The sequence below is a fragment of the Actinomadura rupiterrae genome (genome assembly GCF_024172125.1).
Lineage (GTDB): Bacteria > Actinomycetota > Actinomycetes > Streptosporangiales > Streptosporangiaceae > Spirillospora > Spirillospora rupiterrae.
Map to the genome: position 1 here is coordinate 173,015 of NZ_JAMZEA010000012.1, position 115,343 is coordinate 288,357.

The window sequence follows — 115,343 nt, forward strand, 5'->3', positions numbered from 1 at the left end:
CCGAGCGTCACGAACGCCACCAGGGTCAGGGCTCCGGTGGAGCCGAAGCCCATCGCGAACGGGGTGGCGAAGAACAGGCCGGTCGCCAGCGAACCGCCGCCCATGACCAGGAGCGGGATCAGGGTCTCCTGGCGGCGGGCCTTGTCGAGGACGTCGAGCGGGGTCCCGGCGAGGCGGAGCATCGCGTAGGTCTGGCGGCGGTCCAGGACGGCGGACGCGCCGGTGATGCCCGCGCTGGTGATCGCGATCAGGAACGAGACCGCGAGCACGGTCAGCGCGCCGGTGCGCAGGTCGGCCAGCAGCCGGGCGGACCCGATGTCGGAGTCGGCCTCGGTGGTGGCGTTGTGGCCGGGGATGAGGCCGGTCAGCGCCGTCCGGGCGCGGTCGACGTTCTCCCGGCCCCCGTCCACGACGGCCCGGATGGTCGCCGTCCCGTCCGGCTCGTCGTTCCCGCCGCCGTCCGGCTCGTCGTTGCCCTCGCCGTCCGTGCCGCGCACGCCGTGGGACGGCTTGGCAGCGCGCTCGACCGTGACCTTCGCCGGCAGCGCGCGCAGCCGGTCGCGGGCCTGGGCCGCGGAGGTCGCCGCGGACGCCTCGGGCACGGTGATCTCCAGCCGGTCGGCGGCGGCACCGTGTCCGAGCATCCCGGACGACGGGTTCAGCAGCGCCAGGAAGCCCGCGACAAAGCCGGTCAGCGCGACGCCCGCGACGGTGCGCCAGGCGGCGCGCGGGTCGTCCATCAGGCGGCGGCCGGCGAGGAGGCGGGCGGGGCCGCGCGCGGTCCCGGCGGCGATCCGTCCGATGATCGCGACGATCCAGGGGCCGACGAGGTTGATGCCGAGGAACGCCAGGGCGAGGAAGACCAGCAGCAGGATCAGGCCCGTCCTGCCCATGGACGTCAGGCCCCCGGCCAGGAAGCCGAACGCGATCACGATGGCCAGGAAGGCCAGCGGCCGGACGGCCCGCAGCCCGGGCGGCGTCTCGCGGCGCGCGACGCCGAGCGGGCCGACCACGACGCGGCGGAGCCCGGCGACGGCGCTGATGCCGACCAGGACCGGCACGGCGAGCACCACGGGCAGCACCCAGAGACCGGGCCACACGTCGGACGCGTACCAGGTGCCGCCCGCGATCGGGATCTGCGTGAGGGCGGGCATGGCGACCGCGAACAGGACCGTCCCGAGGACGGCACCGGCGGCGGCGGTCAGCACGGCCTCGGCGACCGTGACCGCGACGACCTGCCCGGGCGTCGCGCCGACCAGCCGGAGCGCGGCGAGCCGCTGGTCGCGGCGGGCGACGGTGAGCCGGGCCGCGGCCCCGCCGAACACCAGCAGCGGGACGACCATCAGCACCGAGGCGATCGCCGCGAGCACCTGGTAGACGAACGCGGTGGCCGACTGCGAGCCGGTCGCGTACCGGTCGATCCGGGTGGGCGAAGCGACGCCGTCCGCGATCATCGTGTCGGACCGTCCGGCCGACAGGGCCGGGTCGGACGCGGCGCGCCCGACGACGGCGACCAGCTCGTCCGGGTGGACGACGGCGGATCGGCCGAGCGTCCCGGTGGGTGTCCGGGACGGGAAGCGCTGGGAGAGCTGGTCGGCGGGCATCGTCCGCATGAGCGAGGCGAGCGCCGGGGACGTCCAGACCTCGCCCGGCTTCGGGAAGCGCTTCATGCCGGGCGGGACGGGCGCGTCGCCGGACAGCGCGGCCAGCTCGACCACGGTGATCTGGCGTCCGCGCGCGTAGTCGGTATTGAGCGCCTCGATCGCGGTCGCGGTGCCGTGCGTCTTGGCAGGATGCCGCCAGGCGTCGGCCGCCGACCGCGCGGCGAACGCGTGGTTGGCGCCGACCGCGAACAGCAGCAGGCCGGTCGAGACGGCGACGGCGGCGAGGGTGAGCAGGGAGCCGAGCATCCCCCGCCGCCCGCCCCCGCGCAGCAGCCGCCAGGACAGCTCGAAGACCGTGCGCATCACGCGGCTCCGGGGAACGGGGTGAGCAGGCGGCCGTCGCGGACCTCCACGGTCCGGTCGCACCAGCCCGCCACGGCCGGGTCGTGCGTGACGACGACCAGGGACGCGCCGTTGTGCTTGGTGGCCTCGACCAGCAGCCGCATCGTGTCGTGCCCGGTGGCCTGGTCGAGCGCGCCGGTCGGCTCGTCCGCGAACACCACGGCCGGACGCGGCGCCAGGGCGCGCGCGATCGCGACGCGCTGCGCCTGCCCGCCGGACAGCTCGCCGGGACGGCGGCCCTCCAGCCCGGCCAGGCCGAGCGGCCCGAACCAGCCGCGGGCCGCCTGCACGGCCTCGCGGCGCGCGGTGCCGCCGAGCATCAGCGGCAGCGCCACGTTCTCGTCCGCGGGCAGCTCGGGAAGCAGCTGCCCGAACTGGAACACGAACCCGAACCGGGACCGGCGCAGCGCGCTGCGGCGGCGCTCGCCGAGGTCGTCGATCCGGTCCCCGAGCAGCCGGACCTCGCCCCGGTCGGGGCGCATGATCCCGGCGAGGCAGTGCAGCAGGGTGGACTTGCCGGACCCGGACGGGCCCATGATCGCGACGGCCTCGGCGCGGCCGACGGCGAGGTCCACCCCGCCGAGCGCGACGGTCGGGCCGAACGCCTTGACCAGGCCCGTCCCGCTCAGGACGGACGGCGGGACGGTGTTCACGCGGCGGCCTTCCGGTCGGAGCGGGCGTGCTGGAGCTCGAAGAACTCAGCGTCCGGGGCGTCCGGGGTGTCCGGGCCGCGCGGGCGGTCGTGCCGGAGCGAGTCGCGCATCTCCTTGGCGGGCATGACCAGCCCGCCGTAGACCACGAACGCGACGAACGCGACGGCGATCGGGACGTAGAGGAGGTAGAAGCCGTTGAAACCCATGCCTCCATGCTTCGCGAACCGCCCGCTCCGGCACATCGGACGCAGGATCGGTAAGGGACACGCGGGGATCGGCCGAATGGTCGATCCCGGCATAGGCCCCAAGCCGTAGCCTCGGTGAGCATGAACGCTTCGGGGGGCGCGACGTCCGCGCCGGGCGGCGGCGCGCCGGACGGCGGCGGGCCGGGCGGCCTCGGGCCGGGCCCGAGGCCGGACGCGCGGCAGGACGCGAAGGACGGGCTGGCGCGCGTCCAGTCCGTCGGCGGCTGCCTGTTCCGGCTGATGGCCTGGGGCTGCGCCGCGCTGTACCTGATGCTCTGCCTGGCCGTCTCGTACTCGAACGGCAGCCCATGGGACCTGGCGACGGTCGTCGTGGCGGCCATCGTCGCCTACGCGTGCCTGGCCCGGCGGCGGCTGGAGCAGTGGGCCGCGGTGAGCGCCGGGTCCTCGCTGCTGCTGACCTGGATGCTGGCGGCGGTCCACACCGGCGTCCGTGACCAGGCGGCGCTGGTCGAGGTGACCGGGCTGCTCGTGCTCGTCGCCCGGATGGTCTGGACGGCCCCGCAGAACCGGCTGGTCGGGATGACGACGCTGGTCGCCGTGCCGGTCGTGGTCGTCCCGCTGCGCGGCTCGGAGATGATGCTGGTCTTCTTCGCCGGGCCGCTGGCGGTGCTGGTCGCGATCGCGATCGGCACCGGCCTGTACCTGCGGGCGCTGGACGAGCGGCGCGTCCGGGCGCTGTCGGACGCGCGCCGGGACGAGCGGCTGGAGCTGGCCCGCGACCTGCACGACTTCGTCGCCCACCACGTGACCGGGATCGTCGTGCAGGCGCAGGCGGCGCGGTTCGCGGCGTCCTCGGGGGCGGCGGCGCAGTCGCCCGAGCAGCTGGACCGGATGTTCGGGCAGATCGAGAAGGCGGGCACCGAGGCGCTGACGTCGATGCGCCGGATGGTCGGCCTGCTCCGGGACGCGCAGGAGCCGGGCCGCGGGCCGGAGCCGGGCGCGACGCGTCCAGTTGGGGACCTGACGCAGATCGCCGACCTGGTGGACGGCTTCGGCGACACCCCGCCCGCCGCGCTCGCGCTCGCCGACGACCTGGGCGAGCTGCCGCCGGAGGTGGTCACCTCGGTGCACCGGGTCGTCCAGGAGGCGCTGACCAACGCGCGCAAGCACGCAGCCGACGCGACAGTGGTGCGGGTGTCGGTGGCGCGGCTCGGGGACGGCTCGGTCGAGGTGGCCGTCCGGGACGACGGGCAGGGCCGCGGGCGGCGGCTGCCGTCCGGGGGGTTCGGGCTCGCCGGGCTGGCCGAGCGGGTGGACGCGATCGGCGGCCGGCTGTACGCGGGTCCGCGTCCGGAGGGCGGCTGGGAGGTCGTGGCGGTGATCCCGGTGGTGGAGAGCTGAGAGAATCGCAGCCGTGACGATCCGCGTACTGATCGCCGACGACCAGGAGATGGTCCGCACCGGCTTCCGGATGATCATCGACTCGCAGCCGGACCTGGAGGTGGTCGGCGAGGCCGCCGACGGCGCGGCGGCGGTCGAGCTGGCCCGGCGGCTGCGCCCGGACGTGTGCCTGTTCGACATCCGGATGCCGCGGATGGACGGCCTGGAGGCGACCCGGCTGCTCGCCGGCCCGGACGTGCCGGACCCGCTCCGCGTCGTGATCGTCACCACCTTCGACATGGACGAGTACGTCTACAAGGCGCTGCGCGGCGGCGCGGCCGGGTTCCTGCTCAAGGACAGCGGCCCGGCGCTGCTGGTCGAGGCCGTCCGGGCGGCGGCGAACGGCGAGGCGCTGGTGTCGCCGTCGGTGACCGTCCGGCTGCTGGCGAACCTGTCCGCGCCCGCGCCGCGGCCGCCGAAGCTGCCCGAGCCGCTCACCGACCGGGAGCTGGACGTGGTCCGGCTGGTCGCGCGCGGCCGCACCAACGAGGAGATCGCCGCCGAGCTGTACGTGTCGCTGTCCACGGTGAAGACGCACCTGGGCAGCGTCCAGCGCAAGCTCGGCACCCGGAACCGCACGGGAATCGCCGCCTGGGCCTGGGAGTCCGGTCTGATGCGCGGCTGATGGCGGCCGGGACGTTCGGCGGCGCCCCCTGGCCGCTGCTCGCGGTGTGGGTCTCCGGCGCCCTCGGCTGGGGGATGGTGCTGGCCCTGCTGCGCCGGGCGGAGGTGGACGGGACGGGCGTGTTCCTGCACGCGATCACGCCGCTGGCGCTGGTGCTCGGCTTCGCCTTCGCCGGGTTCGGCTCGGCGTACGCGACGGTCTTCATGTCCGTCCAGTGGTGGACGCTGATCATCGCGACCGGAGGCCGGGTGGACCGACTTTTTCGCGGTGGTTCGTCCAGTCTGGTCTGCGCCGTACTCTGGATGGCGCTGACCCTGGCGGCGGCCCTCGCCGCCACCCGCGCCGTCCTCTGACGGACCGCTCCGGGCGGTAGATCATCCGCGCCGGGCGGGGCCGTGCCGCGGACCCGCGGGGCGCGACCGGGGTCAAAGGTACGTAGTATCCGAGGCAATGGACTACAAAGTCCTCGGAGGTGTCCCCCATGCCGTGTGCACTGTGCGGCGACATCGTCCCGGCGGACGTCACGCGCTGCCCGGCCTGCGGAGCCTGGGCCAGGCGCAGGGACTTCCGCGCCGTCGGGGTCGCGGTGTTCATGCTGCTGGGCTTCCACGCGTTCCTCGCCCTGGGCGCCGGGATCAGCCTGCTCAGGCTGAACCACCCGCTGCGGAACGCCACCCAGGACGGCTACGACGCGGCCTCCGTCCAGCACTCGCTGCTCCCGTTCTCCGACCTGTTCGTCATCTGCGCGGTGCTCGCCGCCGTCACCGGGGTGATGTTCGTCTCCTGGCTCTGGCGGGCCTACACCCAGTCGCCCGGCCCGCACCGGCACCGCAAGGGCTGGGTGGTGCTCGGCTGGCTCGTCCCCGTCGCGAACCTGTGGGTGCCGCCGCGGCTGCTCTATGACGTCTGGGTGACCACCGGCCGGTACCGGATGTCGCAGCGGCACATCGCCGGGGCGCTGATCGGCGCGTGGTGGCTGTGCGTCCTGCTCGCCCTCCTGCTCTCCCGCTCGTTCGCGCAGAGCGGCGCCGACTCGCTCGCCGACGCCCGCTTCACCGTCCACCTCGGCGTGGCCGCGGCCGCCTTCCAGGCCCTCGCCGCGACCCTCGCCATGACCGTCGTCTACCAGGTCACCCGACTCCAGATCGCCCGCCCCGACTAGGGGTGGTCGGCCCGACTAGGGACTGGTGGGGCCTGAACTGCCTTGGCTGGCGTGCCAGAGGCGGGCGGGCGGCGGGCGCCTGACCGCAGGGCCCGCGTGGCCGACGTCGGCGTACGGGCTGACCGCGAAGCCGGAGCTGTAGGTCATCCGGCGGCCGATCGGGCGTCCCCGGGACGGGCCGGACCCGGCCATCAGCCGCCGAACCGCACTGATGCCGCCCTCGCGCCACGCCTCGTCCAGGACGGCCAGGTCCCAGCACTCGGTGGCGGTCAGCGACGCGGCGCGGAAGCCGGGCTTGTGCACCTTGCCGCGCGCGAGCAGCAGCCACGAGCCGAACACCGTGGCGGCGCAGCGGTCCTGGACGGACTCGAAGAAGGTCAGGTCCACCGGGCCGGTCGCGTCGTCCAGGGTCGCGAAGATCACCCGCTGCCCGGACCGGACGGCCGGCGTCTGCGTCGCCACCTTCACCCCCGCGACCAGAACCTCCTCGCCCTTCTCCCGGTCGGGCAGCTCGCGGGCCGGGACGGCGCCGAGCGCGCGCAGCAGGTCGCCGTAGAAGCTGATCACGTGCCGGCTGACGTCCATGCCGAGGATGTCCAGCTCGGCCTCGACGATCTCCGACGGCGCCATCGGCGGCAGCTCGCCCAGCGGGACGTCCTCCAGCATCCCCGGTTCGGGCGTGGCGAGGTCGTCGCCGAGCGGCAGCTGGCCGGTGACCAGGCCCGCGGACGGCCGGACCGACGAGGCCCGGTCGAGCGCGCCGACGCGGCACAGCAGGTCGCGGCGACCGACCGGGGTGTCCCGGTAGAGCGCGTCGAACCCGCCCGCCAGGACGAGCCGCTCCACGGTCGGCCGGGACGCGTGCGCCCGCCGCCAGAAGTCGCCGAGCGAGGCGTAGGGGCGGCGCTCGACGATCCGCTCGACCTCGACGTCGCTGATCCCGCGGACCTCGGCGAGCGCGACCCGGATGCCGCCGTCCTCGACCTGCCAGAGCGCCGAGGAGCGGTTGACGTCCAGCGGCAGGATCGGGACGCCGAAGTGCCGCGCGTCGTCCAGGATGACCCGCTTGGGGTACATGCCGGGGTCGTGGGTGAGCACCCCGGCGAAGAACGCGGCCGTGTGGTGCCGCTTCAGCCAGGCCGACTGGTAGGTGGGCAGCGCGAACGACGCGGCGTGCGCCTTGCAGAACCCGAACGCGCCGAACGCGGCGAGCGTCCGCCAGACGCGCTCCACGGTCGCGTCGTCGTACCCGCGCGCGGACGCCCGCTCCCGGAACCACGTCCCGACCTTCCGCAGCCCCTCCTCGCTGGACATCCGGCGGCGCATGCCCTCGGCGTCGGAGAGGCCGCACCCGGTCATGACGTCCAGGACGCGCAGCACCTGCTCGTGCCAGACGACGACGCCCTGGCTCTCGCGCAGCACCGGCTCCAGGTCCGGATGCGGGTAGACGGCCCGCCGCCGCTCGTGCCGCGAGTCCAGGTACGGGTTGACCATGTCGGAGCCGACCGGGCCGGGCCGGAACAGCGAGATGTCCACGACCAGGTCGGAGAGGTCGCGCGGCAGCAGCTTGGCGACCAGCTCGCGCTGGCCGGGCGACTCGATCTGGAAGCAGCCGAGCGTCCGCGCGGTGCGGATCATCTCGAACGTCGGCTCGTCGTCGCGCGGCACGGCCTCCAGATCGACCTGCTCGCCGGTCGTCCGCTCGATCTCGGCGACCGCGTGCGCGAGCGTGGACTGCATCCGGACGCCGATGACGTCCAGCTTCAGCAGCCCCATCGCCTCGACGTCCTCCTTGTCGAACTGGCTCATCGGGAACCCGGCCGCGCTCTGCTCCACCGGCGTCCGGTCGCGCAGCGTCGGGTTGGACAGCAGCACCCCGCACGGGTGCATCGCGATGTGCCGGGGCAGCCCGTCCAGCCGCTCGGCGATCTTGAAGATCACGCCGAGCTGGGCGTTGTTCAGGTTCGAGCGGCGCAGCTCCGGCAGGTCGGTCAGCGCCGCGCGGATCTGCCGCGCGCGGATGTGCGGGAACGCCTTCGCGATCGCGTCGATCTCCTGCGGCGGCAGGCCCATCGCGCCCCCGACGTCCCGGATCGCGCTGCGCGCCCGGTAGGTCTCCATCATCGACACGCACGCCGTCGCGTCCGTCCCGAACCGCTGGAACAGCGCCTCGTACGCCTCCAGCCGCCGCGCGGACTCCACGTCCAGGTCGATGTCGGGCAGGCCGGTGCGGCTGTCGGCCAGGAACCGCTCCATCACCAGGTCGTGCCCGAGCGGGTCCAGGTCGCCGATGCCGAGCAGGTAGTTGACCAGGCTGCCCGCGCCCGAGCCGCGGATCGCGCACCGGATGCCGAGGTCGCGGACGAGCGCGGCGGCGTCCGCGACGGTCAGGAAGTACGACGCGAAGCCCTTGCGGCCGATGATGTCCAGCTCGTGGCTGAGCCGGGCCTCGTACTCGGGCCGGTTCTCCACGCCGCGCCTGCGCAGGCCCTGGAGGCAGCGCGCGAGGAGCTGCCCATGCGGCTCGGGGCCGGTGTCGGGCAGGTGCGCCCGGTCCATGCCGAGGTCGCGCGCCGGATCGAGGACGCAGCGGTCGGAGAGGCTCTGGGTGGCCCTGAGCAGGGCCTCCGCCTCGTCCGGGCCGACGGCCAGCTCGGCGGACCGGCGCATCTCGTCCGCCGACTTCAGGTAGGCGTGGCCGGTCTGGTCGTCCAGATGGCGGCGGTGCAGCGGGACGAGCTTGCGCGCCACGTCCAGCACCTGCGCCACCGGGTGGTCGGCGGCCTCCAGGTACCGGACGCCGTTGCCGAGGACGGCCGGGACGCCGACCTCGCGCGCGAGCGCCAGCATCCGCGCGGCACGCGGGCCGTCGCCCTGCCCGTGGTGGTTGACGATCTCGATCACGATCTCGGCGCCGGTGGCGCGCCAGGCTTCGAGCAGCGCGGTCGCGCGGACGCGGTCGCGGGCGGCGACGGCCCGTCCGACGTCCGAGGCCGGACCGAGCAGGACGACCAGCCCGGCGGGCCGCTCGGCGACCATGCCGGGATCGATCCACGGCTTGCCGCGCTCCCCCGCCGCGTGCGCCGCCGTGACCAGCCTGCACAGGGAAGCCCAGCCTGTCTTCCCTTCGGCCAGCACGACCACCCGCCGCCCCGGATCCCGCCGCCCGCTGCCGCCTTGAGCGCCTCCGGGCGGGGCGTGCTCGTGCGGGGCGGGGTCGGCGAGGGCGAGGTCGGCGCCGAGGACGGGGGCGATACCCGCCGCCTGGCATGCCTGGACGTGCCGGACGGCGCCGTACAGGCCGTCCCGGTCGGTGAGGGCGAGGGTGCGCATGCCCAGCTCGGCGGCCCGGGCGGCGAGCGCCCGCGGCGCGGCCGCCCCGTACCGCGCCGAGTAGGCGGACGCGACGTGCAGATGCATGGCGGCCCGTCAGTCCCACAGCCGCGACAGCGTCCAGGCGTCCGCGGCCGTGTCGTAGCGCAGCTCGTACACCCCGGGCTCGCCGGTAGCGGCGGCCTCGACCCGCCAGTACTCCCGCTCGCCCGGGTCGTCGGCGTCCGGCTCCCGCTCGCGCCACCAGTCCCGGGTGGTGACCCAGTGCTCCAGCACCCGCCGCACCGCGTAGCGCCGCCCCCGCCAGGCGAATCCGGCCGGCCGCCCGTCGACCACCTCGACCTCGACCGGATCGCCGAACACGCGTGTCATCCGCCTCCCCCTCACGCTCACCGCACGGGGGAAGGCATGCGGCCACTGTCTCGAACATACGTTCGGACCCGAGTCTAGGGAAGACCCACCGGCCCAGCAAGGCGGGGCCGGTTCAAAAACGCGGAAAGCGGGCGTACGACCAGGTCAGAGGGCGTCCACCAGCGAGGACGCGGCATTCGGGCGGACGCTCGCCGAATGGGCGGGCGGACTGCGCGGGCGAACGCTCGCCGAATGGATGGGCGGACTGCGCGGCCGGTCGGCGCGGGCGGTTCAGGTCAGCAGGCGGGCGAGCTGGTCGGCCACGCCGGAGACGCGGGTGACGTCGGCCATGCCGCCGCCGGACCACAGGTAGGACCAGCCGCTCCCCACCGGCGTCGCGACGACCATGATCTGGCGGCGGGTGGCGGGCCCGACGACGCCGAGGACCGTCTCGTCCGGCCCGGCGAGGCGGCAGCGCAGACCCCGCGCCTCCACCTCGTAGGCCAGGGCGGCCAGGTGGTGCCGGCGCACCTCGGCGATTTCCCGCTCCCCGACTACAGACACCGCGATCAGCCGCCTCACCCTGGAAGGATCTCTGCCGTCCACAGGATGGCCCGCGACAAATGATCACCGCAGCGAAATCCGGCGGACTGGGTCTACCTATTCGTTTCCCTAGGTACGGCGGCGCGCCTCGGAACGGAGGGTAACGCCATGCTTACGTGACCGGATCGCGCGCGGGCGCGTCGCCGCCGAAACGGACGGGACGGCGGCGGCCGTGATAAACCGGCTCATGGAGCATCCGGCCCGTGCTCCCCGACCCGGCCGCCGCGCGGACTCCCGCCGCCCGGCCGCCCCGCCGCCAAGGAGCCTCCGATGCCCTCGTCCGCCCCCGAGTCCCCCGACGCCCCGGCCCGTCCGGGCGAACCGTCCCCGGGCGGCGGGGGGCTGCGGGAGCGCAAGAAGCGGCAGACCCGGATGGCGCTGATCGACGCGGCGCTGGAGCTGTTCGTCGCGCAGGGCTACGACGCGACGACCGTGGACGAGATCGTCGCGGCCGTGCACGTGTCGCAGCGCACGTTCTTCCGGTACTTCGCGACCAAGGAGGACATGCTCACCGGCTTCTTCCAGGACCACGACCGGCGGTTCGCGGCGGCGCTGGCGGCGCGTCCGGCGGACGAGCGGCCGTTCACCGCGCTCCTGGAGACGCTGCGCATGATGCTGCGGGACATCGCCGAGGGCACGCCCGAGGACACCGGGCGGTTCCGGCAGATCCGCAAGGTGCTGGAGGCCGAGCCCGCGCTGAAGGCGGCGCAGATGGCCCGCTACCAGCGCACCGAGGCGGTGCTCGCGCGGATCATCGCCGACCGGCAGGGCGTCGACCCGGACACCGACCCGCGTCCCGAGATCATGGTCGCGTTCTACACCGGCGCGACGCGGGTCGCGTTCGAGCGGTGCGCGCACGCCGACATCTGGGACCCGAAGGAGATCGCGACGCGCGTCGAGGCGGTCGTCGCCCAGGCCGGCGCCACCCTCCGCGACTGGATCTGACCCGCGGCCTTCGCGGGGGCGGTGTCGCTAAGGTGGTGCATCCGGTGCGGATCACACCGGAACGGTCAGGCGCCCCTCGTGCGTCGTACCTTCACGTAGCTCCGCACCTCCACGCAGCTCCGCACCTCCACGACTCTCCGTACGTCCCCGCACCTTCCGCACGGCCACTCCCGACCCCCAGGACCGAGATGACCACCGAAGCGACCGCGAACGTCCCGCCCCTCGGCCCGGAGGACCCCCGCGAACTGGGGTCCTACCGGCTGCTCGGCAGGCTCGGCCGGGGCGGGATGGGCACCGTCCTGCTCGGCGAGGACGCCTCCGGCCGCCGCGTCGCGGTCAAGGTGATCAACCGCGAGCTGGCCGGGGACGAGCCGTTCCGGGAGCGGTTCCGGCGCGAGGTCACCGCGGCCCGGCAGGTCCGCCGGTTCTGCACCGCGCCCGTCCTGGACGCCGAGCTGGAGCGCGACCCGCTGTACGTGGTCACCGAGTACATCGAGGGCCCGAGCCTGGAGCGCGCGGTCGCCGAGCGCGGCCCGCTGCCCGGCTCCGACCTGGAGGGCCTCGCGGTCGGCGTCGCCACCGCGCTCGCCGCCATCCACGGCGCGGGCATCGTGCACCGCGACCTCAAGCCCGCCAACGTGCTGCTGTCCGGAACCGGCCCGCGCGTGATCGACTTCGGCATCGCGCGGGCGCTGGACGCCGCGGACGGCCCGACCCGCACCGGCCAGTTCGTCGGCACCCCCAACTACCTGCCGCCCGAGCTGCTGCGCGGGCAGCCGGTCACGCCCGCGTCCGACGTGTTCTCGTGGGGCTGCGTCGTCGCCTACGCGGGGACGGGCAGCGCGCCGTTCGCGGGCAGCACCGTCCCGGAGATCTTCTACCGCGTCGCGCACGAGCCCCCGGCCCTGGACGGCCTGGACGCCGACCTGCGCGGCATCGTCGCCGCCGCCCTCGACAAGGACCCGCGCAACCGCCCGACCGTCCAGGAGCTGCTGAGCCGCCTGGTCGGGCACGCGCAGGTCGACCCGGCCCGCATCGCCGAGACCGTCCAGGCGTCCTGGACGAGCCCGTCCGGCCCGCTCCCCGGCCCCACCGTCCCGTCCAGCGCGCTTCCGCCCGGCCCAGGATCGGCCGGACCCGGGTCGGCCGGGCCAGGGTCGGCCGGGCCCGGGACGCCTGCGCAGGGGATGCCGCCGGTTTCGGTTCCGCCCGGGCCGCCGCCGACGCTGGCGCAGCCCGCGCCGACCGCGCTGCTCGGGCCGGAGCCGACGCGCCGCGATCCGGTGTCCCCGCCGTCCTCATCCGGCGGCGGGCTGCCGCGCAAGCCGCTGATCATCGGCGCGGCCGCCGTCGCCGTGCTGCTGGCCGCAGGGCTCGGCGCGTGGGCGCTGCTCTCCTCGGACGGCCCGCCGTCCAAGGTCAGCAGCGTCTACAGCGACGACTTCTCCAACGACAAGTCCGGCTGGGAGAGCTTCCCCAGCTGGTACGGCTACGACAAGGGCTTCTACTGGGTCAGCACGGACGGCTCGTCCCTGCGCTGGCGCGCCGCGCCGAAGAACGGCGACATGCCCGAGCGCGCGCTGGTCACCACGATGCTCGGCTTCGACGGCGGCCCGGACGACGGCACCGCGGGCGTCTTCTGCCGCCTGCACAACGACAGCGACGACGCCAAGGACGCCTACTACGCGTTCCTGCTCCGCAAGGACGGCAAGGGCCTGGTCGTCCGGAAGGTCGGCGGGCAGCTCGGTTCCAAGGAGCTCGCCACGGCCGGCTCGGTGCCCGGTTACAAGAAGGGCAAGCGGAACAAGGTCCAGGCCGCGTGCGAGCAGCAGGACAAGGGCAAGAAGGTCCGGCTGCGGATGTGGGTGAACGGGTCCCGGGCCGTGGACGCCACCGACGCCGACCAGCCGCTCGCCAACGGCGCCGCCGGGGTGCTGGTGTCGCCCGGCGGGAACGCGTCGGTGAAGGTCTTCGGCAACTTCGACGACTTCGACATCTCCGAGATCAAGGGCTGACCTCGGCCTGCTGCGGGTCGGCGGCCGGGTCAGCGGACGGCTCGCCGGCGCCCGCCGGGAGGTAGCCGCGGATCCAGCGGTCCAGCTCCTCGAACACCCGGCCGCGGACGGGCTCGGCCGACAGGACCAGGTCGTGCAGCCCGCCCTCGATCCGGACGAGCGTGACGACCGGCCCGAGCCGCGGCGCGTAGCGGGCCATGTGCTCGACGTCCAGCACGGCGTCCGCGCTGGTCAGCTCGGGGACGCCGGGCTTCGGCCGGACGCTGCGCGCCGACGCCATGACCAGCACCGGGACGTCGATCGCCAGGCCGCGGTGCAGCCGCAGCTGCCCGCGCCGGATGGCGTCCAGCCAGGCCGCCCGCACCGGGAAGCCGAGCAGCGGCTTCCAGCCGAGGTCGAAGTCCCACTCGCCCTCGTGGTCGCGGTGCAGGCTGCGCGCGTACAGGTCGGACACCCCGGCGGGCAGCTTCGCGGTCGGGAAGCGCGCGCCGAGCACCCGCGCCAGGCCCGCGCCCGCCTTCCGGACCGGCCACGGCTCGGCGATGTCGAACCACGGGCTGTTCAGGAACAGGCCGTCCACCAGCCCTTGCCCCCGCACCCGGTCGGCCCACAGCGCGGCGATCAGCCCGCCGGTCGAGTGGCCGTTCAGCAGCAGCGTGTCGTGGCCGTCCTCCTCGCGGACGATCCGGACCGCCTCGTCGATCTCCGGGAAGTACTCGCTGAGGCTGCTGACGAAGTTCGGCGTCTGGTGCGGGCGCAGCGACCGTCCGTACTTGCGCAGGTCGAGTGCGTAGAAGTCGAAGCCGCGCGCCACGTAGAAGTCGGCGAGGTGGCGCTGGAAGAAGTAGTCCACGAACCCGTGCACGTAGAGGACGGCCCGCCGGGACGGCCGCTCGCCCCGCCGCCGGACCAAGGTCGCGACGACCTCGCCCTCGGCGTCCTCCCCGAGCGGCAGCTCGATCGCCTCGTAGCCCGGTCCCAGCACGTCTGCGGTCGCGTTCATACGCCCAGCGTAAGGGCAGCGATCAACGCATCCCGGGAGATCCGCTAATGTCCGTGGCCATGCCCTCCCCGCTCCGTCCCGACGATCCCGGGCGCCTCGGCGCGTACCGGCTGACCGCGCGCCTGGGCCAGGGCGGGATGGGCACCGTGCTGCTCGGCGAGGACGCGTCCGGCCGCCGCGTCGCGGTCAAGGTCGTCAACCCCGAGCTCGCCGGGGACGAGGCGTTCCGCGCGCGGTTCCGCCGCGAGGTGACCGCCGCCCGCCGGGTCAGCCGGTTCTGCACCGCGCCCGTCCTGGACGCCGAGCTGGAGCAGGACCCGCTGTACGTGGTCACCGAGTTCGTGGACGGCCCGACGCTGGAGGCGGCCGTCCGGGACGGCGGCCCGCTGCGCGGCGGCGACCTGGAGGGCCTCGCGGTCGGCGTCGCCACCGCGCTCTCGGCCATCCACGCGGCCGGGATCGTGCACCGCGACCTCAAACCGGCCAACGTGCTGCTGTCCCCGACCGGCCCGCGCGTGATCGACTTCGGCATCGCGCGCGCCCTGGAGGCCGCGGACGGCCCGACCGTGACCGGCCAGTTCCTCGGCACGCCCGCCTACATCGCGCCCGAGCTGATGCGCGACGGCCCGCTGACCCCGGCCGCCGACGTCTTCGCCTGGGGCTGCGTCGTCGCGTTCGCCGCCACGGGCCGTCCGCCGTTCGCGGGGCGCAACGTCCACGAGACGCTCTACCGCGTCACCCACGAACCCCCTGTCCTGGACGGCCTGGACGGCCTGGACGACACTGCCCTGCGTCCGCTGGTCGAGGCAGCGCTGGCCAAGAGCCCGGATGACCGTCCGGCCGTCCCCGACCTGCTGACCAGCCTGATCAGCGGACCGCCCGCCGCCGCTTTGGCGGTCGCCGCGGGCGCGCCCGCGCTTCCGCCTCCGGCCCCGTCCCCTGAGCCGTCCGTCCAGCCGAGCAAGACCATCGCCGAACCCGCCCCGCCGTCCGCATCGTCCGATGAGGAAACCGGTGCGTCGGCTGGGGAGGCGGCGGCTTCGGTGGAGAAGCCTGCCGGGGCGCGGTCGCGGGCGCGGCGGTCGGGGATTCGGCGGCGGGTCGTCGTGTCGGCGGTCCTGGCGGTGCTGGTGCTGGGCGGGCTGTCGGCCTGGCGGGTGCTGAGCCAGGCGGGCGATCCCCGGGTTCCGCGGCTCGGCGCGGCGCTCGTCCCGGACGGGACGCTGGCCGACAAGAGCTCCGGCTGGGACGAGGACGAGTGCGGCACCTACGCCGGGCAGCACTTCGAGATCCAGGGCGATCAGGAGGGGCCCGGATACTGCACGGTCCCGAACGAGTCCCCGGTGTCCCACTTCGTCGCGTCGGCGCGGGTGCGGCTGGCGTTCGCGTCCAAGAACGGGCTCTGGCAGGCGGGGCTGATGCTCCTCGGCACCGATGACTGGCAGTACGCCGTCATGCTGCGGTCGGACGGCTCGGCACGGCTGGTCAAGGAGACCAAGGACGGCGCGGTGAAGGTCCTCGACACCGTCCCGGCCAGGAGCTACAACGCGGGCGCCCAGTCCGTCCGCGTCCAGGCCGAGGTGCACGTCACCTCCGCGCGGACGACGATCCGGGCCTGGCTGGACGGCGACTACGCCCTCGAAGCGGACGACGACGACCATCCGCTCACCAAGGGCCAGACCGGCCTGATCGCCGACGCCCTGAAGAACGCCCCGGGCAAGGACGACGTCGTCGAGGCCTGGTTCAGCTCCTTCACCCTGAACCGCGTCCGCTGACGGCTCCGCTCCGGCGAGGGCAGGACGCCCGGGCGGCCCCGGCGGCCCCGGCGGGCCCGGCGGGCCCGGCGGGGGCGGGACGCAGTGCGCCATCTCGTAACCTAGAGTGATCGGCGTCAGTTTTTACCAGGACGACGGGATCATTCGAGCATGTCCGAAAACAGTCCAGACCGTCCGGCCGAGCTGCGCACCGGGCTGCGCCGCCGGCACATGACCATGCTCGCCGTCGGCGGCGCGGTCGGCGCGGGGCTGTTCGTGGGCAGCGGCTCGGTGATCAGGACGGCCGGTCCGGCGGCGATCCTGTCCTACGCGGCGGCCGGGGCGCTGGTGCTGTTCGTCCTGCGCGCGCTCGGCGAGATGGTCGTCGCGCGGCCGGTCGCCGGGTCGCTCGCCGAGTACGCGCGGATGGCGCTCGGGCCGTGGGCGGGCTTCACCATCGGCTGGCTCTACTGGTACCTGTACGTGATCCTGGTCGGCGCGGAGGCGGTCGCGGGCGCGGCGATCCTGGCGACCTGGGTCGACCTGCCGCAATGGCTGCTCGCCGCGGCGCTGCTGGTGCTGATGACCGGCGTGAACCTGGTGTCGGTGCGGTCGTTCGGCGAGTTCGAGTTCTGGTTCGCCTCGATCAAGGTCGCGGCGATCGTGGTGTTCCTGGTGCTCGGCGTCCTGTACGTGCTCGGGCTGTGGCCGGACTCGCCCGGCGGACTGCACAACCTGACCGCGCACGGCGGGCTCATGCCGAACGGCGTGACCTCGGTGTTCTCCGCGATCGTCGCGGTCATGTTCGCGTTCGGCGGCACCGAGATCGTCACCATCGCCGCCGCCGAGTCCGCCGAGCCGGGACGCGCCGTCGCCCGCGCGACGAGCAACGTGCTGTGGCGGGTCGGGCTGTTCTACGTGTTCTCGATCTTCCTGGTCGTCGCGATCCTGCCGTGGAACGACGCGAAGGTGCTGACCAGCCCGTTCGTCAGCGCGCTGGACCGGCTCGACGTGCCCGCCGCCGGGACGCTCATGCAGGCGGTGATCCTCACCGCGGTGCTGTCGGTGCTCAACTCCGCGATCTACGTCTCGTCCCGGATGCTCTACGTCCTCACCCGCGACGGGGACGCCCCGGCCGGCCTGACCAGGCTCAACAGGCGCGGCGTCCCGGTCCGCGCGATCCTGCTCGGCACGGTCGCGGCGTGGGGCGCCGTCGTCGCCTCCTACGTCTCCCCCGACCAGGTCTTCAAGTTCCTGATGAACTCCATCGGGACGGTCCTGGCGTTCGTCTACCTGGCGATCCTGCTCTCCGAGCTGCGCCTGCGCCGCCGCCTCGAACGCGACGACCCGTCCAGCCTCACCTACCGGATGTGGCTGTACCCGTACCTGCCGTGGCTGTGCGTCCTCGCGCTGCTGGCCGTCCTGGTGTCGATGGCGTTCATGCACGAGCAGCGGTCGCAGCTGGTGGCGTCCCTGATCAGCTTCGCGGTCGTCGCCGCCGCCTACCCGCTGCGGCGCCGGTTCGGCGCCCGTCCGCCCGTTACCGCCCCGCCGCTGACCCGCTCCCGCTGACCGTTCGGGGACGGCTCTTCGGAACGCGGCGGGGCCTCCGGTCGCCGTCAGATCCGGTTCTCGGGCTGCCCGTAACCCTGCCCCTGCCCGTACCCCTGAGCCTGCCCGTAACCCGGCTGCTGGCCGTAGCCCTGCGGCTGGCCCTGGGCGTACGGCTGCGCGGCGCCGGGCTGGGGCTGCTGCGGGTACGGCTGCTGCATCCCGGGCTGCGGCTGCGCATACGGCTGGCCCTGCTGGACGGGCTGCCCTTGCTGCATGGGCTGACCCTGCGCGTACGGCTGGCCCTGCTGGATCGGCTGGCCGGGCTGTGCCTGCTGGCCGGGCTGTGCTTGCTGGAAGGACTGGGCCTGGGCGGCGCCCGCCTTCTTGGCCTTGCCCGCCTCGACCCCGGCGACGATCACCCTGATCACGAACGCGATCGGCAGGATGAAGACGTAGATGAAGATGTGGTACGTCCCGCCGGAGAAGATGAAGGCGAGGTAGACGGCGTAGCCGAGGAGCGCGACGGAGCCGATGAGGCCGAAGATCCGGTCGCGCACGCGCGTCCCGTTGCCGAACGCGCTCGCGAGCAGCATGCCGACGCCGCTGACGGCGAGCAGCACCACGTACCACGAGAACATGGGCTCGTTGCTGAAGTCGAGGTTCACAGGGGTCCTTGGGGGGTCGTTCCGAAAAAGTCGGGCAACAGTACCGGGACTTCTGCCCTCTGACCAGGGGGTCAGCGGCGTGTGCCGCCGCGCGGACGCTCCGCAGTGGAGCGCCGAAATCCGGCCGTCCGGCAGCTGAATTCCAGTCAAGGCGTCCACTTCTCCCAACGCCGCGTTTACCTTCGATCAAAGGCCATCCGGCAATGGCCGTTCCTGCACCGAAACGGAAAGGAGCCGCCGCGACCAGGGGGGATCACGCACGCTCTCGATAATGGGAGAGAGGAAAATGCGCAACTTCCGCTTCGGATTCACCGTGGACAGCCCGGGCGACCAGGACGAGCTGTCCCGGCTCTGCGGGACCGCCGACTCCTACGGCTACGACGTCGCGCTCGCCGTCGACCACCTCGGACCCGACCGGTCCTCGCCGTTCTCGGTGCTGATGGCGACCGCGTTCGCCTCGCGCCGCCTGCACGTCGGCACGCACGTGCTCAACATCGGCTACTGGAACCCCTCGATCCTCGCGCGCGAGGTCGCCACGCTCGTCCGGCTGACCGAGGGGCGGTTCGAGCTCGGCATCGGTTTCGGCATCGTCAAAGCGCAGTACGACGCCGCGCGCATTCCGTGGCATCCGTTCGACAAGCGCATGGACCTGGTGGCGGCGTCCATCGAGGAGATGAACGGCCTGCTGTCCGCCGAACACGGATTGGAACCGCCGCCGCTACTGGTCGGAGGCGCCAGTCCGCGCGCACTCGGCATCGCCGCCGAGCTCGCTGACATCGCCAGTTTCGGCGGCCGTTTCCAGGTGCCCGGAGAGGAACCGGGAACGCTCCGCTTCATCACTGCCGAAGAGGCCGACAAAGGCGTGGAATTCCTACGCGAAAAGACCGGTTCGCGCATCGACGAGATGGAGGTGAACAGTTTCATCCTGCACGTCGAGGTGACCGACGACCGCCGCGCGGCCGGCGAGCGCATCGCGGCCGCGCGGGAACCCCACTTCCTCGTCGAGGACGCCGAGCACGCCCTCGACACGCCCTTCATGCTGATCGGCACCGAGGAGCAGATCGCCCGGCAGCTCCTGGAGAACCGCGAGCGGTACGGCTTCTCCTACATCACCGTCCGCCGCCCGCACCTGGAGACCTTCGGCCCGGTCATCAAGCGCGTCCGCGAACTGGAGTAACCGCCCTCCGCAGGGCTATGGAGTAACCACCCTCCGCAGGGCTATGGAGTAACCGCCCTCCGCGGCGCTTTGGAGAAACCGCCCTCGGCGGGACTATTCGATGTCTTCAAGGTCGCCTTCCAGGTCGAGGTAGGTCCGGCGGAGGCGCTCCAGGGTCTCGGGGTCGGGTTCGGCCCAGAGGTTCCGGTCGGCCGCTTCGAGGAGGCGCTCGGTGACCCCGCGCAGCGCCCACGGGTTCGACTTCTCCATGAAGGCGCGGTTCTCGGGGTCGAAGACGTACTCCTTGGCGAGCGTCTCGTACATCCAGTCGTCCACGACACCGGCGGTCGCGTCGTAGCCGAAGAGGTAGTCGACCGTGGCGGCGAGCTCGAACGCCCCCTTGTAGCCGTGGCGGCGCATCGCGGCGATCCAGCGCGGGTTCACGACCCGGGCACGGAACACGCGGTGCGTCTCCTCGGCGAGGGTGCGGGTCTTCACCTGCTCCGGCAGGGCCGAGTCGCCGACGTAGGCCGCCGGGTTCTGCCCGGTCAGCGACCGGACCATCGCGACCATGCCGCCGTGGTACTGGAAGTAGTCGTCGGAGTCGACGATGTCGTGCTCGCGGGTGTCCTGGTTCTTCGCCGCGACCGCGATGCGGCGGAAGGTCGACTCCATGTCGGTCCGGGCCTCGCGTCCGTCCAGGCCGCGGCCGTAGGCATAGCCGCCCCAGACGGCGTAGACCTCGGCGAGGTCGGAGTCGTCCCGCCAGTTGCGGGCGTCGATGAGCGGCAGCAGGCCCGCGCCGTACGCGCCGGGCTTGGAGCCGAAGATGCGGGTCGTCGCGCGGCGCCAGTCGCCGTGCGCCGCATGGTCCTCGACGGCGTGCCGGCGCAGGAAGTTGCGGTCGGACGGCTCGTCCAGCGCGGCGACGGCCGCGATCGCGTCGTCGATCAGCGCGATGACGTGCGGGAACGCGTCCCGGAAGAAGCCGGAGATGCGCAGCGTCACGTCGATCCGCGGGCGCCCCAGGTCGTCCAGCGGGACGATCTCGAAGCCGGTCACGCGCCGGGACGCGTCGTCCCATACCGGACGGCATCCGATCAGCGCGAGGACCTCGGCGATGTCATCGCCCTGGGTGCGCATCGCGGACGTCCCCCACACGGTCAGGCCCACGCTGGACGGATACTCTCCCGTGTCGTCCAGGTGACGCTTCACCAGCGAGTCGGCCAGGGCGACGCCGACGTCCCACGAGTTGCGGGACGGGATGGCCTTCGGGTCGACCGAGTAGAAGTTCCGGCCGGTCGGCAGCACGTTGACCAGCCCGCGCGTCGGCGACCCGGACGGCCCGGCGGGCACGTACCCGCCGTCCAGCGCGTGCAGCACCGCCCCGATCTCGTCGCGCGTCGCGTCCAGCCGCGGGACGACCTCGGAGGCCGCGAACTCCAGCAGCCGGACGACGTCCGGGACGTCCGCGCCTAGCACATCGGCCGCGACGGCCGGGGCGCGTCCCACATCCCAGCCGCCGTCCTCCATCGCCTGGACGAGCCGCCGCGCGGTCTCCTCCAGGATGTCGATCACATCGGATCCGGTCCGTCCGCCGAGCGCGTTGACTTCCGCGCCGGGCTCGGCGAGCAGGGCCTTCTCGTCCAGCCCGTGATGCGCCGCGATCGCCGACCGCAGCCCCGGCATGGCCCCGGCGACGCCGCCCCACACCTGCGACGCGCGCAGCACCGCGAGGACGAGGTTGACGCGCGCCTCGTCCCGCGGCTCCTGGCCGAGGATGTGCAGGCCGTCCCGGATCTGGACGTCCTTGATCTCGCACAGGTAGCCGTCGATGTGCAGGACGAAGTCATCGAAGTCGGCCTCGTCCGGCATGTCCTCCTGGTGCAGGTCGTGGTGCAGCTGCGCGGCCTGGATGAGCGTCCAGATCTGCGCCCGGACGGCCGGGAGCTTGCTCGGGTCGAGGTCGTTGACGGTCGCGTACTCGTCCAGCAGCTGTTCGAGTTTCGCCAGGTCGCCGTAGGTGTCGGCGCGCGCCATCGGCGGCACCAGGTGGTCCACGACGGTGGCGTGCCCGCGCCGCTTGGCCTGCGTGCCCTCGCCCGGGTCGTTCACGATGAACGGGTAGACCAGCGGCAGGTCGCCGAGCACGCCGTCGGGCGCGCACTCCTCCGACAGCCCGAGGCCCTTGCCCGGCAGCCACTCCAGCGTCCCGTGCTTGCCCAGGTGGACGACCGCGTCCGCGCCGAACTCGTTGTCGAGCCAGCGGTAGGCGGCCAGGTAGTGATGCGACGGCGGAAGGTCCGGATCGTGGTAGATCGCCACCGGATTCTCGCCGAACCCGCGCGGCGGCTGGATCATCAGCACGACGTTCCCGAACCGCAGCGACGCGAGCACGATGTCGTCGCCGTCCACGTACAGCTCGCCGGGCGGCTCCCCCCAGTGCTGCCGGACGCCCTCCCGCAGCGACTCGGGAAGCGCCTCGAACCACGTCCGGTAGGACGCCAGCGACGCGCGCGCAGGAGCCTTGGACAGCTGCTCCTCGGTCAGCCACTCGACGTCGTGCCCACCGGCCGCGATCAGCGTGTGAATCAGCTCATCGCCACTATCAGCGTTCTCCCACAGCGACGAATCGTCCCCTAGGAAATACCCGGCATCGGCCATCTGCCGGAGCATCCGAACAGCGGACGTAGGCGTATCGAGCCCCACCGCGTTCCCGACCCTCGAATGCTTGGTCGGGTACGACGACAAAACGATCGCCACCCGCTTCTCGGCATTCGGGACGTGCCTCAGCCGCGCATGCCGAACCGCGATCCCGGCGACCCGCGCAGCCCGCTCCTCGTCCGCCGCATACACCGGAATCCCGTCCGGCCCGAGCTCCTTGAACGAGAACGGAACGGAGATGATGCGCCCATCGAACTCGGGGATGGCGACCTGCATGGCCGCGTCCATGGGCACCAGCGCGGCGTCCGACCCGTCCCACGCCTCCCGCGAGGACGTCAGGCAAAGCCCCTGGATAACGGGCACATCCAAGGTGGCGAGCGCCCCCGCGTCCCACGAATCCTCGTCACCGCCCGCACTCGCATCGGCAGCGACAGCCCCACCCGCGGCCAACACGGTCGCCACAACCGCGTCGCTCTGCCGAAGCAAAGCCATCAGCTCGGCATCGGCCCCCCGCAACGACCCGCAAAACACCGGCAGGGCATTAGCCCCCGCCTTCTCGATCTCCCTGCAAAGCACATCGACAAAGGCCGTGTTCCCGGAAAGCTCATGCGCCCGATAGAAGACGACCCCGACCGTAGGACGCCCCTCAGCCCTCTCGTACTCGCCATGCACTCCAAACGATGGCATGGCGACAGGAGCCTCAAACCCCTCCCCCGTAAGCAGCACGGTGTCCGAAAGGAAAAGCGCCAACTGCCGCAGGTTCTCGACCCCGCCCTCACGCAGATAAGCGAGCGCCTCGGCCGCAACCCCCGGCGGCACCGTCGAAAGCGCCATCAACTCGGCGTCCGGATCGGCCTCTCCCCCGAGAAGCACCACCGGCAGCCCGCTCCCCACCAGCGCGTCCACCCCGTCCGGCCAGGTCTTCCGCCCTCCCAGCAACCGCACGACAACGACGTCGACTCCGTCGACCAACGAAGACAGGTCATCGACCCGCATCGGATTGGCCGTCACCCATGCCCCCGCCGCACGGGCGGCGAGCAGCTCGGTGTCGGCGGTGGACAGCAACAAAGCGCGCATCGGCGATGCCTCCAACGGGGTCCGCGCCCCGGCTAGGGTGTTCTGCCGCGACGGCGCGGAGTCTCCTGGCTCCCGGATCACCGCCCCCGCCCCGGCCTTCCAGCGTCGCCGCCGTGACCAAGCGTGAGGGGGGACTCCCCGGTGACAGTTGCGGGACAGCTCCGGACTCGCACCGGATTCCTCGCCCGCCGTCGCCGCGCCAGTCTACGGAACCGTCACCTTGACCTCACCCCCGCGATTCCGGTGGCCCCCGGCCCGCCGGAGGCGTAACCTTCCCTATGTCGGCGAGTGGGGAAGCTCGACCGGCCGAAACGCCCGACCTCACCTAGCCGAGGCCGGGCGTTTCGCTTGGTCGAGCAGGCTAATGCGGCCATCGCAAATCACCGGCCACTCCGTCCCCCCGGCTTCGCGGCCTCGAACGCCGCACCCTCGAACGGACGGGAAACGCCTCCGCCGATTAGACGGCGGGCAGCGCCTAGAGCAGGGAAAAGCCGATGGCCTTGCCGAGGCCGGGGCGGGAGCAGGTGGTGGTCGGGTAGGCGGCGCAGCGGCCGGCCGTGAGTTCGTGGACCATCGAGAGCCCGCGCCCGTCCTCGCCCAGGCCGTCGATGAGCGCGTCCAGGTCGTCCGCGTCGAGGACCGGCGGCGGACGCAGCAGCTCCGGCACGCGCCCGAGAAACGGATCCGCGTCCGCGATCTCGCACCAGATAGGCCGTCGCGACGACCCCGCGAACAGCACCCGCAGCTCAAGCGGCGGCTCCGCATGCTGAACCCCGTTGGCCGCAAGCTCGGCGGCCACCAACTCCAGGTCGTCAACGGCCCCCGCCGCAGTGCCCGCGCGTTCCAGCAGCTCACGAACTATCTCCCGCGCCCGCCGCTCCGCCCTCGCCGGATGCAGCCGCCAAACCCGAGCCGTCCACGGCCCCGACGGCACGCTCCACGGCTCGGCCGCGAGCCGCGCCGCCACCGGCACCGTTACACCCCTCGTGGTTCTTCGCATCGCGCCACCTCGCTCATCCGAACCCATGCGGCCATCTCGGGGAGCTTCAGTCCGAACCAGCCCAGATGATCACACTGCGTAGTATCTTCGTTGCTTAAAGCTCCCATTCCATGCTGTGCCTCGGCAACAAGTTGCAGCACTGGAAACACCCCCCAGCTGCCGCTCCCCTGCGGCGAGGAGGCCGTGATGCCCCGGAAAGCAGCGACCGCACGCGGCAGGACGCTCGGTGCCGAGCTGCGCCTGCTGCGCAAACACCTCGGTCTCAGCACGCGGGCGGCGGCCGAGCGCATCGGCTGGACGGCGGCGACCCTCAATCGCACGGAGAACGGACTGCGCGTGGCCACCGCCGAGGAGGTCGCCGCGGTACTAGGCGCCTACGGAGTGGTAAGCGGTGAACGCGAGCGCCTGCTCGCACTCGCCCGCGACGCGGAGATGCCGGGCTGGTGGGAGCCCGGCGACAGCATCTACCCGACCCCGCTCAAGGCGCTGATCGGTTTCGAGGCCCAGGCCGTCCGTATCACGAACGTGGAGATATCTCTCGTCCCTGGGTTGTTGCAGATCCCGGAGTACGCACGCGCCATCATGGCGGCATCCGGGATCCCTCCCCTGGAGATCGAGACCCGCGTCGCGACCCGCATGGGACGGCAGGCCATCCTCAGTCGCCCGCAGCCGCCGAAGCTCCTCGCCCTCATCGACGAGGCCGCGCTCCGACGCCCCGTCGGTGGCCGCCACACCGTGATCGAACAGCTCCGTCACCTGCAACGACAGGTCAGAAGGCCAAACATCGAGGTCCGGGTGATTCCACTTGAGGTCGGCGCCCACCCGGCGCTTGCGGGCCCCTTCACCATTCTTGAGTTCGACCGCGCGAACACGCTCGTCTACCAGAGCAGTAAGCGCGCCTCAATCTTCGTGGACGCAGTATCCGAGGTAGCTGAATTCGTTGCATGTGTGGATACGCTGAAGGCTGCGTCGCTTCCCCCCGACCGGTCGAACGCGCTGATCGCGAAGATCATCGCCTTCTACGGGAGTTGATAGGTTGTGCAGCCTTCCCACGATCTCAATTGGCGTAAGTCGTCGCACAGTGACGAGGAGGTCAACTGCGTCGAGGTCGCACGCCTGGTCGGCGCTCACGTAGGCGTCCGCGACTCCAAGGCCCCCGACGAGCCGGCCCTCACACTCGACCGGAGCGCCTGGCTGTCCCTCCGCGCGACCTTGGGCGAGGGCGGCTGACCCCATACGGCGTCCGAGGCCGCTGATCGCGCGGGACGATAGCTCCTCGTCCGGACTGCTGCCGGTATCGGCGTGAGTTCAGTGGACGTGGCGGCGTTGCGCTGACGTGGAGTTGTTGCACTGCGAGCGAGATGTCTCAGGTTCGGTGCGGGGTTGCCGCGCGCGTGAGTCAGTACCAGCGAGTGAACGCAGCCGCGCCTGACCGGGCCTCGGCCGCGTCGCGAAGGACACGCAAGGGAGCCTCAAGGAGCGCGGCAGCGTCGAAGTCCGGCTCGTCCCCCATCGTCGTCATCCAACTGGCGGTGTCGGCGATGATTTCGCTTCGGCGGGCGGCGGAGAGGTCGAGAGCGGCTTCGGCTTTGGGAAGGGCGTCCGCGACTTCGTCGGCGGAGAGCAGGAAGTTGCCCATCGTGCCCGGCAGGGCTGAGGCTGCGGCTGCACCCAGGGCGTTGTAGAGGGCCGCTGCCGGGTCCGCCTTGCGGGCGGCGGCCACGAACGGGGTGCCGTGCTCAGCCATGAGGTAGGTGGCGGCGTCCTCGATGTCCTCGATCGCGTCCGATTCGTTGATTTGGGACGCGAGGTGTCGGGCCGCTTCGTCAGGGATGGTTCCGATGACCCAGATGCCGGTAGAGCCCATCGGGTGAGCCTATTGTCCGTGGGCGTCGGGGAGGGCGTGCGCGGGTGGGGTGGGGGATCAGGGGGGTGGGTTGGGGAGGCGGGTTCGTTCTTTGGTGGGGTCGCGGACGGTTTCTGCGGCTTCGCGGACGTCTGGGTGGGGGTCGTCGGCGAGGGTGTCGAGGAGTGCGGGGACGCCTGGGGTGGTCCAGCGGGAGATCGTCCACACCAGGTCTTCGCGGACGGCGGGGTCGGGGTGGGAGGCGAGGCGCGCCAGTTCGGGGACGGGGCCCTTTCGGCGCATGGCCAGCCAGTGCAGCACCTCGCGCAGCACGGTGGGGTCGCCTGGGTCGCCGGCGGCGGTGAGGCGGGCCAGTAGCTCGCGCGTGGGTGGTGCGGGGCCGTCCAGGGGGTGGGGTAGGCGTTCGCGCAGGCGGCGGGCGCCGTAGCCGCCACGGACTCGGCAGCCGTAGCAGGTGCAGGGGCGCCTGCCGTGCGCGTCCGGCTGGTAGCGCCAGCCCGCGACCTGCGGGACCGTCCGGATGCTGCGCACTTCCTGCGGCAGGACCTTGCGCGGGACGAACACCTCCCAGCCACGCGGGTCGTCCAGTTCCAGGATGCGGCCGACGGCCTCCGCCGCGCGAACCTCGGCGTGCGGGCCTCCGTAATGTCCCGTGAAGACCGGCTCCGAGTCGTCCAGCCGGATGTGGACGGCGACGAGCCTGCCCTGCCCGCCCCAGTGCGCGAGTTCCCGCAGCCATTGGTGCGTCAGGGTGAAGGACGGCAGCACAGGGAAGCAGTAGACGCCACGGGCGGAGTCGTATCCGTGGCTGACCGCGCGGATGCCCGAACGGCGGATGCGCGGGACGTTTCCGGCAGGTGTGAGGTGCACGAAGGTCGCCATGCGCTAGCCCCGGACGCGAGGCTCGACGGAGGCGTCGCCATTGGTTTGGGACACGTCCGCGTCGGGTGGAATGACGTCGCTGGCGGGAAAGCTCATCGGGTGAGCCTATTCGCCGGGTTGCGGATCTGTCGGACGATTTGGACGGTGACGAGCCACGACGCGAAGCGAAGCAGGGGTCGTACTCCTGGCTGCCGAGTCCGGTCTGCCGCTTACGTCCGATCGCGGTGCTCGGATGGACGCCATGGGGTGAGGGCGTCGGGGATGTCGGCCGACCAGGTCCGAAACTCGGGATAGGTCGCTACCCCTGCGTCCAGAACGGCCTGGTAGACGCGGATGCCCTGGAGCGGGACGGCCTCCGCGTAGGCGGCCTCCTTGATCGCGAGGATGCGGTCGCGCGTGGTCGGGGTGAGCGCCTGGAGCATGGGATTCACCAGGTCACAGCCGCGCGGGCCCGGGTGGTCGGTGGGCAGCAGCCACATGTCGATCTTCCAGAGGACGTCCGCGAGCTCGTACTGGAGCTGGAAGTAGAGGCCCTGGTCGGGCTGGTCCAGCGCGTTGGTGAACTTGGCGCGGCGGACGCCCGGCAGGACGGCCAGGGACGACAGGACCGACCAGCCCGCCTCGACCGTCGGCGCGGCCGTGTAGGTCTCCATGTCGATGTCGGGCTCGACGACGAGGTCGAGCGCGACCGACCCGACGAGGCGGTGATCGCCCACGGCGGACCAGCGGCGCGCCAGCTCCAGGTCGCGGACGATCTCCAGCGCGGTGGCCCGGCGCGCGGCGGCCCGGGTCCGGAGGTCGCTCACGCGGCGGCGCGGGGGCGGAGGGCGCTCACGCGGCGGCGAGGTCGGCGGCGACGATGGCTTCGAGGAGGCCCGGGAAGGCTGCCTCGAACTCGTCGCCGCGGAGGGAGTTCAGGCGGGACGTCCCTGCGTAGTACTGCCTGATCAGGCCCGCTTCACGCAGGACGTTGAAGTGGTGCGTCGCCGTCGACTTGCTGACCGGGAGGTCGAAACCGCCGCATTTGACGTCCTCCGTGGCGTCCCAGAGCTGGGTCACGATGCTGCGCCGGACGGGGTCTACCAGCGCCTCCAGGACTTGCTGGAGCGTGACGTCGCGGAGGTCGGGGTGCGGCGGGGTGCGGTCGTCCATGCGGACCATAGTACGACGGCCATCAAAGTTTGACATCCGTCGAACTTAGGCGTTGAGTGATCACCCGCAACGGACGAACGGAGGGTCGCGATGGCCAGGACGGTGTTGTTCGACGAGCTCGGCGGGCCCGAGGTGATGCGGCTGGCGGACGTCCCGGTGGGCGAGCCGGGGCCGGGCGAGGTGCGGATCCGGGTGGGCGCGATCGGGCTGAACCGGGCCGAAGCGCTCTTCCGCAGCGGCGTGTACATCGAGCCGGTGAAGGCGTTCCCGGCGCGGCTCGGATACGAGGCGGCCGGGGTGGTCGAGGCCGTGGGCGAAGGCGTGCAGGGCCTCGACGTCGGCGACGCGATCAGCACCATGCCGGCGTTCTCGCAGAACGACTACGGCGTCTACGCCGAGCGGACGATCGTGCCCGCCCATGCGGTTTTGCACCGTCCTGACCATGTGAGCGCGATCCAGGGCGCGGCGGTCTGGATGCCTTACGTCACCGCGTACGGCGCGCTGGTCGAGGTCGGCGGGATGCGGCCCGGGGATACGGTCGTCCTGAATGCGGCGTCCAGCAGCGTGGCGCTCGCGGCGCTCCAGGTCGCCGAGCGGACGGGCGCCACGGCGATCGCGCTGACGCGAGGCGAGGCCAAGAAGGACGCGCTGCTCAAGCTGGGCGCCGAGCACGTCATCGTGACCGAAACCGAGGATGTGGTCGAGCGCGTCCGCGAGCTGACCGACGGCCGGGGTGCGCAGTTCGTCTTCGACGGCGTGGCAGGCCCAGGCGTCCTGGAATTGGCCAAAGTCATCGCCCCGGACGGAATGCTCCTCGAATACGGAATGCTCAGCGGCGAGCCGACGCCCTATCCGGGATTCACGCTCGGCATGCCGGCATTGAACATGCGGACGTACACGATGCATGAAACGTCCCGCGATCCCGAGCGAATGCGCCGGGCCGTCGCGTACGTGACCTCGGGCCTGCGTTCAGGCGCGTTCCGTCCCGTCGTGGACCGGACGTTCGACTTGGAGGACGTCGTGGAGGCCCACCGCTACATGGCCTCCAACCAGCAGATCGGCAAGATCGTCCTGACCGTCAACACCTAGCCGGTCGGCACATTTCGGGCGCGGGTTCAGTGGAGGACTCGGCCCAGGCGTTTGAGGTTGCGGATGACCGGGGTTGATTCGACGTGGGTGACGCCGGGGAGGGCGGCGACGCGGTCGGTGAGGTAGCGGTAGAGGTCGTGGGCGTCGCGGCAGAGGACGGTGGCGGAGAGGTTGGTGGCGCCGCTGGTCGCGGCGGCGAAGACGACCTCGGGGTGGGCGGCGAGGGCGCGTCCGGCGGCGTCCAGGCCGGACGGGGCGACCGTCATCCACAGGCGGGTGCTGTGGCTCAGGCCGACGAGCCGGAGGTCGAACTCGGCGTAGAAGTGCAGCGCGCCGAGCGAGCGCAGATGTTCGACGCGGCGCCGGACGGTGGACGGGGACCAGCCGGTCGCGGCGGCGAGGTCGGGGAGGGCGGTGCGGCCGTCGCGGGCCAGGACGTCCAGAAGGGGACGGTCGTCCGGACCGCAATGCGGGATGTTCGCGGGGTCGGCGGCGAACTCCCGTTGCGGACGCAGCGCCGCGACCTGCTCGGGTGTCAGGGCGTCCAGCAGGCGGATCGGGCTGGGCGAACCGTAGAAGACGTGCAGGACCGAGTACGCGGCGACGTCGACGATCCGGCTCGTCCGCGGGAGCTTTTCGAGCAGGAGCTGTTCGGCCTCGTCCGGGGTGGCGGCGCGCGTGATGCACTGCACCTCCGTCCCGCCCGAGGCGAGCTGGACCCAGGCCGTGTCGGGGCGGCGCGCGAGGGCCTCCGCCACGGATTCGGACGAACCGGGCGTGCAGCGGAGGCGGAGGATCCAGCGGCCGTGGGCGAGGTAGCCGGCGGGCGGGACGGCGACGACGCGGAGCAGGTCGGCCGAGCGGAGGCGGCGGTAGCGGCGCGCCACGGTCTGGTCGGACACGCCCAGCACCTCGGCGATCAGGTTGAAGGGCGCGCGGCCGTCGAGCTGCAGCGCGTGGATGAGCTGCCGGTCGATGTCGTCGATATCCACCATGACAGCTTAGAGAATGTCGAAATGCGTCCAGGATCGTGCTTCTGAGTCGTCGATCCGCCGTGGCTCGCCCGAGAGTCGTCGGCAGGTCAACGACTCGGAAGGAGCCGGACATGGGCAGGTGGGGACCGCTGGCGGCGGTGTGCCTGGGCGCGTTCATGCTGCTGGTGGACGTGAACATCGTGACGGTGGCGCTGCCGGACATGGCGCGCGGGCTCGGCACGACATTCGGTGCATTGCAGTGGGTGATGGACATCTACGCGCTGACGCTCGCGGCGCTGCTGATGGGCGCGGGGACGCTCGCCGACCGGATCGGACGGCGGCGCCTGTACGTCAGCGGGCTCGTGACGTTCGCGGCGTCCTCGCTGGTGTGCGGGGCGAGCCCGGACGCGGCGACGCTCATCGCGGCGCGGGCGGTCCAGGGCGCGGGCGCGGCGGCGATGTTCGCGACGACGGTGGCGCTGATCGCCTCGTCCTACGAGGGACGCGAGCGGAGCGTGGCGTTCGGGGTGTGGGGCGCGGTGAGCGGCGCGGCGTCCGGGGTCGGGCCGATCCTCGGCGGACTGCTCACCCAGCACCTCGGCTGGCGGTGGATCTTCCTGGTGAACCTCCCGGTGAGCGCTGTCGCCATCGCCGTGACACTGCGCCACGTTCGTGAGACGCGGAGCCCGGCGGCCCACCGGCTGGACGTCCTGGGCCTCGTCCTGTTCGCGGTCGCGGCGGGCGCGCTCACCTTCGGCCTGACGCGGGGCGGGGTCGCGCTCTGGGCGTCGGTCGGGATTGCGGTCGTGTCGGGGGCGGGGTTCGTGGCCGTCCAGAGGCGGGCCGCTTACCCGACGCTCGACCTGGGGCTGTTCCGGCGGCCGGGGTTCGTCGGGGTGATGATCGGATCGCTGGCGATGTCGGGCGCGGCGTTCGCGACCCTGATCAACACGTCGCTGTGGCTGCGGTCGGTGCTCGGCTTGTCGCCGATGGAGGCCGGGCTGGTGATCTTGCCGCTGCCGGCGGTGTCCTTCGTCACCTCCTTGCTGGCCGGACGGTTGCTGCACGGCGTCACCCCGCGCTGGACGGTCGGCGGCGGGCTCGCGCTGATCGGCGCGGGCGGGTTCGCGCAGGCCTTCCTGGACGCGGGATCGGACTGGACGGCGCTCGTCCCGGGCCTGGTCGTGACCGGAATCGGAGCCGGTCTCGCCCTGCCGAACGTGACGGCGGCGGCGGTCGCGGCCGTCCCGCCCGAACGCGGCGGGATGGCATCGGGCGCGGTCGGCGCGTTGCGGCAACTCGGCTACGCCCTCGGCGTCGCGGTGCTCGGCGCGGTCTTCCGCTCGGCCGTGCCCGGCGACCCGGCCGCCTCGCACGACGCGTCCGGGTTCGCGTCCGGCCTGTCCGCCGCCTACGCGACGGCGGGAACACTGGCGCTACTGGCCGCCGCTGCCGTGCTCCTACTCGTCCGCCGCTCCGCCCCGCCCCAGCAGGACGCCCCGTCCGACCAGAAGGCCCCGTCCCGGCAGGACGCCCCGTCCCGGCGAGCCTCCGCGCCCGACCGAGGCCAGCCGTCCCCGGACCCGACCTCGCCCACGGCTTCGACCCGCTCCTCATAAAGGACGCGTCCTCAGCTTCGGCCGCAATCGCGGAACCTGCCGGAGAAGCTTCGGCCCCGGCCACCGAGCCGACCAGAGGACCGGCCACGGGTCCTGCGACGGGACCGGCTCCGTCCATTCCCGCCCGCCCCAGTTCCGGCACCGGCCTTGCGCCGACAGCCAGGTCCCAGGCGGGATCACAGTGGGACGTGGGCCGGGGGCGTCAGCGGACCACCTCGTAGCGGTGCAGGACGACGCCCTCGTCGAAGGTGCGGGTCTCGATCAGACGCAGGTTCAGCCGCTCGTCCAGTCCGGGGAACAGCGAGGTGCCCCCGCCGAGGACGACCGGGTGGACGGCGATCCGCAGCTCGTCGAGCAGGCCGAGGCTGGCCAGCGAGGACGCGGCCCGCGCGCCGCCCATGAGGAGGAGCCCCTTGCCGGGCTCCTCCTTCAGCGCGCGGATCTCCGTGTCCAGGTCGTCCCCGATGACCTTCTCGGCCCATTCGTCCTTCTGCAGGGTCCGGGAGATGACCATCTTGCGGGACCGGCGCCAGATCGGCGCGTACCGGACGACGTGCGGGTGGTCGGTCCTGGACTCGGCGTCCGGCCACCAGGCGGCCATCATCTCCCAGGTCACGCGGCCGTAGAGGGTGATGTCGTTCTCCTCGCCGAGGTCGAACGAGTAGTCCGACAGCTCCGGACCCATGACCGGCCAGTCGAACTCGCCCTGCGGGCCCTTGGTGTAGCCGTCGGCGGTGGTGTGGATGAAGTAGGACAGCTTGCGCATCTCGTGCTCCTCGTCTCGGGTGCTTCCACCCATGAGTCGGAGCGGGCCGGGGCTCCTCTACATCCCGCCGGAAATTTTCCGGATCAATCTTTCCGGCCGGTCGCGGCGATGGTCACGCCGAGTCCGATCATCATCAGGCCGCCGGTGCCGCCGACCATCGCCAGCCGCCGCGGCGACCGCGCGAACCAGCTGCGCGCACCCGCCGCGAGCACGCCCCACATGCTGTCGAACAGCAGCGCGATCAGGCAGAAGACCACGCCGAACAGCGCCATCTGCATCGGGACGTGCCCGGCGCCCCGGTCCACGAACTGCGGGAGGACGGCCGCGAAGAACACGCTTGTCTTGGGGTTGGTCACGCCGACGATCAGCCCCTGCCAGAAGGCGCGCCGCCCGCCGCCGTCCGTCCCGCCGCTCTGACCGAGCGCCTCGGTCAGCTTCCGCCGATGCCGGAGCGCCTGGACGCCCAGGTAGACCAGGTAAACCGCGCCGACCAGCTTGATCGCGGTGAACAGCACCGCGGACTCGGCGACCAGCGAACCGACGCCCAGCGCGACCGCCGCGGCGAGCAGCAACGCGCCCGTCTCATTGCCGAGCACGCTGGTCAGGGCCGTCCGCCGGCCGTGCGCGAGCGCCCGCCCCACAACGAACAGCACCGACGGCCCCGGCACGAGGATGATCACAGTGGCCATCGCACAGAAGGCCAGCAAACGTTCGGGTGACACCATGCCGGGAGATTACGTCCCACCCGAATCCCCAGACCACCAAGTTTCGCCCCCTGAGACACCCCCACCCAGCCCCCGCGACACACCACCGCCACACCGCCTCAAAACGCCCCGTCCCGCCAGCCGCCCCGCCCCGCCCCCACCAGCGCCGCCACCACCCAGGAGCCGCAGCCAGTCACACCGCAGCACTCACGCCGCAAATCTCGCGTCCGGACACATCGCAAGGCCCATGCCGGGACCGCACCGTCCCGGCAAGCCCGTCGCAACGGCCACGTCGATACGGCACCGTTGCGACGGTCACGTATCAACGGTGGCGTGTCAACGCTCACGTCGCTACGACACCGTCACGACGGCCGCGTCACGACAGCCACGTCGCCACGCGCTCGCGCCACGACGGCTGCGCTGCAACGGGCACGTCACCACCGTCCCCCTCCTGCTGCCACGCCGCACCGTCCACGTCGCTACGGTCACGTCGACACGGCAGCGTCGCGACGGACACGTATCAACGCTTACGTCGCGACCGCTACGTCGCCACAGTCGCGTCACGACGGATGCGTCACGACGAGCACCCTCATGCTGTGCGCGTCGCATCGCCCGCGTCGCCCACGGTCAGTCGACACAGCAGCGTTGCGACGGTCACGTCGCGACGGTGGCGTGTCGACGCTTGCGTCGCTACGGCAGCGTTGTGACGGTCGCGTCACGACGGTTATGTCGCAACGTCCGCGACGCGACGTCCGGACGTAACGGTTGCGTCGATACGGGGGCGTTGCGACGGAGCTGTTGGGGCGGGGCGGGTCGGCGGTTAGTGGGCGGGAGCGGCGATGGTGGTGGAGCCGGCGCCGGGCCAGCCGGTAGACGGTTCTTCGCCTACGTCGAGTTTGCGGAGCTGGGCGAGGACGCGCGGGTCCTGGGCGTCCAGCCAGTCGACGAGGGTGCGGAAGGAGACGCATCTGGTCTGCGGGCGTCGGCAGATGCTTCGCATGAAGTCCTCGACGGCGCTCATGTAGACGCCGCCGTTCCAGTCCTCCAGGTGGTTCCCGACGATGAAGGGGGCGCGGTTGCCGTTGTAGGCGCGGTCGAACCCGTGGAGCAGGCCGTCCCGGACCTGCCGTCCCCAGTAGGGGCGCCGCGACGGATCGCCCTGGTAGCCGCGGGACTGGTTGGCGAGGAAGTTGTAGTCCATCGACAGGACTTCGAAGTTGCGCCCCGGGAAGGGGACGGCCTGGAGCGGCAGCTCCCACATGCCGTCCGACTTGTGCGGCCAGACCTGCGTGCCCGTGCCGCTGGAGTCGTAGCGGAACCCCATGGTCCGGGCGGCCTTCCGCATCGCGGAACCGCCTTCCAAGCAGGGCGTCCGGCCGCCGATCAGTTCCTTGTCGTAGTCGAACGGCAGCGGCGGCTCGTTCGTCCAGCCCGTGGTAGTGCGCCAGTTCCGGACGAACCACTTCGCCTGCGTGATCTCCGAGCGCCACTGCGACGGCGACCAGGACCCGACGCCGCCCGGACCGCAGAAGTGCCCGTTGAAGTGCGTGCCGATCTCGTTGCCGTCCTGGTACGCGCCGCGCACCTGCCGCAGCGTCCGCAGCACGCTCTTGTCGCTCAGCCAGGGGATCGCGGACGATCCGCGCGGGTGGCCGGGCGGACGGTACAGGTTCGACTTGGACTTCGGCAGGAGGTAGAGCCCGGTGAGGAAGAAGGTCTGGGTCGCCCCGACTTCCTTGCCGACGGCCCGGAAGTGCGAGAACAGCTGGTTGTCGTCTTCGCCCGCTCCGTCCCAGGAGAACACGACGAACTGCGGCGGCTTCTCTCCCGGACGTAGGCGCTGCGCCTTGACGACCGGGGGCGCGCCCTGCCCGGACGCTCCGTCCCGCGCGTCAGGGCCGGCCGCCGCCATGGGCGCGGACGGACGGTCCGAGGACGACCCGATCCACCACCAGCCGATCCCGCCGACCGTCACGGCCGCAACGGCGGCGGCCAGCCCCTTCTTCGTCACCACACCCCCAAACCTGGGGGACGCGCCCGCGCCTCCCGCGACACCCGGCCGACGCCGACCGCTTCCGTGCCGCGAATTGACCGCCCCTTGCCCGGCTTCGAGCCCCACGGGCAGCGGACGGCCCATCCCGCACTCCAGCGAACCCGCCCTCCGCCCGCCAGCCCGCACCACGCCGCACTGCGTCCCACAAAGGCTGCTGGACTGGGCGGTCCCGCACCGCCGAACGGACCGCTGTGGCGACGATGCCGCAGCCGGCGAACAGCCGCGCGCGGGGCCCGTCCAGCTCCGCGCAGCCCAGCGCAGCACAGCACAGCGCGATGCCAGCAGACGTCGGACGGGCCAGCTCACACACGTCGGACGAGCCGTCCCCCACATCCCGGGACGGGCGTCTCGCATCGCCGGACGGGCCGTCCCGCAAACGTCGAAGGGGCTGGCCCGCACACTTCGGACTGGCCGTCTCACACATCTTGGGAGGCGCCGTCCCGCAAACTGCGGACGGGCCATCCTGCGAACGTCGAACGGGACGTCCCACATACGCCCGACCGCCCGCCCCGCCGAGCAACGGCGCGGACCATATGGGCAGCGCCGGACCGCCCCGCCGACCGCGGTCCCGCTGCGCAGGCAACCCAACGGCAGACGATCCGGGCGAACAGCATCCGGACCGTGCGGCGCGACCAACAATCGCGGTCCGCACCGACCTGTCAGGGCTCGCGGGCCTGCCGGCAACAAGCGCTCCTGCGAAACTTTCCACCAAGCACAGCCCGTCCGTCCGGCTCTGCGGACGGGCCAGCGCCAGCCGGTCCGTGCAGACCGTCCGACAACCTCGCGGGCCGTCCGGTCGGCACCGCGGACGATCCAGCGAGACGGACCGGATGGTCAGCGCTCGGATGGCCGGGCCGCGCGGGCCGGGCCAGCAGCTCACGAGTGGCGGACGGCGCACGACCAGGCGGACCGCGCGCGGTCGGTCTGGTCGGCGCTGCGAACCGTTCAGTGACAGGCGGACCGGGCACGCAGCGCTCGGATTGGACAGGCGGCGCGCGCGAGCCGGGTTGGCAGCACACGATCGGCGGACGGCGCACGGACCGTGCAGGAAGGTAGCGCGGTCCGTGCGGGTAGGGAGCATTCGGTTGGGTGCGGAAGGGCGTCCAGTGGAGGGCAGGTCTCGCCGAAACGGAGACGGGTCGTCGGGTCCTCCGGGGGCGGGCCGGGAGGAGGGCGGGTCGTTCGGGAGGCGGTGGGTTAGGCGGGTTGGGTTTGGGGGTCGGCGGGGGCGGGGTCGGCGGCGATGGGGGTGGAGGTGGTGTTGCGGGAATCGGTGCGGCGTTCCAGGAGGCCGGATGCGACGACGAAGAGGAAGCCGCCGATGCCGAGGAGGCCGCCGACCCAGCTGGACGAGGTGTAGCCGAACCCCGCGTCGATCGTGAGGCCGGCGAGGAACGGGCCGATCGTGTTGCCGAGGTTGAAGGCGGCGATGTTGGCTGCGGACGCGAGCGTCGGCGCGCCCTTCGCGACGTTCAGGACGCGGAGCTGGAGCGGCGCGACGGTGGAGAATCCGGCCGCGCCGAGCACAGTGATCCCGATCACGAGCGTGACCTTGTTGTGCGCCGCGGGGAGGAACAGGAAGGTCATCGCGGCGGTCGCGCCGATCGTCGCGTACAGGGCGGGGACGAGGGCGCGGTCGGCGAACCGTCCGCCCACCAGGTTGCCCGCGAACACGCCGACGCCGAAGAGGATCATGACGATCGGGACCGCGCCCTCGCCGAAACCCGCGACGTCCGTCATCGTGGCCGAGATGTAGGTGTAGACGGTGAACACCGGGGCCCAGCCGAGCACGGCCATGCCGAGCGCGAGCCAGACCTGCGGGTTGCGGAAGGCGCCCAGCTCCTGGCGCAGTCCGCCCTCGGGACGGGCCGTCTTGGGGACGAGCGCGGCGACCCCGGCGAGCGCGATCACGCCGATGAGGGAGATCGCCCAGAACGTGGCGCGCCAGCCGAACTGCTGTCCGAGCCACGCGCCGGCGGGGACGCCGAGGACGTTGGCGATGGTGAGTCCGCTGAACATCAGCGCGATCGCGCCGGCCCGCTTCTCGGGCTTGACCAGGTCGGCGGCGACGACGGCCCCGACGCCGAAGTAGGCGCCGTGCGAGAACGCGGCGAGGATCCGTCCGGCCATGAGGACGCCGTAGGTCGGCGCGAGCGCCGAGAGCAGGTTCCCGGCGATGAACAGGCCCATCAGCGTGAGCAGCATGCCCTTGCGCGGGAGCCGCGCGCCGAGCGCGGTGAGCAGCGGCGCGCCGACGACGACGCCGAACGCGTAACCGGAGACCAGCAGGGCGGCCGTGGGGATCGAGGTGTGGAAGTCGCGGGCGAGGTCCGGCAGCAGCCCGTTGGGGACGAACTCGGTGGTGCCGATGCCGAAGGCGCTGATGGCCAGGGCCAGCAGGGCGAGAGGCATGGGGATCCTTCCGGTTAGGATGGTTGGCGTGCGCGGGTAACAAGCGGAAGCATTAGTTGCACGCGCTGGTTACTTGCATGCGCCGACTATATGCGTATGCAAGTAGCGCGGGTCAACCGTGGAAGGGGTGAGCCATGTCACGCGACGACGAGGCCAGGGCCGGAGGCTGGCGGACGCTGGCCGCGCTGCACGCCCGCATCGAGGACGAGATCGAGCGCGCCCTCCAGCGCGAGCACGGCCTCGCGGTCAACGAGTTCTGCGCCCTGCACCACCTGTCCAAGCCGGACACGCCGAGCGTCCGCATGCAGCAGCTCGCCGACGTCCTCGTCCTCAGCCAGAGCGCCACCACCCGGCTGGTCGCCCGCCTGGAGGAGCGCGGGCTCGTCCAGCGCGTCCTCTCCCCCGAGGACCGCCGCGGCATCTGCGCCCAGGCCACCGACGAGGGCCGCGCCCTCATGCACCGCGCCACCCCGACCCACAACACCGCCCTGGACGCCGCCCTCGCCGGCGCCGCCGACCTCCCCGAACTCAAACCCCTCGTCCAGGCCATCGAACTCATCGGCGCCAAGGCCTGACTTCCAACTCGCGCCCGATTCGTCCCGCCGCCCACCAGGTCACCGGCCGCCGGGCCAGCTCGCCCTTCGTTCCCGCGGCTTTGGTTCGTTCCCACCTGCAGCTGGGCCAGCCGTGCTGCCGCGACGTGCGCACGCCGACCAGCCGGTACGCCAGCGCAATAGCGCGAACGCCTGCTTCGATTTAGACAGGCGGCCCCCGTCCACCTCACCGCCCTGCGATGCCGACAGGAGCGGCCCGGACGTTTCACCGGCCTAGCCCGTCAGCCCCAGCCTCGGCGTTCAACCCGCCTGGGACGTTCGACTGGCACGCCTCTCCCGGCCAACCTCTCCCGGTGGCCCCTGATCGTTTCACCGGCCCGGCCCGTTCACCCCACCCACGGCATTCGACCCACTGGACGTTCGATCGGCGCGCCTGCCCCCGCCGACCCTCGGTCGTTTCGCCGGGCCCGGCCGGCCGGCCCAGCCGCGGCGTCGGCCCACCAGGGACGTTTCGACCAGCGCCTCGCTCGCGCATCTGCCCCCGCCGACCCCGGGCATTCGACCGGCCCGGCCAGTTCGCCCTGGTCGGAGCGTTCGGCCCACCTGGGACCTTCGGCTGGCAACCTCTCCGCCGGCCCGCGGTCGCTCACCCGGCCTAGGCACTCTGCTGTGTCGGGACGCGCGACTGAGCCAGAACGCGCGACTGAGCCAGAACGCGCGACTGAGCCGGGGCGCGCGACTGAGCCGGGGCGCGCGACTGAGCCGGGGCGCGCGACTGAGCCGGGGCGCGCGACTGAGCCGGGGCGCGCGACTGAGCCGGGGCGCGTGGCTGAGCCAGAACGCGCAACGGAGGCAGGACGTGCGGCTTAGCGAGAACGCCCCGCTGGGCTGGGACGTGCGGCAGGGATGGGACGCGCGGCTAGGGCGGGGGACGGTTGGCTGGGCGGGGGGACGGTTCGGTCAGCTCGGGTGGAGGGCGGAGCGGCGGATCTTGCCTGTGGATGTTCGGGGCAGTTCGGCCAGGAAGTTCACCGTGGCGGGGACCTTGTGCTCGGGGAGGCGTGTCCGGGCGAGGTCGAGCAGCTCGGCGAGCAGGACCATCTCGTCCGCGCCGGTGATCGCGACCGCGTACGCGTGCAGGACGCCGGGCTCCGCGGCGTCCGGCACGACCGCGACCTCGACCAGCCCCGGATGCTGGCCGAGGATCCGCTCGACCTCCAGCGGCGACACCCGCCGCCCCGACACCGTGACCTGGTCGAGCACCCGGCCGTGGTGGTGGACGAACCCGTCCTCGTCCACGTGCACCAGGTCGCCGGTGCGCAGCCAGCCGTCCGGCGACAGCACCTCCGAGGTCTGCTCCGGCTTGCCGAGGTACTCCAGCATCACCGACGGCCCGCGCACGTACAGCACGCCGGGTTCGCCGGGACGGGCGGCCCGGCCGTGCCCCGACTCGTTCCGGACGGCGATCTCGTACGGGTCGAGCGGCACGCCGAGCGCACCGCGCCGCCGCCGCGTCACCGTGTTCGACACGAACGTGTGCCCGACCTCGGTGCTGCCCAGGCCGTCCAGCACCGGGCAGCCGAGCACGTGCTCGATCCGGTCGGCGAGGGACGGCAGCAGCGGCTCCCCCGCCGACGCGGCCGCGCGCAGCGAGCCGAACGCGCCGCGCACCCCGGCGTCCCGCTCCGGCGCGGCGACCAGGCGCGCGTACCAGGTCGGAACGGTGAACAGCAGCGTCGGACGGTGCCGCCGCGCCTGCTCGGCCGCGCCCTCGACGCTCGGCTGCGCGGCCCACAGCACCGACGCCGCACCGCTGAACATCGGGAACAGGACGGTCGCGCCAAGCCCGTACGGGTAGCACGCCTTGGCCAGCGAGAACACCACGTCCGCCTGGGTCATCGCGAGCGCGCCGACGCCCATCGCCCTGAAGTACGCCTCGGCGTCGGTGTGCCGGTGCACCGCGCCCTTGGGCTTTCCGGTCGTCCCGGACGTGTACTGGATGTAGGCCGGATCGTCGGCGTCCACGGCCACCGGGCCCGGGACGAACAGGGGCTCGTCGGCCAGATCGTCCCCGGTCAGGACCTGCACGGACGGGAACCGGGGGGACAGTTCGGGCGCGCACACCACGGCCTGCGGCGCCGCGTCGGCCAGCACGTACGCGTGCTCCCGCTCGCCCTGCTCGGGCCCGGTCAGCACCGCCACCGCGCCGAGCCGGAGCGTTCCGAACAGCGCGGCGACCAGCGCGACCGAGTCGGGGAGCGCGAGCAGCACCCGGTCGCCGCGCCGGACCCCGGCCGCGTGCAGCACCCCCGCCGCGCGGGCCGCCGCGTCGTGCACCTCGCCGTGGCTGAAAGTCGAGTCTCCCGCGTAGAACAGCGGCCGGTCGCGCCACCCGTGGGTGTCCGCGCGTCGGGCCAGGATGGACGCGAGATTGCCTTCCATGTCGGGGCTCCTTCCGCCTGGGGGCGACAAGCGGAGGCTACGCCGGGTAGGCATACCGACACGGCGTGTTCACGGTATTTCGGTCTGACTCCGGCGGCAATTAGGTCATACCTACGGACGTCGCGACGTGACCCCCCTTGCCCCAAAAGGCCCATATCTGAACACCCGCCCGCGCGAGCCCCCGCCCCGAATTTCGGCCCCAGCCAATCCAGCCCGGGCCCCCTTTACGGACTACCGCCACCCCCGCCCACCCCCTGTTTTCGGCCACCCCTCACCACCACCGCCCGCGCACCAGCCCAAACACCGAACGCCCCACCCCGAAACCCCCACACCGAACGCCCACCCACCAGGCCCCAAAACACACCCCAGCCACCCCAAATACACCACCCCGTCCACCAAGCCCCCTCGCACATCAACCACGCCGCCTACCCCAATCCCACCCCCACCAACCAGGCGACAGCCGCCCACCACGCACCGCCAAGCCCAACGCCCTGCCAACGGGGACTCCGACTCCTTGGGCCGCGCCCAAAGCCCTGGCCCCGCCAGGCAGCTACTAGGCCGTGTTTCAAGGTCCCGGCCCACCGCGCTCGCCTAGCGGCGTACTTACGCAGTCCCGGCCCACTGCGCTCGCCTAGCGGCTCGCTCCGTGACCGTGCCTGGGCGAACGCGGCATCGCTTCGCGATCAGCGCGATGCCGCTCGCCTCCGGCGTCGCGGCATCGCGCTGGTCACGCGTTCGCGCGCATGGCCGAGGCCACTTCGAAACAGGCCCTAGACGGCCCCTCCCCCAGACATGCCGCGCCGCGGGTGCCGAGGGGCCGCCAGACAAAGGGGCCGCCGAACCGCACGCCACGCCACCCCGCCGCGCACCGCCGGACCGCACGCCGCGGGCCACCGGGCCGCCGGGCCGCCGGGCCGCCGGGCCGCCGGGCCTCGGGGGCCGAGGAGCCGCCAGACCGACGGGCCTCCGGACCGCACGCGCCCCAGGCCGCCAGGCCGCAGGGCTGCCAGGCCGCAGGGCTGCCAGGCCGCAGGGCCGCGGGGCTGCCAGGCCGCAGGGCCGCGGGGGCCGAGGGCCGCCGGACCGCAGGGGCCGCCGAACCGCACGCCCACACCACCCCGCCGCGCACCGCCGGGCCGCACGCCGCAGGCCACCGGGCCGCCGGGCGCCGGGACGCCGGGCCGCGGGCGCCGGGGCAAGCCGCCACCGGCGCCGCGCAACGAAAGTCGGCCACCCGAGGCTCGTCCTTCCAGGCCATGCAGGATGGACGGCCCGGCCCCGCGTCCACTGGGGCCGACGCTGAACATTCGTCGCCTGTCCGACGAGCAATCCGTCCCGGCATGCAAAGGCCGCCGAAAGGCAGCTCCGCATCGGCCCGGCCACACGCTGCAGGAAAGCCCGCGTCGGAGGAACGCAGCGCGCACATCCGTCCCGGACGGAGAGCGTTGCATCCGACCCGAGCGAACGAGCACCACGTCCGCACCAGGCGGACGAGCAACGCGCCCAGGTCGGTCGGAGGGGCCACGACGCTCGGAGCGGACGGGCACACGCCCGGCATGGACGTGCAGCATCGCGTCCGGATCGCGCAGAAGAGCATCGCACCCGGACCGAGGAGCAGCGCCGTGCCAGGGCCGCACGGACGAACATCGCGCCTGGACAGGACGGAGGGGCACGACGACCGAGCAGATAAGCACCACGTCCGGCGCAGAGGGGCAAGGTCGCGCCCGAGCGGCACAGACCAACATCGCGCCCGGAGCGAACGAGCAGCCCGCACCCGGGTCGCGCAGGCGAACACCGTGCTTGGACCGGGCGGTGGGCACAACGTCCGAAGCGAACAACCGGTGCGGACGGGCAGCATCTCGCCTGGGCCGCACGGACGAACGCCGCGTCTGGGCCGGGCGCGCATCATTGGGCGCGGACTGGACGGACGAGCGTTGCGTCCGGAGCGGGCGGGTGGGCGTTGCGTCTGGTGCGGGTGGGCGAAGGCTGCGGGTGGAAGGGCGAGCGAGCCTTGCGGGTCAGGCGGGGAGGGGTTCCCAGCCGGTGGGGCGGCGGACGAGGAGGTCGCGGGTCAGGAGGCAGCCGGCCGGGACGTCCCAGCTCGCCGGGACGTCCGGTTCGGTGGCGCGTTCGGCGGCCCACACCTGCGCGACGGCCCAGCGGAGTTTGGCCAGGCCGTCGGGGTGGCCGGTGCCGGACGCCACGAACACGTCGCGCGCGGGGGCGGCGACGACCAGTTCGCCGTCCACGTCCTGGGCGAGCTTGTCGCAGAAGCCCTCGTCCAGGAGGAGGCTGGCCTCCAGGCCGCCGCGTCCGGACGGATCCTTCGCCTCGGCCGAGCCGAGCGTCACGGTCACCGCGCGGGCGTCCGGATACCAGCTCATGCCCAGCTCGGGACGCAGGTCGCGCAGGTTGATCGACGCCTGCCGGGCCAGGTCGCGCGGGTCGATGCCGAGCTCGGCGCAGTGCCGCCGCGCGACGTGCTCGTACCGGCGGCCCGCCCCGGCGCCGGGGAGCGTCACGGTGCCGGGTTCGGCGGGCAGTTCCAGCGCGTAGGTGACGTACAGGTCCGCGGCGAACGGCTCGCGGACGGGTTCCTCGCCGGGCGGCAGCGGGAACTCCAGCTGCACGTCGCAGGGGACCTTCGCCCTCATGAGCGGCACGACCAGTCTGCTCCGCGGCTCGGTCACCGGCGAACCTCCTTGCAGCGCGGGGTTGGCGGGGTACGCAAGTCGATCACCTTACCCGGACACCCGCCCCGGCGGGCGGTCCGCGCCCGCGTCCGGCGACGTCCGCGCGGACGCCCCGCCCGGCGCTTCCCGAAGCCCAGAAGGCGCCCCCAACGACACGTCCGCCGACACCGCGCTTGGCGTGTCCGCCGAAGCCGTGCCCGGCCCGTCCGCAGAGCCCGTCGATGCCGCACCCGCAGCATCCGACGGTCCCGTGAGCTGCAGTCCGGACGACCCCACGTCCGGCGGCGACGACGAATCCGATAGAACCCCCGGCCGCTGCCCGGCCGGCGAGCCAGACGGCGGGACATCAAGCGGCTCCGAAGATCCCTGCGGCACATCGGACGTCCTCAGCGGCGGGACGGCCGATGCACTCGCCGGCGGGCCTGCCGATGGTGTGCGCGGTGCCTCCGGACGCCCGGTCGAATGCGCATCGGAAGGCGCATCGGAAGGCGCGTCGGAAGGCGCATCGGACGGTGCTTCCGACGGCCCTCGCGGTTCCGGTGGCAGGACCGGCGGAGGGGTGGAGGATGCGGTTTCCGGGGAGTCTGCCGGCGGGACGAGCGGCTGACCCGAAGTGGCGCCGGACGGGACGGGCGAGGTTTCCGGAGGTCCCGCGGGTGGGACGACGCGCAGGCCGGGCGGAGCGCCGTGTTCCAGCAAGGCCAGGATCGCGGCGGTGTCCAGGTGCTCTTCGACCAGGTCGGCGACGGTGTCGAGGGCGGACTCGCGGAGCGCGGCGAACGAGATGTCCGGTGCGGGCGTGAAGTCGCGTCCGGCGCGTTCTGCGACGTCCGCGAGGAAGGCCCGCCGGAACGCGTCGTTCTCCAGCGCCCCGTGCCAGGTCGTGCCATAAGTAGCGCCGACGCGGCACCCGTCAAGGAACGGTGAACCGCCCTCCGGCTGGACGATCCCGTGGTGGATCTCGTACGCCCGAACCGGATGTCCGTAAGCCATACCGGACGGCCGTCCGAGCGTCTTGTCAGGACCGAAACGCACCCTCGTCGGGAGCAGTCCGAGCCCCTCGACCTCACCCGCGCCGGACTCGTACTCGTCCGAGATCGTGCGGGCGAGCATCTGGTGCCCGCCGCAGATGCCCAGAATCGGCCTGCCCTCGGCCGCGCGCGCGGCGATCGCGTCCGCGAGGCCGCGTTCGCGCAGCCATGCCAGGTCCGCGACCGTCGCGCGCGAGCCCGGAAGGATCACCAGGTCGGCGTCCGCCAGCTCCCCCGGCGACGTCACATACCGGACGATCACCCCGGGTTCGCAGGTCAGCGCGTCCACGTCCGTGAAGTTGGAGATGCGCGGCACCCGGACGACCGCCACCCGCAGCGTCTCCCGCCCGACCGGCGGCGCGGACTGCGCGCGCGGACCGTCCAGGGCGAGCGAGTCCTCGGCGTCCAGGTTCAGGCCCAGCTGCCACGGCAGCACGCCGAGCGTCGGACGGCCCGTCAGCGCCGCCAGCTGGACGAGCCCGGGCGCCAGCAGCTCCGCCGCGCCCCGGAACTTGTTGATCACGAAGCCGGCGACCAGCGCCTGGTCGGCGGGGTCCAGCAGCGCCAGCGTGCCGAAAAGGGACGCGAAGACGCCGCCCCGGTCGATGTCCCCGACCACGATCACCGGCAGGTCCGCGGCCCGCGCGAGCCCCATGTTCGCCAGGTCGCCGCGGCGCAGGTTGATCTCCGCCGGGCTGCCCGCGCCCTCGCAGACCACCACGTCGTGCGCGGCGCGCAGCTCGGCCAGGCTGTCGAGGACGACCGCGCGCAGCCGCTCCTTGTGCACGCCGTACTCCATCGCGTCCACCTCGGCGACGGGCCGCCCGAGCAGGACGATCTGGCTGCGCCGGTCGCTGCCCGGCTTCAGCAGCACGGGGTTCATCAGCGCGGACGGCTCGACCCCCGCCGCAACCGCCTGGGTGTACTGCGCCCGCCCGATCTCCGCGCCGTCCGCCGTGACCATCGAGTTCAGCGACATGTTCTGCGCCTTGAACGGCGCGACGCGCACCCCGCGCCGCGCCAGCCACCGGCACAGCCCGGCCGTCAGGACGCTCTTGCCCGCGTCCGACGTCGTCCCGGCGACCAGCAACGCCCCACTCACGACACCCTCACCCCTTACGGACGGACGCGACCAACGCACAGAGCATCGCCGAAACCACGGTCACGCGCCTGGACAACCCCACCGCGCGCCGGATGTCCCCGACCTCCGGCGAGCGCCCGTCACCCAACTCAGGCCGCTTCTCCACCTGCCCGCCATACGCGTTAGCACCGCCCAGGCGCACATCGAGCGCCCCGGCGAAGGCCGCCTCGCAACGTCCGGCATTAGGACTCGGGTGGGACGCGCCGTCCCGACGAAGCACCCGCCACGCCTCGCCCCGCCGTCCACGCGGCGCGCACATCACCGCCACGACCCCGGTCACCCGCGCCGGAACCCAGTTCACAAGATCATCCAGCCGAGCCGAGGCCCACCCGAACCGCTCATACCGCGCATTCCGGTAACCGACCATCGCGTCGAGCGTGTTGGCAGCCCGATAAGCGACCAGCCCCGGCACCCCGGCGACGGCCCCCCACACCAGCGGCGCAATGGACGCATCGGACGTGTTCTCCGCGATCGACTCGACCGTCGCGCGCGCCAGCTCGTCCGCCCCCAGCCCAGCCGGGTCCCTTGCACACAAATGCCCGAGCCGCCCCCGCGCAGCGACTAGATCACCCTCCTCCAGAAACCCTCTCATCACCCGCCCCTCGCGCCCGAGCGACGTCCCCCCAAGCACAGCCCACGTAGCGACCGCCGTAACCCCCGCGCGCACGAGCGGCCGCCCCTTCACAGCCCGCTCCACAAGAAGACCCCCGGCAAACGCCCCGCCCACCAGGCTCCCCGCGTAGACGACCCCGCGCGGACGAGAGTCCCCATACACCTTCTTCTCCAGCGCGGACGCAACCCTCCCGAACGCCGCAACCGGATGCCCACGCCTGGGATCCCCTATAGCCGCATCCAGCGCCACCCCGGCAACCAGCCCCACAGCCCTAGACGAGATGCGCATCGAGCTCATCCCAGTGCATCTCCAGCCAGTCCTGGGCCCGCCGGATGCGCGGCCCGGCGCCGCCGCGCCACAGCCGCGCCCACGCTCCCCCGCCCTCGGCCCGCGACTTCATCGCCGCGTACGACCGCTCGAACCGGACGCGCGCCGCCGGCAGCAGTTCCCTGCGCTCGTCCCGGGAAAGCCCGTACGCATCGGCGAACACCCGCATCCGCCGCCCCGCGTCCACCCCGTAAAGAAGATCATCACGATCGCCAGGATCGGCGAGCGGCGCCCAGTGCCGCAGCGCCGTCACCACGTCGTACATCCGCGTCGTCGGCCGCGCCAGATCGAAGTCGATCAACGCCACCGGCACACCACCCCGGAAAACCACATTTTCCGGCGTCACATCGCAGTGCCCGATCAGCTCGGGCGGACCGTCCAGATTCGATGCGGCCATGTCCCACGGGTCGTCCGGACGCGTCCCATAACCCCGAACCGCCTCGTGGTACCGCCGCAGCAGCCCCGCCACCCCGGCCAGCGCCTCATCCCCCACCGCCCACTCCGGCAGCGGCCGGTGCGGACACTCCCCGTCCACCCAGCTGATGATCTCCCGGCCGCGCTCGTCCACCCCGAGCATCCGCGGCGCCCCGTCGAACCCGACCGCCTCCAGATACCGCAGCAACCCGTGCACCGCCGGACTGTGCGCCCCCATGACCCGCCGCACGGTCTCCCCGACGCGCACCACACCCTCGGTCACGTCCCCGCCCGCGAGCGGCACCTCGATCTCCAGCACCACGCCTGAACGATATGACCTCTCCACCCGTCCCCGGACCGCCCCCGCCCGGAACCCCCCAAGGTGACCACACCCCCTGGCCCGGCAGTGCGAACACACCCCGCCTCGCTCTAGACTCCTCTTTCACAAGCGCCCATAGCTCAGCCGGATAGAGCAGCAGACTTCTAATCTGCCGGTCGGGGGTTCGAATCCCTCTGGGCGCGCCCGGTCTGACCTGCAAAAACACCAATCGGCCGTCCTTGATCACACCCCCGACGGCGCCCGACGGGCCCCACTTTGACCCCGTGGCTGCTCGGTGGCTGCTCGGTGATCGTCCGTGGCGTCGGTTTCGATGTTCCCACTGGCGGGCGTGCCAGCGATCGACAGCCGCGCCCGGCCGTTGATTCGGCCGTGCGGCCCCGATGGGCGGTCGTCCGCTGGCACGGACACCCGGATGGCTAGTGCGGCCGCGTGGACGCGCGTCAGCCCCACCGGGACGCATGACGGCATGGCCCGGCGGGGTCGACATTGGGTATTCGGGCCTGGCGGGCGCGCGTTTTCCGCATAGTTTCAAGCACTGGGCTCACGTTTCAGCCACCTGAGCGCACGCCACTGAAATAGCATTCAGGCGGCCATATTAATTATTTATGGAAGGTCTACAAGAATCGTCTTTGCAATACCTCGAACAGCGGAAGATGGTGCTTCCGCACTTCCGCCCCGCCGCTGATACCAGACCACAGCAACGTATCTGCCCTGGAGAACAACGATACGAGCTCCGGGGTTCACCGCTGAATTACTAGTCGTCTCCGACGACTTGTCACCGATACCAGCGACGTTCCGCCGCGTCTCGGGGTGCCAACTATCCAGGAGGGATTGGTAGCGAGCTTCCGCAGAGGCTTCAACACTGTGGAAGCTTCCAACCTCCGGACGCTGGAGATCGACGGACAGGAAGTTCTGGGCATTCTCCGACGTCGCGCGCCATTCACATCGCCTCGAGCTGGTGGATTGATTCCGCTGCAACACGCCACCGGAACCGACAAGTCGATCTAGATCGGCTGGCTTTATCCTCGCGCAGATGTCTGGAATGTTCGGGAGGTTCCCATGAGACGCATGATCCGAACTGGGCGATGCCATGAAGATCACGATAGCCGCGAGGACAGCACACGAGGCGGCGGTGGCCAGGACGGCCACGAAGACCCTGCCGACCTCGCCGGACTTTGTCGGTCGGCGACGAACGGGCGGGGGCATGGTTTCGGCCGAATTACTTCCTCTACCATTCACGTGCGCACGAACTTCCTGTCACGGTGCATGCATCAATTCCCTGGCTTCGGTACGTCTTGGTTGTCTCCCCATTTCTTGGGATCCGCGATGAACCCGAGTGGAAGGGATGGCGTGACCACCGGTATCTTCATGCCGGGTACCGGGGTCTCCGGGTCATTCAATGTGGAGATACGGACCGTACCGACCGGAGGATCCGAGAATGCGTTCTCAATACTATTGGTGGGTCCTGCAAATTTCGATGAACACTCCTCGAGGAGCTTATAAAGGTCCCACACGAGTTTCCCGAGAAGCGTGAGCAATGCAACTAGTGCGACAGTTCCTTTGGCGCCACGGCTTGCCGCGGCCTCTCCCTCGGCTGCCGGGCTCCCTTTCGCAGCCCCGATTCCAGCGGCCGCACATGCGACGACGAACTCGGAGCACATCCACGTTACCTGGCGCCGAATATCGATGATCGCGTCTGCTATATCGCTCAAGGCGGTGTGCACTTTTCCGAAGCCGCCCGCCAGCGGCGTCAAAGTCTGGTCTTTGACCGCACCGACCCACGTCGTGTACTGGTCTTTGGCATCACCAGACCATGCTCCGCCGGCGAAGCGCTGCGCGATCTCGTTGTCGAGGGGCCGTTGAACCTGGTCCTGGATCGCGCGGTTCAGTCTCTGCCAGTCGTCGGCTACGTTCTGGACCTTTTTCAGATCGCCCCATAGTTGAGTGATCACCCACTCGATATCTGTGAAGCCGTGCCCGACCGACTTGTAGATTTCGATGGTCCGCTGAACTGGCGGCGTGAAGTCATTGGCCATGGTCTAATCATTTCCTGGGGAGCAGGATATCGAGGGGCGACATCGGAGTCTGTGGCCTTTCGGCCATGGTCTTACGAAGGCGCGCGATTTCTTCTCGCACTTCAGCATCGGATTTATCATAGGTTCGCGAGGCGATGCGGATCGCCTCCGCCGCGTTCAACAGCGACTTGTACACCTCTCCGGTGTACTTCTGCGCCATGGTAAGCATATTCTGATAGGCGAAGGAGACTTCATGGCCTCGTGGGCCGAGCTCGGAGTAGCTCAGCTGGACTTCGCCTCCGGTCAGAGGGTTTTCGATGACTTGGGACCATGTCTGCGCCAGCTTTTGAAGATAGTCGGCATGCTCCCTGAGAGCACAACTCTTCTTCTCGTACCCGTTGGTCATCTCTACACACCCCTACCGTTGGCGACTTCGAGGAGCATCCGGACGTTCGATGCAGCATTGACTTCAGCCTGGTGCACTGCCGTGACGAATTGGGCGGCAAGGCGCTCCAAACCGACTTGCTTCGGAACTTCCGGGCGTATGGCGACTCGAATCCAGGATCTGTCCAGACTGATCTCCAACATTCCCACGTTCGAGCCGATTTCTTGACGAACCGTCCTAGAGGCTAGAGAACTAACCACTCCAAGCGTGGCGCGGCGACGTTCTTCGTACTCGGCCACGCTGTCCCGAATCTTCGGCGACCCGTAATCTCCGAGAGACAGGTAATCCCTTCCGCTCCCTTCCCCAGACAGAAGGGAGACGAAACTGCGTGGATTGGGCAGCTCGGAAAGATACCTCTCATGCGCTTTCGCTTGAAGTTTGTCGCTGCGCAGCCACACGCCGGCAACAGCCTCGCTTATCTGTTCACCGAGTCGTTCTGGGTAGGACAGAGCGACGGCTTTGATATCGATCGCGGTCAGATTCCCAGTGCCGTCACACGTCGCCTGCACCACGCCAGATTGATCACTGAAGGTAACCTCTTTACGGGCCAAGCCGTCCTGCACTTGCAGCACCCGCTGCTGCAAGGCCTGCAAACTGGCCATGACTTGCCCGACTCGCTGTTCAGTGGGCTCGGTCACGCGTGCATCTCCATCCGTCCGTTGGCAGCTTTACGCCTCCTGCGATACCACACGGCCGACGACGCGATCGCCACCAGCGCCAGAGCAGACGATCCGAGGAGCAGGTATGTAGGGGTTTTGCTCGACGTTCGTTCTTCTGCTTTGTCATGACCAACACGTTGTACGGAAGGTGGCGGCGTCTGAGTAGGGCGTTTTGCCTTGGCCATGTGCTGGTCCCAGTTACTGAACACCGGGTTGGCCGCGGCAGGGGTAGGCCCATCGGCGAGGGCAAGGTATGGACGGATCAGGCCGAAGCCGGATTGTTCGTCGCGTCCTGGCTTGCCGACGTCTCGTGCCGTACCGATCAGCCTCTGTACGACTTCACGGCCTGTCATCCGTGGGAATTTGGCTCTCACCAGTGCGACGATCCCCGACGTCAAAGCCGCGGCCTGACTGGTTCCGCTGAGACCAGTGTGAAAGCGACCGTCTCTGAGGACGGTGCCAACCTGCTGTCCAGGAGCAGCCAAGGTGACGTAGGAGTGATGGCCAGTCCTATACCAGGGGTTCATGAGGTGGTCGACGGCGCCTACGGCCAGTACCCCAGCACATGCGGCCGGCTCTTCCAGCGGGTTGTCCAGGTGACCGTTGTTTCCGGCCGCAGTCACGATCACAACGTCCCGCTGAAGTGCGTAGTCGATGGCCTCCTGCAACCAGGGCATGCACTGGTATCGCCCGGTGATCGTCGGTGTACCCACGGAAATGCTGATGACCTTCGCTCCGTGATCGGCGGCGTACCTGATCCCGCTCGCCTCTGAACTGGTGAAGCCACCCTCGCCTTGCCCGTGGGTCACCCTGATCGGGAGGATCTTCGCATCGGGAGCCACGCCAGCCATGCGCTCCCCGCTGCCCTGCCCGGCGATCAGGGCAGCCATACCTGTCCCATGGCCGCCGTTGGCGTCGTCGCTGTCGGTCCTACCGTCGGACTTTCCGCCGGTGGCGTCGGTCCCGGGAAGGATGGCTCCACGAAGATCCGGGAGGTCAGCGTTGACTCCCGAATCGAGCAGACCCACGGTGACGCCCTTGCCGGTACTCACCGGCCACAGGCGATCCTCCACGCCCCAGGTGGAGAACCACCACTCATCATCCCTGGACTTCGGAGTCGCATTCGCCGGGACCATCGAGGTCAAGGAGGTCGTCCAGAAGATCATCAAGGTCAGCGTCAGGGTCGCCCACCTCTGCCTCGACGACCTCCGGGGTCGAGGTGACCTCGTCGAGATGATGGTCTGAGGCGAGAAGCTCCTCAACAACGGCGACATCTGGGCCTTCGCTTGGTTTCTGTTCGTCGGGCTGCTCGTTCGTGTGGCCGCCGGCCTCAGCCGCCTCATGTCCAACAGCCCGCTCCAGAAGGGCCTCCAACTCTTCAACGGCAAGCGGCCCTTCTTGCTCATGCGCATCAGGGTAGGCAACACGTCCAGCCCGGGCAGGCATCTCACCGATGATCGGCGGAGCAACATCCTGTGCACCCCGCCAGATGTCGGCGTCCTCTGCCAACCACGATTCGCGCTCGCGCTCCAGCCGCTCCTCTTCTTCCTTCTTGGCATCGGACGGCACGGGCACTCCAGTACCTGAACGCTGCGCGGTTGAGCCGCTGCCAAGGCCGCCGTTTCCCGCCGTTCCACTTCCGGGGGTCCCGAACGGCTGCCCCAAGCCCCCTGGTGAACTGCCGGGGGCGAGGGTCGGAGTGAATCCGAATGGATTGCCGGTCCCACCAAATCCGCCAGGAGGGCCACCGATGAGACCCGAGCCGTCGACTCCTGGACCTCCCCAGCCACCGTTCGGCAGGTTCGGCCCGCCGACTCCAGTGGACGGTGTCATCCCCGAGAGATCCGTGTGACGACGGGGCGACCAATCAGGCGGATTCCATTCAGAACCTGGTGGCGTTCCGGCGCCTGGCGCGGGATGGTGCCCTGAACCAGGCACCTGTGGATGACCGCCGCCGTGCGGCGCTCGCGGAGCATCGCCCGAGGCAGGCGAATAGCCGTGTCCACCGGGCGGGTGGCTTCCTGGCAGGCGGCCCGCCCCGTCCCCCGGGCCACCAAATGGGGATGGAGAGGAGTCGGAGGGAGGAACGAACCGGTCATCATCGACAGTGGGCAGGTCCTTGTTGAGGTGGCCTGGCATCGTCGAATACGCCTGAACGACGTGCGTGTTCACTGTTGACATCACGATCCGCGCAGCAGCGTCGGCCATAGGCTGGTTCTGCGGGGTGATCTGCCCCTCGGGCCACTTCATGTACTTGAATTGCGGGAGCACCGCTCCGTATTGCCGAAGGGCGGTTCCCGCCTGCTGGGTGCAGCTCGTGAGGGCGTTCGCCGTTGTGGACAGGCGTCGCAGGGCGGCCTTCGCTGACTCGGCCGGTTCGCCTCCCCATCCGCCGTCGAGCAGCCTCACGGCGTGATCAGCAGCCGCCAACAGACCTTGGAAGGCAGACGAGGCGCTGACGTAGGCATCACCTGCCGCATTGACCGCGCCGGGGTCTGTCGCCTGGAGGAGGTTCTTGATCGTCGCCGCGTCATAACCGGCGGGGTTGCCGGTGGGATGCCCAGCCTTGAGGGCATACGTCGCCTGCTTCTTACCCATCCCTCTTCCCCTCAGTTCCCGAACGGAGCGTCGGACTTCTGCGGGTCATGTAGCTGCTCGCGGACACGACCGACCTTCCGCTGAGTGTCATCCTCGGCGACCCCGTAGTTGGAGGCGGATCGACGAAGCGCCTCGATCACGGCGCGATAGCCCGAGAGCAGTTCAACCGAGACGGAGCTGATGTGCTGGTGGGAAAGACCCACCGTTTGAGCCAGTGCCTGGCCCGCGTCCCAGTTGCCCACCTGCTGAGCTGTGACCTTGCCCCGGGCCTGGAGCCCTTCGAGCGCCCCCGTGTCACCGAAGGCATCAAGGGCGCGTTCTAGCGCCGCCGCAGCACCGAGGATCTTGGACCGATCCCATTCCGCGGTCACCGCAGCACCCAGTCCCTGAGGGGCTCCGCCCTGTCGGGACCAGGCCGCTCGCGCGGCGGAACGATCGGTCCTTCATGCGACACAACTACCTCCGGGGGACGGAGCGGATGATGACGCGGGGACTCGACGCGTGATCATGCCGTAACTCCCCAAAGTCAGTCAAGCTCCGTCATCAAACCTGCAAGGCCGCAAGAAAGCTGGTTGCGCCAGCCGGAAAGCCGCTGTGCCGGCCGGGATCGCTCCTCCGGATGGCGGGCTCACGAGGGTCGAGAGGTTCACCCAGCGTTGATTTGATCGTACGGCCCGCCCCGGCGGGCGGCCGTCCGCGCTGTTGGACCCCAACCGACGCCTGGTGGGCCGTGCGGGCGCGCGTCGGCCCCGCCGGGGCATGTTTGCCCGGCGGGGCCGATGGGGGGGCGGTAGGCCCCACACGGTTAAGCGTTGAGGATGATGGCGGCGGCGTCTTCGGCGGACTGGTGCGCCAGCTGCGGGAGCAGGCTGGTGTAGATGTCGGCCGCAATCGAGAGTGACGAGAGCCGCAAGGTCGCCTGGACGGTCTTCATGTCGTGTCCGGCGGCGAGCAAGAACGAGGCCGCGCCGTGCCGCAGGTCGTGCAGTCGGACGGGCGGCAACCCGGCCTCCATCGACAACAACTCGAACTGGTCGGTGACCTTGTTGGGGACCAGCGAGCGACCGGTCTCATCGGTGAACACCAGGCCGGTGTCGTCCCATACGTCCCCCGCGGCCAGACGGTCGGTGTTCTGGCGGGCCTTGTGCGCGCGGAGAACCTTGACGGTGGAGGTGTCCAGGCTGATGGTCGCCTCACCCGCTGCCGATTTGGGCTCCCCCTGGATGGTTTCGCCACCGTGCTGCAGGATCTGGGCTCGGATCGTCGCGGTGCCCTGGACCAGGTCCACATCGTTCCACCGCAGTCCGCACGCCTCCCCGCGCCGCAGTCCTCGGAAGGCGATCAGGTAGTACAGCGCGTACCAGGGATGGGGTTCGGCACGGGCCAAGAACGCCTTGGTCAGTGCCGGGGTCCACACCATCACCGGGGAGGGGCGAGGCGCGCCGATGTAGGCATCGATGCGGTTGAGCTGCAGGTCGTGTCGGGTGGGGTTGCGCTCACGCAGGCGCTTGCGCCGCGCGTTGACCTGCGCGGTGTGGACGGGCAGGTCTTTGCGCCACTGCGCGATCCGCGCCTCAGTCCACACCAGGGCCTTGGGTGACTTGGCGGACGGCAGTTCGACAAGGGCGGCGACGTTGACCTCGATCCGCCGCTCCTTGATGGCTTTGTTCAACGCGCTGCGCAGCGTGGCGCGGATGCGCTGTTTGGTCGCCGCCCCGGCCACGCGGCGACCCTTGACCTGGGCGAGCAGTTCCGGGTCGCCGGACTCGCGGGCGCGGGTGATCAGTTCGTTGTGGTCGTCGATGGCCTCGAACATGTGGTCCACGTGCGTTACCCGCAGCTTGTCCAACTCCAGGTGACCGAGGTGGGGTTTGAGGTACAGCCGCACGTGCCCGGAGTAGTTGCGGACGGTCCCAGGCCGCAAGGCCTTGCGTCCGGCGATCCACTGGTCAAGGTATTCGCCCACGGTGATGGACCCGTCAAGGTCCTGCCCGGTGCGGACCTTGCGCCGCACCAGTTCGGGATCGGGAAGCTTCTTGGTCGCCTTGACCGTTGCGTCGATCAGGTCGGCGATCTGCACGGCTAGCGCGCGATCACCGCCAGCGATGTTGAGCAGCTCCCTGGCACGATCCAGCTGGTCGATCGCGTCATTGAGGAGGGCGAACCCGCCCTGGCGCAGCGGGCCGCGCCTTCTGCCGTCGGCCTTGAGCGGCATCTCCAGCTGATAGGACCACGAGCCATGAGTGCTGCTCCAGCGGCCGTCGCCGCGATACAGCTGGGGACACTGGCGGCCCAGCCTCTTGCCCTGGTCGTCCCGGCAACCGCAGGCTTTGAAGGTACTTCCGCTCGCGACCATGATCAGTCCGCCGTCCGGTTCGGGCTCGACACCGCAGGCACCTCGGCCGCGCCGGTCGCGGCGAGACCAAGGAACGTCTGCAGGTCGATGGTGCGGACACGGTAGGAACGTCCGACCTTCCAGACGGCGAGCGGGAACTGGCCGGCCTGGGCGAGTTCGTAGGCCTTGGTGCGGCCGATGCCCAGGGCCCGGGCGGCGGTCACCAGATCGATCACGGCGGGCAGGCTGGCGATCTGTGCGGCCGTCAGCCCTCGGGACACCACCGGTTCATGGTGTGCCCTCGACGGTTGAGCCGCCGCAGGTCGCGGCGCGGCGCGGCGCCGCCTGGCGGGGCTGGTGGAGGCACGGACGGTTTTGGGTTCGGACACGAAACATCCTTCGTGAGTCGAATGGCAGAAGAAGAAGCGATGAGGTGACGAATCCGGGAGCCACGCCCTGCGCCAGTTTGGAGCGTTCCGGGGCGGCCGGGCGCGGAAGGCCCGGCTACTTCCAGACTGAGGTGGTGTCCCAGCGGTCGGTGGTCTGGTCGGGGCGTTCGCGCATGTAGATCGCGTCGGTGAGCCGGAACTCGTCGTGTCCGGGCAGGTCCCACTGGCGGGTGCCGTGGGCGATCCAGACTTGGATACGCCCGGTGTCGACCTTGAGTTCGTCGCCGTGGTCGCCGACCGCGAGGGTCGGCAGGGCGCCCAGGGTGGGTCGGTCGATGACGGTGAGGTTGATGGTGCGGCCGGACGGGTGCGTGACCCGGTAGTCGTCGTCGGGGTTGAGGCCCAGGGCGAAGGCGGTGAGGAGGCGTTCGGCGAGCCACTGCTGGGGGCATGCGCCGAGGTGGCAGTGGCGTTCCAGGTAGTCGTCCCAGTAGTGGACCTCCCACACCGGATCGGGCCCGGTCTCGTTGCGGGTGAGGAACCCGGCGTAGGTGCCGTCGACGAACAGGCGCGCGATGTCGTGGGCGCGGTCCCAGGTCAGGTGCGGGATTTCCAGGACGGTGACCGGGGCGCCCTCCCGGAACGCCGCCGGGTTAGGGAAAGCCCTTCGGTTGCCGTTGCCGCAGTTGAAGCGGATGGTGACGCGGCGGGTGCCGTCCGGCTCGGTGGGTTCGTTCAGCCGGTCGATGCTGCCGACCCGGTAGGCGTTGCCGTGGTCGTCGCCGAACACGATCAGGTCGCCGATCCTCACCTGGTCGGTGGGGCGGGTGACTTCGCGGGCGCCCAGGGGTCGGTCGTCGCCCCATACGGCGGGTGGGGTCAGGTACCGGCTCCGGTTGATCTTCCGGTTCACGCCCGCCCCCCCTTCGGCCCCGTGGGAGTGGTGAGGAGGGCGGGGTTGGGTTCGGGGACGCCGAGCTTGACCTTCAGCCACAGGATGTGTTCGGGGTTGCGAGGGTCCAGCGGGCCGCCGATGTCGGCGCTCCACAGCTGCTTGCCCTGGCAGGCCAGCAGCATCACCACATCCCACACCGGCGTCGCGGCAAAGGCGCCACGGCCGACGGTGCAGACCGCGACCGCATCGAGGGTGTCGGCGGCCAGGTCGGCCAGCAGCTTTTTGGCCAGCAGGCGCTGTCCCCACGGGCCGGGCTTGGCGTGGTCCTCGCTGGTGATGTCGTCGAGATAGGTGTGGGTCACCACCCCGTGCGCAGCGATCATCTCGTCGACGGCGCCGCTGTTCTGTTCGTGCCAGCGATCGACGGCCTGGTGCCGCCGGAGATAGGAAATGGGCCGGTAGAACCCGAACCGCAAGCCCTCGGTGATCGGGCCGCCGGACACTCGGGCGTCGAAACCATGTGAGCCAGTCATGCCGATGCTCCTTTGGGTGTGGATGTCAGGCCTGGCCCGGGCCGCGCCGCTGGTTGAGGCGTTCCGGCGCGACCAGGCCAGACGTTGACCGGAGTTACTCGTCGCGGTCGCGGCGCAGGAGCCGCTCCAGGTCAGCGAGGCGGGCCGGGCCTGAGAGGGGCCGCTCGCGGCCGGTGCCGGGGAGCGGGATGCCGATGAGGATCCGCATCAGCAGCGCATCGACCTCGTCGGTCGGGTCGAGGGGGCCGTTGATGTCGGGGATCCACAGCCGCTTGCCGTAGTGGTCCAGGAACGCCACCACCTCCCACAGGTGCGTGGCACCGAAGGTGCGGCCGTCCAGGACCCCCACCACCACCGCATCGAACTCATCCCGGCGCAGAGCCTCGATCAGCGCCCGCGCCTGCGGCCCTTTGCCCCACGGCAGCCGGTACAGCGGCGGCTCGCCCCGGACCCAGGCGGCTGGGCCGCTGTCGAAGAACTCGGCGACGATCTGCCCGCCGACCGACCGGACCACATCCCGGGCCGCCGCGAGCTGCTGGCTCCTGCGCGCCGGAACGAAGGCGGGACTGCCGTAGGACCGGCCGTAGAAGGCGAAGCGGGTTGGGCCGTCGGAGTCCTCGAGCCCTGCGGTGGGCCGGAGCGTCTGGTTGGGCTGGCCGGTGGGGGCGGTGTCGCAGGCACCGTGATGGCGGCTGTCGCCCCGTGCGGCGGGCTGGTTCAAGGAGTCAGTGCGATTGCGCTGTTCGGTCACAGATCTCGCCTCCTCAGGCTGTTCACTGGTCGCTACGCGACGCGTCTCGGCGGGCTGGGCGCGAGGGGTCGGGCAGCATGTGGGTCAGAAGCAGATGCGCAGGTACAGGGCGTGGACCGGGTTGCTGAGGTCGATCGGCCCCAGGCGCGGAGCCCACAACTGGACGCCGTGGGTTCGCAGGGCCTGCTGCAGCTCGGTCACTTCGCCAGTGCGGAGGGCCGCGGTCTCCAGGTCGACCGCCACCGCGTCGATCTGCTCGGTCACGGCCAGGCGCCGCAGCAGGTAGCTGAGCCCCGGCCGGTGCAGCAAGACGTCGGTCTCGGCACGGGTGTCAGTGACCTCGGCCACCAGCCGCGCACGGTGCCGGTGCACCATGTCCACGACGCTGGCCTTCTGCCGTCCCAGATGCCGCTGCGGGTCGTGGCCCCCCGCGCTTTCGAAGTCGATCCGGTGCCGATAGGCCACGCCGTAGAACACGATCTTCAGCGGCGCGAGGGCGTCAGTATCTCCGGCTGCGGCGAGGTTGCGGGTACCCACTGCATCGATCAGGTGGTCGTGCCGGTGTCGGAACTCCCGCGGGGACTGAGTGGGTGGCTCGGGATCAGGTTGACTGATGTGCATTCGAGGCTCCTGGGTGAGGAGGAAAGGGCCGCCGCGCGCAAGATCTGCAGCAGGGCCCGGGAAGCACGCGAGGTGATTCGAAGGCGTCGCGCTCGGTGTGGGAGCCGCAACCTGCTGCGCGGTTCGCTCCTCACCCGCTCATCCAGGCCCCGACGCCAATTCCGGCGTGCGGATCGAGGCAGGACGTTTGGTGTTCTTGAGCGCGCCCGCCTCCGTGCGCGCGTTATGGACGGTCGGAACCGGCGCGGGACCGGGCGGCCGTCCGTTGTGACGTGATGGGTTGTGGTGGCCATGCGTGGATGCACGCTCGGCTCGTTGATCAAGGGCAAGCCCGTTCGCGAACGACTTGCCCCGTGTTGGTCTGCTGGAGAGGAGCACGACGGGCGGTGCGAGGAACTGCGGACGGCTGGCTGGGTTTGTGAGGTGCCAGAGTTCGCGGCACCGGTAGGCGCGCAGCCGTGCGCCCGGAGCGGCGATCCGCGCGGCCTGCCGAGCGTCTCGGCGCGTGGCATAGCCTGCTCGACCGCACCGGCCGCACATCATGGTCTGCAACCTGCCGAGCAGTTCCACAACTCGCGACCGGCCCGTGCCCACCGCAACGCGACGCCTCAACGACGAAGTGGCCGGCAAGCTCATCGGCGACCACCATCCGGACCACCGGGCAGATCAGCAGCGCGCTGGAAGATCAAGAGATCTTCATGTGCGGTGGCACAGGCAGGGAGACCGCGAGCGCGAGCGCGGCGGGTCTCCAGAATCTGGAAGAACGACGCGCGGGTGACCAGCCTGCCGTCGCGGACGGCGGCCAGCAGCGCGGCAAGCCGGTCGGTCAGAATCAATCCGTGCTGTTGCGCCGTCTCTATGACCAGGCCGGGCAGATCGACGAGTCGTCCCTTGACACGGATGGGGCGGACGGTGATGGCGACAACTCCACCCGGTCGGAGCAGCTCTGCGGATGCGGCGAGGATGTGTCCGAAGCTGCCCAGCAACCCGTCCAAGGGCTGATGAGCAAGGTTGCCGCTGCGGCGCTCGTGGGTGTAGCGGAAGTTGCTCTTCTCGACCTTTCCGTCCGCCAGCGGACTGTCGGGGCGCACATGCCCGTGGGTGTGGTTGCCGTAGGGCGGGGACGTCAGCACCAGTGCCGCTTCGCCGCGTCGGTCGGGGAACAGCGCGGTGATGGCGCGGCCATCTCCACACATCACTTTGGCGTTGCCAGGGGCGCCCTGGGAGTGGGCCAGCATCAGGTTCGCGACGGCGAAGTCGACGAAGTCGCTCTCGTACTCCACCCCGATCGCGTCTCGGCCGAGGTGGATGGCCTCGACCAGGGTGGTGCCGATACCGCACATCGGGTCGACGACCAGGTCACCCGGACGAGTGAAGGTCGTGATGACGTGCTGGGCGATCGACGGGAGCATCTTGGCCGGGTGCCGGATCGAGGCCTGGGTGTAGCGATCCCTGCGCTGGTCGCGGGACATCTGCTGACCAGTGGCGAGCACCGACGGCAATACGGGCAGCTGCCGGCCAGGTTGGGGGCTCATCGGCGGCTCCCCTTGTCGGAGCCGAGACTGCACTGGGCGCGGGGCTTGACGAACAAGCAAACGTCAGCATGGACCCGCGCTCGCAGGGATGGAGCCACTGAGCCGATGTTCCGCAACTGCCCGACCTCGGTCGGAGTGAGCTGGACCGCCAGCGCGTCGCCCTCGATCGGCACACGCAGCGCGATCACATGCTGGGCATAGACGAAGCCCATCCGGGACGCCTGCGCGATGACCTGCGGGGCCGGGTCGTGCAAGCCTCCGTCGTCCTGATGGCGCGCGCTGGTGACGATCGCCAGGACCCCGCCGGGCTTGAGGACCTGCCATGCACCCTTAAGAAACTCGGTGAGCTGCTGGCGTTCCAGCATCCAGACGTCGGCCCGGCACGCCGGACACCCGTGCTGCCCGACGACCTTGGGGCGACGTCCACCGACCTCGTATGGCGGGGGTGCCGCGATGACGAGCGCGATGTCGCGGGAGTGATCGGCCAGGCCCCGCGTGATCTGGTCCGGGCGGACCGGACGCATCGCCACCCGCGCGAGGGTGTCCTTGTCGTAGGTGGCGCGCAGCCGCGAACCGATGTACTGAGCAAGCGGGAAGTGCGGCACCAACGCCACGCCCCGCCGGCCAAGCTCAGCGGCAGCACCGAGAACAGCGTCACTGGCGGTGAACGCCTCCACGACCACGTCGTCGGACTCCGTACAGGTGTTGATCAGGTGCCGGGCAAGCTGCCGTCCGACTTCCTGACGGTGTTCCTCACACAGCTCTCCCCGTGCGGCTCGGTTGGGCTCGCTTGTGGCAGCGGTTTCGCCGGTTGAGCTGTCGGAGCAGAGCCACACGGTCAGCGGCACCAGGCGTCGAGAGTTCGCGGCTTTCGCCCCTTGGCCCGCCCCGAAGGGCGCTGGGGCAGAAGGATTTTCAGTCATGCGTCGGTTGCCCGAGGGGCACCGATCCCCTTGCACCTTTGGAACCCACCGGCAGAGGGCGAATTGGTCGGCGGACGAGGTAAAGAGTCCCTCAAACGTGCTGCCTTACGGGCCATCCGAAGCCGCTACCGCAGGTCGGCGCCCTACAGGGGACTGATCGGGAAGGCCGCGGGGAGGCTCGGGGAAGGCACAGCGTGGGCGGCGCTGACGAACAGACAAAGCCCGCGCTCACTCATGAAGCGACCGTGCCCATCTTTGTTCGAGCCCGATCTCCTCAAATCGTTGACCGCTGGGCTCGGACTGGTCATCTGGTTCGGGACGTCCCATGCGTTCGCGCAACCGTTCGCGCAATTCCCTGAAGCGGGGCGCATCGAAGCCGACGACGGCACGGATTGCCCGTCGGGTACTGCCCTCCACCCAGCTTCACCTACTCGCATCCGATTGTCCGCGCAGCAGTAACGCGACGCGCGCGCCGATCCGCCTCGACGGCGGGTCGCGTGATTTGACCGAGACCTTGCCTGCACGAGCCGGGTCTCGCGTTCTCCCAGCTCACCCCGGCTATGGGTACCTGACCCTAGCTTGAGGGAACTCGATGGGAAATTCACAAGAATCCCAGCTGCTCTCCCTAGTCAGCAGCGCCTTCCGGGCGTGGATGCGGGTTCCGGATGGGGCCGAGGCGAATGTTCGCCCCTCCCGGCGCCATCCCTCAATTGCCCCGGTGCCTTCCCGAGCGTGGTGGATCTGTTGTGGCGACCGATCCGGCGTCCGGCCGGATCTCCAGCTTGGGGGTTGCCATGACCACCTTGGACAAGTCCACCCGCGCCGATGGTGCAGCCGTTCGTCGGAGCACGGCCACAGACGAGACCCATGCCTTGCCAGCCGGTACTGCCAACGCGCTCAGCATCGCTGAGCGCGCCTTCGAGCGCCTGGTAACCGGACCGGACCCACTGGCGCTGCCCGGCGCCGATCTCGGGCATGGCCTTCCACCGCGGCTGATCCCGCTGGGCGAGTTGAAGGACCTGCTGATGTGCCCGGACACAAGCGGCCAGGCGATCGACGTGGCCTGGAGAACTCTCCTCAGCAATGCGCGCACCGAGGGCCAGGCGTGGGTGGTCGGCTGTTTCGGGGTCGCCATGCCCGCCCTGAAGCCCATCGCAGCCCGCGCGGTACACGGGCTCTCGATCGACCACTCCGAGGATGTCGTCAGTGAACTGGTCGCCGCGTTCCTGGACGGCATCCACAACGTTGACCTGAATCGGCACGCCGTGTTGGTCCGGCTCGTCTGGATGGCGCGCCGGGCTGCAACCCGCGCCCGCCGTCGCCTGACATGCGAGATCGCGACCGCACCGGAAGATCTGGCGAACACCCTCACCCAGGCTCCGGATGCGCCCGCGTGGGACGGCGTGGACGTTGAACCGTCGGAGTTTCTCACCGCGGCGGTGCGGAGCAAGGTTCTCACCCAGACCGAGGCGGACCTGATCAGCGCCACCTATCTGGCGGGAGTCTCTCTGACTGATCTGGCCAAGCGGCTCGGCGCCGACCGCGGCCGCCTGTTCGCGGCACGCCGTCGCGCCCGCGAGCGTCTGGTCGCTGCCCTGCACACCGGTCAACTTTCGGCAAAGTCGCTCGGCTCGGTGACCAATCCGGCCGGGTGAGGCGGGTTCCAAAGCATCAGGCAGAACACGACCCGGCGGCCGGGCGGACGCAAGGGGCAACCGATCCCACTTGCATCCATCGGAACCAGTCCTTCGAAGGAGGACACCCGCGCGCCCGCCCGGCCAGCCGAGGTCGTGTTCTGCCTGACAGCCCACCACCCGAACGCCTCGCATCCCTGGAGAGCTGTCATGCCCAGATCATCATCACCCCGTTCCCGCCCTCCCACATTCCGGTGCCCGCACGTGCTCCGCTTCCGCCCGCGCGCTCGTCACCGCCGCGTCAGTACCACACGGCTGGTGGTCGGGTCGGTGCTGTGGACGGGCGGTTGCCTGGGCGCCTCGCTGATGGTTCCCGGCATCGCCGAGGCGGCCACGCTGCTGGCGGCGGCCAAGTCGCTGAACGAGGTCATCGGCAATCTGCGCAACGTCATCGTCGGTCTCTTGGTGGGGTTGGCGACGTTGTTCGCCACGATCGGCGGTGTCCGCTACATGCTGGCGTCCGGGGACCCGGCTGAGGTTGAGGGTGCGAAGAAGACGCTGCGGTATGCGGCGATCGGTTACGGGGTCGCGGTGCTGGCCCCGGTTCTGGTCACCATGTTGCAGAAGGTCGTGGGTTCGTGACCTCGCCTGCCTCGGCCCGCCGGTGGTGCGGTCGGCTGCTGCCGGTCCTGCTGATCGCGGTCGGGATCTGCCTGGGCGCCGCGAGCGGGGCAACGGCAGGTCCGGCGACTCCGCCGCCGCACCCGCCGCCCGCAGTGCCGCTGCCGACGCATCCGCCCTGGATCCAGGCCCCTGGCGGACAGCCTGGCCAGCCGGTCGTCCCGGAGCAGCCGATCCCCAAGCCCGGCAGCGTGGAGGGGCCCGGCGCCGATTGCCAGGGCAAGAGCAAGGTGCTGTCCTCGGTGGGGGCGCCGGCGCCGCTGGTGCAGTGCCAAAAGCCGGGCGGGCAGTGGACGGTCGATCCGAACTCGCCGTTCAGCCCGGCCGTCGAGCACCTCGGCACGAAGAAGAAGGACGAGTGCTCGTTCCTGGATGTGCCGTGTCAGGCGCGGCAAGCGGTGACGGGTTGGTTTGTGTCGGTGGTGGCCTCGGCGATCGGCCCGACCTTCCGGTTCCTGGGCGCGACGGTGTTCGCCACTCCGAACCTGCATGCGGCGAGCATGCAAAGCGCCCGGGACCTGTGGGGGGTGTCGCAGTGGATCGCCGACACCTGCTTTGTCCTGCTGGTCACCCTCGCCGGGGTGCTGCTGATGTCGGGCAGCAGCCTGCCGCGGGAGTACAGCATCCGCGAGGTGCTGCCGCGGCTGGTGTGGGCGTTTGTGGCGGCGAACCTGTCGCTGCTGCTGCTCGGGTACGGGATCGACTTCGCCAACGGGCTGGCGAACGCGTTCCTGGAGGCCGGACGAACGCACATCAACCTGCACCAGGCCGCGCAGGTGATCGGCCGGACCATCGAGACCGAGGCCAAGACCGGCTCCTACCTGCCGCTTCTGGCGATCGTCGCGGTCGTCCTCGCGGCGTGCGTGGCGTGCGTCTACATCACCCGCCTGGCCATCACGGTCGTGCTGATCGTCGCCGCGCCGTTGGCGTTGATGTGTCACGCGTTGCCGTTCACCGAAGGGCTGGCGCTGCTGTGGTGGCGTGCCATCACCGGCGTGCTGGCGATCCAGGTGTGCCAGTCGCTGGTGTTCGTCACCGCGCTGCAGGTGCTGCTGTCGTTTGACCCGCACCGTGACAGCAACAGCTACTTCTTCGCCGTCCCGCTGTCCAAGGCCGACGGCGTCGACCTGCTGCTGATCATCGCCCTGCTGTGGGTGCTGCTGCGGATCCCGTCCTGGGTCGCGCGGACCATCTGGCGCCAGGCCCGCCCCGGCACCTTCGGCGGCCTGCTCAAGACCTTCCTGGTCTACCGGACCATCGGCGCGGTCACCTCCGCGGTCTTCCGCACCGGACGCACCAGCCGAGGCCGCCGCCCACCGGGCGGGCAGGGACACCCGCCACACCCGCCCCGTCCCACCAGGCCCAAACGCCCAGGGCCGACCTCGCCAACCGCTCTGCCCACTGGGCAAGGCGACGGACCGAACGGAGACCCCGTGATCGCCTACCGCGTCCCCCGTCCCCCAGATGCACCTCTGCCGAACAAGCAACGCCGCTTCCCGCAGCAAGCACCGCCCGGCTGGAACGCCCCCGCCACGCCACCGGCCCGGCCGGGCGGCGGTGGAAGGGCGACCCAGTTGGCGTTGCCGATCCCGATCCGGCCCGCACCCAGCACCGCCCGGCCCGTGCAGCTCGCGCTGCCCGTGGACGCGCCGCGCGTGCCGCGCCCCGAACCGCCGCCGCTTCCACCTGCGCGTCCGGTGCCGCGCAACCGGCAACTGCAGCTCCCGGGCATGCCCAAGCGGCCGGTTCCGCCCCGGCAGATGACCTTGTGGATCGACCGCGGCGGCAAGCACCGCCCCTGGACCGACCGGCCCGACCGGCCCGACCGCGCCAGGAACCGGAGGTCGTCATGACCCGTCTGGCCGACGATGAGCCGTTGACTGCGCGGATCCCTGCCGACGTCGACCAACCTGACAAGATCCTCTACAACCTCAACGCACGCCAGCTCGCGATCCTCGCCGTCACCGGACTGGTCTGCGCCCTGGAGTACGCGGCGCTGCACGCGATCATGCCGCTACCGGTGCTGGCCGCCGCGCTCTTCCCGGTGGTCGCGCTGGGTGCGGTGCTGACGGTGGCGCGCCGGGACGGGATGAGCCTGGACCGGTTCGCGCTCGCGGCCCTACTGCACACCCGCAGCCCCAAACAACAGGTAGCAGCCGAAACACCCGTCGAGGCGCCTCCGGCCTGGTGCGGGATGCGCGGCGAGCTGCCCGCCCCGTTGAAGCTGCCCGTGCGAGCGGTGCGCGACGACGGCGCGCTGGAGCTGGCCAACGGCGGCACCGCGGTCCTGGTGCACGCCTCCACCGTGGCGTTCGCGCTGCGCTCCACCGCCGAGCAGGCCGCGTTGGTCGCGGCCTTCGGACGCTGGCTGAACTCGCTGAACGCGCCGGTCCAGATCCTGGTGCAGGCCCGCCCCGTCGAACTGTCCGGCCTGGCCGAACAGGTCAATCACGCTGCGCCGACGCTCCCCGACCCTGCTCTAGAGCAGGCAGCCCACGACCATGCCAGCTTCCTGACGCAGGTCGAGGGGTCCTACGGGCTGCTAGGGCGGCGCGTCCTGATCGTGCTTCGCGATCACGCACTCTCCGCGGGCGCTGGGCTGCCCTGGCGCAGAGAACGGGTACGGATCGCCACCCGCCAAGCCGCAGCCGAGCTGCTGTTGCGGCGCGCGTCCGAGACCGTCCACCACCTGGCCGGGCTCGGACTTACCGCACGCGTCCTGAACGCAGCACAGGCCACCAATGTCCTGACCGAATCTCTGTCCTCCGGAGACCAACCGCTCACCGGACTGGCCGACCCCGCCGACATCATCACCGCCACCGAAGGGGAGCCGTCATGAAGCCGCGCATCCTGACCCAGCGCAAGAACGCCCCAGTAGTTCCTCGGGCACCTGATCGTCCTGACGAGGCTCTGGCCGACGACACCGGCACCGGATTGGGCCCCTCGGCGTTGGAGGTCACCGCACGGTCGCTTCTCCTGCCGGGCGGGGTGTGCTCGTCCTTCGCGGTCGCCGGGTACCCGCGCGAGGTCGGCGCGGGGTGGCTGGAACCGCTGTTGACCTATCCGGGCCGTCTGGATGTGTCCCTGCATATTGAGCCCGTCCCGCCGCTGGTCGCCGCGCAACGGCTTCGGCGGCAGCTCGCCCGGTTGGAGGCCTCCTCGCGCGCCAACGCCGAGGCGGGGCGGCTGGCCGACTTCGGCGCCGAAGCCGCCGCCGACGACGCCGCCGACCTGGCCGCATCCCTGGCCCGCGGCCACGGACGACTGTTCCGCCTGGGCCTGTACCTCACCGTGCACGCCGGCAACGCTGAGGAGTTGACCGCCGAGGTGGAGCGGGTCCGGGCGCTGTGCGCCTCGCTGCTGCTGGACGCCCAACCCACCACCTTCCGCGCTCTCCAGGGCTGGGCCACCACACTGCCGCTCGGCGTCGACTCGCTGCGCATGCGCCGCGCGTTCGACACCGCCGCGCTCGCCGCCGCCTTCCCCTTCACCTCACCCGACCTGCAACCCGCACTCGGCGATACGCCGGTGCTGTACGGGCTCAACGCCCACTCCAGCGGAGTGGTCTTGTGGGACCGGTTCGCACTGGACAACCACAACTCGGTCACCATCGCCCGCTCCGGCGCCGGAAAGTCCTACCTCACCAAACTCGAACTCCTCCGCTCGCTGTATCAGGGCGTCCAGATCGCGGTGATCGACCCCGAAGACGAATACCGCCGCCTGGCGGGAGCGGTCGGCGGCACCCGCATCGCGCTCGGCGCCGCCGGAGTCTGCTTCAACCCCTTCGACCTCCCAGCCGGGGACCACGATCCCGAGACGCTGATCCGGCGGGCGCTGTTCGTCCAGACCCTGATCGCGACCATGCTCGGCGAGCCGCTGACGCCGATGGCCCGGGCCGTGCTGGACCGGTGCGTGGTGGCGGCCTACGCCGCCGCCGGAATCACCAACGACCCCCGCACCTGGAAACGCCAACCCCCACTACTGACCGACCTGGTCGGGCAGCTCACCCTGGCCGGCGAAGGCGGAAGCAAGGACGCCGAGGAGCTGGCGGCGCGGCTGGAACCGTATGTCACCGGCTCCTACCGCGGCCTGTTCTCCGGCCCGACCACCACCCGACCCGACGGGCATCTGCTCGTGTTCGCCCTGCGGGATCTACCCGAGGAGATGCGACCGGTCGGGATGCTCCTGGCCCTGGATGCGATCTGGCGACAGGTCTCCAACCCCCACCACCGGCGCCGCCGCCTGGTCGTCGTCGATGAGGCCTGGACGCTCATGCAACAGGAAGCCGGGGCGCGGTTCCTGTACCGGCTGGCCAAATCCGCGCGCAAGCACTGGACCGGCCTCGCGGTCGTCACCCAGGACGCGGCCGACCTGCTGTCCTCCGATCTGGGTCGGGCGGTCATCGCCAACGCCGCCACCCAGATCCTGCTCCGCCAAGCACCCCAAGTCGTCGAAGCCGTCGCCGACGCGTTCGACCTCACCGACGGCGAACGCACCTTCCTGCTCGCCGCCCGCCAAGGCGAAGGCCTGCTGTGCGGCACCGCAGGCGGCTCAGATCGAGCCGCGTTCCTCGCGATCGCCAGCCAAGCCGAACACGACCTGGTCACCACGACACCGGCCGAGGTCAACGCCCTGGAAGCAATCCCCGAACCCGGGCCCAGTGGGGCCAACACCAGCAGCGATTCAGCCGAAGAAGGTGACCGCTCATGACCCCGCCCAACCCCAGCACCTGGACCGGACTGGCCGCGTGGCCCAAGAAGGTCCCGCCCCCGCCGACCGACGGCATCAGCAACTGGCTGATCAAATGGATCGACAAGTTCACGGCCGATCCCGCGCATCTGCCCATGCTGGCCATGAGGTACGGGGCCGGACTCGTCGCCGGAGCACTTCTCCTGGCGGTCGTTTTCGCGACAGCGCGCACACTCCTGCGCCGATGGCGCCACGACCGACATGCCGAAGGCGCCCGCGTGATCGAGGTCGCCGTCCCGGCGCAGGTGGAGCCGTCCAGTGCCCTCACCTGGTGGTCCAGGCTGGTCGGGCTCACTTCGCCCGAGTGGAAGCGATTGCTGCTCGGGCAACCGCATCTTGCCTGGGAATACATCGCTGATCGTGCGGGTGTGCGGATTCAGATCTGGGTTCCCGGGACGATCCCTGCTGCGCTGGTGGAGAAGACGCTCCAGGGGGCTTGGCCTGGCGTGACCCTGACCAGCCGTCCGGCTGACCGTCCGGTGCCGGTGGACGCGGCAACAGCGGGCGGCCGCCTGGTCCTTGCGCGGCCAGACCACTTCCCGTTGGAGACGGCCCACCAGGCGGACCCGCTGCGGCATCTGCTCGCCGCGGCGTCCGACCTGGGCCGGGGAGAGCACCTGGTGGTGCAGTTCCTCACACGCCCGGTCGTCGGCCGCAGGTTGAAGCAGGCCTGGCGCGCCGCCGCCACCCTGCGCGGTGGCCGCTCGGCAGCCCCGCAGGCCGCACTATTCGACGCGATAACCCCGGGCATGACAGGGCATCCGAACCCCGGCGAACTGACGCGCATGTATCCCGAACGCGCCGAACAGGTGGCGGCGATCATGGGCAAGGCACGGTTCCCGCGGTACGAGGTGCAGATCGCCTACAGCGTGGCCACCACCCGTGGCCCGCAGCAGGCTCGCAGCTGGTTGCGGTCGGCAGCCCACGAGATCGCCTCGACATTCGCCCTGTTCACCTCCGCCCACCAGCACCTGAACCGCAAACGCCTGCCCCGAGCCGGGGCAGCTCTGGCGACGCGACGCTTGGGACGCGGCTTCCTGTTGTCGGCACCAGAACTGGCCGCGATGGCGCACCTGCCGTACGACCTGTATGCGCCCGGCGTCACACGTGCCGGGGCCCGCCCCGTCGCGCCGTCCCCCGCCGTTCCGTCCGGAGGCGCGCGGACGCGGCTGCTCGGAGATTCCGACGCAAGACCGGCGCGTCCGGTCGGCATTCCTGTGGCCTCCGCACGCCAACACACTCACGTGCTCGGATCCACCGGAACCGGCAAGTCAACCTTCCTAGCAGGGCAGATCCTCGCCGACGCCCACGCCGGCCGAGGCGCGCTGGTCATCGACCCCAAGGGCGATCTGATCGTCGACGTCCTCGACCGGCTTCCCGAACGCGCCATCGACCAGACCGTCGTGTTCGACCCCATTGACCAGACCACGCCACCACCCTGCATTAACGTCCTCGCCGGGCAGAACGCCTCGTTCGCCGCTGATGCGATCGTGACCACCTTCCGCCGCTGCTTCTCCTCCGCATGGGGACCGCGCCTGGACGACCTGCTGCGGTCGGCCTGCCTGACCCTCGCGCACGTCCAGGGGCCAAACGCCAACCTCGGCGAGGTCCCCAAGCTGCTGTCCGATGCGGCGTTCCGAACGCGGATCACCACCCACCTCACCGACGAGCACCTGGCGAGTTTCTGGACCTCGTATGAGGAACTCAGTCCCGGCGGACGCGCCGCCCTGGTCGCGCCGGTGATGAACAAACTCCGCGCTGTCCTGCTGCGGCCGTTCGTCAAGAGCGCCCTGTCGGGATCGGCGCCGACGGTGAACCTCGGCCACGCCCTCAACACCGGTGGTCTCATCCTGGCCCGTCTGCCCAAGGGCGTCCTCGGCGATGACGCTGCCCGCCTGTTCGGCTCCCTGCTGCTCGCCCAGACCTGGCAGGCGCTCCTCCCCCGCGCCCGCTGGCCAGAAGACAGCCGTCCCGACGCCACCGCCTATGTCGACGAAGCGCATAACTTCCTCAACCTGCCCGGATCCATCTCCGACGTCCTAGCCGAAGCGCGCGCCTACCGCTTCGCGATGGTGATCGCCCACCAACACCTGTCGCAGCTCCCCAAAGACCTGCGCGAAGCGGTGTCTTCCGACGCCCGCAACAAGGTCTACTTCGCCGCCTCCCCCGAGGACGCCGGCGAACTCGTCCGACACGTCGCGCCCGAACTCGGCGCACACGACCTCTCTCACCTGGGCGCATACCAGGCCGCTGGACGCATTGTCCTCGGCAGCGCCTCCTCGCCCGGCTTCACCTTCCGCACCCGCCCCCTTCCCGACCCGATATCCGGACGAGCCGAGGCCGTTCGGGAGGCATCCCGCCGCCAGTTCGGCGGAGAACCCCAACGGCCGTCCGCAACCCGCAAGCCCACCGTCCAGCGTGACCAGCGCAAGAAGCTCTAGGGGGCGAGAACATGAACCCCAGGATCAAGATCCGCGAGCGTCGCGTCCGTCGCGGGACACGGCCGCGCCTGTCTCCAGACCTCATCGCCCGACTATCCACCCGCATCACCGACCGCGACCGCGCCATCCTGGACTTGGTGTGGGAACACCGGGTGTTCACCACCAACCAACTCGCCGCGATCTACTTCCCGACCATCAACAAGGCCCGCCACCGGCTGACCGAACTGCACCGACTGACCGCGCTGGAATACTTCCGGCCCTGGACCCCGATCGGCAGCGCTCCCAACCACTGGGTGCTCGGCCCTGCAGGTGCGCACGTGGTCGCCGCTGGGCGCGGCGTACCCGTAGAAGACCTCGGATACCGCCGCGACAGGGCTCTGGGCATCGTGATGTCCAGCAAGCTCGGCCACCAGCTCGGCATCAACGAGTTCTTCACACAGCTCCGCGCTCATGCCCGCAACAGCGCAGGCCGAGCCGAGCTGCGTGAATGGTGGCCTGAAGGGCACTGCAGCGACCTATGGGGCGACCTGATCCAGCCCGACGCCTTCGGACGATGGCGCGAGCTGAAGCAGCCGCTCCGGCTTCCCGCAGAGCCGAGCGAACCCGTTCAGGATGCCCCAGTCGAGTTCGACTTCTTCCTTGAACACGACACTGGCACCGAGACGCACAAGCAGTTGGCCGACAAGCTCCACGGATACGCGGAACTCGCCGACAGCAGCAAGATCACCACCCCCGTCCTGTTTTCGCTGCCCAGCCCGCGCCGGGAAGCCAACTTCCGCAAGTACCTGGGCACTCCACCAGTACCGGTCGCCACCGCCGTCCACACCTCGGCCTGCACACCGCAAGGCCCGGCTGGACCGATCTGGCTCCCGGTCGGGCTGACCCGCCCACGCCGCACGCTCATCGAGCTGGCCGAGGTGTGGCGAGGCTACGACGATCGCCGCGACCCCACCTTGACCGACACCGTCTGATGCCGCTGTTGCTCACCGCCGGGGCCGGGCTGCTCGGCCTGGTCCTGGTCGCGATGCTCGGCGCGCTCGGCGTCACCCTGGGCACCGCCGACAACGGCGGTGCCCAGGGGTGTCAGGGCCTGCCGGGGCGGGCCGCCGCCAGCATCCCGGCCACCTATCTCGCGCTGTACATCAAGGCGGGAGCGAAGTACGGGGTGCCGTGGAGCGTGCTCGCGGCGGTGGGGAAAGCAGAGTCCGACCACGGGCGAGGCCCCGGCTCGGGAATCCGGTCGGGAACCAACGCGGTCGGCGCGGCCGGGCCGATGCAGTTCCTGCCCTCCACATGGAACAGCTTCGGTGTGGACGGCGACGCAGACGGCACGCGCGACGTCTACAACCCCGCCGACGCGATCTTCAGCGCCGCCAACTACCTCCGCCACAACGGCGCACCCGAGCGCATGCGGCAGGCGTTGTTCGCCTACAACCACGACCAGAACTACGTCACCGGCATCCTCGCCCAAGCCGCCGCCTACGCCCAAGACGCCGACCCGTCGGCGTGCGCGGCCGGGCCGCTCGGGCCGGTCTCGGGGCGGGCGGGCGTCGCGGTGCGGGCGGCGTTGCGGTGGCTCGGCACCCCCTACTCCTGGGGTGGCGGCGGCCCAGGAGGGCCAAGCCGGGGCTCTGGCCGCGGCGCAGGCACCGTCGGCTTCGACTGCTCCTCACTCATGCTCTACGCCTGGCACCAAGCCGGACTCGCCCTCCCCCGCACCTCACAAGAACAGTGGACCGCACTCCCGCACGTCCCACCCGGGCGCGAACAACCAGGAGACCTGGCCTTCTTCGCCGGGGCCGGCGGCACGCAGCAGGCCCCCGGGCATGTGGGGATGGTGATCGGCGGCGGGCGGATGGTCGAGGCTCCCCATACCGGTGAACACGTCCGCGTGAGCAGCTATCAGGCGCGGTCGGATCTGGTGGGGTTCGGCCGGCCGAAACCTCAGCGCTGACCTTCCGATCACCGCCGCAGCGAAAGGGCGTCTGGCGCGCTCCATCCCCCCGGCATGGAGCGCGGCTGCAAGCCATGACCCTAGCGCTCACAGAACGTGACGACAGGAGAAGGGGCCAAACGATCGTGAAATTCTGAGAGTGCGCGATGAGAGTTGATGACGCGGCAAGGTTCGCGGCGCAGGTGAAGGCGGCCCAACCATTGATTGACCAGACGCCGACGGCTGTATGCCGCCCCCGAAGCAGTGAACCCATTTCATCCGCCGGTGAGGTCTCGCAGGTCACAGCATGATCGCGGGTTACGGATTCGGTCCATGAGGCAGAGAAGCCCCTGGTAGACGGGTTGATCACCACAACCACCACGTCCAGGAACCAGGGGCTTCTGCGTGCTGTTCTATCGTGCTGCCGTCGATTTGTCGCGTTCAACGCTGAACTACGTCGCTGGGCTGATTCGCCGCCGTCGCAAGGCGATCGGGTCGGTGTGGCGGCTGCTCAACCCCGGCCGGCAGGCTCTGCTGGTGCTGGTCCACCTGCGCAAAGACGAGACGTTCGCCGAGATCGCCGCGGGCTTTGAGGTGTCGGTGTCAACGGCGTGGCGGTATGTGGAGGAGACCGTGATGCTGCTGTCGGTCCGCTCACCCAAGCTCACCCAGGCGCTCGGGAAGGCCCGCCGGGACGGGCTGACCCACGTCATCTTGGACGGGACGCTCATCCACACCGACCGAGTCAAGGCCGACCGGCCCTACTTCTCTGGCAAGCACCGCGTCCACGGCATGAACATCCAGGTCATCGCGGGCCCGGACGGGACGATCCTGTGGACATCGGGGGCGCTGCCGGGCAAAGCCCACGACCTGGCCGCCGCCCGACTGTGGGGCATCCTGCGCGAGTTGGAGCGGGCCGGAATCCTCACCCTGGCCGACAAGGCCTACCAAGGCGCCGAGGCCACGGTCGTGATCACGCCCTACAAGGGCAAGAACAAGCCGGAGTCGCAGAAGCAGGCCAACCGCTCGCACGCCAAGCTGCGCGGGCCGGGCGAACGCGCGAACGCGCAGCTCAAGTCATGGCGCGTCCTGCGGAAACTGCGCTGCAGCCCGAGCAAGACCGGCCACCTCGTCAAGGCCATCGCCGTCCTCCAGAACCACCGCGCCGCTCAAGCCACCACCCGAGGATGAAATGGGTTCAGTGCTGTCCAAACGGGATCGACTCGGGAGCCGTCGACATCCATACCGGTGAGGTTGATCAATCCCACTCAAACCTCGCGCGGAGGCCGGTGCGGCTCAGACCATGTCAGAGCAGCACCGGCCGTTTGGCATCTGGAGAGCGCTGGCCTCTACTTCTTGTGGACCCCGTACCTGCGTCGAAGCCGCATCACGAGGTAGGCCAGGAAAGTGATCACCAGCACGAGGACAGCGAGAGCTATCCCCCAGTGGGTGAAGTTAAGCTCTCCGATCATGGACCGCTCTCCTTACTGACCGCGCCCCTGGAGCGAGGTGCGTCCACCGTTGGTCATACCCAGACGCAGATAGACGCTGACGGTCCCCGCGTAGTCACTGAGCTTGCCATTGAATCCCACCTGCATCCAGGTGCCGTCTTCGTTGACCTTGCCGCACCACTTCTCGTCCCACGACCAGCCCTTGGTGTGCGACTCGTCGCAGTGCGGGCCCCAGCTCACCCAGACGGTCCTCATGTTGTAGTGGAACGTCGCGGTGACCCACTGCTTGGCCGGCCCGCACCTCCAGCCCTTGCCCGTGCCGTAGTAGGGGCCGCCGAGGTAGCACATGGCAGCGGAAACGGTCCTCGACCGCACCGGCTCACCGTGAACCTTGTAGCCGAGGTACTTGGGCTTGGAGACGTTCGCGATGTAAACGGCCTTGCAGTCGCCCTTGCTGGCAGCCTTGGCCTGGGCGCCAACGAGAGCGTGGGCGACCACCTTGCAGGTCTTCGCGGGAATCCGGGTCACACCGGTGATGGTCTGCGCGCGGTCCGCGCTGGCGTCCTGCTGAGCCGCGCTAGCGCTCGGGGCGAGTGCGATGCCGAGTGCGGCAACGGCCGTTGCCGCCGGTGCCAGTTTTGCGATGCGAGACATGTGGACCTCCCAGAGTCCCTTGACCTCCGTGTCACGTTTTGTGACACGTGTGGAAAACGGAACTGAACGTAACGATCGCCACCTTCCGGGGCATCGTGGAGACCACGTGCAGGGCGATTCCGCAACCACGACATTTACCAAGATCTGACTAAGTAGTCATGGATTTTGACCTGCGCCCTTCCATGACCTGCGCTCGATTCGGAATTGCATGGCCGGTTCTAGCCACGTTTGGAGCTTGTGGCCGTAGCCCCGCAATCAGTACGCGTGCCCCCTGACCTGACAGCCAAGGTCGTCAGCACACGCTCGCTCCCCGTGAGCATCTGGCGCCAGCGAAACCGCACCCTCGGACACTGCCACTTCGTTTGGAAGGTTCGCCGTCTCGCGGCCGCGAGCTACCAGCCGGATCCGTGGCTTGTCCTTGATCCCGCAGGTGGGGGTCGATGCCGGTCCGTTCCCGTCCGGGACCGGACCACCACCGCGCGAGGCCACGCCCCGCCGCGCCACCCACCGAAAAGAGGAACCACGATCATGACCGAATCCGGTCCCGCCCACACGCACCCCACCACCCCGCCCGCCGACGACACGGGCGGCGGCATCCCCGGCGGCGCGGCCAGCACCCGGCCGGGCACCGCGTCGGGCACCGCGTCGGGCACCGCGTCGGGCACCGCGTCGAGTGTCGCGCCGGTTCCGGCCGGGCTGGCGCGGGCCGTGCACGGCCTGGTCGACGCCTACGCTCTGGCCTCCCTGATGGCGCCGGACTCCGCAGGCACCACCCTGGACCTGTACGCGGGGATGGTCGGTGTGCTGCCGTTCCGGCCCGGCCTCACCCACCCGAGTCGGGCCTGGGACGCGCGCGTCGACTGGGCCGCCCTGATCCTGTTCCCGACCACCCCGCCCCCCGTCCAGTTCCCCATCACCGAGGACCGGCTCGCCGCCGACACCGCCGCCGCCAAGGTCTACCTGTTCCCCGCAGCGGCGTTCACCGAGCACGCCTGGCACATCGGCGGCACCTTCCAGCACATCGACAACCTCGGCGCCCACGCCCCCGGCACGTTCTGGATCAACCTCGACGACGCCACCGCACGCGGCGACCTCACCCCCTTCCAGATCCCCCTTCCCGACAAGACCAGCTGACCAAGTAGAGAATCAGACTGGGTTCTCGGCGGGGCGGTCCATGCGGGCCCCCCGCCACTCTTCTGCCACCGCCACCAGCCTCCCCCGGCTCCCGCAAGCATTTCGCACCTCGCGCACCGAACCCGCCCAACCGCCTGGAACCCCAGCCGGCCCTTCACCTGCGCGGCGTGAACCTGCCTCCGGGGCGGCCCTCCACCGTGTCGGCAGTCCGAAGCATCTGGCACAGGTGCACCCCGACCATGCACCTTCGAGATCAGGGGGAACCGGCCCGGTCTGCCAGAGTTCGCCGATTCAAGATGCGTTCGCCTCACACCGGGTCACCGTGCGGACCACGGCACCACCCCCGCCCGCACCACGCCGGACGGACGGCCGGACACGACGCGCTGACATGCCCCTACGCGCCCGACCACCACCGCCGGAACGCCCGGGCTACCACCGGCCGCGCCCGCCGCCCTACGGCACTCATTGCCGCGCCACATCCGGCGCGAACGCCGTCCGGGGTGGCACGTTCCCGGGTATCGGTCCGGGCCGGTGGGGGCCGCGACGCGCCCGACGCCGACCGGTCGTCCGACGCCGCGCCCGCCAGGCGGTGGCGCACCCACGGCGGCGCCCGGACGCGAGCCATCCGTATCTCAGGCCCGGCCGCTCGCGGCGGCCGGGCCTGAGATACCGGACGCCCCGCCCCGAAATGAGTTCGGCCCCGCCACACGCCGTGGGGGCATGTGGCGGGGCCGGGCGGCCCGTGGCCGCGTCGGACCGCTAGGCGGCCGTGGTGGCGTCCGCGTCGGTCCCGGTCGCATCGGTCCCGGTCCCGGGCGCGGGCGCGGGCGCGGTGCCGGTGTTGGTGGCGGGGGCGCGGTACCGCATCGGCTTCTCACACGTCAGCACGGCCTCGCCCTGGTTGGCCATCGTGGTCAACGCGTTGGCGACCGCACCGGACGACCGGTCCAACACCCGCGCGATCTCACCCGGGGTGAACTCGATGCCGGGGTGGGCGTTCAGGTGCGCGGCCACCAGCGGACGCAACGGCGTCGGCGGCTTGCGGTCCCCGACCGCGACCGGACCACCCGACGGCACCACCCCACCGGCCGCGCGGGCACGGCGCGGGCGCGCGTGCCCGGTCGCGACCCCCAACGCACCCACCGCATCGAACACCGGCGCAAGCGCCGTACCGATCGCGGCCTGATCCGCACCGTCGGCGACCGCCGCATACGCCGCCGTCACCGCCGCCAACAGACCCGCCAACCCCTCACGCGCCGCCTCCGCCGCCCGCGCCCGCGCCAACTCCGCCTCGATCGCCGCGCGCCGCGCATCCTCCTCAGCCTGACGCCGTTCCAACTCGGCCGAAGCGGCCGCCCGCCGATCGGACTCGGCCTGCATGATCTGCATCGCGCTAGCAATCGCCTCCGGCGACAGCGCCGAACCGGGGGCCGGGGCCTCCGACATCGCCACGTCCGGGCTGTGGGTGTCCGCACCGTCCGTGGCCCCGCCGTCGGTGGCCCCGTCGTCCGTGCCGTAGGTGTCCGCGTCGTCCGTGCCGTAGGTGTCCGCGTCGTCCGTCGCGGGGCCGTCCGTCACCGCGTCAGCCGGAGGCACGTCGGACGGCAGCGCGACGGGCGCGGCGGACGCAGGCGCGAGACGCCACACATCCCCGTCACGGACGACCCGGTCCATCGCGAACATGATCTTGATCGCGTCGCGGGTGATCTTCTGCGTGGTCCCCGCCGCTTTCGCGATCACCGCGACCGTACCGCCACCCGTGGCGGACAGCGCGTCCCACACCCGCCGCCCCTCGTCGTTCAAACCGTCCGGCAACGCCGGAACGGCGGCAGGTGCGCCGGGGGCGGTCGCGGTGTTCGCGCGGGCGGGGATGGTGTTCGCGGCCATTTCAGGGCTCCTTTTTCTCTGCTGTTCCGGCGGTCGCATTTTCGCGCCGCCCGAACCGGTGTCTTTTTTCGTTCTACATTCATCATCTCTCGATAACGGCCCCACCACACCCCGAACACGCGGCGAATAGCGTCACCGGAACGGCTGGAGAGGCTTCCCTAACAAAATGCATGAGCCCCGTGATCTACGGAAACCGAACACGAAATACTTGACTGCACCATTGGAATCCTCTTCGCGAACTCCAGAACGTCCAAAACCAGCACCACCTCGACACTTGAGAGCTAGTGCGAGACTCAGACTCAACCCCGAACTACCTTGTCGCGCCCCACAGTGTGTGCCAGTGGATCTGCCGATGGCACACTCAAGTAAGTGAACGAGAGTCTTTGGTTTCGACTTTCCATAGGAGGGAACTATTCGACTAGCCATGGAAGGTGGCGTATCGACTGCCACAGCGCACGCCCACTACTAGACGTCATTACTGACGTTTCGGGGGAGCCGTCTGCACACTCAGCACTGCCGCTACCTGCAAGGACTCACCGAGTCGAGAGGGTCAGTCATAGAATGGCCCCCGAGCACTCCCCCGAACTGGCCCCCGAACGCCCCACCGGCTGCACGATACGCAAAAGGCGCGAGCCTATGCCAGGTCCTACGACGATGGACTTCGGGCACTCTTCATCAGAAGTCCACGTAAATTATGGACCACCTCATTCAGCGAGTTACCGACTCCGCCTAGCTCAGCTCGCCCATCAACCTATGGCGGAGTTGAACTATCACCGGGTCAGGCGTGAGGCCCAACACTTCCAATTCTTCGGTCAATTGGTCGAAGCAGAGCTGCACTTCCTCGTAACGGCCGAGCTCTGCATTGATCTCCATCCGACGCCTATAGATGTGCTGCAGGGTGGGATCTATCTCGCAGGCCCGTTCCAAGTGCCTGAGGGCCAGCTCGGGAGAGGGTTCGAAGGCAGCCAGTTGCGCCAGCGCCTTGACCAGCTCCCGGTCGAGTTCTCTGGACTCGATACGAGCCCAGCGTTGCGGGAATCCCTGAAGGTAGGGACCGGTGTACAGGGCCACCGCCCGGGCGAGCAAGACACGTTTACGGTCGCTATCAGCGTCTACGAGTGCCGCCTGCTTGAGAACGTCACGGAGTCTCCAGACATCGAAGGTGAGCAGTTCGACGTCGACTCTGTAGCCGCCTCCTGCGGTCTTCAGGATCGGCTGGCTGCCGGTGGGGAGCATCAGGGCCTCGCGCAGCTTGGTCCTTGCCTCCTTGAGCACGCTCTTCAGGCGCTCGGCGCTGGGGAGGTCGTCACCCCACAGCTTGTCCTCGAGCTGCTGCTTGGTGATCGCCCCAGACCGCTGTTCGGCGAGCAGCCCCAGCAGCGCCCACATGTCGTGGCATCCGCTCTCGACCGTCCCGTTCGGCCCGGCGATCTCGCAGCGACCGAGCAGGCGGACGATGCCCTGAACCTCGTCAGCCGGCACCTCACGGCGAAGTGTTCCCTCGTCGGTCCACGCCGCCGCTTCCACGCACATCCCAGTGGGCGGGTGCTCCGTGACCACCTGCATTGAGGCATTGTCCCGGTCCAGGAGATCCATCTCGGCACCGACCAGCCCGGCTCCTGCGGGACCGACAGCCTCCAGGATCTCGCCGGCGCGGCCGACCGTGAGGCTCGTCCCGTGCGGCCAATCCCCCAGCAGGACGGCTCCCACTGCCCGCTGGGACCCCAATCGCAAATCCGCTCGAAGCCGCCCCACCATCTCCGGCACCGGCTTCGCTAGGAGCACAGTAGGCAGCGCCGCCTCCTCTTCCGCACGAGCGATCAGATCACCACCGAGCACATCCAGCGCCTGGGCGAACGTGCGTGCGACTACGACCGCTGCTACCGGAACTGACGGGGCCTGCACAGACAGCGCCTGCAGATCGGCATCGACGGTGATCAGACGTAGCTGCCCTCGTTCCGCCTCTCCTATCAACCGAGCCGCCAATCCGCGCTCGGCGCTTCTGGCACCCGGACCGGTCAGTCGCAACCCGCAAGCTGCCGCCAAATCCAGAGTGATCCGCTCGTCACCACGGCGGGCCAAGAGCAACGGCAGTGGGACGGCTGCGCTCTCCGCTACGGGCGAATCCTCAGCGATCGGGTTGTTGGAGAGCGGTGCTGGAAGGCGGCGGTGCTGACGCCTCAACGTGCTCGCGCCTCCTACGACGGCAAGCCCTGAGCCATAGGCCACGAACCACAACGCCGCCAAGCCCCCAAGTGCTGCGGTGGTGATGGCCAAGACCGCCCACGCCACCGGAGAATCGCCCTCGCTCTGATGCGAGGTCATTACTTGGGTCTGCCGTGCCGACCGTTCAGCCGATGTTGGAGACACCCCTTCGCGCTTAGTTGCTGGCGAGGCAGGTTTCGGACGGGCAGGGCGCGCACGCACGGTCGGCTTTGGTGGCTCTGCAGGTTCAGCTGTATGCACGCTAGCCTCAACGGACAGCGACGGAATGCCTGGGCCCACTCGCGGGGCGCTCTCCCCCGCAGATGCTCGCGGCCGCGAGCCGGGCGGAGGCTGGCGCGTCTTGCTCGCCGTGGGGGCGTGGTGCTTGGCGGCCCCGCGGTGCTGCTGCGTCGCCTTAGATGGTCGATGCGCGGGGCGATGGTAGCCACGCACTGACTCTCCGAGGACCTTCCCGTAATCCGGCTCCTTGCCGCTGCCGAGGCTGTTCTGCTGCTCGTGGGCCAGGTTGGCGCAAAGTTTGCTCTGGTCGAACATCTGCGCCGCCGCGCCCTTGAGATCCGCGCACCCCCGGACGGGAGTGGCGTACACCGGCCCGGACAACAAGACCAGCCCGAAGGTCGCGCCGACCGGCGCGATTGCCTTGACGCCCCAGCCTCGGCGCCAGCCGCTCCCGACCGTGCTGACGAACTCTGCCACCCCAACCTCCAAGTGCCTGATGACTGACATGACCACTGATCCGGCAGCAATAGGCCGAGATCACCGCCGTTCCAGCGTTGATAAGTCGCACTTGGAAAGCATCTTGACACGCTCAGTAATGACGATCACGTGACAGAGATTCTCACCTGAGCGGCCCTCGCCTGCCCCCACGCCACAGTCCTGGAACGGGAGGCACCCCGCCGTCCCCGTCCAGGAGGACGGAAACGGCGAGGTGCTCAGACCCGGCTCTCGTACCCTTGAGCCGGGGACCAGCCTGATATCCGCAGGCTGGTCCTCGCTATGAGGCGACCGAGCGCAGCGACCCGAACGGGTCGGTCAGCGGCTTGTCCAGCTCGACCTCGACCCACACCCGGTGCCCCAGCACCGGACTACCCTCGATCCCCATCCGGTGCGCCAGCTGCGACACCGCGTACAGGCCCCGGCCGCCGGTGGCCAGCAGGTCGACCGGCTGCCGCACCGCAGGAATCCCCCGCCCGCCGTTGTCGACCACCGCGACATAAGCCGGGTCGTCGAACACCACCTCCAAGCCGAACCACCCGCCGTCCTCACCGCTGCGCGTGTGCCGGAGGGTGTTGGCGGTCAGCTCCGCGACCACGAACTTCACCACGTCCACGCACTCGGCCCCCGCGAACAACGTCGCGGCGAAATCACGCGCCGAGGCCGTCTGCTCCGGACGGCCCGAGAACGTACGCCGCCACCGCATCTCCTCCGGCCCCCACAACCAATCACCCGCCGAACCCAGCGCACACCTGTTCATCCCCATCTCTGTCCTCCTTGGTCCCTCGCCCGCCGACCGATCAACGGTCACCGATGTGCCACGGGCGAACCGACCGACATCCACCAACACCTCCGAAACCAAGGTCAAGGCGCGAGATCCAAGCCGCCCTTCTCGGCGGCAGGCCGGGTCCCTCCAATGGGGCGACCTAGACAGAGATGCCGAACGCGTCAGGCCAGGGCTTGTTCAATTCGATCTCGGCCCAGACCTTGTGACCGCGCTCGGGGTTGCCCTCGATCCCCATCCGGTGAGCGAGCTGCGCAACCATGAACAGGCCTCGGCCGCTCTCGGCAAGAAGGTCGGGCTGCCGGACGAGCGGGGTACCGGTCCCTCCGTTGTCGACCACCGCGATATACACCGGGTCGCCGTACACCAGTTCAAGGCCGAACCAGCCGCCGTCCTTGCCGCTGGCCGTGTGCCGGATGGTGTTTGCCGTCAGCTCGGCCACGATGAACTCGACCACGTCCACGCACGCCGTGCCCGCGAACAATGTCTCGGCGAACGCACGGGCCGAAGCGGTCTGCTCTGGACTCCCCGAGAACGTGCGCCGCCAGCGCATCTCCTCCTGGCCCCACAGCCAGTCGCTCGCTGGGCCCAGCGAGCATTTCCTGGCACCCATCTATCCTCCTGTTCGTTCCTCTTCTTACTGACCAATCAGTGGTCCGGACATGCCGTAGCGACCGACCGCCATCAGGCGATGGCTCAAACACCGGGGAAGCGCGGGCTTGGAACACCGCTCCGACGCGCTCAGAGAACCACGGGCTCTAGGCCACCGCTTCGCATCGAGCGAGTACGACTACGCCGGCCCGTCCTCCGACAACGGCTCTTCCTCGGACGACAGCACTTCCTCGACGCGCTGTTCAGCCAGCGCATCGATCACCTTGATCACCCCAGGCAGCAGGCCGTGTTCACGCATCGCCTCGACGTAGGCAGTCCGTGTCAGGTGAAGTGCTCTTCGGATGTCGGCGTCCGGCACCTGCAGTTGCCGGGGCTCATCCACTCCGGCCACCTCCCTGGCGCCGGGATGCCAGGCGGTGGTTTCGGGACGGCAGCGATCGACCTCTGCAGCTGCGCCTGCCTGCTGATACCAGCGCGGTCATGCCAGGTACCTCGCAAGCAGCCTCGCGGCCTCGGGTGCATGCCACGCCTGTCCGCTGCCATGCCAGAAGTAGCCCCACGCCCGTCCACCCGAATTGTGGACCTCGGTCGTCATGATGATCGTGAAGCGGCCGTTGAGCGGGTTGGCCACCCGCAGGAGCGCGCCACCTCCAAGAAGCGAGGCGCTCAACGGCGGGATCACCCGCGAGAGTTGCTCGCCCAGCTCCGAGTACATGAGCCTTCGCCGCGCGCGGAGCGCTTCCTCGTACGTGCTGGCCGAGCGGGCGGCGATCCCCGCGGCAGGCTGAAGGGTGGCCGTGGGGGTGGCGGACTTTACCGGGTGATCAGGCGGCCCGACGGCATGCAGGAGGGGAGGGGTTGAAGACGGAGCAGGCTCATTCACTGACGGCTCCCGAACGGATCAGTTGTCCTGACCTTCGACTGCGCCGGATGGCTGGCGATTCGTCACCCTGCGGCAGGCATTGAGTGTCCTGCGTCACATGATGGACCCGCACTCTCCAAAATGGAAGCTCCATTTTTGAAGTCGTCCGATTGGCCGAAGTGTGTCCGGTTACGCGCCCCCTTCTGGGATGCTGACCTCGCGAAGGGTCCCCAGCAGCGCAGACGGAGAGGCCGATGCCCGCCCTACCCGATCGCCGAAGTCCGTCCATCCGGCGCCGGCGCCTGTCCCGCGAGCTACGCAAGCTCCGCGACGAGTCCGGGCACACCGCCGAAGAGGTCTGGCGCGCCCTGGAGTGGTCACAGGGCAAGCTGAGTCGTATCGAGCAAGGCGACTGGCGACGCCCCAACCCGCGCGACGTGCGAGACCTGCTCGACTTCTACAACATCCAGGACGAGGCCAAGCGCGAAACGTTGATCGTCCTGGCCCGCGAGTCACGTGAACGCGGTTGGTGGGAGACCAGCGAGTTCGCCGACCTGTTCAGCAGCAGCCTTGCCGGTTTCGAGGCCGAGGCGAGCAGCATCTACACCTTCCAACCGCTCGTGCTGCCGGGGCTTCTCCAGACACCCGCCTACGCTCGTGAGGTCATCCGCCGCTCAATGGTGCGCGACCCGATCGAGATCGGTCGACGGGTCGAGTTCCGGATGAACCGTCAGAAGATCCTTGAACACCCTGACCCGCCGAGACTCTGGGCGATCATCGACGAGGGCACCCTCCATCGACCGTTCGGAACCCTCACCGAGTACGAGGAGCAACTCCAGAAGCTGATCGACACTGGCGACTCCGACCACGTCACCGTGCAGGTCATCCCGTTCGAGGCTGGCCTGCACCCCGGCCTGACCTACGCCTTCGCGCTCATGGACTACGAGCTGGACCCGTCGGTGGTCTACATCGAATTGGGTAGGAATGCCCTGTATCTGGAGAAGCCGGAGGATCTCCAGGACCATAGCCTGAGATTCCAGTACCTTCAGGGCGCGGCCTTGGACAAAGACGCGACCTTGGACTGGCTCACCCGCCGACTCCGCAAGCTGAAGTGAGGACCATGCACCACCGCGCCGTACACCGCTCCCCTCTCGCCGCCGCGTCGTGGCGGAAGTCGTCCTACAGCCAGGGAGAGGGAGCTGACTGCGTTGAGCTCGCCCGCGTCCCTGCGGCGCTCGGCATTCGGGACTCCAAGGATCCTGAGGGTCCGGCCCTGATCCTCAATCCTCTCGCCGCTCGCGCGCTGGCCGAGCAGATCAAGCTCAGCAATTGAACGAGTAGCGCTCTGGAGCATGGTCAGGCTCCTAACACGCCCCACGGCGGGCACCGTGACGGAGCAACGTCAGCCCGTACAACGGTGGCTGTAACGGAGCCGTCACGGAAGTCTCTGATCCTCCGGGTCACCTGGACGGATGTCTCTAGCATGGCCAAGAGATCGGAGGTTGAGCTTGGCTGCACACCTGACCGACAGTCTCTCTGCGAACGTCGTCGTCCCTGAAACCGCCGCCGACCCCATCGAGATCTACATCGACCACGTCGCCCTCTGCGTCGCGATCGTCGAGCGTGAAGGAGCGAAGTCCCTCCAGAATGACTGGGACGTCCCGGGCGTCTATGTCCTGCTCGATCCGCCGGCGCACAGCCAAGCTTGGGGTGCCTACGTTGGGAAGGCTCCGACGGGGATACGCTCTCGGCTACTGGATCACCTCAGTGCCAAGGACCACTGGACCCGGGCGCTGCTCATCCGGCGTGACACCAAGTACGGCTTTCACTCCGCGCAGGTTGGATGGCTTGAGGGGCGCCTTTACGACCTCCTGCACGCAGCTGAGAACGCCGAGCTGCACAACAAGAATCGGCCGAGCGACGAGACCCTGCCCCCACACGATCGTCAGATGCTCGAGTCCTGCATCATGCCGATCACCCGCATTCTCCGGCTCGTCGGCTACGATCCCGCACCGCCCGGGGAGACTCCTCCGCTCGCGACCGCAGCCGCCGCCTCTGTGCCCGCGCAGGCTGCGAAGACGCTGGCCAAACACACCAAGACCAAGCACAACGGCACCGTGCGCGATCTCCTCAACGCGGGACTCCTGGCACCCCACGCCAAGCTCGTGTCCACGGTTGGCAGCTGGCCGGGCGAAGCCCTGGTCCGTCCAGACGGCAGGATCGAGTTCACCGGACAGGTCTTCAACACCCTGTCCGGTGCCGCCAGCGCCCTGGTTGGCGGCGCGGCAAACGGATGGGTCGTTTGGTCGATCGAGACCGACACCGGACGCGTCTCGCTGGCCACCCTCCGCGCCCGTCTCAATAGCGGAACGCATCACCCGAAAGTAGAGACGAAGCAGCCGTAGCCGCCTTGGGGGCCGACGTAGGTTCGGCCCGCCCTGCGCTACATCACTCGTTCTGCGGGTCCGGTGGCTGGACAGCGCGGGTCTGAAGTTCAGCCGCCTTGTCATCCCGGAGGACCTCATACAGCTCTGCGGCTGTGCGCCAGCTCTGTCGCGCGTCTGAAGTGTTGCCCGTCTGGTCGAACACCTCTGCCAACGCTTCCCAGGCCATGGCCTGGCTCCGGCGGTCGGCGTGGCGAACGAAAATATCGATGGCCTGGCGCAGTTGCGCCTCGGCTTCCCCGGTGCGTCCGAGCTTCCGCAGCGCCGGCCCCAGCGACAGCGCTGCCCAGGCGACGCTCCATTCGTCTGGCAGTTCTTGAAAGGTCCTGCTGGCCTGTTCGGCCAGTTCAGCAGCGCGTTCGAGATCGCCGTCGGTGTCCGCGGATCTGCTGAGGCTGAGCAGGGCCATCCCCTCGCCCCGCCGCCAGCCCGCGCCGCGGAACACCTCCAGCGCTTCACCGAACAGCGCCGTCGCCTCGGTGAGCTCGCCTTGCTCTTGGCGGATGAGTCCCAACCCGCGCAGAGCGAAGCCCTCTAACCAGGTGTCGTGCAGGCCTTGCGCGAGCTCGATAGTGCGGCGATAGTTCTCGGCTGCTTCTTCGTATCGGCCGCCGCGCCAGGCGGCATCGCCCAGGCAGAACAGGTTGGACGCCTCGCCCAGCACATCGCCCAGCGCCCGGGCCGCATCCAGGCCCTGCCGATGGATCTGTTCCCACTCGGACCAGTAGGAGCCCAGTTCGAAAAATCCGTCGGCGACAACCGGGAGCTTCCAGGCGATGTCGTACTGCCCCAGCTCGAAGGCCTGGCGCAGGGCTGCCAGCAGGTTCGTGCGCTCTCGCTCGAACCAGCCCATCGCCTCGGCCGCGCCGGCGAACTCCGGAACAGCCAGCCCCTCCGCCGGCACGAGTGCGACTTCGTGGGAATGCGGCAAGATTGCGCGGCGGCCGTAGTCGAGCGCATGCAGGTACCAGCTCAGCATTCGCCGGATCGCTTGCGTCCGCGCCTGCTGAGACTCCTCAGCCCGGGCGCACTCACCGGCATAGGCGCGGAGCAAATCATGCAGACGAAAGCGTCCGTCCGCCGGCTCTTGGAGCAGGTGCGCCCCGGTCAGCTCACGGAGTTGCCGTGCTGCCGTCCGCTCGTCGGTCCCGGTGAGCGCTGCCGCTGCTCCGATGCCGAACTCTGCCGACGGATGCAGGCTGAGCAGGCGGAAGGCCCGCTGCAGGGTGGGATCCAGCGCGCGGTAGGACCAGGAGAAGACGGTGCGGACATCACTCAGCTCGTCCTCGCGCTCAGTCAGGGCATCGAGCCGATGCTTCTCGTCCACCAGTTCGTCCAGCAGGCCGTGCAGCGACAACGCCGGGCGGGACGCGGCATGCTCGGCCACCACACGCAACGCGATCGGCAGGTAGCCGCACAGCTCGGCCAAGCGACGCGCGGCCTCCGGTTCGGCGGCTGCGCGTTCGGGACCGATGACCTGCCCGATCAACTCGACAGACCCCTCGGGCGACAGGATGTCGAGCGTCACCCGCCTCGCTCCTTCCCTGGTCACAAGCCCGGCGAGCCTACTTCGACTGGTGATCACCGCAAAGCATCCGGAGGATGCGGGAAGTAACGGTCTCACCGCCGCGGCAGAGACCGCATTGTCAATGACGACCAGCACATCTCTGCCATCAAGTATCGACCGGTACAGCGCTGCGCGCTGGCCAACCTCGTCCGGGATCGCCTCGGCCGGGACACCTAACGCCCGCAGGAACCCGCTCAACGCATCATCTGCCGTCAGCGGGCGTCCCGGCCCGTAGCCGCGCATGTCCACATACAGGTCCCCATCGGGGAACCGCTCCCGGCAACGATGCGCCCAGTGGACGGCCAATGCGGTCTTCCCCACGCCCGGCGCCCCAGCAATGGCCGACACCACCACCGCCGCCGGAGCCACCACGCTGTCTTCGCTGGTAGCCGCCGCCAGCAGGTCGTCCAGTGCACGCAGATCAGCTTCACGGTTGACGAACCCCGGAACATCCAACGGCAACTGCCGAGGTGCTCGCGGCGCCGGACGCGTCTCGCCGAACCGAATGTCCCCGCGCAGGCTGTTGACCTGAATGGCCGTCTTGGCGTCCCCGCGGTACCAGTTGCCTTCCGACCGCTCCTGGGGACCGGACGACTCAACCACGACCAGGCGAGAACTGCCCGCCGTACCGCGCCGCGAACTCCCGATACGGCACCGACCGCGCCACCGCCGCATCTCGCCAGTAGTTGGCCACCACGATCTGCTCCGGATCATCAACGATCTCCGCCACAGCGAAGGCACCGTCGTCCTGGTAGCGCATCGTCACCAACAGTCTAGAATCAAACAGCCAGTAGTCGTAATGCGGGAGCTCCTCGGGCCACTCCCCCGCACCGACTGCAGCGATCCGTACATCTTCGCCGGCGTCCACGGTGTGCTCATACGACCAGGCGCACTCGAACCGGACATAATCCGACAGAGGCTCCTCCACCACATGGACCCGGTGGAGCCGCTTCCCAGCGCGCACCGCAGGACGAACGGTGCCATCTATCCAGTCAGCGATGCCAGGGAACTCGCCACGTTCCTGCCCCTCCATGAACAGCGTGAACTCACGTTCCTCGTAGTACACGCCATAACGCTGAAGCGACTCCAACCGATACGCGGTGTACCGAAAGTCCGAAAACAGCCGATTGAACTCCGGATCCGCGAGCGAGTGGAAAGTCCGTCCCACCTAGGGCGCCTCTCCCATGGCCTGCAGCCGCGCGACTGCCCGAACAAGCACCTCGGGCGCGATCCGAACAGCCATCTCACCTGGCAGAACGTTCGCAAGTTCCGCATGCGTGTCGTCGTCCACGACACTCCCCTGAACGACGAGCTCACCCGACTCCGCGAGATAGACCGACGGACAGCCGTTGCCACCCGATTTGTCGTCTTTGCTCAGCATGACAAGCTTCACGGCCGACCACCTTCAGAAGTCGATCAGCGCACACGTGCGCCCAGCTTGCTCACGAGTCTAGAAATCGCAACCCTTGCAAACAAGCCCCGCTGCCGGGAATCCGCCTGTCAACTAGTTCCACAGTGGTCTGACCAGGCATTTCCGCATCAGGGACGCCAGCACAGGGTCAACTTCGCGTGGTTGCGCCACACCTGCGAGGCTCAGCGGCCAGCTATCGATGCGCCAGGCTGCCCGAGCCCTCCAGGAGCTAAGCCGCATTCCCCCCGCGCCCGACGCTCCGACCATCAGCGACCGCGTGTCCACGGCATAGCGATCTGGCGCCTAAGGTCACAGTTTGCCCTCTATCTAACTCAGAGCGCGCTATCTAACTCAGAGCGTGAGTTGTATTGGAGTGTGGCAGCGAGCCGACCTCTGCGCTTGTCACCTCGATGAGCACACCGGCGAGTATTGCTCGAGATCACGAGGGCCATGTTGATCATTACTTATTGCGAAGCCGCGGAAGCTCAGGCCCTGGGGATGCCGATAACTTCAACCTCGACGAACTGCCGGAGGTAGGTGACCATGTGGAGGAGGGCGATCTGCGCGAACGGGTACAGGCTGTCGGGCGTGAGGTCGGTCCCCTTCTTAAGGTGGATGGCGAAGATGACCTTCTTCGGCAGTCCATCGGGCGGCGGGACACACTGTCCTTCACTGCGCTCCGCGATGAGCTCGTTGAACGCACGGCGCGCGTCCGCCTGCTGGATCAGGGTTTCCACGGCGACGAGTGCCTGGTTGAACTGATGACTGAGCGGCGCTGAACCTTCTGCGGGCTTGACACAGATAAGGACGCCGTCGGCGCAGTAGAGGTCGCACACCTCGATTCCGTTGTGGTTGTGCAGCGCGGTGCGCACGCTCGTCCGATCCAGGTTGAGGAACCGTGCCCGACCGTGCTCATCCTGGACCCGCTGGTTGTAGTCACGCTCGTGCTCGCCGGGGCGCCACGGTGGCAGGTCCAGACTGGGAGCTCCTGAAAGCAGCTCCTGGATCTGTTCGTGGACCAGATCCAGGTATGCTGCGCCGGCTTCGTACCAGGCGCCCTCGACCAGGAAGTAGTGGCGCGCACCGTCCCGGACGAGGGCCTCCAGCCACTTGATCGCGCTGATGCCTCCGAGCTGCGTACCTGCCGAGTCGAACATCGTGATCCGGCCGTCGCGCAGCGCGGTGACCCCGGTCCCCAACGGCTGGGCACGCACTCGACTGATCACATCGTCCTTCAAGTCCAGCGCCGGACGGTCTTTCCGGACGACACTGCCAATCTTCACGTTGTAAGACGCAGTGCTGTCCAGATGGGGAAGCATGCCAACGGGGACTGCCAGGTCGACCCCCTCTCCCTTCCTGAGCTGCTCTTCCAGCATCAGATCGAGGACTGCCCCCAGCTCACGATCAGCAAGCGGCTGGATCATCTCGATGAACCGCAGTTCCTCCCGGGGTTCCCGCTTCGAGATCGCAATGAGTGTCCGGATGCAGTCGATGAGGTCGGCGGGATCGTCGGGCAGCGGCATGGACAGTCCTTCGGCGCCGTTGATCTGAACGGTCCCGACCCCCGGGAGACCAAGATCGGCGGCAGTGAGCTGCCCTTCGAGCTTGCGTACGAGCTCTTCGTGGATACGAAGGCCGATGCTCCCGATCGGGATGCCCGAGTAGGCGAGCGTGCTGTCCAGCCGCGCAACCCCGGCCATGGCGCGGCGTACCACTCCTCGAACCTTGGCGGGGTCGATCGTCCGCGCGGCGATCCGCAGGCCGAACGTGGAGTCCTTCAGTTCGTCGCGGATGAGCCGAAAGCCCTGCCCACAGCCGACCGCGAAAACTTGGCCGTCAACGGCGAGCACGAGCAGGTCCGCGGCTGTTTCCACATGGCTGTCCAAGACCGCTCCGGTGACCGAGGACAGCCAAGACGTCCATGCTGCCGGGGCACGCGGCTTCGTGCCGTGCACGAGAAGCGCGGCGGCTGCTCCTGACAGCCGAGGCGTGGGCGGAAATTCGAGGTGATAGGAGGAGCCTTCACGCAGAACGGCTTCAAGGTGATCTGACGTCACGCCGAGGAGGCGATAAAGGGTGCGGACGGTCATAGCACGCTCCGTAACGAGGTGGGCACGCCGGGGAGGTGGGGGCGGTTTGGCGCGGAGCTTGTGCGGCGCTCGGTCGCCCACGAGCCCAACGCGCCAGAAGGACAACGCCAGTGAAAGCATCTTCAGTAGACCAAAAACTGAAAGCGCTGTCAAACCACTGACGCTGCTTCAGTGGCGTGTAGAGTGAAAGCTGCACGCGGTCGCCGCTCCCTCAGGCAGGAAGTTCCATGTCAAGTCCGTCCGAACAGATGACCGCAGCCGAGATCTCTCGTCTGGCGAAGGTCACCCGCGCCACCGTCAGCAACTGGCGACGGCGGCATCCGAGCTTCCCCGCGCCCAGCGGTGGCAACGAGACCAGCCCTACCTACGACCGCGCCGAAGTGGAGGCGTGGCTACGGGATCGCGGACAACTTCCCGAGCCGTCGCCGGACGACAAGCTGCGCAACACGATTCGCGTGCAGGAAGACCTCGCCGCGGCCGCGACCCGCGCGCTCGCCTTCGTGCTGGCAGCCGCGCGTATGTCCAGCGACGAACGAACACAGCTAGCGGCGGCGTCCAACTTCCTTCGTAGGTCTGAGGATGAGGTCAGCGCCCGCGCCGGCGAGTTGCAGTTTCTCGGCAAGATCTCTTTCGACGAACCAGAGGAACCTGTCCTGCGGGCAGCGCTCGATACCCTGGAGCAGCTGGGCCGTGACCAGACGATCGACGCCCTGACCAGCCTGGTCAGCTCCGACAGCGTGATGCGCGGCGTCCACTTCACGCCCCAGTCGATCGCCACCCTCATGGCCGGGCTCATCGACCAACGCACTGGTTACCCGACTTCGGTATTCGATCCGGCCTGCGGCACGGGCGGCCTCCTCGAAGCAGCGCGCCGGCAGGGCGCAACCAGACTGTTCGGTCAGGATCTCGTCGCCGGTCAAGCAGCGTCGACCGCCACTCGGCTGGCCGTTGGCGAAGGTGAAGTCGATGTCCGTGCGGCCGTCGGTGACAGTCTGCGCGATGACGCGTTTCCCGAACTGGCCGCTGACGCCGTGCTCTGTCATCCGCCTTTCGGGGATCGGGACTGGGGGCACGACGAGCTGGGCTTGGACGGACGATGGGCATACGGTCTACCACCCAAGGGTGAGCCCGAACTGGCTTGGCTGGAACACTGCCTTGCCCACGTACGCCCAGGCGGGACGGCGGTGATTCTGCTTCCGCCTGGCGTCGCTTCCCGTGCCGGTGGCCGACGCATCAGATCCGAGCTCGTCCGGCAGGGTGCTGTACGAGCCGTGATCGCGATCCCTGCAGGGATCGTCCCACCACTGCACGTCCCACTCCACCTATGGGTGTTGCGCAATCCGGAAGGCGAGCCTCGGGAAGCCGATCCGGTCTTGTTCGTCAACGCCCCCGCCGCTGACGCGTCCTCCTCATCGATGGATGAGAACCCGGCGACTACCGAACCGGTCGAGGACCAACTGGGCTCTGCCCTCTCGGTGCGCGTCTGGCGCCAGTACGCCGCTGACCCCACTGGGTTCGATGCCCATCCGGGCCTGGCTCGAGGCGTTCCGGCCCTCGAACTCCTCGACGATTTGGTGGACCTCACCCCGGCTCGGTATGTCCACCGCACGTACCAGGCTCAATCGCCCAAGGAGCAGTCCCGGCTGGCCCACGACCTGCGAGACCGGCTGGCGCGAAGCATCGAGCTCTTCAACACCGCCAACCTCCAACTGGACTGGCGAATCCCCGAACGAGCGCACGAGCGGCGAAGTGCGATGGTCAACGATCTCGTCAGAGGTGGGGCGATCACTCTGCATCGAGTCACGGGACGGGACGACTCCGATGGCGGCGTGACCATACAGCGCGGCGACGTGCTGCTCCCCGAGCACGCCGCACCGAACAGCTCATCCACCTACCCCTTCCCTCCCGTACTGGTGGCCGGCGAGGCCGAGGACGGGACGGAACTGCGTCCGACGATGATCTTGTTCCGGCCCGATCCTGAGCGACTGGATCCGTGGTTCCTTGCTGGCTTCCTCTCCGCAGAGGAGAACGTCAGCAACGCGTCCATCGGGACGAGCCTCAGACGTATCGATCCAAAGAGGCTACGGGTCCCCCTGATGCCCCTCGAAGAGCAACGTCGGTACGGCGCGATGTTCCGCCGGATTGAGACGGTACGGAAGTCGGCCGACACCGCATACCGACTGGCCACCGATGTCGCACGCCAACTCCGGAGCAGCCTCACCTCAGGCGCTCTTCAACCCGCCAACGGAGATTTCCCATGACCGAATCAAGCGCACCACCCATGAACCACACTGAGAACATCCCGCCCCAACAGCACGCGAGCGTAGAGAGCACGAGCTTGGACACGAGCAAGCACACTGAGCTGGTTAACCACGCCTGGTCCGTCGCCGACCTACTGCGCGGTGACTACAAGCAATCCGACTACGGCAAGGTCATCCTGCCGTTCACCCTGCTCCGGCGACTGGAGTGCGTCCTGGAGCCGACCCGCGACAAGGTCCAGGCACAGCTCGAACGGTTCAAGAACAACCCGGGCATCGACCCCAGCGGATTCCTGAAGCGAGCATCGGGACAGAGCTTCTACAACACCAGCGACTACACGCTCAAGAAGATCGCCGACGACCCGGCACACGCCGCGACACACCTCAACCAGTACGTCGCGGGGTTCTCTGAGAACGCGCGCGAGGTTCTGGAGAAGTACGAGTTCGCCCAGCAGATCAAGCGTCTGGACGGCGCGAACCTGCTCTACAAGGTGATCGGAAAGTTCGCAGACCTGGACCTACACCCAGAAGTCGTGCCGAACCACCAGATGGGCTACCTCTTCGAAGACCTGATCCGGAAGTTCTCCGAACTGTCGAACGAGACGGCGGGTGAGCACTTCACTCCGCGCGAGGTCATTCGGCTGATGGTGAACCTGCTGATCGCGCCCGACAAAGCTGCCCTGAACCTCCCGGGGCCCATCAGGACGATCCTCGACCCTGCCTGCGGCACCGGCGGAATGCTCAGTGCGGCCGAGGAGTACATCAAGTCGTACAACAAGGACGCCAACGTTGAGGTGTTCGGGCAGGAACTCAACCCCGAGTCGTGGGCGATCTGCCGATCCGACCTGATGATCAAGGGGCAGGATCCGGACCACATCGCGTTCGGCAACTCCTTCAGCGACGACGGCCACAAGAACGAGAAGTTCGACTACCTCCTGGCCAACCCGCCGTTCGGCGTGGAGTGGAAGAAGGTGAAGGAGGAGGTCGAGTACGAGCACAACGCGCTCGGCGACTCCGGCCGCTTCGGCGCCGGCCTCCCGAGAATCAACGACGGCTCGTTCCTGTTCCTCCAGCACATGATCTCGAAGATGAAGCCCGTCCAGCCGGACGGGTCCGGCGGCAGCCGCATCGCGATCGTCTTCAACGGCTCGCCGCTGTTCACCGGCGCCGCAGAGTCGGGCGAGTCGAAGATCCGGCAATGGATCCTGGAGAACGACCTGCTCGAGGCAATCGTCGCCCTGCCCGACCAGCTCTTCTACAACACAGGCATCTCGACGTACTTCTGGATCCTCACCAACCACAAGGACAAGGCCCACAAGGGCCGCGTCATCCTGCTGGACGCCCGCGACTACTGGGTCAAGATGCGCAAGTCGCTGGGCGACAAGCGCAAGGAGATCAGCAACGATCAGATCGCGGACATCACTCGGCTCTACGGCGAGGCCCTGTCGGTCGCGGCCGACCCTGACCACCCGCTACACGGCAAGGTGAAGGTCTTCCAGAACGAGGCCTTCGGCTACCACCGCATCACGGTGGAACGTCCGCTGAAGCTCCGCTTCGAACTGACCGAGGAGACCCTGGCGGCGCTGGAAGCCAGCAAGCCAGTCCAGAAGTTGGCCGAGAAGGACCAGCTCGTCAAGGCCCTGCGGCCCCTGCTCGGCACCACCTGGTCGACGAAGAACGAGATGCTAGACGCTCTCATCAGCGCGGTCGCCGAAACCGGCCTACTCTGGCCGTCTAGTACCCCGTTCGCCAAGGCTGTCCGCGACACGATCGGCGTCCGCGACCCCGAGGGCGAGGTCCAGAAGCTCCGCGGTGGCGCCATCGAGCCAGACCCCGAACTGCGCGACTACGAGAACGTCCCGTGGGTCGAAAACGTCGAGGAATACCTCAAGCGCGAGGTCCTCCCCCATGTCCCCGACGCCTGGATCGACCACGACAAGACCAAGGACGGTTACGAGATCCCCTTCACCCGCCACTTCTACGTCTACAAGCCACCCCGCCCGCTGACAGAAATCGATGCTGAACTCAAGACCCTCGAATCCGAGATCCAAGAGTTGCTCGCAGAGGTCGCCTCATGACGCGCCCCGACAATTCGCCACTTCCATATGGCTCCGCCCTTCCCGAGCACTGGGATGTTGTCCCGCTGAAGCATGTTGCCAAACTTTCCAATGGCTACGTCTTCAATTCACGAGACTGGACGGAGTACGGAACCCCGATCATCCGAATTGAGAATCTAAACGGGTCTAGCGACTTCAATTTCTCCACTCTGGCGCTAGACGAACGGTATCAAATTACAAATGGAGACCTACTCTATTCCTGGTCAGGGAATCCTGGCACCTCTTTTGGCCCCTACCGCTGGAGTGAGGTCGGACAATATTATCTCAACCAGCATATCTTCAAAATATTCACAACTATAGACAAAGATTGGCTTTATTGGTCTCTAAAGGCCGCCACCCATTGGATCGAGCGTGCACTCACAAGTGGAATGATCGGCATGGTTCACGTAACGAAGAAGGAGCTTGAGAATGCTCCGATTCCGCTCCCCCCTATGGAAGAACAGCGACGCATCGCCGACTTCCTCGAACTTGAGGTACGCAAGATCGACAGAGCGATCGACCTGCACAAGCGACTTCAGGCGACGCTGGCCGAGAAGACGGAGGCAACCGTAGAACAGTTGCTGCTGCACGGAGATACGAAAATTCACCTCCCCTCTTTCCGAATGCCTGAAGCACCCTTTCCTACAGCCTTCAAAATCGGCAAACTAAAGCAGGCGTCACTTCGGGTCGATGTCGGAATCGCAGAAGCAGCGACCCATGCATACGCCGCCTCAGGCGTCCCCCTGCTGCGGTCGACGAATATCAGAGCAAACGCAATCTCGCATCAGGACATGCTCTACGTGGAGCCATGGTTTGCGGAACGCAACAAATCAAAATATGTCCGCGCTGGCGATATCCTGACCGTACGAACCGGTAATGCTGGCACGAGCGCCGTCGTCCCCCGTGACCTAGACATGTCCCAGACGTTTACGCAACTCATCACAACACCAAGCCCCGACTTCTCTGCGGAATACCTCTGCCACTTCCTCAACTCTCGCACATGCAGGCAATATTTCGAAAGCGTAAGCTGGGGCAGTGCGCAAAAAAATATCAGTGTCCCACTGCTAGGCAACACCCCGATACCCATGCCCCCTCCTTCTAATCAGAGGGATATTGTTGTCGCAATTCAGAGGGATATCGAATTCAGTTCAAAACTCGCCTCACTCGTGGGTCGGGCCGTGAGCGTGGCAGAGGAGCGGAGGCAGGCGTTGATTACGTCGGCGGTTACTGGGCAGTTCGATGTGTCCACGGCATCCGGTCGTGGGGTTACGGAGTAGCTGATGAGTCCGGTCCACGATGAGAACGCGTTCCGGGCGGGGATCGTCTCCGCGATGGTCGAGCGTGGCTGGGATGTCGGCAGTCCTTCCGCCTACAGGGCCGATCTCGGGCTCGACACCAGCCAGCTCTTCACGTTCATCGGCGAGACCCAGTCCGACGACTGGAACGAGCTGCTGCTCCGCTACGGCAACGACCCCGACGCCGCGCAGTTCGGCTTCGCCACGCGCGTGGATCAGGCCATCAAGACTGACGGGCTCCTGCACGTCCTGCGGCGCGGGGTGAAGGACAAGGGTGTGCTCATCAGGCTCGCCTACTTCAAGCCGAGTCTGGTCCCCGACGACTCCGTCCTCGTCAACTACCGGGCGAACCGGCTCACCGTCGTCAAGGAGTTGGAGTACGCGACCAAGCAGGCCGACGCGGGCAATCGCTTGGATCTGGCCCTGTTCCTCAACGGCATCCCGGTGGCGACCGCCGAGCTGAAGAACCCACTCACCAAGCAGAACGTCGACCACGCCAAGCAGCAGTACCGTCTGTCCCGCGATTCGTCCGAGCTGATCTTCCGGCATCGCGTCGTGGCTAACTTCGCCGTGGATCCCGACCTAGTTTTCGTCGCCACGCAGCTCCGCGGGAAGAAGACACTCTTCCTTCCCTTCAACACTGGCTCGAAAGGCCCCGGCGAGCCGGGCGGCAAGGGCAATCCCACGCCCAGCACACCGGGCAAGCACGCGACCGCCTACCTGTGGGAGCAGGTCTGGGAGCCCGACAACTGGCTCGACCTGCTCGAACGGTTCGTCCACGAGCAGAAGGAAAAGAACGTCGGCAGCCGGTCCACCAAGACGATGATCTACCCCCGCTACCACCAGTGGGACGTCGTCAAGAAGCTGACCGCGCACGCCGCGATCCACGGCGCGGGCCACAACTACCTGGTAATGGCGTCCGCCGGGTCCGGCAAGTCCAACACGATCGGCTGGCTGGCGCACCGGCTGTCGTCCTTGCACACTCCGGTCAATCCGGCCGATCTCGACCCCGATGCCCGCGCGAGTGGCCTGGAGGCCGGCGTTCCGGTCTTCGACAAAACCATCGTCATCACCGACCGCCGCAACCTCGACTCCCAGCTGCGGGAGACAGTCAGTTCATTCGAGCAGATCCAAGGCCTGGTCGTGAAGGTTGACGACCGGCGCGGGGCGAAGTCCGAGCAGCTCGCCAAGGCGTTGTCCAGCGAGGCCGGGAAGATCATCACGGTCACCTTGCACACCTTCCCGGCGTTGATCGAGTATCTGAAGCGGAACCCCACTGAGATCAAGGGCCGCAAGTTCGCGATCATCGTGGACGAGGCGCACTCCTCGCAGTCCGGCGACGCGGCGAAGGACGTCCGGGCCGCACTGCGCGACCTCGGCTTGGACGCAGACGACGAGTCCGGAGAGCCGGGCGCGGTCGAGATCCTGGCCGCTGACACCGACGCGAAACTCAAGCAGAGTGCAGCCGAACGCAGCATGGCATCCAACTTGTCGTACTTCGCGTTCACTGCGACGCCCAAGGCCAAGACTCTCGAGCTGTTCGGCACGCTGGAGACGCTCGACGGCAAGCCGACCTACGTTCCGTTCCACACGTATTCGATGCGGCAGGCGATCGAGGAGGGCTTTATCCTCGATCCACTGAAGAACTATGTCACCTACAAGACGTACTGGCGGCTGGTGAACAAGAACGCCGACGACGTCGAGGTGGAGAGGGACAAGGCCAACAAGCTCCTCGCACGGGCCGCTGGCACCCACCCGTCCACCGCCGAAGCCCAGGCGCAGATCATCGTCGAGGATTTCGAGCAGAACGTCCGGGGCCGTCTCGGCGGACGCGCCAAGGCGATGGTGGTGACCGACTCGCGACGTAGCGCCGTCCAGATGTCCCGCGCGATCAAGTCCTACATACAGGACCGGGACTACAAGAATCTCGGCGTGCTCGTCGCATTCTCCGGAACCCTTGAGTACGAGGGCGAGGACACCACCGAGCCCAAAGAGAACGGCGGGATCCCCGAAGGCGCGCTGCGCAAGGCATTCGCGTACACCAAGGCCGACGATCCGACGACCCGCGCCGGTGGGCCGGGCAAGACCGAGTACCGGATCCTGGTGGTCGCTGAGAAATACCAGACCGGCTTCGACCAGCCGCTGTTGACGTCGATGTACGTCAACAAGGATCTGGCCGGGATCTCCGCCGTCCAGACACTGTCTCGCCTCAACCGGACCGCCGACGGCAAGAGCCAGGAAGACCTGTGCGTCCTGGACTTCCGGAACGAAGCCGAGGACATCGCGGAGGCGTTCCGCCCCTACTACGAAGAGGCGATGACGCTTCCAAGCGATCCGAACCTGCTCTACACGGCGGAGAGCAAGGTCATGCAGGCCCAGATCTTGGACGTCAGCGAGATGCAGGAGTTCGCCGCCGCCTACTTCACGGCGAAGAATGATGCGGCCGGATCCGAGGCCAAGTGGCAGAAGGCGCACGCCGAGCTATACCGACTGCTGGCCCCGGCAGTCGAACGTTTCGAGGCATTGGCCAACAGCGAGGACGAGGACGAGCGGGAGGCGGCGGAGGTCTTCCGCGGTGACCTGAACGACTACATCCGCAAGTACGGGTTCCTCTCGCAGCTCATCCCCTACCAGGATGAGGACCTGGAGCGGCTCTATCTGTACGGACGGCACCTGCTCAACCGGCTGCCACGGCGCGGAGACGGCGGCGTCGACATCGGCGAGGTCGACCTCAGCCACCTGCGGGTGGAAAACACCGGACAGCGGGACGTCAGCCTGACACCCGAGGGCGCGGAGTTGATGAAGGGCTTCGGGGACGGCTCCGCCGGAGCCAAGGAACCGGAAAAGGCGCTGCTCTCGGAGTTGATCGACGATCTGAACACCAGGTTCGGCGCCGATCTCACCGACGACGATCTCCTACGTTCCATCATCGACGAGATGAAGGCCGACCCGGACATCAAGGTCGCGGCACTCGGCAACCCTGAGGAGGACTTCGGCCTCGTCAGTGACAAGCATGTCGAAGAGAAGATGCAGGACCGCTACGACAGTGCGGTCAACCTGGGCAACCAATACTTCGCACGGGACGGCGAGTTCAAGGCGTATCTGAACAGCCGGGTGCGGAAGCTGCTCTGGCGGACGATCCGCGAGGAAGCAGAAGACGGCGCGGCTTGAACCCACCTGTCTAGGACTTTCCCGGAATGTGAGGGAAGTCCTAGACAGGCGATCTTGAGGTCAGCAAGATTGACCTTGACAACGGATACAGGTGAGCACGGACAGGAACCGAGTGCCCATGGACCGGATCGGCGAGCGCTACGACCTGATCGGCGAGATCGGCTCAGGCGGGATGGGTGCCGTCTTCCGGGGTTATGACGTCGTGCTGGACCGTCCGGTCGCGCTCAAGCTGATCCAGCCCACCATGATCGTCTCCCAGAAGTGGGCCGAGGAGATGGCCGCTCGGTTCCGGCGCGAGGCCCGCATCACCGCCAAAATCCGGCACCATGGCGTCCCACAGGTCTACGACGCCGTCCTCGACAACGCCCCCGCCGGCCAGCTCTACCTGGTGATGGAGCTGATCGAAGGCGTGAGCCTGCGCGCCTTCATCGACCCGGACGAACCGCTGCCGATCTCATGGGTCGCGGCGGTCATCGCTCAGATCGCTACCGTGCTCTCGCACGCTCACGCCGTGCCGGTCGTCCACCGCGATCTCAAGCCGGATAACGTGCTGGTCGGGCCGGACGGCACCATCAAAGTGCTGGACTTCGGGATCGCAGCGATCCTCGGCACGGACGTCACCAAGCTCACCGCCACCGGCAACCTGCTCGGCACGCGAAAGTACATGTCACCGGAGCAGATCCGCAGTGCCAAAGTGGCCCCGCAGAGCGATCTGTATGCCCTCGGGTGCATGGTCTACGAGTTGCTGACTGGCTATCCACCGTTCAACACCGAGTACGAGTACGAGTTGTACCGCCAGCACCTTGAGGAACCCCCCGTCCCGTTACGTCAGCTACGCGGGGACGTGCCCGAAGACCTGGCCGATCTCGTGCTGGAGTTGCTCGCCAAGAACCCCGAGAAACGCCCCACCGACGCGTACGCGGTGTACGAACGCCTGTTGCCCTTTCTGCCGATGCCCGGCACGCGCCAACTGGCCGTCCACGGCCACCTGGCCGAGATGCCCGACCCAACGCGCATTTACCGGCAGCCCAACGCCCCGCTGCCACGCGATGCCCATGAAGAGCCGACGATCCCGCCGCTGACGCGGCGAGACCAAGTACCGGCTCCCGGAACTCGGCTCCGTAGCGAGATAGCGATGGCGCGCGAGCAAGCTCTGGCACTGGTGGACGCTGATCGCAATGCGCAGGCAGCCGACATCCTCCGAGGCGTGATCGAGCAGGCCGCACCTGTTCTCGGCCCGGACAACTCGGAAGTTCTGGCGCTGCGCCTCCTCCGCGGAAGCGCGCTGCTCATGGGAGGCGACGCCCGCGCTGCCCTCCCGGTGCTCCAATCGGTCGCACGCGCCTACGCGCGAGTCAAGGGACCCACCAGCAGCATGGCCATCGCCGCGCGCAACTTCGTGGCCTCCTGCCATGCCCATCTGGGCCAAGCGACGGTTGCGCTGCAGGAGTACCGCTCACTGCTGAACGACGTCCGCGCCCTTGAGGGCGACGTCTCCGAGACCGCCTTGGACATTCGCCGCACGATCGGTGAACTCCTGCACCTTGAGGGCGATGTCCAGGGCGCGGCCGGATGCCTCGAACCTCTGTACGAGGACCTGTACACGGTGAAGGGCCCGAATCACGAGGAGACCCGCGAGGTCGCGGACCTACTCCAGCGTCTCCGGCTCGCCACCGACTGATCGTCCCCAGGCTTCGTTTTGCTCATCAGTTGGCATCAACAAGGAGGATGCGTGCTCGGCTACCAAGGGAACAGCGACTGGCGGGACATGTCCGAATACCTTGTGCACCTGACGGACGAGCAGGGCTTCGCGGGCATCCTCCAAAGCGGAACCATCGTCAGCGGCAATCCCTACGGCACAGCGCGGAAGCATCCAGAGCTCGGTAAGAGCCAGTACGCCGTGTGTCTGAGCGAGATCCCTCTCGATTACCTGCAAAGGCTCGCCCAACGTCGTGGTTGCTTTGGAATCGGGTTCCTCCGGGCATGGGTGCGTCAGCGCGGCGGCGCGCCGATCGCTTACTGGCCACGCGGTTCGGCCCCGGCACTGGCCTTCCAGCAGATCGTGAACGAAGCCATGAGGGGAGGCATCGATCCGGAGGACCCCGTGTGGGGCGCTACACCCTTCGTCGACAATCCTGGGGCCGGCAACGGCTGGACCTACGACTTCATCTGGGAACGAGAACACCGTGTCGTCGGCGACCTCGAATTCACCGAGCAGGATGTCGTCTTCCTTTTCCTGCCCGAACAATACCACGAGGCGTGGTCAAAGACCCTGGACAATCTGGACCTTCCGCAGTCATTCCAACCACCCCTCCTAGATATTAAATGGCCCATGCAACGCCTCCAGGAAGAGGTCAAGCGCGCCGACCTCTGAATACGGCATGCGCTCCCCCGCTCACACCACGGGAATATGCGTGACCGGCTACTGCGGCGTCCTGGAATGTTCGTTCTACAGAGCGCCCACAAACCTGCGATCTCTGCCCCCTCGGGAAAAGGAAACTATGGCCGTTCCACCGAGTGCCGATGGCGAAGAACTCGACCCGCTTTATGACTGTATTGAAGAACTGGACGAGTCGTTCCAGCAAGCCGCGTTCGAGTTCGCCGAGCTCGGCTTCGAGGTCGATGATGCGATAGCCGAGGCGAATTTCCCTGAGGTTGAATGCATGCTGCAAGCGCTTGCGCACCGGTCACGCTTCGTCGATTTGCGGGGGCTCGTTGAGCGTGCCCAACTGGCGGCCCTCCACGGCGCTAGGCCAATCCCGGATTCATCTTGGCAGGCCGAGCCGATACCCCGCGTCAACATCAAAGATTTGCCGCAAATTGATTCCCTAGCCGATAATGACGATGATGAGTACGGGGCGCGCATTGAGCAGGCTCGCCATACGCTCGACCAGTGGGGTGACCACATCCGAGAGCTCTTCCAATACACCGAAGACCTCTGGAGAACCATCAGAAGCGCCGCTTCGGACGGCGACATCCTCAAAGTAGTCATTGGCGTCGACCGCATAAGCGAGGTAGGCGACGCTGCCGATCACGCCTACGCCAGCTGGTCCGAGGCCGCCGCTGATGTCCACGCCATCGGCGGCCGTCTCCCTGGCATGGGTGGCGAAATGCTCGGGGCGTTCGAATCTTGGCTCTTGACGCAAACTCCTACGACACCGAAGCCCGCGTCACAGCAGAGGAGCACGCCTGCGGCCGAAGCACAAGCAGAAACTGACGAGACGCACCTGACTTCCCCGATCGCGCGAGACTATGAACGGCTCTTGAGAGCGATGCTGAGCGTTGCGGAGACTTCAGAAGCTGCGTGGCCGCTCCACTCCCTCGATGGGTTTCTGAAGCCGTGGTACCGCGACGAACTCCTCAGCCGTGAGGGGAATCTGTCTTGGGGCGACTGCCAGAAGGACTTGGAGGGCGTGTTCACGGGCGCGGCCGTGCACGGGACGCGGTACGCCGAGCTCCGCAAGCAGTTGTTCTCCGACATCCATCAGATCGGCGACGAACCTCCATGGCGGAAGGTCGGGATGCCGTTCTCTCGGAACTTCGCGGTCTGTGCCTTGTGCCAAGCCTTTCAGCGTAACCCCATCTACGTTCTCCGGTCGGTAGGGCCGTTCAGCGACCACGGTTGGGAACTCACCATCGTCAGTGAAGGCGCTGAAGCCACCTTTCAGGTCCACACCCGGCTCGATCCTGGCGAGCAGCATGTGGTCCACGTCGATGCCCCCGATCTGCGGGACAGGAACATCGATCAGCCTGGCGCTTACGAGCAAGTCGGGCACGGGTTCCGCTGCTTGGGGTACACCCCGTTCCTCAAGCGCTGACGGGAGCATCCGCTCAGAGAAACCTCCGCAATTACCGGGAGCTCAGGTCGCCGAAGCCCTACCGGCCCTTGTGGATAGCATCGACTACGAAACTTCGGTTTAGCGAGAGATGATCTCCCAGAGTCCTGCTCTCGCGCTGCACGCCTCGCTCCCCGGGATGCAGGGGCGGCAGGGCGAGGTCGACTGCTCCGATCGGCAGCATGTCCAGAAATTCAGGGGGCAGAGCGAGCGCTGAGCTGCTCGCGGCGTTCCGAGCGCAGGCGGCCTGATCAAATGGCAGCTCCCTGAAAGCGTCCGCGGGCTCAGCTGCCGTCCCACATCGCCTTGTAACGGACATCTGCGCGATAGTCCGTCCGACGTGACCGAGAGTGCCACGGACAACGCAATGTGCAGATTCGACCTGGATCACAGAAGCGCCCGCAGCATCCTTTGGCCTGATTCGGTCACAGCGTGCACCAGAGGCGGCGACTGACAGGACACCCTGACATTATTAGCTACAACTGATCGGGCCGTCCGAGGTGACAGATGGGTACGTCCAGAGTTCCTTCGTCCGCAGACGCGAAGCGTTTCACCACTGCCGTGACCCTAGAGTTGGCCACCCCGCGAGCGGTCATGGACGGGTTCAGGCTGCTCGGTTTCGACTGGTCACCGGTCCCGTTCGGCGAATCTTCGCTGACCATCGAGTCTGGCCTGTACGCATGGGTCGATGGTCGGGGCATTGCCATGGATTCGGCATCACCTGAACCACCGGAAGATCCGCTGGATCGTGGGGTTCTCTATTGGGGCATCGGGAAGGGGAACGAAGGAGTCCTAGGCCGGCTGCATGACGAGGTCAAGTGGGTGACCGACGACGCCACCCATGGCCATGGGATGGCGATGCATGCACGCCTGGCATCGCCGGTCGTAGGGCCTGTGAGTCGCGACGACGGCTACGACATCTCGTGGATCGACCAGCTCCTCACGGAGCATGGTGCGCAGCAGGTCCGCCTGTGGCTCGGGGACGCCAGCCTAGGGGTAGTGCAGAAGGCAGAACAGCTCGCCATTCGACTCGTTCTCCATCTCGGAGACGTCGGGGCGCCTGTCCAGAGTTTGTTCAGCGGAGCATGGGCCAACGACCACGCCGCCGACTGGGCGGCATGGGGGATCAGCCAACGGCTCAGGTCATGTCGGTTCGAGGGGGTCGACACTGCCCAGAGCCTGACACAAAATGATTCTTCCCCCACAACGACCTGTGTCTTGCGCTCGAAGTCTCTTGGTTAGCGAGATCGCCTGGAACGTCGTCTCAGTTCGCGGGCCCGACGAGCCGCATAATCTTTGTGTCACTCTTCAGCTTGTTCGGCCTGCCGGTGAATGCCTAAACCTCCGCCAACAGATCCCGGTCGATGCGGCTGGTCAGCTTTGGGGAAATCAGCTCCAGGAGCTCGTCCCGCTTTTGCTGGGCTAACCTGATTTGGAGCCGACCGGAGATGGTGGTCGGTGGACGCACGGAGCGCGAGGCTGGCTTGGCCGACGTCGAACCGTTCGATCAGCCAACATTAGATCCCGTCGGCGGCCCAGGCGACGCCATGGCCGTTGGCGGGGAACACCTCCACGATCGCCTTAACGTACTTGGTGGACAGCGCCGCAAACACGTTGCCCCTATCTCCCACCAGGGATTCCAGAGCCCAACCGGAAAAACGGAGGGATTGAGACATCGACAGCAAGCCGCCCCAAGTCATCTGCGATCTGCATGATTGGCCCACGAATTACTGCTTGCCCTCTTGTAGACGAGCGGCCGAACTGGAGCGAAAGGCCGCGCTCCTGCAACTCATCGAAGAAGTTCAACACCTGTCCATTCTACTAGAACGATCGACAAGTATCGAAGAGAACCGCGAAATCCGAAACTCTGCCAGGGTACTCGAAGCCCGAGTTTCCCTCGATCCGGCACTACTCTCTCAGGTCAGACACATCCGCAAGAGAGCCGAGGCCAAAAATAAGAAAATTCGCAACGAGAAGCGCGTAGCAGAGTTGCCTCAAACAACGGCCGCGCTAGAGAAGGTGGAGCGACGACTCCACCAGCCGATGGCTGACCTGAATGATGCCTACCAGCTAAGAAGGGAGGCGCATCAGATAATTGAAAATATTCCAAGGGGCCAAGAATATTTTGATCTGAGAAGGCAAGCAATAACAATCGCGCGGCTAATTGATGACAGATTGGAAAGTATCAAGCTAGCCGAACGGCGGAGAGTCACATTCCCTAAACCTCTGAAGGCCAGCCGCACGGACAAGATCAACGACTGGGTACTTAAAACTTACGGGCCGAAGGTGATCTTTATTTCACCCTCTGGAACCGCCCATCTCGCTGGTTGCCGTTCTCTGGGCGGGCTAGCCAGATTGCCAACCGGCTGGGGGGCTATTAGTAGGCCTGGCCCCTACCTCTGGCTTCGCATTTCGGAGAGATTTCCCGCCCAGGCAACCGTCGGCAACACGTCACTGACCGCGATCCAACGCTGCCGGTGCTGTCTCCACCATGGCGACGACGGCCTCTAAGCTCAACATCCAGCGTTAGTTCGCACGCACAAACGCTGTCCGTCTCACGGGAGATTGGCCCCCGATGGCAGCAATGACAGCCGATGTAAAGTAAACCGCCTCATCCGCATCGCCGACGGACTGCAGATCCCCGACCTGCTAGCTCGGATCCTGCTCGGCCTGGCACCGGCCCGGCCCGACGCCCCCCAACCCCGGCCGTGGCTGACCGTCCGGGTGGTCCGGCCGCTGACGTTCTCTACGCGCGAGCGGAGGTAGTCCGATGATCGCGATCAGCGAGGCCAGCACGACGAAGTTCTCTCCGCGCGGGCGGAGGTGGCCGGATTGATCGGCTGGCAGGTGAACGTCGACTCTACGATCTGCGCGAGGATGCTCCGCAGTTCGAGGCGCCGCTGATATTGGGTGGCCTGCCGGTGAAAGCCAGGCTCGTGGCTGCTTCTTCTGTCTGTCCACTGAACCCATTTCATCCTCGGGTGGTGGCTTGAGCGGCGCGGTGGTTCTGGAGGACGGCGATGGCCTTGACGAGGTGGCCGGTCTTGCTCGGGCTGCAGCGCAGTTTCCGCAGGACGCGCCATGACTTGAGCTGCGCGTTCGCGCGTTCGCCCGGCCCGCGCAGCTTGGCGTGCGAGCGGTTGGCCTGCTTCTGCGACTCCGGCTTGTTCTTGCCCTTGTAGGGCGTGATCACGACCGTGGCCTCGGCGCCTTGGTAGGCCTTGTCGGCCAGGGTGAGGATTCCGGCCCGCTCCAACTCGCGCAGGATGCCCCACAGTCGGGCGGCGGCCAGGTCGTGGGCTTTGCCCGGCAGCGCCCCCGATGTCCACAGGATCGTCCCGTCCGGGCCCGCGATGACCTGGATGTTCATGCCGTGGACGCGGTGCTTGCCAGAGAAGTAGGGCCGGTCGGCCTTGACTCGGTCGGTGTGGATGAGCGTCCCGTCCAAGATGACGTGGGTCAGCCCGTCCCGGCGGGCCTTCCCGAGCGCCTGGGTGAGCTTGGGTGAGCGGACCGACAGCAGCATCACGGTCTCCTCCACATACCGCCACGCCGTTGACACCGACACCTCAAAGCCCGCGGCGATCTCGGCGAACGTCTCGTCTTTGCGCAGGTGGACCAGCACCAGCAGAGCCTGCCGGCCGGGGTTGAGCAGCCGCCACACCGACCCGATCGCCTTGCGACGGCGGCGAATCAGCCCAGCGACGTAGTTCAGCGTTGAACGCGACAAATCGACGGCAGCACGATAGAACAGCACGCAGAAGCCCCTGGTTCCTGGACGTGGTGGTTGTGGTGATCAACCCGTCTACCAGGGGCTTCTCTGCCTCATGGACCGAATCCGTAACCCGCGATCATGCTGTGACCTGCGAGACCTCACCGGCGGATGAAATGGGTTCACTGATACGGGTACCCACCTACCGTGATCTGGCGGGCATCGCCGATGGGGCACCGTGCGGGCCTTAAACGGGCGGTGGTGATCCCCCACCGAGCGGGCTTTCCGCTCGGCCCGAGCGCTCTCCGGCGGACGCTGCGGCTGCCGGCTGAGAGGACGTCGAGTGTAAGCGGAGCGGTGTTGGTGCCCATGGGTTGACTCCCTGGTGCGGCTGTTGGCTGCCAGGCTGGCCTTGGAGTGCAGGGTCAAGATGACGAGGCGCTGACACCGCAGCTCCAAGTCGTGCGGAGCCGCACCATCGGGCGACGGCTGCCTATGGTGGATGCCGACAGGTCGGCATCGATGTTCATCTCAGCGGTGATCTCTCTGCCTTCCGGGTGGTAGGTCAGGCGGACACCAAGTTGGTCGTACAGCCGGTTCTTGCCTGGTTCTGCGGGGTCGGCGAGCATGCCGGTGATCGCTTGTAGCGACTCGGTGAGGTGGGTGATTTCGTCCTCAGTCAGTGCGTTGGCCTTCGCTTTACGCGCGATGGCGAGTTGTTGTCGCGCGGCGTCCAGCTCGGCCCGGGTCTGGGAGGACCATTCGGCGACCAGAACCGGATCCACGCCTGCCTCGATCGCCGCTCGGTGGTGCGAGAGTTTGGCATCGCACTCGGCGATCTTGGCCGTTGCCTGCTCGACGGCATGCCCACGGGCCTTGGATCGTCCATCGCCGCATTGATCACGGATGGTCTCTGCGAACTGCTGCGGGGCGAGTTGCTCACCGATCCAGGAGTTCAGGCGGCCCAGCACGTGACTTTCACGGACGTAGACGCTGCGCGGGTGCTGGAAGTCGCCCGCCAGGGCGTACTCCTTGGGGTACCTGCACCGGTAGTAGAGAAGGCCCGCGTTGTTGCTGGCCTGCATCCGCCGGTTGCACAGGCCGCAGTGAATCAGTCCGCTCAGCGTGTAGCGAGGTCTGGCACGGCGCGAGTAGCGGCCCTTGGCGCTGTGGACGCGGGTGTTCATGATCGCCTGGACGTGGTTGAAGCTGTCATCGTCCACGATGACCGGGTGGACGACTTTCTGAGAGACCACCCAATCCGCGCGGTCGTTCCAGCGCATCCGGGTCATGTGCCCCAGGGCCACATCGTCGATGTCGATGAGGATCTCGGTCTTGCGCTGCTTGTTCCATACTTGCCGGCCGGTGTAGCGCGGGTTGATCAGGATGGTCCTGACTGCGCCCGTGGACCAGGCCCGGCCATCGCGGTGCGGGTTGCGGGCTTTGTCGTGTGCCGATGGACAGGGGATCCCGTCCCGGGTCAGCCCCTCAGCGATGGCCAGGTAGCCCTTGCCCAAGAGGAACTCGTGGAAGATCCGCCGGACGACGGCTGCTGCGGGAGGGTCGACTTCCAGTTTGTGGAGGCGTTTGCCGTCGGTGGCCTTGGCCGGGTTGGGGTGGGGGCCGGCATCGGCCAGACGGAATCCGTAGGGCGGCCGACCTCCGAGGAAACGCCCCTCCGTTGCGGTGATAGCGCTCATTGAGGCACGCACCCGGGTCTTGATGCGGTTCCGTTCGCCCTTGGACAGGCCGCCGTAGACGCTCATGATCATGTCGTGTGCCTCGTTGGCAGGGTCAACCGGACCACCGACTTCAGGCACCCACAGCCCGATCTTGAAGTGTTCGAAGATCGGGAAGGTCAGGCTGTACTGGTTGCCGTAGAAGGCACGCTGCGGCTCGCCGACACCACCGCATCGAAGTCGCGTTCGGGATCCTTGAGCGCCCCCAGGAGCCTGGACGCATGCGGACGACGCTGCCACGGGATAGACCGTGAGGCATCGACATCGAAGTACTCGGCAACGATCACGCCACCGTGTGATTCGATGAGGATCTGGGCCCGGCGGCGCTGCCATGCGCAGGAGGCCATCGGGTTCTGATGATCCTCGGTCGATACACGACCGTAGAAAGCGAACCGGAGACGGCCCGCCTCCCCGGTGGCGCCAAGCCCTTTCGTGGACCGGACAGGCGGTAGCTGGCTAGACACAAAGACTTCCCTTCCGCAAAGCGACCCAACCCTTCAGATGAACGCTTCCCGTGTCCGAGGCGCAAGCCCGAAGAACTGGCCACTCACTCACCATGGAATGGTCCCTCGATCATGCCGTACCCAATTCATGAGCCCGACTAGCTCATACCTTTCATCAAATCTGACCCGCGGCCACTCGACCGCTACCCAGGGGCCCAAGACGAGATCCGCCTGCAGACGACATCGGATGGTTCATAAATCGGCATTTGTACGCCCGAGTCCGGACCTGCCAACGCTATGCGCAGAGAGATGAATCACAGTGGCCACTAGTCCGCAGGTTCCAGGTTCACATCCTCCGCGGCCGCACAAACCTGGCTAGCGCGTTCGCCAACCTGCCAGGAGCAGCTGCTAAATTTGAGGCGATCCCATGCCCCGCACAGCACCGACATGTAATCGACAATGGGCGCGAATGGAATGAAATGTCGAATCCACCCAAACCGATGCGGTTGCTCCGTGGTCGCTCGGTGATTTTGGCCGGGCGCGGTAGCGGGCGGTACGGGGGGCCACGCGAAACGGGCGGGGGCGGACAGGGGCCCATGTTTCGGCACGGGGCGGGTTTGGCGGGACGCGCCAACCGTGGCTTCTAATCTGCCGGTCGGGGGTTCGAATCCCTCTGGGCGCGCCCGGTCTGACCTGCGAAAACACCAACCCGTTCGCGGCGGATCACCGCTGATCACCGCCCGTTTCGCACCGATTTGCCGCCGTGTCTGCTCCGTGGTCGCTCCGTGGTCGTCCCGACGATCACCCGGTCCCCCGCGTCACCCCACGTTAGGCCCGCCACGCAAGTCGGCCCGTGGGCCTTTGATTCGACCGTGGGACCATTCCGGGACGGCCGCCAGCCCGGCCAAGTCCTTCGTCCGTCCTCTAACGCGGATCTGCTAATTGGACCGAGTCTCGCAGCGATACGCATAGCCCAACCCCGCCGCGATAACCCAGTCAGCCGCTTCCCTCTCCAGTTGCCAGGGCTTAGTTAGGAGAAGTTCGTGGAGACGATCACGGTCAGTGACCATGTCCGGTTCTGGGGACAGGTGCGTCCGGAACTCGCCGTCCTTACCCCAGTGGCCATGCCCCGGGTCGTCCAAGGCGGTCATGAACGCACCCACGCGATCGGGCCAGGTGGGATGGCTCCACCATCGAAGGCCCGCTCCGTGTGCTGCCGCACGCTTGAGCGCGAAGACCGAGCCATGCCGCTCGACCCCGGCCAAGATGCTACCCAACGCCAGATCGGCCTCGTCCTCGTATTCGGCGAGTCGGCGACCGGCGAGTTCGCCCAAGGTCTGCCCCGTTGGCAGAGTCCTGCCAGGGTTGATGAACCAGCGGTAGAGACGTTGCATCAAACGCTCTACGTCCTCGAAGGGGAGCGTCTGCAGGTCCACTGTCCTGGAATCCTCTGAAAGCCCCGTCTCGACGAGCCAGCCCGCCAAGCGCTGCTTGACCCGCCATGTGGTGTGGCTGTTGACCCGCATCATGTCCCCGTCGTGGAGCAGCCCATCCGCATGCCAGTTCTCAACGCAGGTGTTGCGCCAGACTCCGTTCGTGATGCCCAGAGCGAGCAAGCCGACGACCGGGCCGAGCGTTTCGGGGTCAACGCCGCCCCGCTCACGAAGCAGTTCGTTGACGACCTTGAGCTCTTGTTCCGAGGTGAACCGCTCACCGCTCCTCGCCATCGTCCTCTCCAATCTCCGCAACGTCAGGGCCCTACTGGCACCCTGACGTATCCGACCATGCCGTGTTCGCTAAACGATCGTTCTTCCAAGAGAGCGGTCCGTCCCGCTTCGCATCCACGACGAGAAGCAGGGCAGAGCAACGAGCCCACATCCCGCTCTCCAGTCGTGAGCCATGCGGCCCGCGGTGGGCGGTCGCGATCTTCCCGCCGACACATTGGCGAGCGGCGGCCCATGCCGGGCGCCGTGCTCGGTCGATGGTCGCTCGGTGGTTTCGGTAGGGCGTGGCAGCGGGCGACACGCGAAACAGGGCAAGGGAGGATGGGCTGACACGTCGCGACAGGGCCGCGCCGTCATCGTGATGGGTGGCGGTGGTTTCTAATCTGCCGGTCGGGGGTCCGAATCGCTCTGGGCACGCAGGGTCCTGACCTGTGAAAACACCAACCCGTTCGCGGCGGATCACCGCCGATCGCCGCCCGTTTCGCACCGATTTGCCACCGTGTCTGCTCCGTGGTCGTCCTGACGATCATCGGACCCCGCGTGTCATCCCACGTCAGCCCCACTATGGGTGTCGAACGGTGCGGGCGTTGATGGGCCGTGTGCCCGTTGGGGGGGTGGCCGGTTATCCCGGGTGGGGGTGCCACGTGTGGGCGCCTGTCGGCCCCGTCAGGACGCCGGGCGGGGGCGTTCGGACGGGGCCGACGGGTCGGTATGCGGCGGTGCCGGTGGCGCGGTTAGATCGTCCCTGCCGCGCGCCAGGGTTCGGCGTTGAGGATGATGGCGGCGGCGTCTTCGGCGGACTGGTGCGCCAGCTGCGGGAGCAGGCTGGTGTAGATGTCGGCGGCGATCGACAGCGACGACAGGCGCAGCGTTGCCTGGACGGTCTTCATGTCGTGTCCGGCGGCGAGCAGGAACGAGGCCGCGCCGTGCCGCAGGTCGTGCAGCCGGACCGGCGGCAGCCCGGCCTCCATGGCCAGCAGCTCGAACTGATCGGTGACCTTGTTCGGATTGACCAGGCCCCCGGTCTCGTCGGTGAACATCAGGCCGGTGTCGAGCCAGGCTTCGCCGGCGGCCAGGCGGTCGGCGTTCTGGCGGGCCTTGTGGGCGCGTAGGACGTTGACGGTGGAGGTGTCCAGGCTGATGGTCGCCTCCCCCGCTGCCGACTTGGTCTCGCCCTCGATGGTTTCGCCGCCATGCTGAAGGATCTGGGTTCGGATCGTCGCGGTGCGCTGGTCCAGGTCCACATCGCTCCACCGCAGCCCGCACGCCTCTCCACGCCGCAGCCCCCGGAAGGCGACCAGGTAGTACAGGGCGTACCACCGGTGGCGCTCGGCACGTTCCAAGAACGTCCTGGTCAACGCTGGGGTCCAGACCATCACCGGGGACGGGCGGGGCGCTCCGATGTAGGCGTCGATGCGGTTGAGCTGCAGGTCGTGCCGGGTCGGGTTGCGCTCACGCAGGCGCCTGCGGCGCGCGTTGACCTGCGCGGTGTAGACGGGCAGGTCCTTGCGCCACTGCGCGATCCGCGCCTCGGTCCACACCAGCGCTTTCGGCGCCTTGCCGGACGGCAACTCCACCAAGGCGGCAACGTTGACCTCGATCCGCCGCTCCTTGATGGCCTTGTTCAGCGCGCTGCGCAGCGTGGCGCGGATGCGCTGCTTGGTCGCCGCCCCGACCGTGCGGCGCCCCTTGACCTGGGCGAGCAGGTCCGGGTCGCCGGACTCGCGCGCTTGGGTGATGAGTTCGTTGTGGTCGTCGATGGCCTCGAACATGTGGTCCACGTGCGTCACCCGCAGCTTGTCCAGCTCCAGGTGCCCCAGGTGGGGTTTGAGGTACAGGCGCACGTGCCCGGCATAGATGCGGACGGTCCCGGGCCGCAGGCTCTTGCGTCCGGTGATCCACTGGTCGAGGTACTCGCCCACGGTGATCGACCCATCGAGGTCCTGCCCGGTGCGGACCTTGCGCCGCACCATGTCCGGATCGGGAAGTTTCTCGGTCGCCTTGACCGTCGCCTCGATCAGGTCGGCGATCTGCACCGCGAGCGCGGAATCGTCGCCCGCGATGTTGAGCAGTTCCCTGGCACGGTCCAGCTGGCCGATCGCCTCATCTTGGAGGGCGAATCCGCCCCGGCGCAGCGGGCCGCGCCTTTTGCCGTCAGCTTTCCGGGGCATCTCCAACTGGTAGGTCCACGAGCCGTGCGTGCTGCTCCACCGGCCCTCGCCGCGATACAGCTGAGGACACCTGCGACCCAGCTTCCTGCCCGCCTCGTCCCGGCAGCCGCAGGCTTTGAAGGTACTTCCGCTTGCGGCCATGATCAGCTCTCCTTCCGGTTCGTACTCTGCGTCGCAGGTGCCTCGGGCGCGCCGGTCACCGTGAGACCAAGGAAGGTCTGCAGGTCGCTAGTGCGGACCCGGTAAGAACGGCCGAGTTTCCAGAGCGCGAGCGGGAACCGGCCGGACCGGGCGAGTTCATAGGCGCTGGTGCGGCCAACGCCCAGCGCGCGGGCGGCGGTGACCAGGTCGATGGTGGCGGGAAGCCGCCGGATCTGGGCGGCCGTCAGCCCCCTGCACACCAGCGGTTCACGGCGTGTCCGGGGCGGAGGAATCGCCCGGGGGCAAGAGGCGGGACGGTGTCTTGTGGCGGGCGAGTTGGAGCCACCGACGATTTTGGGTTCGGACACGGAACATCCCTCGTGGGTCGAATGGTGCAGGGAAGCAGAAGCGATGAGGTGACGAGCCGGGGACCGCGCCCGGCCGGGGCGGATGTGGAGCGTTCCGGTACGGCCGGGCGCGGGCTTGCCGGGTTACTGCCAGACCGAGGTGGTGTCCCACTGGTCGGTGTTCTGGTCGGGGCGTTCGCGCATGTAGATCGCGTCGGTGAGGCGGAGCTGTCGGTGCCCGGGCAGGTCCCAGCGGCGGCGGCCGTGGCTGATCCAGATCTGGATGCAGCCGGTGTCGATCTTGAGTTCGTCGCCGTGGTCGCCGGTGGCCAGAGTCGGCAGAGCGTCCAGGGTGGGCCGGTCGATGGCGGTGAGGTTGGCCGTGTCGCCGGTCGGGAGCGCGAGGCGGTAGGCGTCGGCGGGGTCAAGGCCCAGGGCGTAGGTGGCCAGGAGGCGTTCGGCGGCCCACTGCTGGGTGCATGCGCCGATCTGGCAATGGCGTTCCAGGTAGTCGTCCCAGTAGTGGATCTCCCACGCGGGCGGGGTGGTCTGTTTGCGGATGAGGTATCCGGCGTAGGCGTCGTTGACGTGCAGGCGCAGGATGAAGTCGCCGCGCTGCCAGTCCAGCCGCGGGACCTGAAGGACGGTGACCGGGTCGCCGTCCCAGAACATCGCCGGGTTCGGGCAGCCGCCGATGGCCTGGTCGCCGCAGTTGAAGCGGATCAGGGCCCTTCCGCGGCCGGTGGGGTCGGCAGCCCCACCACCGGGATCGAGCCGGTCGATGCCACCGACCCGGTAGGCATTGCCGCAGTCGGCGTGGAAGACGATCAGGTCCCCGATCTTCACCTGGCCGGTCGGACGGGTGGTCTCGCGGGCACCGAGAGGCCGGTCGTCGCCCCACACGGCGGGCGGGGTCAGGTAGCGGTCCCGGTTGATGTCGCGGTTCACGCCCGGGCCCGCCGCAAGCCTCCCCGAGGCGGGGCCGCCGGACGTCTGGGCGTCGAACGAATGCGATCCGGTCATGCGAATACTCCCTGGTCTGTGAGGCCTGGCCCGGCCGCGCTCGGTGACGGGGCGGCGCGGCGCGGCCGGGCGAGGGCGGCGGTTACCGGTCGAGGTGGTGGGGCCGGGCCTGCGGAGGCTTGCGGCCGGTGGGCGGGCCCGCCTGGGTGATGTCGGGGAGCGGGATGCCGATGAGGATCCGCATCAGCAGGGCATCGACCTCATCGCACGCATCCAGGGGTCCGTTGACGTCGGGGATCCACAGCCGCGTGCCGTAGAAGTCCAGGAAGGTGATCACGTCCCACAGGGGCGTGGCTCCGAAGGTGCGGACGTCCAGGTCCCCGACGACCACGGCGTCGAACTCGTCCTGCCGCAGCGCCTTGATCAGCGCGCGAGCCTGGGGAGCCTTGCCCCACGGCAGCCTGGACAAGGGCGGGACCCCGTTCACCCAGGCGGCCGGGCCGTTGTCGAAGTACGCGGCGACGATCTGCCCACCGACCGGGCCGATCACCTCCCGCGCGACGGCGAGTTGCTGGCTGCGGCGCGCCGGGGCGAACGTGGGGCTGCCGTAGGCCCGGCCGTAGAAGGCGAACCGCGGCGGAGTGTCGAGGTTGTCGCGTGCGGGAGGGACGGGTGGATCGGCAAGGCGGCGATTGCTCGGCTCGGTCATCGTTCTCGGCTCCTTGGGCAGGCGGTGGTCAGAGGCAGAGAGACAGGTGAACGCGCCCGCATGCCGGGCCCGGCATGCGGGACGGGGCGGGCGATGGCGGCGTCCAAGCGCGCATACGCGCACCTGTGCGCGCGCTGGGAACCGTCGTCGGCGGACGGGCCCGGCGCGGTACCGGACGGCCGCCCGAGGCGTCGTGGTGACGTGCGGTGGTGGCCATGGATGGATGAACGCTCCCCTCCGCGATCAAGGACAAGCCCGGGCCCGTGCGTCTTGATCAGGGCGGTTCTGCTTGCTGGGAGCGCGATCCGCCGGGAGGAACTCCGACCGGCTACTGGGGCGCCCAAAGAACAACCGGGGACGACGGCGTATCCGTCATCGGTTGGGTGACTTGGAACGCCGCCCGTTCCCATGCGCCTCTTGAAGCCCGTCGACAACGCCGATTCCCGCGCTGGACACGGAAAGAACTGTCCAAAGAACTTG

The 115,343-nt window shown here is 68.8% G+C and carries 91 protein-coding genes, 1 tRNA gene and 1 riboswitch (1 of these 93 cut by a window edge); of the genes, 36 read left to right on the forward strand and 56 right to left on the reverse strand.

Annotated elements, in window-relative coordinates; all coding sequences use genetic code 11:
• The 3 genes in view from FHU30_RS36085 to FHU30_RS36095 are tightly spaced (each overlapping or abutting the next) and all read right to left on the reverse strand, a layout consistent with a single transcriptional unit that may run on beyond the window.
• Positions 1-1,967: the 5' portion of an FtsX-like permease family protein gene (locus tag FHU30_RS36085; RefSeq protein WP_253882037.1), read on the reverse strand. The gene continues 85 nt to the left of window position 1, outside the view; the window shows 1,967 of its 2,052 coding nt (coding positions 1-1,967); its start codon is at positions 1,965-1,967; its stop codon lies beyond the left edge, outside the window.
• Positions 1,967-2,659: an ABC transporter ATP-binding protein gene (locus tag FHU30_RS36090; RefSeq protein ID WP_253882038.1), complete on the reverse strand. Its 693-nt coding sequence runs from the start codon at positions 2,657-2,659 to the stop codon at positions 1,967-1,969. The genes FHU30_RS36085 and FHU30_RS36090 overlap by 1 nt, the downstream gene beginning before the upstream one ends.
• Positions 2,656-2,865, reverse strand: a complete 210-nt coding sequence (locus FHU30_RS36095) for a hypothetical protein (protein ID WP_253882039.1) — start codon at positions 2,863-2,865, stop codon at positions 2,656-2,658. The genes FHU30_RS36090 and FHU30_RS36095 overlap by 4 nt, the downstream gene beginning before the upstream one ends.
• A gap of 120 nt (positions 2,866-2,985) precedes the next feature.
• Between FHU30_RS36095 and FHU30_RS36100 the strand changes: the two genes are divergently transcribed.
• The 4 genes from FHU30_RS36100 to FHU30_RS36115 all read left to right on the forward strand — a co-directional run bounded on the left by FHU30_RS36100 (position 2,986) and on the right by FHU30_RS36115 (position 6,092).
• On the forward strand, positions 2,986-4,266 hold the full coding sequence (locus FHU30_RS36100; protein ID WP_253882040.1) for a sensor histidine kinase: 1,281 nt from the start codon (positions 2,986-2,988) through the stop codon (positions 4,264-4,266).
• 13 nt (positions 4,267-4,279) lie between these two features.
• Positions 4,280-4,930 carry a response regulator gene (locus FHU30_RS36105; protein WP_253882041.1) on the forward strand — a complete coding sequence of 217 codons (651 nt, stop codon included), beginning with the start codon at positions 4,280-4,282 and terminating at the stop codon, positions 4,928-4,930.
• Positions 4,930-5,283 carry a hypothetical protein gene (locus tag FHU30_RS36110; RefSeq protein ID WP_253882042.1) on the forward strand — a complete coding sequence of 118 codons (354 nt, stop codon included), beginning with the start codon at positions 4,930-4,932 and terminating at the stop codon, positions 5,281-5,283. Before FHU30_RS36105 ends, FHU30_RS36110 begins: the two co-directional genes overlap by 1 nt.
• 128 nt (positions 5,284-5,411) lie before the next feature.
• Positions 5,412-6,092: a DUF4328 domain-containing protein gene (locus tag FHU30_RS36115; RefSeq protein ID WP_253882043.1), complete on the forward strand. Its 681-nt coding sequence runs from the start codon at positions 5,412-5,414 to the stop codon at positions 6,090-6,092.
• Positions 6,093-6,107: 15 nt separating this feature from the next.
• Here the strand turns inward: FHU30_RS36115 and FHU30_RS36120 are convergent, their stop codons facing one another.
• The 3 genes from FHU30_RS36120 to FHU30_RS36130 all read right to left on the reverse strand — a co-directional run bounded on the left by FHU30_RS36120 (position 6,108) and on the right by FHU30_RS36130 (position 10,358).
• The gene (locus FHU30_RS36120) at positions 6,108-9,512 is read right to left on the reverse strand and encodes a DNA polymerase III subunit alpha (protein ID WP_253882044.1); all 3,405 of its coding nucleotides are present in this window, start codon (positions 9,510-9,512) and stop codon (positions 6,108-6,110) included.
• A gap of 9 nt (positions 9,513-9,521) precedes the next feature.
• On the reverse strand, positions 9,522-9,797 hold the full coding sequence (locus FHU30_RS36125) for a DUF6504 family protein (protein WP_253882045.1): 276 nt from the start codon (positions 9,795-9,797) through the stop codon (positions 9,522-9,524).
• Between the two features lie 270 nt (positions 9,798-10,067).
• Positions 10,068-10,358, reverse strand: coding sequence for a hypothetical protein (locus tag FHU30_RS36130; RefSeq protein WP_253882046.1), 291 nt, complete (start codon positions 10,356-10,358; stop codon positions 10,068-10,070).
• Between the two features lie 291 nt (positions 10,359-10,649).
• Here FHU30_RS36130 and FHU30_RS36135 point away from each other — a divergent pair, with 291 nt between their 5' ends.
• Entirely contained in the window at positions 10,650-11,324 is a 675-nt protein-coding gene (locus tag FHU30_RS36135; protein WP_253882047.1) for a TetR family transcriptional regulator, read from the forward strand.
• Positions 11,325-11,512: 188 nt separating this feature from the next.
• Positions 11,513-13,339 carry a serine/threonine-protein kinase gene (locus tag FHU30_RS36140; RefSeq protein WP_253882048.1) on the forward strand — a complete coding sequence of 609 codons (1,827 nt, stop codon included), beginning with the start codon at positions 11,513-11,515 and terminating at the stop codon, positions 13,337-13,339.
• Here FHU30_RS36140 and FHU30_RS36145 read toward each other — a convergent pair.
• Positions 13,329-14,342 (reverse strand): alpha/beta hydrolase, encoded by a 1,014-nt coding sequence (locus FHU30_RS36145; protein WP_253882049.1) that lies wholly within the window; start codon positions 14,340-14,342, stop codon positions 13,329-13,331. The two genes, FHU30_RS36140 and FHU30_RS36145, sit on opposite strands and share 11 nt — an antisense overlap.
• Before the next feature lie 59 nt (positions 14,343-14,401).
• On the opposite strand from FHU30_RS36145, the gene FHU30_RS36150 reads away from it, so the two are divergent.
• On the forward strand, positions 14,402-16,117 hold the full coding sequence (locus FHU30_RS36150; protein WP_253882050.1) for a serine/threonine-protein kinase: 1,716 nt from the start codon (positions 14,402-14,404) through the stop codon (positions 16,115-16,117).
• A 150-nt stretch (positions 16,118-16,267) separates the two neighbouring features.
• Entirely contained in the window at positions 16,268-17,668 is a 1,401-nt protein-coding gene (locus FHU30_RS36155; RefSeq protein WP_253882051.1) for an amino acid permease, read from the forward strand.
• A gap of 47 nt (positions 17,669-17,715) precedes the next feature.
• Here FHU30_RS36155 and FHU30_RS36160 read toward each other — a convergent pair whose 3' ends face one another.
• Positions 17,716-18,315: a hypothetical protein gene (locus FHU30_RS36160; protein WP_253882052.1), complete on the reverse strand. Its 600-nt coding sequence runs from the start codon at positions 18,313-18,315 to the stop codon at positions 17,716-17,718.
• 271 nt (positions 18,316-18,586) lie between these two features.
• Between FHU30_RS36160 and FHU30_RS36165 the strand changes: the two genes are divergently transcribed.
• On the forward strand, positions 18,587-19,492 hold the full coding sequence (locus tag FHU30_RS36165) for a TIGR03621 family F420-dependent LLM class oxidoreductase (RefSeq protein WP_253882053.1): 906 nt from the start codon (positions 18,587-18,589) through the stop codon (positions 19,490-19,492).
• A 93-nt stretch (positions 19,493-19,585) separates the two neighbouring features.
• Here FHU30_RS36165 and cobN read toward each other — a convergent pair whose 3' ends face one another.
• A complete protein-coding gene (gene cobN / locus FHU30_RS36170) occupies positions 19,586-23,212 on the reverse strand; it encodes a cobaltochelatase subunit CobN (RefSeq protein ID WP_253882054.1) in 3,627 nt (1,208 codons plus the stop codon).
• Positions 23,213-23,270: 58 nt separating this feature from the next.
• A riboswitch (cobalamin riboswitch) is annotated at positions 23,271-23,395 on the reverse strand.
• A 292-nt stretch (positions 23,396-23,687) separates the two neighbouring features.
• The gene (locus FHU30_RS36175; protein WP_253882055.1) at positions 23,688-24,185 is read right to left on the reverse strand and encodes an ATP-binding protein; all 498 of its coding nucleotides are present in this window, start codon (positions 24,183-24,185) and stop codon (positions 23,688-23,690) included.
• A gap of 213 nt (positions 24,186-24,398) precedes the next feature.
• Here FHU30_RS36175 and FHU30_RS36180 point away from each other — a divergent pair, with 213 nt between their 5' ends.
• Together FHU30_RS36180 and FHU30_RS36185 are read left to right on the forward strand one after the other, a co-directional pair.
• Positions 24,399-25,244, forward strand: coding sequence for a helix-turn-helix domain-containing protein (locus FHU30_RS36180; RefSeq protein ID WP_253882056.1), 846 nt, complete (start codon positions 24,399-24,401; stop codon positions 25,242-25,244).
• Positions 25,245-25,250: 6 nt separating this feature from the next.
• Positions 25,251-25,442 carry a DUF397 domain-containing protein gene (locus FHU30_RS36185; RefSeq protein WP_253882057.1) on the forward strand — a complete coding sequence of 64 codons (192 nt, stop codon included), beginning with the start codon at positions 25,251-25,253 and terminating at the stop codon, positions 25,440-25,442.
• Between the two features lie 169 nt (positions 25,443-25,611).
• Here the strand turns inward: FHU30_RS36185 and FHU30_RS36190 are convergent, their stop codons facing one another.
• The 4 genes from FHU30_RS36190 to FHU30_RS36205 all read right to left on the reverse strand — a co-directional run bounded on the left by FHU30_RS36190 (position 25,612) and on the right by FHU30_RS36205 (position 28,113).
• Entirely contained in the window at positions 25,612-26,079 is a 468-nt protein-coding gene (locus FHU30_RS36190) for a hypothetical protein (protein ID WP_253882058.1), read from the reverse strand.
• Positions 26,080-26,136: 57 nt separating this feature from the next.
• Positions 26,137-26,961 carry a HEAT repeat domain-containing protein gene (locus FHU30_RS36195; protein WP_253882059.1) on the reverse strand — a complete coding sequence of 275 codons (825 nt, stop codon included), beginning with the start codon at positions 26,959-26,961 and terminating at the stop codon, positions 26,137-26,139.
• Between the two features lie 209 nt (positions 26,962-27,170).
• Positions 27,171-27,767 (reverse strand): hypothetical protein, encoded by a 597-nt coding sequence (locus tag FHU30_RS36200; RefSeq protein ID WP_253882060.1) that lies wholly within the window; start codon positions 27,765-27,767, stop codon positions 27,171-27,173.
• Between the two features lie 25 nt (positions 27,768-27,792).
• Positions 27,793-28,113 carry an ArsR/SmtB family transcription factor gene (locus FHU30_RS36205; protein ID WP_253882061.1) on the reverse strand — a complete coding sequence of 107 codons (321 nt, stop codon included), beginning with the start codon at positions 28,111-28,113 and terminating at the stop codon, positions 27,793-27,795.
• 90 nt (positions 28,114-28,203) lie between these two features.
• Here FHU30_RS36205 and FHU30_RS36210 point away from each other — a divergent pair, with 90 nt between their 5' ends.
• Positions 28,204-29,202: a zinc-dependent alcohol dehydrogenase family protein gene (locus tag FHU30_RS36210; protein ID WP_253882062.1), complete on the forward strand. Its 999-nt coding sequence runs from the start codon at positions 28,204-28,206 to the stop codon at positions 29,200-29,202.
• A 26-nt stretch (positions 29,203-29,228) separates the two neighbouring features.
• Here the strand turns inward: FHU30_RS36210 and FHU30_RS36215 are convergent, their stop codons facing one another.
• Complete coding sequence (locus tag FHU30_RS36215; RefSeq protein WP_253882063.1) at positions 29,229-30,197, reverse strand: Lrp/AsnC family transcriptional regulator; 969 nt, start codon at positions 30,195-30,197, stop codon at positions 29,229-29,231.
• Positions 30,198-30,307: 110 nt separating this feature from the next.
• On the opposite strand from FHU30_RS36215, the gene FHU30_RS36220 reads away from it, so the two are divergent.
• Positions 30,308-31,795, forward strand: coding sequence for an MFS transporter (locus FHU30_RS36220; protein ID WP_253882064.1), 1,488 nt, complete (start codon positions 30,308-30,310; stop codon positions 31,793-31,795).
• A 202-nt stretch (positions 31,796-31,997) separates the two neighbouring features.
• On the opposite strand, the gene FHU30_RS36225 is transcribed toward FHU30_RS36220, so the two are convergent.
• The 4 genes from FHU30_RS36225 to FHU30_RS36240 all read right to left on the reverse strand — a co-directional run bounded on the left by FHU30_RS36225 (position 31,998) and on the right by FHU30_RS36240 (position 37,730).
• On the reverse strand, positions 31,998-32,594 hold the full coding sequence (locus FHU30_RS36225) for a dihydrofolate reductase family protein (RefSeq protein WP_253882065.1): 597 nt from the start codon (positions 32,592-32,594) through the stop codon (positions 31,998-32,000).
• A gap of 50 nt (positions 32,595-32,644) precedes the next feature.
• Entirely contained in the window at positions 32,645-33,250 is a 606-nt protein-coding gene (locus FHU30_RS36230) for a LysE family translocator (RefSeq protein WP_253882066.1), read from the reverse strand.
• 835 nt (positions 33,251-34,085) lie between these two features.
• On the reverse strand, positions 34,086-35,279 hold the full coding sequence (locus tag FHU30_RS36235; RefSeq protein WP_253882067.1) for a polysaccharide deacetylase family protein: 1,194 nt from the start codon (positions 35,277-35,279) through the stop codon (positions 34,086-34,088).
• A 1,236-nt stretch (positions 35,280-36,515) separates the two neighbouring features.
• Entirely contained in the window at positions 36,516-37,730 is a 1,215-nt protein-coding gene (locus FHU30_RS36240) for an MFS transporter (protein ID WP_253882068.1), read from the reverse strand.
• Positions 37,731-37,864: 134 nt separating this feature from the next.
• Between FHU30_RS36240 and FHU30_RS36245 the strand changes: the two genes are divergently transcribed.
• Positions 37,865-38,305 (forward strand): MarR family winged helix-turn-helix transcriptional regulator, encoded by a 441-nt coding sequence (locus tag FHU30_RS36245; protein ID WP_253882069.1) that lies wholly within the window; start codon positions 37,865-37,867, stop codon positions 38,303-38,305.
• A gap of 939 nt (positions 38,306-39,244) precedes the next feature.
• Here FHU30_RS36245 and FHU30_RS36250 read toward each other — a convergent pair.
• The 5 genes from FHU30_RS36250 to FHU30_RS36270 form a co-directional block, all read right to left on the reverse strand.
• Positions 39,245-40,726 (reverse strand): AMP-binding protein, encoded by a 1,482-nt coding sequence (locus FHU30_RS36250; protein WP_253882070.1) that lies wholly within the window; start codon positions 40,724-40,726, stop codon positions 39,245-39,247.
• 2,018 nt (positions 40,727-42,744) lie between these two features.
• The gene (locus FHU30_RS36255) at positions 42,745-43,416 is read right to left on the reverse strand and encodes a DUF1444 domain-containing protein (protein WP_253882071.1); all 672 of its coding nucleotides are present in this window, start codon (positions 43,414-43,416) and stop codon (positions 42,745-42,747) included.
• Positions 43,417-43,467: 51 nt separating this feature from the next.
• Positions 43,468-45,552 (reverse strand): cobyric acid synthase, encoded by a 2,085-nt coding sequence (locus tag FHU30_RS36260; RefSeq protein ID WP_253882072.1) that lies wholly within the window; start codon positions 45,550-45,552, stop codon positions 43,468-43,470.
• Between the two features lie 7 nt (positions 45,553-45,559).
• Complete coding sequence (locus FHU30_RS36265; protein ID WP_308211466.1) at positions 45,560-46,501, reverse strand: cobalamin biosynthesis protein; 942 nt, start codon at positions 46,499-46,501, stop codon at positions 45,560-45,562.
• Positions 46,476-47,267 carry a phosphotransferase gene (locus FHU30_RS36270; protein ID WP_253882074.1) on the reverse strand — a complete coding sequence of 264 codons (792 nt, stop codon included), beginning with the start codon at positions 47,265-47,267 and terminating at the stop codon, positions 46,476-46,478. The genes FHU30_RS36265 and FHU30_RS36270 overlap by 26 nt, the downstream gene beginning before the upstream one ends.
• A gap of 126 nt (positions 47,268-47,393) precedes the next feature.
• On the opposite strand from FHU30_RS36270, the gene FHU30_RS36275 reads away from it, so the two are divergent.
• Positions 47,394-47,467, forward strand: a tRNA-Arg gene (locus FHU30_RS36275).
• 1,089 nt (positions 47,468-48,556) lie between these two features.
• Here the strand turns inward: FHU30_RS36275 and FHU30_RS36280 are convergent.
• The 14 genes from FHU30_RS36280 to FHU30_RS36345 form a co-directional block, all read right to left on the reverse strand.
• Positions 48,557-49,321: a WXG100 family type VII secretion target gene (locus FHU30_RS36280; protein ID WP_253882075.1), complete on the reverse strand. Its 765-nt coding sequence runs from the start codon at positions 49,319-49,321 to the stop codon at positions 48,557-48,559.
• A gap of 7 nt (positions 49,322-49,328) precedes the next feature.
• A complete protein-coding gene (locus tag FHU30_RS36285) occupies positions 49,329-49,706 on the reverse strand; it encodes a hypothetical protein (protein ID WP_253882076.1) in 378 nt (125 codons plus the stop codon).
• 2 nt (positions 49,707-49,708) lie between these two features.
• Positions 49,709-50,383 carry a YbaB/EbfC family nucleoid-associated protein gene (locus FHU30_RS36290; protein ID WP_253882077.1) on the reverse strand — a complete coding sequence of 225 codons (675 nt, stop codon included), beginning with the start codon at positions 50,381-50,383 and terminating at the stop codon, positions 49,709-49,711.
• Positions 50,380-51,570: a S8 family serine peptidase gene (locus FHU30_RS36295; protein ID WP_253882078.1), complete on the reverse strand. Its 1,191-nt coding sequence runs from the start codon at positions 51,568-51,570 to the stop codon at positions 50,380-50,382. Before FHU30_RS36295 ends, FHU30_RS36290 begins: the two co-directional genes overlap by 4 nt.
• A complete protein-coding gene (locus tag FHU30_RS36300; protein WP_253882079.1) occupies positions 51,503-53,002 on the reverse strand; it encodes a hypothetical protein in 1,500 nt (499 codons plus the stop codon). The genes FHU30_RS36295 and FHU30_RS36300 overlap by 68 nt, the downstream gene beginning before the upstream one ends.
• 11 nt (positions 53,003-53,013) lie before the next feature.
• Complete coding sequence (locus FHU30_RS36305) at positions 53,014-53,373, reverse strand: hypothetical protein (protein WP_253882080.1); 360 nt, start codon at positions 53,371-53,373, stop codon at positions 53,014-53,016.
• A gap of 434 nt (positions 53,374-53,807) precedes the next feature.
• Positions 53,808-55,358: a tyrosine-type recombinase/integrase gene (locus tag FHU30_RS36310; protein ID WP_253882081.1), complete on the reverse strand. Its 1,551-nt coding sequence runs from the start codon at positions 55,356-55,358 to the stop codon at positions 53,808-53,810.
• A 2-nt stretch (positions 55,359-55,360) separates the two neighbouring features.
• Entirely contained in the window at positions 55,361-55,621 is a 261-nt protein-coding gene (locus FHU30_RS36315; RefSeq protein ID WP_253882082.1) for a helix-turn-helix domain-containing protein, read from the reverse strand.
• A gap of 220 nt (positions 55,622-55,841) precedes the next feature.
• On the reverse strand, positions 55,842-56,639 hold the full coding sequence (locus FHU30_RS36320; RefSeq protein WP_253882083.1) for a hypothetical protein: 798 nt from the start codon (positions 56,637-56,639) through the stop codon (positions 55,842-55,844).
• Complete coding sequence (locus FHU30_RS36325; protein ID WP_253882084.1) at positions 56,636-57,154, reverse strand: hypothetical protein; 519 nt, start codon at positions 57,152-57,154, stop codon at positions 56,636-56,638. The genes FHU30_RS36320 and FHU30_RS36325 overlap by 4 nt, the downstream gene beginning before the upstream one ends.
• A 94-nt stretch (positions 57,155-57,248) precedes the next feature.
• Positions 57,249-57,905, reverse strand: a complete 657-nt coding sequence (locus tag FHU30_RS36330; protein ID WP_253882085.1) for a serine integrase family protein — start codon at positions 57,903-57,905, stop codon at positions 57,249-57,251.
• An 84-nt stretch (positions 57,906-57,989) separates the two neighbouring features.
• Positions 57,990-58,442, reverse strand: a complete 453-nt coding sequence (locus tag FHU30_RS36335) for a hypothetical protein (RefSeq protein ID WP_253882086.1) — start codon at positions 58,440-58,442, stop codon at positions 57,990-57,992.
• 716 nt (positions 58,443-59,158) lie between these two features.
• Complete coding sequence (locus FHU30_RS36340; protein ID WP_253882087.1) at positions 59,159-60,061, reverse strand: TRM11 family SAM-dependent methyltransferase; 903 nt, start codon at positions 60,059-60,061, stop codon at positions 59,159-59,161.
• The gene (locus FHU30_RS36345; RefSeq protein WP_253882088.1) at positions 60,058-60,909 is read right to left on the reverse strand and encodes a class I SAM-dependent methyltransferase; all 852 of its coding nucleotides are present in this window, start codon (positions 60,907-60,909) and stop codon (positions 60,058-60,060) included. The genes FHU30_RS36340 and FHU30_RS36345 overlap by 4 nt, the downstream gene beginning before the upstream one ends.
• 821 nt (positions 60,910-61,730) lie before the next feature.
• Between FHU30_RS36345 and FHU30_RS36350 the strand changes: the two genes are divergently transcribed.
• The 9 genes from FHU30_RS36350 (at position 61,731) to FHU30_RS36390 (ending at position 73,613) form a co-directional block, all read left to right on the forward strand.
• Positions 61,731-62,639, forward strand: coding sequence for a hypothetical protein (locus tag FHU30_RS36350; RefSeq protein WP_253882089.1), 909 nt, complete (start codon positions 61,731-61,733; stop codon positions 62,637-62,639).
• Between the two features lie 297 nt (positions 62,640-62,936).
• Positions 62,937-63,260 (forward strand): pilin, encoded by a 324-nt coding sequence (locus FHU30_RS36355; protein WP_253882090.1) that lies wholly within the window; start codon positions 62,937-62,939, stop codon positions 63,258-63,260.
• Positions 63,257-65,152 (forward strand): TrbL/VirB6 family protein, encoded by a 1,896-nt coding sequence (locus FHU30_RS36360; protein ID WP_253882091.1) that lies wholly within the window; start codon positions 63,257-63,259, stop codon positions 65,150-65,152. The genes FHU30_RS36355 and FHU30_RS36360 overlap by 4 nt, the downstream gene beginning before the upstream one ends.
• The gene (locus tag FHU30_RS36365) at positions 65,149-66,138 is read left to right on the forward strand and encodes a PrgI family protein (protein WP_253882092.1); all 990 of its coding nucleotides are present in this window, start codon (positions 65,149-65,151) and stop codon (positions 66,136-66,138) included. Before FHU30_RS36360 ends, FHU30_RS36365 begins: the two co-directional genes overlap by 4 nt.
• Positions 66,135-68,009 carry a VirB4 family type IV secretion system protein gene (locus tag FHU30_RS36370; protein WP_253882093.1) on the forward strand — a complete coding sequence of 625 codons (1,875 nt, stop codon included), beginning with the start codon at positions 66,135-66,137 and terminating at the stop codon, positions 68,007-68,009. Before FHU30_RS36365 ends, FHU30_RS36370 begins: the two co-directional genes overlap by 4 nt.
• Positions 68,006-70,489: a DUF8128 domain-containing protein gene (locus FHU30_RS36375; RefSeq protein ID WP_253882094.1), complete on the forward strand. Its 2,484-nt coding sequence runs from the start codon at positions 68,006-68,008 to the stop codon at positions 70,487-70,489. Before FHU30_RS36370 ends, FHU30_RS36375 begins: the two co-directional genes overlap by 4 nt.
• Positions 70,490-70,500: 11 nt before the next feature.
• Positions 70,501-71,460, forward strand: coding sequence for a replication-relaxation family protein (locus FHU30_RS36380; RefSeq protein ID WP_253882095.1), 960 nt, complete (start codon positions 70,501-70,503; stop codon positions 71,458-71,460).
• Positions 71,460-72,443, forward strand: coding sequence for a C40 family peptidase (locus FHU30_RS36385; RefSeq protein WP_253882096.1), 984 nt, complete (start codon positions 71,460-71,462; stop codon positions 72,441-72,443). Before FHU30_RS36380 ends, FHU30_RS36385 begins: the two co-directional genes overlap by 1 nt.
• Before the next feature lie 384 nt (positions 72,444-72,827).
• Positions 72,828-73,613: a transposase family protein gene (locus FHU30_RS36390; protein WP_253874741.1), complete on the forward strand. Its 786-nt coding sequence runs from the start codon at positions 72,828-72,830 to the stop codon at positions 73,611-73,613.
• Between the two features lie 293 nt (positions 73,614-73,906).
• Here the strand turns inward: FHU30_RS36390 and FHU30_RS36395 are convergent, their stop codons facing one another.
• Entirely contained in the window at positions 73,907-74,527 is a 621-nt protein-coding gene (locus FHU30_RS36395; protein ID WP_253882097.1) for a hypothetical protein, read from the reverse strand.
• A 528-nt stretch (positions 74,528-75,055) separates the two neighbouring features.
• On the opposite strand from FHU30_RS36395, the gene FHU30_RS36400 reads away from it, so the two are divergent.
• On the forward strand, positions 75,056-75,661 hold the full coding sequence (locus FHU30_RS36400) for a hypothetical protein (RefSeq protein WP_253882098.1): 606 nt from the start codon (positions 75,056-75,058) through the stop codon (positions 75,659-75,661).
• A 759-nt stretch (positions 75,662-76,420) separates the two neighbouring features.
• On the opposite strand, the gene FHU30_RS36405 is transcribed toward FHU30_RS36400, so the two are convergent.
• The 6 genes from FHU30_RS36405 to FHU30_RS36430 form a co-directional block, all read right to left on the reverse strand.
• Positions 76,421-77,656 (reverse strand): hypothetical protein, encoded by a 1,236-nt coding sequence (locus FHU30_RS36405; protein WP_253882099.1) that lies wholly within the window; start codon positions 77,654-77,656, stop codon positions 76,421-76,423.
• 621 nt (positions 77,657-78,277) lie between these two features.
• Positions 78,278-79,873 carry an AfsR/SARP family transcriptional regulator gene (locus FHU30_RS36410; protein WP_253882100.1) on the reverse strand — a complete coding sequence of 532 codons (1,596 nt, stop codon included), beginning with the start codon at positions 79,871-79,873 and terminating at the stop codon, positions 78,278-78,280.
• 895 nt (positions 79,874-80,768) lie between these two features.
• Positions 80,769-81,194 (reverse strand): ATP-binding protein, encoded by a 426-nt coding sequence (locus tag FHU30_RS36415; RefSeq protein WP_253882101.1) that lies wholly within the window; start codon positions 81,192-81,194, stop codon positions 80,769-80,771.
• A 220-nt stretch (positions 81,195-81,414) separates the two neighbouring features.
• On the reverse strand, positions 81,415-81,885 hold the full coding sequence (locus tag FHU30_RS36420; RefSeq protein ID WP_253882102.1) for an ATP-binding protein: 471 nt from the start codon (positions 81,883-81,885) through the stop codon (positions 81,415-81,417).
• Positions 81,886-82,062: 177 nt separating this feature from the next.
• Positions 82,063-82,266, reverse strand: a complete 204-nt coding sequence (locus FHU30_RS36425) for a hypothetical protein (protein WP_253882103.1) — start codon at positions 82,264-82,266, stop codon at positions 82,063-82,065.
• 96 nt (positions 82,267-82,362) lie between these two features.
• Positions 82,363-82,599, reverse strand: coding sequence for a hypothetical protein (locus FHU30_RS36430; RefSeq protein WP_253882104.1), 237 nt, complete (start codon positions 82,597-82,599; stop codon positions 82,363-82,365).
• A 401-nt stretch (positions 82,600-83,000) separates the two neighbouring features.
• Here FHU30_RS36430 and FHU30_RS36435 point away from each other — a divergent pair, with 401 nt between their 5' ends.
• The 3 genes from FHU30_RS36435 to FHU30_RS36445 all read left to right on the forward strand — a co-directional run bounded on the left by FHU30_RS36435 (position 83,001) and on the right by FHU30_RS36445 (position 85,151).
• Entirely contained in the window at positions 83,001-83,861 is an 861-nt protein-coding gene (locus FHU30_RS36435; protein WP_253882105.1) for a helix-turn-helix domain-containing protein, read from the forward strand.
• A 5-nt stretch (positions 83,862-83,866) separates the two neighbouring features.
• Positions 83,867-84,079: a DUF397 domain-containing protein gene (locus FHU30_RS36440; protein WP_253882106.1), complete on the forward strand. Its 213-nt coding sequence runs from the start codon at positions 83,867-83,869 to the stop codon at positions 84,077-84,079.
• Between the two features lie 175 nt (positions 84,080-84,254).
• On the forward strand, positions 84,255-85,151 hold the full coding sequence (locus FHU30_RS36445) for a restriction system modified-DNA reader domain-containing protein (RefSeq protein WP_253882107.1): 897 nt from the start codon (positions 84,255-84,257) through the stop codon (positions 85,149-85,151).
• A gap of 43 nt (positions 85,152-85,194) precedes the next feature.
• Here the strand turns inward: FHU30_RS36445 and FHU30_RS36450 are convergent, their stop codons facing one another.
• From FHU30_RS36450 to FHU30_RS36465, 4 genes are all read right to left on the reverse strand, one after another.
• On the reverse strand, positions 85,195-87,360 hold the full coding sequence (locus FHU30_RS36450; RefSeq protein WP_253882108.1) for a tetratricopeptide repeat protein: 2,166 nt from the start codon (positions 87,358-87,360) through the stop codon (positions 85,195-85,197).
• Complete coding sequence (locus tag FHU30_RS36455) at positions 87,353-87,925, reverse strand: DUF6879 family protein (protein ID WP_372504022.1); 573 nt, start codon at positions 87,923-87,925, stop codon at positions 87,353-87,355. The genes FHU30_RS36450 and FHU30_RS36455 overlap by 8 nt, the downstream gene beginning before the upstream one ends.
• Positions 87,926-88,150 carry a hypothetical protein gene (locus tag FHU30_RS36460; RefSeq protein WP_253882110.1) on the reverse strand — a complete coding sequence of 75 codons (225 nt, stop codon included), beginning with the start codon at positions 88,148-88,150 and terminating at the stop codon, positions 87,926-87,928. It abuts the gene before it with no gap.
• Positions 88,151-88,653: 503 nt separating this feature from the next.
• On the reverse strand, positions 88,654-90,258 hold the full coding sequence (locus FHU30_RS36465; protein WP_253882111.1) for a DUF6119 family protein: 1,605 nt from the start codon (positions 90,256-90,258) through the stop codon (positions 88,654-88,656).
• 227 nt (positions 90,259-90,485) lie between these two features.
• Here FHU30_RS36465 and FHU30_RS36470 point away from each other — a divergent pair, with 227 nt between their 5' ends.
• The 8 genes from FHU30_RS36470 (at position 90,486) to FHU30_RS36505 (ending at position 104,156) form a co-directional block, all read left to right on the forward strand.
• The gene (locus tag FHU30_RS36470) at positions 90,486-92,519 is read left to right on the forward strand and encodes an N-6 DNA methylase (RefSeq protein WP_253882112.1); all 2,034 of its coding nucleotides are present in this window, start codon (positions 90,486-90,488) and stop codon (positions 92,517-92,519) included.
• A 77-nt stretch (positions 92,520-92,596) separates the two neighbouring features.
• Positions 92,597-94,594 (forward strand): type I restriction-modification system subunit M, encoded by a 1,998-nt coding sequence (locus FHU30_RS36475; RefSeq protein WP_253882113.1) that lies wholly within the window; start codon positions 92,597-92,599, stop codon positions 94,592-94,594.
• Positions 94,591-95,889, forward strand: a complete 1,299-nt coding sequence (locus FHU30_RS36480; RefSeq protein WP_253882114.1) for a restriction endonuclease subunit S — start codon at positions 94,591-94,593, stop codon at positions 95,887-95,889. Before FHU30_RS36475 ends, FHU30_RS36480 begins: the two co-directional genes overlap by 4 nt.
• 3 nt (positions 95,890-95,892) lie before the next feature.
• Complete coding sequence (locus FHU30_RS36485; protein ID WP_253882115.1) at positions 95,893-99,078, forward strand: type I restriction endonuclease subunit R; 3,186 nt, start codon at positions 95,893-95,895, stop codon at positions 99,076-99,078.
• A gap of 118 nt (positions 99,079-99,196) precedes the next feature.
• Positions 99,197-100,759, forward strand: coding sequence for a serine/threonine-protein kinase (locus FHU30_RS36490; RefSeq protein WP_253882116.1), 1,563 nt, complete (start codon positions 99,197-99,199; stop codon positions 100,757-100,759).
• A gap of 51 nt (positions 100,760-100,810) precedes the next feature.
• Positions 100,811-101,452 carry a hypothetical protein gene (locus FHU30_RS36495; RefSeq protein ID WP_253882117.1) on the forward strand — a complete coding sequence of 214 codons (642 nt, stop codon included), beginning with the start codon at positions 100,811-100,813 and terminating at the stop codon, positions 101,450-101,452.
• Positions 101,453-101,579: 127 nt separating this feature from the next.
• Positions 101,580-102,896 carry a hypothetical protein gene (locus FHU30_RS36500; RefSeq protein ID WP_253882118.1) on the forward strand — a complete coding sequence of 439 codons (1,317 nt, stop codon included), beginning with the start codon at positions 101,580-101,582 and terminating at the stop codon, positions 102,894-102,896.
• Between the two features lie 612 nt (positions 102,897-103,508).
• A complete protein-coding gene (locus tag FHU30_RS36505) occupies positions 103,509-104,156 on the forward strand; it encodes a hypothetical protein (RefSeq protein WP_253882119.1) in 648 nt (215 codons plus the stop codon).
• Positions 104,157-105,885: 1,729 nt separating this feature from the next.
• On the opposite strand, the gene FHU30_RS36510 is transcribed toward FHU30_RS36505, so the two are convergent.
• From FHU30_RS36510 to FHU30_RS36540, 7 genes are all read right to left on the reverse strand, one after another.
• The gene (locus tag FHU30_RS36510) at positions 105,886-106,671 is read right to left on the reverse strand and encodes a transposase family protein (RefSeq protein WP_253874741.1); all 786 of its coding nucleotides are present in this window, start codon (positions 106,669-106,671) and stop codon (positions 105,886-105,888) included.
• A gap of 380 nt (positions 106,672-107,051) precedes the next feature.
• Positions 107,052-108,605, reverse strand: coding sequence for a recombinase family protein (locus FHU30_RS36515; RefSeq protein ID WP_253882120.1), 1,554 nt, complete (start codon positions 108,603-108,605; stop codon positions 107,052-107,054).
• Between the two features lie 1,141 nt (positions 108,606-109,746).
• Positions 109,747-110,535, reverse strand: a complete 789-nt coding sequence (locus FHU30_RS36520; protein WP_253882121.1) for a hypothetical protein — start codon at positions 110,533-110,535, stop codon at positions 109,747-109,749.
• A 731-nt stretch (positions 110,536-111,266) separates the two neighbouring features.
• Positions 111,267-112,703: a tyrosine-type recombinase/integrase gene (locus FHU30_RS36525; protein ID WP_253882122.1), complete on the reverse strand. Its 1,437-nt coding sequence runs from the start codon at positions 112,701-112,703 to the stop codon at positions 111,267-111,269.
• A 143-nt stretch (positions 112,704-112,846) separates the two neighbouring features.
• Complete coding sequence (locus tag FHU30_RS36530) at positions 112,847-113,104, reverse strand: helix-turn-helix domain-containing protein (protein ID WP_253882123.1); 258 nt, start codon at positions 113,102-113,104, stop codon at positions 112,847-112,849.
• Positions 113,105-113,335: 231 nt separating this feature from the next.
• Entirely contained in the window at positions 113,336-114,214 is an 879-nt protein-coding gene (locus FHU30_RS36535; RefSeq protein ID WP_253882124.1) for a hypothetical protein, read from the reverse strand.
• Between the two features lie 82 nt (positions 114,215-114,296).
• Positions 114,297-114,863: a recombinase family protein gene (locus FHU30_RS36540; protein ID WP_253882125.1), complete on the reverse strand. Its 567-nt coding sequence runs from the start codon at positions 114,861-114,863 to the stop codon at positions 114,297-114,299.
• Positions 114,864-115,343 lie beyond the last annotated feature (480 nt).

Bases quoted from the DNA above. Each gene is read 5' to 3' on its own strand.
- FHU30_RS36125 (WP_253882045.1), bottom strand. From the start codon at position 9,797: ATGACACGCGTGTTCGGCGATCCGGTCGAGGTCGAGGTGGTCGACGGG.
- FHU30_RS36370 (WP_253882093.1), top strand. From the start codon at position 66,135: ATGAAGCCGCGCATCCTGACCCAGCGCAAGAACGCCCCAGTAGTTCCT.
- FHU30_RS36265 (WP_308211466.1), bottom strand. From the start codon at position 46,501: ATGAGCTCGATGCGCATCTCGTCTAGGGCTGTGGGGCTGGTTGCCGGG.
- FHU30_RS36210 (WP_253882062.1), top strand. From the start codon at position 28,204: ATGGCCAGGACGGTGTTGTTCGACGAGCTCGGCGGGCCCGAGGTGATG.
- FHU30_RS36465 (WP_253882111.1), bottom strand. From the start codon at position 90,258: ATGACCGTCCGCACCCTTTATCGCCTCCTCGGCGTGACGTCAGATCAC.
- FHU30_RS36375 (WP_253882094.1), top strand. From the start codon at position 68,006: ATGACCCCGCCCAACCCCAGCACCTGGACCGGACTGGCCGCGTGGCCC.
- FHU30_RS36145 (WP_253882049.1), bottom strand. From the start codon at position 14,342: ATGAACGCGACCGCAGACGTGCTGGGACCGGGCTACGAGGCGATCGAG.
- FHU30_RS36135 (WP_253882047.1), top strand. From the start codon at position 10,650: ATGCCCTCGTCCGCCCCCGAGTCCCCCGACGCCCCGGCCCGTCCGGGC.
- cobN (WP_253882054.1), bottom strand. From the start codon at position 23,212: ATGCGCGCTTTGTTGCTGTCCACCGCCGACACCGAGCTGCTCGCCGCC.
- FHU30_RS36280 (WP_253882075.1), bottom strand. From the start codon at position 49,321: ATGGCCAATGACTTCACGCCGCCAGTTCAGCGGACCATCGAAATCTAC.
- FHU30_RS36100 (WP_253882040.1), top strand. From the start codon at position 2,986: ATGAACGCTTCGGGGGGCGCGACGTCCGCGCCGGGCGGCGGCGCGCCG.
- FHU30_RS36505 (WP_253882119.1), top strand. From the start codon at position 103,509: ATGGACGGGTTCAGGCTGCTCGGTTTCGACTGGTCACCGGTCCCGTTC.
- FHU30_RS36485 (WP_253882115.1), top strand. From the start codon at position 95,893: ATGAGTCCGGTCCACGATGAGAACGCGTTCCGGGCGGGGATCGTCTCC.
- FHU30_RS36415 (WP_253882101.1), bottom strand. From the start codon at position 81,194: ATGCGGTGGCGGCGTACGTTCTCGGGCCGTCCGGAGCAGACGGCCTCG.
- FHU30_RS36225 (WP_253882065.1), bottom strand. From the start codon at position 32,594: ATGGGTGGAAGCACCCGAGACGAGGAGCACGAGATGCGCAAGCTGTCC.
- FHU30_RS36195 (WP_253882059.1), bottom strand. From the start codon at position 26,961: ATGGCGACCTTCGTGCACCTCACACCTGCCGGAAACGTCCCGCGCATC.
- FHU30_RS36480 (WP_253882114.1), top strand. From the start codon at position 94,591: ATGACGCGCCCCGACAATTCGCCACTTCCATATGGCTCCGCCCTTCCC.
- FHU30_RS36115 (WP_253882043.1), top strand. From the start codon at position 5,412: ATGCCGTGTGCACTGTGCGGCGACATCGTCCCGGCGGACGTCACGCGC.
- FHU30_RS36095 (WP_253882039.1), bottom strand. From the start codon at position 2,865: ATGGGTTTCAACGGCTTCTACCTCCTCTACGTCCCGATCGCCGTCGCG.
- FHU30_RS36535 (WP_253882124.1), bottom strand. From the start codon at position 114,214: ATGACCGGATCGCATTCGTTCGACGCCCAGACGTCCGGCGGCCCCGCC.
- FHU30_RS36395 (WP_253882097.1), bottom strand. From the start codon at position 74,527: ATGTCTCGCATCGCAAAACTGGCACCGGCGGCAACGGCCGTTGCCGCA.
- FHU30_RS36310 (WP_253882081.1), bottom strand. From the start codon at position 55,358: ATGGTCGCGAGCGGAAGTACCTTCAAAGCCTGCGGTTGCCGGGACGAC.
- FHU30_RS36440 (WP_253882106.1), top strand. From the start codon at position 83,867: ATGCACCACCGCGCCGTACACCGCTCCCCTCTCGCCGCCGCGTCGTGG.
- FHU30_RS36150 (WP_253882050.1), top strand. From the start codon at position 14,402: ATGCCCTCCCCGCTCCGTCCCGACGATCCCGGGCGCCTCGGCGCGTAC.
- FHU30_RS36430 (WP_253882104.1), bottom strand. From the start codon at position 82,599: ATGTACTCGGAGCTGGGCGAGCAACTCTCGCGGGTGATCCCGCCGTTG.
- FHU30_RS36325 (WP_253882084.1), bottom strand. From the start codon at position 57,154: ATGACTGGCTCACATGGTTTCGACGCCCGAGTGTCCGGCGGCCCGATC.
- FHU30_RS36400 (WP_253882098.1), top strand. From the start codon at position 75,056: ATGACCGAATCCGGTCCCGCCCACACGCACCCCACCACCCCGCCCGCC.
- FHU30_RS36180 (WP_253882056.1), top strand. From the start codon at position 24,399: ATGCCCCGGAAAGCAGCGACCGCACGCGGCAGGACGCTCGGTGCCGAG.
- FHU30_RS36250 (WP_253882070.1), bottom strand. From the start codon at position 40,726: ATGGAAGGCAATCTCGCGTCCATCCTGGCCCGACGCGCGGACACCCAC.
- FHU30_RS36300 (WP_253882079.1), bottom strand. From the start codon at position 53,002: ATGGGTAAGAAGCAGGCGACGTATGCCCTCAAGGCTGGGCATCCCACC.
- FHU30_RS36435 (WP_253882105.1), top strand. From the start codon at position 83,001: ATGCCCGCCCTACCCGATCGCCGAAGTCCGTCCATCCGGCGCCGGCGC.
- FHU30_RS36380 (WP_253882095.1), top strand. From the start codon at position 70,501: ATGAACCCCAGGATCAAGATCCGCGAGCGTCGCGTCCGTCGCGGGACA.
- FHU30_RS36365 (WP_253882092.1), top strand. From the start codon at position 65,149: ATGACCCGTCTGGCCGACGATGAGCCGTTGACTGCGCGGATCCCTGCC.
- FHU30_RS36490 (WP_253882116.1), top strand. From the start codon at position 99,197: ATGGACCGGATCGGCGAGCGCTACGACCTGATCGGCGAGATCGGCTCA.
- FHU30_RS36385 (WP_253882096.1), top strand. From the start codon at position 71,460: ATGCCGCTGTTGCTCACCGCCGGGGCCGGGCTGCTCGGCCTGGTCCTG.
- FHU30_RS36340 (WP_253882087.1), bottom strand. From the start codon at position 60,061: ATGAGCCCCCAACCTGGCCGGCAGCTGCCCGTATTGCCGTCGGTGCTC.
- FHU30_RS36230 (WP_253882066.1), bottom strand. From the start codon at position 33,250: ATGGCCACTGTGATCATCCTCGTGCCGGGGCCGTCGGTGCTGTTCGTT.
- FHU30_RS36165 (WP_253882053.1), top strand. From the start codon at position 18,587: ATGGGAGAGAGGAAAATGCGCAACTTCCGCTTCGGATTCACCGTGGAC.
- FHU30_RS36520 (WP_253882121.1), bottom strand. From the start codon at position 110,535: ATGGCGAGGAGCGGTGAGCGGTTCACCTCGGAACAAGAGCTCAAGGTC.
- FHU30_RS36500 (WP_253882118.1), top strand. From the start codon at position 101,580: ATGGCCGTTCCACCGAGTGCCGATGGCGAAGAACTCGACCCGCTTTAT.
- FHU30_RS36110 (WP_253882042.1), top strand. From the start codon at position 4,930: ATGGCGGCCGGGACGTTCGGCGGCGCCCCCTGGCCGCTGCTCGCGGTG.
- FHU30_RS36420 (WP_253882102.1), bottom strand. From the start codon at position 81,885: ATGGGTGCCAGGAAATGCTCGCTGGGCCCAGCGAGCGACTGGCTGTGG.
- FHU30_RS36120 (WP_253882044.1), bottom strand. From the start codon at position 9,512: ATGCATCTGCACGTCGCGTCCGCCTACTCGGCGCGGTACGGGGCGGCC.
- FHU30_RS36240 (WP_253882068.1), bottom strand. From the start codon at position 37,730: ATGCCTCTCGCCCTGCTGGCCCTGGCCATCAGCGCCTTCGGCATCGGC.
- FHU30_RS36205 (WP_253882061.1), bottom strand. From the start codon at position 28,113: ATGGACGACCGCACCCCGCCGCACCCCGACCTCCGCGACGTCACGCTC.
- FHU30_RS36245 (WP_253882069.1), top strand. From the start codon at position 37,865: ATGTCACGCGACGACGAGGCCAGGGCCGGAGGCTGGCGGACGCTGGCC.
- FHU30_RS36285 (WP_253882076.1), bottom strand. From the start codon at position 49,706: ATGACCAACGGGTACGAGAAGAAGAGTTGTGCTCTCAGGGAGCATGCC.
- FHU30_RS36470 (WP_253882112.1), top strand. From the start codon at position 90,486: ATGTCAAGTCCGTCCGAACAGATGACCGCAGCCGAGATCTCTCGTCTG.
- FHU30_RS36525 (WP_253882122.1), bottom strand. From the start codon at position 112,703: ATGCCCCGGAAAGCTGACGGCAAAAGGCGCGGCCCGCTGCGCCGGGGC.
- FHU30_RS36155 (WP_253882051.1), top strand. From the start codon at position 16,268: ATGTCCGAAAACAGTCCAGACCGTCCGGCCGAGCTGCGCACCGGGCTG.
- FHU30_RS36410 (WP_253882100.1), bottom strand. From the start codon at position 79,873: ATGACCTCGCATCAGAGCGAGGGCGATTCTCCGGTGGCGTGGGCGGTC.
- FHU30_RS36295 (WP_253882078.1), bottom strand. From the start codon at position 51,570: ATGATCTTCTGGACGACCTCCTTGACCTCGATGGTCCCGGCGAATGCG.
- FHU30_RS36220 (WP_253882064.1), top strand. From the start codon at position 30,308: ATGGGCAGGTGGGGACCGCTGGCGGCGGTGTGCCTGGGCGCGTTCATG.
- FHU30_RS36215 (WP_253882063.1), bottom strand. From the start codon at position 30,197: ATGGTGGATATCGACGACATCGACCGGCAGCTCATCCACGCGCTGCAG.
- FHU30_RS36140 (WP_253882048.1), top strand. From the start codon at position 11,513: ATGACCACCGAAGCGACCGCGAACGTCCCGCCCCTCGGCCCGGAGGAC.
- FHU30_RS36190 (WP_253882058.1), bottom strand. From the start codon at position 26,079: ATGGGCTCTACCGGCATCTGGGTCATCGGAACCATCCCTGACGAAGCG.
- FHU30_RS36540 (WP_253882125.1), bottom strand. From the start codon at position 114,863: ATGACCGAGCCGAGCAATCGCCGCCTTGCCGATCCACCCGTCCCTCCC.